This window comes from uncultured Gemella sp. (assembly GCF_963525165.1).
GTDB lineage: Bacteria > Bacillota > Bacilli > Staphylococcales > Gemellaceae > Gemella.
On record NZ_CAURJN010000001.1, the window covers coordinates 1 to 99,730 of the forward strand.

At 32.5% G+C, this 99,730-nt stretch carries 97 protein-coding genes and 1 other annotated feature; of the genes, 10 read left to right on the plus strand and 87 right to left on the minus strand.

The annotated features are described in order from the left end of the window. Nucleotides 1-410 precede the first annotated feature (410 nt). The 64 genes from RWQ74_RS00005 to RWQ74_RS00320 form a co-directional block, all read right to left on the minus strand. Nucleotides 411-785 (minus strand): hypothetical protein, encoded by a 375-nt coding sequence (locus tag RWQ74_RS00005; RefSeq protein ID WP_314395656.1) that lies wholly within the window; start codon nt 783-785, stop codon nt 411-413. Between the two features lie 160 nt (nt 786-945). Next, a complete protein-coding gene (gene ybaK / locus RWQ74_RS00010; RefSeq protein WP_314395658.1) occupies nt 946-1,437 on the minus strand; it encodes a Cys-tRNA(Pro) deacylase in 492 nt (163 codons plus the stop codon). Nucleotides 1,438-1,749: 312 nt separating this feature from the next. Beyond that, complete coding sequence (locus RWQ74_RS00015; protein WP_314395660.1) at nt 1,750-2,643, minus strand: ATP-binding cassette domain-containing protein; 894 nt, start codon at nt 2,641-2,643, stop codon at nt 1,750-1,752. Next, nucleotides 2,643-3,509: an ABC transporter ATP-binding protein gene (locus RWQ74_RS00020; RefSeq protein ID WP_314395662.1), complete on the minus strand. Its 867-nt coding sequence runs from the start codon at nt 3,507-3,509 to the stop codon at nt 2,643-2,645. Before RWQ74_RS00020 ends, RWQ74_RS00015 begins: the two co-directional genes overlap by 1 nt. Before the next feature lies 1 nt (nt 3,510). After that, complete coding sequence (locus RWQ74_RS00025) at nt 3,511-4,335, minus strand: ABC transporter permease (RefSeq protein WP_314395664.1); 825 nt, start codon at nt 4,333-4,335, stop codon at nt 3,511-3,513. A gap of 1 nt (nt 4,336) precedes the next feature. Continuing rightward, nucleotides 4,337-5,293 carry an ABC transporter permease gene (locus tag RWQ74_RS00030; protein WP_314395667.1) on the minus strand — a complete coding sequence of 319 codons (957 nt, stop codon included), beginning with the start codon at nt 5,291-5,293 and terminating at the stop codon, nt 4,337-4,339. Between the two features lie 195 nt (nt 5,294-5,488). Further along, on the minus strand, nt 5,489-7,048 hold the full coding sequence (locus RWQ74_RS00035) for an ABC transporter substrate-binding protein (RefSeq protein ID WP_314395669.1): 1,560 nt from the start codon (nt 7,046-7,048) through the stop codon (nt 5,489-5,491). A 443-nt stretch (nt 7,049-7,491) separates the two neighbouring features. Beyond that, a complete protein-coding gene (locus tag RWQ74_RS00040; RefSeq protein ID WP_314395671.1) occupies nt 7,492-8,655 on the minus strand; it encodes a 5-methyltetrahydropteroyltriglutamate--homocysteine S-methyltransferase in 1,164 nt (387 codons plus the stop codon). A gap of 53 nt (nt 8,656-8,708) precedes the next feature. After that, complete coding sequence (locus RWQ74_RS00045) at nt 8,709-9,080, minus strand: GFA family protein (protein WP_000912012.1); 372 nt, start codon at nt 9,078-9,080, stop codon at nt 8,709-8,711. A gap of 221 nt (nt 9,081-9,301) precedes the next feature. Then, nucleotides 9,302-10,042, minus strand: a complete 741-nt coding sequence (locus tag RWQ74_RS00050; RefSeq protein WP_102169842.1) for a cyclase family protein — start codon at nt 10,040-10,042, stop codon at nt 9,302-9,304. Nucleotides 10,043-10,141: 99 nt separating this feature from the next. Next, nucleotides 10,142-10,393 (minus strand) — a binding site (T-box leader). A gap of 335 nt (nt 10,394-10,728) precedes the next feature. After that, nucleotides 10,729-12,138 carry a hypothetical protein gene (locus tag RWQ74_RS00055; RefSeq protein ID WP_314395676.1) on the minus strand — a complete coding sequence of 470 codons (1,410 nt, stop codon included), beginning with the start codon at nt 12,136-12,138 and terminating at the stop codon, nt 10,729-10,731. After that, nucleotides 12,131-12,997 carry an ABC transporter ATP-binding protein gene (locus RWQ74_RS00060; protein ID WP_314395678.1) on the minus strand — a complete coding sequence of 289 codons (867 nt, stop codon included), beginning with the start codon at nt 12,995-12,997 and terminating at the stop codon, nt 12,131-12,133. The genes RWQ74_RS00055 and RWQ74_RS00060 overlap by 8 nt, the downstream gene beginning before the upstream one ends. Before the next feature lie 109 nt (nt 12,998-13,106). Then, a complete protein-coding gene (locus RWQ74_RS00065; protein ID WP_314395679.1) occupies nt 13,107-13,475 on the minus strand; it encodes a GntR family transcriptional regulator in 369 nt (122 codons plus the stop codon). Nucleotides 13,476-13,670: 195 nt separating this feature from the next. Further along, nucleotides 13,671-14,141 carry a threonine/serine exporter family protein gene (locus tag RWQ74_RS00070; RefSeq protein WP_314395680.1) on the minus strand — a complete coding sequence of 157 codons (471 nt, stop codon included), beginning with the start codon at nt 14,139-14,141 and terminating at the stop codon, nt 13,671-13,673. Then, nucleotides 14,141-14,911, minus strand: a complete 771-nt coding sequence (locus RWQ74_RS00075; protein WP_314395681.1) for a threonine/serine exporter family protein — start codon at nt 14,909-14,911, stop codon at nt 14,141-14,143. Before RWQ74_RS00075 ends, RWQ74_RS00070 begins: the two co-directional genes overlap by 1 nt. Nucleotides 14,912-15,739: 828 nt before the next feature. After that, entirely contained in the window at nt 15,740-16,108 is a 369-nt protein-coding gene (rplQ, locus tag RWQ74_RS00080; protein WP_003144119.1) for a 50S ribosomal protein L17, read from the minus strand. 21 nt (nt 16,109-16,129) lie between these two features. Next, entirely contained in the window at nt 16,130-17,071 is a 942-nt protein-coding gene (locus tag RWQ74_RS00085; protein ID WP_003144079.1) for a DNA-directed RNA polymerase subunit alpha, read from the minus strand. Nucleotides 17,072-17,106: 35 nt separating this feature from the next. After that, the gene (gene rpsK, locus RWQ74_RS00090) at nt 17,107-17,496 is read right to left on the minus strand and encodes a 30S ribosomal protein S11 (RefSeq protein ID WP_003144405.1); all 390 of its coding nucleotides are present in this window, start codon (nt 17,494-17,496) and stop codon (nt 17,107-17,109) included. A 25-nt stretch (nt 17,497-17,521) separates the two neighbouring features. After that, nucleotides 17,522-17,887: a 30S ribosomal protein S13 gene (gene rpsM, locus RWQ74_RS00095; RefSeq protein ID WP_060914797.1), complete on the minus strand. Its 366-nt coding sequence runs from the start codon at nt 17,885-17,887 to the stop codon at nt 17,522-17,524. 22 nt (nt 17,888-17,909) lie between these two features. Further along, nucleotides 17,910-18,023 (minus strand): 50S ribosomal protein L36, encoded by a 114-nt coding sequence (gene rpmJ, locus RWQ74_RS00100; protein ID WP_003144208.1) that lies wholly within the window; start codon nt 18,021-18,023, stop codon nt 17,910-17,912. 26 nt (nt 18,024-18,049) lie between these two features. After that, on the minus strand, nt 18,050-18,265 hold the full coding sequence (gene infA, locus RWQ74_RS00105) for a translation initiation factor IF-1 (RefSeq protein ID WP_003144387.1): 216 nt from the start codon (nt 18,263-18,265) through the stop codon (nt 18,050-18,052). Between the two features lie 15 nt (nt 18,266-18,280). Further along, entirely contained in the window at nt 18,281-18,934 is a 654-nt protein-coding gene (locus RWQ74_RS00110) for an adenylate kinase (protein WP_040464342.1), read from the minus strand. Nucleotides 18,935-18,939: 5 nt separating this feature from the next. Further along, nucleotides 18,940-20,244 (minus strand): preprotein translocase subunit SecY, encoded by a 1,305-nt coding sequence (gene secY, locus RWQ74_RS00115; protein WP_314395686.1) that lies wholly within the window; start codon nt 20,242-20,244, stop codon nt 18,940-18,942. A gap of 3 nt (nt 20,245-20,247) precedes the next feature. Next, the gene (rplO, locus tag RWQ74_RS00120; protein ID WP_003147635.1) at nt 20,248-20,688 is read right to left on the minus strand and encodes a 50S ribosomal protein L15; all 441 of its coding nucleotides are present in this window, start codon (nt 20,686-20,688) and stop codon (nt 20,248-20,250) included. A gap of 31 nt (nt 20,689-20,719) precedes the next feature. Beyond that, the gene (rpmD, locus tag RWQ74_RS00125; protein WP_003144406.1) at nt 20,720-20,896 is read right to left on the minus strand and encodes a 50S ribosomal protein L30; all 177 of its coding nucleotides are present in this window, start codon (nt 20,894-20,896) and stop codon (nt 20,720-20,722) included. Between the two features lie 16 nt (nt 20,897-20,912). After that, entirely contained in the window at nt 20,913-21,410 is a 498-nt protein-coding gene (rpsE, locus tag RWQ74_RS00130) for a 30S ribosomal protein S5 (RefSeq protein WP_003144191.1), read from the minus strand. 19 nt (nt 21,411-21,429) lie between these two features. Next, a complete protein-coding gene (rplR, locus tag RWQ74_RS00135; protein ID WP_314395690.1) occupies nt 21,430-21,786 on the minus strand; it encodes a 50S ribosomal protein L18 in 357 nt (118 codons plus the stop codon). A 27-nt stretch (nt 21,787-21,813) separates the two neighbouring features. After that, the gene (rplF, locus tag RWQ74_RS00140) at nt 21,814-22,350 is read right to left on the minus strand and encodes a 50S ribosomal protein L6 (protein ID WP_314395692.1); all 537 of its coding nucleotides are present in this window, start codon (nt 22,348-22,350) and stop codon (nt 21,814-21,816) included. A gap of 23 nt (nt 22,351-22,373) precedes the next feature. Continuing rightward, the gene (gene rpsH, locus RWQ74_RS00145) at nt 22,374-22,769 is read right to left on the minus strand and encodes a 30S ribosomal protein S8 (protein ID WP_314085903.1); all 396 of its coding nucleotides are present in this window, start codon (nt 22,767-22,769) and stop codon (nt 22,374-22,376) included. 32 nt (nt 22,770-22,801) lie between these two features. Continuing rightward, entirely contained in the window at nt 22,802-23,071 is a 270-nt protein-coding gene (rpsN, locus tag RWQ74_RS00150; protein WP_003144337.1) for a 30S ribosomal protein S14, read from the minus strand. A gap of 22 nt (nt 23,072-23,093) precedes the next feature. Continuing rightward, complete coding sequence (gene rplE / locus RWQ74_RS00155; RefSeq protein WP_004633597.1) at nt 23,094-23,633, minus strand: 50S ribosomal protein L5; 540 nt, start codon at nt 23,631-23,633, stop codon at nt 23,094-23,096. Nucleotides 23,634-23,664: 31 nt separating this feature from the next. Then, nucleotides 23,665-23,970 carry a 50S ribosomal protein L24 gene (rplX, locus tag RWQ74_RS00160; protein WP_003144415.1) on the minus strand — a complete coding sequence of 102 codons (306 nt, stop codon included), beginning with the start codon at nt 23,968-23,970 and terminating at the stop codon, nt 23,665-23,667. 36 nt (nt 23,971-24,006) lie between these two features. Beyond that, nucleotides 24,007-24,375, minus strand: coding sequence for a 50S ribosomal protein L14 (rplN, locus tag RWQ74_RS00165; RefSeq protein ID WP_003144098.1), 369 nt, complete (start codon nt 24,373-24,375; stop codon nt 24,007-24,009). 39 nt (nt 24,376-24,414) lie between these two features. Then, nucleotides 24,415-24,678 (minus strand): 30S ribosomal protein S17, encoded by a 264-nt coding sequence (gene rpsQ, locus RWQ74_RS00170; protein ID WP_003144356.1) that lies wholly within the window; start codon nt 24,676-24,678, stop codon nt 24,415-24,417. A gap of 14 nt (nt 24,679-24,692) precedes the next feature. Next, a complete protein-coding gene (gene rpmC, locus RWQ74_RS00175) occupies nt 24,693-24,902 on the minus strand; it encodes a 50S ribosomal protein L29 (protein ID WP_003144404.1) in 210 nt (69 codons plus the stop codon). Continuing rightward, a complete protein-coding gene (gene rplP, locus RWQ74_RS00180; protein ID WP_003144099.1) occupies nt 24,902-25,327 on the minus strand; it encodes a 50S ribosomal protein L16 in 426 nt (141 codons plus the stop codon). The genes rpmC and rplP overlap by 1 nt, the downstream gene beginning before the upstream one ends. 3 nt (nt 25,328-25,330) lie before the next feature. Beyond that, the gene (gene rpsC, locus RWQ74_RS00185; protein ID WP_314085910.1) at nt 25,331-25,984 is read right to left on the minus strand and encodes a 30S ribosomal protein S3; all 654 of its coding nucleotides are present in this window, start codon (nt 25,982-25,984) and stop codon (nt 25,331-25,333) included. Nucleotides 25,985-26,035: 51 nt separating this feature from the next. Beyond that, nucleotides 26,036-26,371: a 50S ribosomal protein L22 gene (gene rplV, locus RWQ74_RS00190; protein ID WP_060914794.1), complete on the minus strand. Its 336-nt coding sequence runs from the start codon at nt 26,369-26,371 to the stop codon at nt 26,036-26,038. Nucleotides 26,372-26,405: 34 nt separating this feature from the next. Next, a complete protein-coding gene (gene rpsS / locus RWQ74_RS00195; protein ID WP_003144310.1) occupies nt 26,406-26,684 on the minus strand; it encodes a 30S ribosomal protein S19 in 279 nt (92 codons plus the stop codon). An 87-nt stretch (nt 26,685-26,771) separates the two neighbouring features. Next, complete coding sequence (gene rplB / locus RWQ74_RS00200) at nt 26,772-27,602, minus strand: 50S ribosomal protein L2 (RefSeq protein WP_003144367.1); 831 nt, start codon at nt 27,600-27,602, stop codon at nt 26,772-26,774. Nucleotides 27,603-27,637: 35 nt separating this feature from the next. Further along, nucleotides 27,638-27,919 (minus strand): 50S ribosomal protein L23, encoded by a 282-nt coding sequence (rplW, locus tag RWQ74_RS00205; protein ID WP_003144216.1) that lies wholly within the window; start codon nt 27,917-27,919, stop codon nt 27,638-27,640. Further along, on the minus strand, nt 27,919-28,542 hold the full coding sequence (gene rplD / locus RWQ74_RS00210) for a 50S ribosomal protein L4 (RefSeq protein WP_048802796.1): 624 nt from the start codon (nt 28,540-28,542) through the stop codon (nt 27,919-27,921). The genes rplW and rplD overlap by 1 nt, the downstream gene beginning before the upstream one ends. Before the next feature lie 32 nt (nt 28,543-28,574). Further along, nucleotides 28,575-29,237, minus strand: coding sequence for a 50S ribosomal protein L3 (gene rplC, locus RWQ74_RS00215; RefSeq protein WP_003144195.1), 663 nt, complete (start codon nt 29,235-29,237; stop codon nt 28,575-28,577). Nucleotides 29,238-29,256: 19 nt separating this feature from the next. Further along, entirely contained in the window at nt 29,257-29,565 is a 309-nt protein-coding gene (gene rpsJ, locus RWQ74_RS00220) for a 30S ribosomal protein S10 (protein WP_003147624.1), read from the minus strand. Nucleotides 29,566-29,912: 347 nt separating this feature from the next. Further along, the gene (locus tag RWQ74_RS00225; RefSeq protein WP_314395699.1) at nt 29,913-30,299 is read right to left on the minus strand and encodes a hypothetical protein; all 387 of its coding nucleotides are present in this window, start codon (nt 30,297-30,299) and stop codon (nt 29,913-29,915) included. 78 nt (nt 30,300-30,377) lie between these two features. After that, the gene (locus RWQ74_RS00230; protein WP_314395701.1) at nt 30,378-31,043 is read right to left on the minus strand and encodes an HAD family phosphatase; all 666 of its coding nucleotides are present in this window, start codon (nt 31,041-31,043) and stop codon (nt 30,378-30,380) included. Between the two features lie 169 nt (nt 31,044-31,212). After that, nucleotides 31,213-31,863: a nitroreductase family protein gene (locus RWQ74_RS00235; protein ID WP_314395703.1), complete on the minus strand. Its 651-nt coding sequence runs from the start codon at nt 31,861-31,863 to the stop codon at nt 31,213-31,215. Between the two features lie 252 nt (nt 31,864-32,115). Then, nucleotides 32,116-32,790: a hypothetical protein gene (locus RWQ74_RS00240; protein WP_314395705.1), complete on the minus strand. Its 675-nt coding sequence runs from the start codon at nt 32,788-32,790 to the stop codon at nt 32,116-32,118. Nucleotides 32,791-32,816: 26 nt separating this feature from the next. Further along, complete coding sequence (dprA, locus tag RWQ74_RS00245) at nt 32,817-33,707, minus strand: DNA-processing protein DprA (protein WP_314395707.1); 891 nt, start codon at nt 33,705-33,707, stop codon at nt 32,817-32,819. Nucleotides 33,708-33,719: 12 nt separating this feature from the next. Continuing rightward, nucleotides 33,720-34,769, minus strand: a complete 1,050-nt coding sequence (locus RWQ74_RS00250) for a competence protein CoiA family protein (protein WP_314395709.1) — start codon at nt 34,767-34,769, stop codon at nt 33,720-33,722. A gap of 69 nt (nt 34,770-34,838) precedes the next feature. Further along, complete coding sequence (locus RWQ74_RS00255; RefSeq protein WP_003144200.1) at nt 34,839-35,117, minus strand: hypothetical protein; 279 nt, start codon at nt 35,115-35,117, stop codon at nt 34,839-34,841. A 42-nt stretch (nt 35,118-35,159) separates the two neighbouring features. Next, the gene (locus RWQ74_RS00260; RefSeq protein ID WP_314395710.1) at nt 35,160-35,975 is read right to left on the minus strand and encodes a methyltransferase domain-containing protein; all 816 of its coding nucleotides are present in this window, start codon (nt 35,973-35,975) and stop codon (nt 35,160-35,162) included. Nucleotides 35,976-36,400: 425 nt separating this feature from the next. Further along, nucleotides 36,401-36,865, minus strand: a complete 465-nt coding sequence (gene tadA, locus RWQ74_RS00265) for a tRNA adenosine(34) deaminase TadA (protein WP_314395788.1) — start codon at nt 36,863-36,865, stop codon at nt 36,401-36,403. Nucleotides 36,866-37,215: 350 nt separating this feature from the next. Beyond that, on the minus strand, nt 37,216-38,142 hold the full coding sequence (locus RWQ74_RS00270; RefSeq protein WP_314395712.1) for a YdcF family protein: 927 nt from the start codon (nt 38,140-38,142) through the stop codon (nt 37,216-37,218). 335 nt (nt 38,143-38,477) lie between these two features. Next, the gene (locus RWQ74_RS00275; RefSeq protein ID WP_314395714.1) at nt 38,478-40,799 is read right to left on the minus strand and encodes an ATP-binding cassette domain-containing protein; all 2,322 of its coding nucleotides are present in this window, start codon (nt 40,797-40,799) and stop codon (nt 38,478-38,480) included. Between the two features lie 389 nt (nt 40,800-41,188). Then, nucleotides 41,189-41,803, minus strand: coding sequence for a DUF1648 domain-containing protein (locus RWQ74_RS00280; protein ID WP_314395717.1), 615 nt, complete (start codon nt 41,801-41,803; stop codon nt 41,189-41,191). Next, nucleotides 41,790-42,062 carry an autorepressor SdpR family transcription factor gene (locus tag RWQ74_RS00285; protein ID WP_314395719.1) on the minus strand — a complete coding sequence of 91 codons (273 nt, stop codon included), beginning with the start codon at nt 42,060-42,062 and terminating at the stop codon, nt 41,790-41,792. Before RWQ74_RS00285 ends, RWQ74_RS00280 begins: the two co-directional genes overlap by 14 nt. 919 nt (nt 42,063-42,981) lie before the next feature. Then, nucleotides 42,982-44,421, minus strand: a complete 1,440-nt coding sequence (gene pyk, locus RWQ74_RS00290; protein ID WP_314395721.1) for a pyruvate kinase — start codon at nt 44,419-44,421, stop codon at nt 42,982-42,984. 110 nt (nt 44,422-44,531) lie between these two features. Continuing rightward, the gene (pfkA, locus tag RWQ74_RS00295) at nt 44,532-45,494 is read right to left on the minus strand and encodes a 6-phosphofructokinase (protein WP_314395723.1); all 963 of its coding nucleotides are present in this window, start codon (nt 45,492-45,494) and stop codon (nt 44,532-44,534) included. A 131-nt stretch (nt 45,495-45,625) separates the two neighbouring features. Further along, nucleotides 45,626-48,895, minus strand: a complete 3,270-nt coding sequence (locus tag RWQ74_RS00300) for a DNA polymerase III subunit alpha (RefSeq protein WP_314395726.1) — start codon at nt 48,893-48,895, stop codon at nt 45,626-45,628. 45 nt (nt 48,896-48,940) lie between these two features. Then, the gene (locus tag RWQ74_RS00305) at nt 48,941-49,528 is read right to left on the minus strand and encodes a flavin reductase family protein (protein WP_314395727.1); all 588 of its coding nucleotides are present in this window, start codon (nt 49,526-49,528) and stop codon (nt 48,941-48,943) included. Nucleotides 49,529-49,546: 18 nt separating this feature from the next. Further along, nucleotides 49,547-50,017, minus strand: a complete 471-nt coding sequence (locus RWQ74_RS00310) for a flavin reductase family protein (protein WP_314395790.1) — start codon at nt 50,015-50,017, stop codon at nt 49,547-49,549. Nucleotides 50,018-50,281: 264 nt separating this feature from the next. After that, the gene (gene yaaA / locus RWQ74_RS00315) at nt 50,282-51,010 is read right to left on the minus strand and encodes a peroxide stress protein YaaA (RefSeq protein WP_314395729.1); all 729 of its coding nucleotides are present in this window, start codon (nt 51,008-51,010) and stop codon (nt 50,282-50,284) included. A gap of 2 nt (nt 51,011-51,012) precedes the next feature. Further along, nucleotides 51,013-51,426, minus strand: a complete 414-nt coding sequence (locus RWQ74_RS00320; protein ID WP_314395731.1) for a hypothetical protein — start codon at nt 51,424-51,426, stop codon at nt 51,013-51,015. Between the two features lie 763 nt (nt 51,427-52,189). Between RWQ74_RS00320 and glpK the strand changes: the two genes are divergently transcribed. Then, nucleotides 52,190-53,686, plus strand: coding sequence for a glycerol kinase GlpK (gene glpK, locus RWQ74_RS00325; protein WP_314395733.1), 1,497 nt, complete (start codon nt 52,190-52,192; stop codon nt 53,684-53,686). Between the two features lie 918 nt (nt 53,687-54,604). Here glpK and RWQ74_RS00330 read toward each other — a convergent pair. From RWQ74_RS00330 to RWQ74_RS00340, 3 genes are all read right to left on the minus strand, one after another. Further along, nucleotides 54,605-54,982 (minus strand): DUF6161 domain-containing protein, encoded by a 378-nt coding sequence (locus RWQ74_RS00330; RefSeq protein WP_314395735.1) that lies wholly within the window; start codon nt 54,980-54,982, stop codon nt 54,605-54,607. Between the two features lie 104 nt (nt 54,983-55,086). Further along, the gene (locus tag RWQ74_RS00335; protein WP_314395737.1) at nt 55,087-55,836 is read right to left on the minus strand and encodes a protein-ADP-ribose hydrolase; all 750 of its coding nucleotides are present in this window, start codon (nt 55,834-55,836) and stop codon (nt 55,087-55,089) included. Nucleotides 55,837-56,171: 335 nt separating this feature from the next. Beyond that, entirely contained in the window at nt 56,172-61,526 is a 5,355-nt protein-coding gene (locus RWQ74_RS00340) for a S8 family serine peptidase (protein WP_314395739.1), read from the minus strand. A 626-nt stretch (nt 61,527-62,152) separates the two neighbouring features. Here RWQ74_RS00340 and RWQ74_RS00345 point away from each other — a divergent pair. After that, entirely contained in the window at nt 62,153-64,384 is a 2,232-nt protein-coding gene (locus RWQ74_RS00345; RefSeq protein ID WP_314395741.1) for an HAD-IC family P-type ATPase, read from the plus strand. Between the two features lie 242 nt (nt 64,385-64,626). Here RWQ74_RS00345 and RWQ74_RS00350 read toward each other — a convergent pair whose 3' ends face one another. From RWQ74_RS00350 to RWQ74_RS00370, 5 genes are all read right to left on the minus strand, one after another. Further along, nucleotides 64,627-65,595, minus strand: a complete 969-nt coding sequence (locus RWQ74_RS00350; protein WP_314395743.1) for a Fic family protein — start codon at nt 65,593-65,595, stop codon at nt 64,627-64,629. A 181-nt stretch (nt 65,596-65,776) separates the two neighbouring features. Beyond that, nucleotides 65,777-67,813: an ATP-dependent zinc metalloprotease FtsH gene (gene ftsH, locus RWQ74_RS00355; RefSeq protein ID WP_314395745.1), complete on the minus strand. Its 2,037-nt coding sequence runs from the start codon at nt 67,811-67,813 to the stop codon at nt 65,777-65,779. Nucleotides 67,814-67,913: 100 nt separating this feature from the next. Next, entirely contained in the window at nt 67,914-68,459 is a 546-nt protein-coding gene (gene hpt / locus RWQ74_RS00360) for a hypoxanthine phosphoribosyltransferase (RefSeq protein WP_003144217.1), read from the minus strand. 4 nt (nt 68,460-68,463) lie between these two features. Then, nucleotides 68,464-69,780 (minus strand): tRNA lysidine(34) synthetase TilS, encoded by a 1,317-nt coding sequence (gene tilS / locus RWQ74_RS00365; protein ID WP_314395747.1) that lies wholly within the window; start codon nt 69,778-69,780, stop codon nt 68,464-68,466. Next, nucleotides 69,770-70,384 carry a S1 RNA-binding domain-containing protein gene (locus RWQ74_RS00370; RefSeq protein ID WP_314395749.1) on the minus strand — a complete coding sequence of 205 codons (615 nt, stop codon included), beginning with the start codon at nt 70,382-70,384 and terminating at the stop codon, nt 69,770-69,772. Before RWQ74_RS00370 ends, tilS begins: the two co-directional genes overlap by 11 nt. 611 nt (nt 70,385-70,995) lie before the next feature. On the opposite strand from RWQ74_RS00370, the gene RWQ74_RS00375 reads away from it, so the two are divergent. Next, the gene (locus RWQ74_RS00375; protein ID WP_314395751.1) at nt 70,996-71,226 is read left to right on the plus strand and encodes a hypothetical protein; all 231 of its coding nucleotides are present in this window, start codon (nt 70,996-70,998) and stop codon (nt 71,224-71,226) included. Between the two features lie 123 nt (nt 71,227-71,349). Here the strand turns inward: RWQ74_RS00375 and RWQ74_RS00380 are convergent, their stop codons facing one another. From RWQ74_RS00380 to RWQ74_RS00400, 5 genes are all read right to left on the minus strand, one after another. Further along, nucleotides 71,350-73,221 carry a nucleoside-diphosphate sugar epimerase/dehydratase gene (locus tag RWQ74_RS00380; protein WP_314395753.1) on the minus strand — a complete coding sequence of 624 codons (1,872 nt, stop codon included), beginning with the start codon at nt 73,219-73,221 and terminating at the stop codon, nt 71,350-71,352. A gap of 318 nt (nt 73,222-73,539) precedes the next feature. After that, nucleotides 73,540-73,791 carry a hypothetical protein gene (locus RWQ74_RS00385; protein WP_314395756.1) on the minus strand — a complete coding sequence of 84 codons (252 nt, stop codon included), beginning with the start codon at nt 73,789-73,791 and terminating at the stop codon, nt 73,540-73,542. A 2-nt stretch (nt 73,792-73,793) separates the two neighbouring features. After that, nucleotides 73,794-74,756 (minus strand): CdaR family protein, encoded by a 963-nt coding sequence (locus RWQ74_RS00390; protein WP_314395757.1) that lies wholly within the window; start codon nt 74,754-74,756, stop codon nt 73,794-73,796. An 11-nt stretch (nt 74,757-74,767) separates the two neighbouring features. Then, complete coding sequence (gene cdaA / locus RWQ74_RS00395; protein WP_314395759.1) at nt 74,768-75,574, minus strand: diadenylate cyclase CdaA; 807 nt, start codon at nt 75,572-75,574, stop codon at nt 74,768-74,770. 419 nt (nt 75,575-75,993) lie between these two features. Continuing rightward, on the minus strand, nt 75,994-77,160 hold the full coding sequence (locus tag RWQ74_RS00400) for a pyruvate kinase (protein ID WP_314159812.1): 1,167 nt from the start codon (nt 77,158-77,160) through the stop codon (nt 75,994-75,996). Between the two features lie 541 nt (nt 77,161-77,701). On the opposite strand from RWQ74_RS00400, the gene RWQ74_RS00405 reads away from it, so the two are divergent. Next, nucleotides 77,702-79,039, plus strand: coding sequence for an MFS transporter (locus RWQ74_RS00405; RefSeq protein WP_314159813.1), 1,338 nt, complete (start codon nt 77,702-77,704; stop codon nt 79,037-79,039). Between the two features lie 236 nt (nt 79,040-79,275). On the opposite strand, the gene RWQ74_RS00410 is transcribed toward RWQ74_RS00405, so the two are convergent. Together RWQ74_RS00410 and RWQ74_RS00415 are read right to left on the minus strand one after the other, a co-directional pair. Continuing rightward, nucleotides 79,276-80,370, minus strand: a complete 1,095-nt coding sequence (locus tag RWQ74_RS00410) for an FAD-dependent oxidoreductase (protein WP_314395761.1) — start codon at nt 80,368-80,370, stop codon at nt 79,276-79,278. A gap of 197 nt (nt 80,371-80,567) precedes the next feature. Beyond that, nucleotides 80,568-81,935, minus strand: coding sequence for a hypothetical protein (locus RWQ74_RS00415; protein ID WP_314395763.1), 1,368 nt, complete (start codon nt 81,933-81,935; stop codon nt 80,568-80,570). A 561-nt stretch (nt 81,936-82,496) separates the two neighbouring features. Between RWQ74_RS00415 and pepF the strand changes: the two genes are divergently transcribed. Both pepF and ung read left to right on the plus strand, forming a co-directional pair. After that, complete coding sequence (gene pepF, locus RWQ74_RS00420; protein ID WP_314395765.1) at nt 82,497-84,305, plus strand: oligoendopeptidase F; 1,809 nt, start codon at nt 82,497-82,499, stop codon at nt 84,303-84,305. Between the two features lie 240 nt (nt 84,306-84,545). Beyond that, nucleotides 84,546-85,232, plus strand: a complete 687-nt coding sequence (gene ung, locus RWQ74_RS00425; protein WP_314395767.1) for a uracil-DNA glycosylase — start codon at nt 84,546-84,548, stop codon at nt 85,230-85,232. A 404-nt stretch (nt 85,233-85,636) separates the two neighbouring features. Here the strand turns inward: ung and RWQ74_RS00430 are convergent, their stop codons facing one another. Next, complete coding sequence (locus tag RWQ74_RS00430) at nt 85,637-86,275, minus strand: O-antigen ligase family protein (protein ID WP_314395769.1); 639 nt, start codon at nt 86,273-86,275, stop codon at nt 85,637-85,639. Between the two features lie 356 nt (nt 86,276-86,631). Beyond that, nucleotides 86,632-87,810 carry an acetyl-CoA C-acetyltransferase gene (locus RWQ74_RS00435; protein WP_314395771.1) on the minus strand — a complete coding sequence of 393 codons (1,179 nt, stop codon included), beginning with the start codon at nt 87,808-87,810 and terminating at the stop codon, nt 86,632-86,634. A 227-nt stretch (nt 87,811-88,037) separates the two neighbouring features. On the opposite strand from RWQ74_RS00435, the gene RWQ74_RS00440 reads away from it, so the two are divergent. Further along, a complete protein-coding gene (locus RWQ74_RS00440; RefSeq protein ID WP_314395773.1) occupies nt 88,038-88,871 on the plus strand; it encodes a hypothetical protein in 834 nt (277 codons plus the stop codon). A 52-nt stretch (nt 88,872-88,923) separates the two neighbouring features. Here RWQ74_RS00440 and RWQ74_RS00445 read toward each other — a convergent pair whose 3' ends face one another. Beyond that, the gene (locus tag RWQ74_RS00445) at nt 88,924-90,192 is read right to left on the minus strand and encodes a hydroxymethylglutaryl-CoA reductase, degradative (RefSeq protein ID WP_314395775.1); all 1,269 of its coding nucleotides are present in this window, start codon (nt 90,190-90,192) and stop codon (nt 88,924-88,926) included. Nucleotides 90,193-90,203: 11 nt separating this feature from the next. After that, complete coding sequence (locus tag RWQ74_RS00450) at nt 90,204-91,373, minus strand: hydroxymethylglutaryl-CoA synthase (RefSeq protein ID WP_314395777.1); 1,170 nt, start codon at nt 91,371-91,373, stop codon at nt 90,204-90,206. A 462-nt stretch (nt 91,374-91,835) separates the two neighbouring features. Between RWQ74_RS00450 and RWQ74_RS00455 the strand changes: the two genes are divergently transcribed. Beyond that, complete coding sequence (locus RWQ74_RS00455) at nt 91,836-92,462, plus strand: superoxide dismutase (protein ID WP_314395779.1); 627 nt, start codon at nt 91,836-91,838, stop codon at nt 92,460-92,462. A gap of 472 nt (nt 92,463-92,934) precedes the next feature. On the opposite strand, the gene RWQ74_RS00465 is transcribed toward RWQ74_RS00455, so the two are convergent. After that, a complete protein-coding gene (locus tag RWQ74_RS00465) occupies nt 92,935-93,984 on the minus strand; it encodes a DUF389 domain-containing protein (protein ID WP_314395781.1) in 1,050 nt (349 codons plus the stop codon). 661 nt (nt 93,985-94,645) lie between these two features. On the opposite strand from RWQ74_RS00465, the gene RWQ74_RS00470 reads away from it, so the two are divergent. Then, nucleotides 94,646-95,740: a metallophosphoesterase gene (locus tag RWQ74_RS00470; RefSeq protein ID WP_314395782.1), complete on the plus strand. Its 1,095-nt coding sequence runs from the start codon at nt 94,646-94,648 to the stop codon at nt 95,738-95,740. A gap of 68 nt (nt 95,741-95,808) precedes the next feature. On the opposite strand, the gene RWQ74_RS00475 is transcribed toward RWQ74_RS00470, so the two are convergent. Beyond that, complete coding sequence (locus tag RWQ74_RS00475; protein ID WP_299321823.1) at nt 95,809-96,075, minus strand: hypothetical protein; 267 nt, start codon at nt 96,073-96,075, stop codon at nt 95,809-95,811. A gap of 164 nt (nt 96,076-96,239) precedes the next feature. Here RWQ74_RS00475 and RWQ74_RS00480 point away from each other — a divergent pair, with 164 nt between their 5' ends. Further along, complete coding sequence (locus tag RWQ74_RS00480; protein WP_314395784.1) at nt 96,240-97,454, plus strand: peptidoglycan bridge formation glycyltransferase FemA/FemB family protein; 1,215 nt, start codon at nt 96,240-96,242, stop codon at nt 97,452-97,454. Nucleotides 97,455-97,537: 83 nt separating this feature from the next. On the opposite strand, the gene RWQ74_RS00485 is transcribed toward RWQ74_RS00480, so the two are convergent. Beyond that, nucleotides 97,538-98,908, minus strand: coding sequence for an MFS transporter (locus tag RWQ74_RS00485; protein WP_314395786.1), 1,371 nt, complete (start codon nt 98,906-98,908; stop codon nt 97,538-97,540). A 146-nt stretch (nt 98,909-99,054) separates the two neighbouring features. Next, entirely contained in the window at nt 99,055-99,390 is a 336-nt protein-coding gene (locus RWQ74_RS00490; protein WP_314084671.1) for a zinc ribbon domain-containing protein YjdM, read from the minus strand. Nucleotides 99,391-99,730 lie beyond the last annotated feature (340 nt).

Sequence of the window (99,730 nt, forward strand, 5' to 3'; positions counted from 1 at the left end):
TAGATGCGCATGTGTATCAAATAACATACCACGCCTCCTTACTCTTAAGATTATACCAAAACAACGTTTCATTAAAATATCTAAACTATTTCAATTATATTACAATACATTTTCAATTAACGTAAATATTGTTACTTTATACGTTTTCAAAAATATTTAGGGAGAATTATTGTCTTTTTTCAACAATTATTTCTAATTTTTTAAGCAACTAACCTAAAAGGTCTATATTTAAAAGAAATTTAAACACATCTGTTTCTTTATATATAATTTCACTTTATAAAAGTACTAATAAACTTTGCGAGGGGACAAGACAAAATCAATTTCTCTGAAAATACGATATTGAATCACTCCCAAAAAAGATGCCTTAGAGCAATAAACACTCTAAGACATCTCTGATAAAGTTTATTATATTATTTTAAGCTTAATTCTCCATGATACCAAACACGTACTTTACCATTCCCTATTGGATATATATCACTGAAGTATAATGTACCTGAAGCCCAACCACGCCCATCATAAAATTGACTATAATTTACACTTGTTGGATACTCTGAACCTACAGGATAATCATAAGGAATACTTTTAGAAATCCTTTCTCCAGTATTCTCAGAATTATTAACAATTGGACTTTTATCCGTTACAACATTATTATCTTGATATGTTGTATTTTCTTCATTTACATTAGCGTTTCCTCCTGATGAAGAATAGACTGTACCAACCCCTAAGCTTCCTGGAAGTAGCACTAATAATAAACTCATCGCTCCTATTTTAATATTTTTTTTCATAAGTATGCACCTCCCCAACTACTTATCTTACTACTATTATACTCCTTTTTTTCAACTATGCAAACCTTTTTATGATGATTTTTATAAAAAATGACTTTAAATATAAATCTGCCCTAAATTTCAGGAAAGCACATCATTATCTAAAGTCATTCTACTTATATTATTCAGCTTTGAAGTCTACTACTTGAGCACCGATAAGTTGCTCTAAAACTTCTGGTTTTACTTCCACTTGGTGACCTACTTTACCTGCAGAAATAATAATCGTTTCTACTTCGCGACATTTCTCATCTACAAAAGTCGGGAATAATTTTTTCATCGCAAATGGTGAACATCCACCTTTTACATATCCTGTAATTTTTGTCAGATCTTTAAGTGGTAACATTGATAAACTTTTCACTCCTGCTGCTTTGGCAAGTTTCTTAAAGTTTATACTGTCTTCACTCACAAGTACACCTACAACGTAGTTACCTTTGCCATCCGTAGTCATAATTGTTTTAAAAACTTGATTATGATCACGCCCGATAATATCAGCTACTCCTACACCAGTCTTTGCAGCATCACTTTCTGCATCAAATTCAAAATGATTATATTCTACACCATTTTCATCTAAAAATCGCATAGCATTTGTTTTTAATTCTTTTTTCTTACTCATATTAGTACCTCATTATTTAATTTCTTCATAGGACTAGCCTAAAAGTCCTAGATTTTAAAAAAGTTTACAAGAAAACTCATAGACGCAGTGGTTTATTGATATCTAAATGCGCTTTATAAAAGCTTTTTAGATATCTAATAAACTTTGCGGGGGTGACTCGACAAAATCGATTTCTACGAAATCACGATTTTTGAGTCACTCCCTTATTTTACTCCAAAGTTTGCCTACTGTCAAAATCTGTTTTAAATTATTTGAAAAAATACCAACCTCAAGAGCTAGATCTTCTATTCTTTGAGATTGGTATTTGAATTTTTATTTTAATACAAAGTGTCCTTCTTCAACTTCTTCGAATTTTTCACTACCAGTTATTACTATTTCCTCTGCACTAACTTCGAAGTCTTCAAACATCTTTCTTGCTCTTACTGGATTAATAATCGGCATAGAGTTTAGAAGACGTTTTGTATAAACGTGCTGCGGATTTTTCATAATCTGTGCTGTTGTTCCTAATTCTACTAGATTACCTCTATACATTACAGCTATTCTATCTGCGATATACTCTACTACACCTAAGTTATGTGAGATGAATAAATATGTTAGAGAGAATTTTTCTTGTAAATCTTTTAATAAATTAATTACCTGTGCTTGTGTTGAAGCATCTAAAGCAGAAGTTGGTTCATCGCATAAAATAAAATCTGGTCTTGTTACAACTGCACGAGCAATACCAGTACGTTGACGTTGCCCTCCACTAAAAGCATTTGATAATTTTAACGCATCCTCATTAGAAATTCCTACAAACTCTAGTATTTCTAACGCTTTTTTCTTAGCTGTTTCTTTATCCTCTTTGTGTAAAGCTTCTATAACTATATCTAAAGCACTCATTCTCGGATTTAGTGATGAATAAGGATCTTGGAATATAATTTGCATCTTGCTATATACTTCTGCAAGCTCTTTTTTTGTCATTTTTGTTAAAGACTTTTCATTACCTTCTACAAAAACTTCCCCTGATGTGAATGAATCAATATTTAAAATCCCCTTACCTAGGGTTGTCTTTCCACTTCCAGATTCGCCTACTACAGCTAGCGTCTCAGCTTTATAAATATCTAAACTAATATCATTAACAGCTATAGTTTCTTTGACTTCTTTGCCCATTCCTTTAGACTTATAAACTTTTCGTACATTTTTTAGTTTTAAATACTCTTTACTCATTATTCCACCTCTTTCAGATACTCATGAGTATCGCTAAGTTTTTGCCAAGTATAGTGTTTGTCATCTTCTTTATAATCAACAGTAAGAAGTTCTTTATTAGTATTTTCTAATCTTGCCGCTGCAAGAAGTTGTTTTGTATATGGATGTTGTGCATTGCTGAAGATTTCTTCAACATTTCCTTTTTCGACAACTCTACCCCTATACATAATATACACATAGTCACACATTCCAGCTATTACACCGAAGTCGTGACTGACTAGTGCAACACTAAGCTCTGTTTCTTTTTGTAATTTTTTAATAAGAGATAAAATCTGTGCTTGAACCGTAACGTCTAAAGCTGTTGTTGGTTCATCTGCTACCAATAACTTAGGATTAGCAAGTAATGCCATAGCTATTAATATCCTTTGACGCATACCACCAGATAATTCATGTGGGTATTGTTCCATTCTAAGAGGTGCATTAAGAATACCTACTTTTTCAAGTTGCTCTATAGCTAGTTTTTTCGCATCTTCTTTAGATTTATTTTGAAATCTTTCTATTACTTCTATTAAATGAAAACCAATTGTTCTAACTGGATCTAGTGAAGTCATAGGGTTTTGGAAAATCATAGAGATTGGTAACTTTTCACCCTTCTTAACTTCCTTTCCATCAAAGTTAGACTTATCATTTTTATCAAAAATATTGTTAGGAAGAATAGACATTATGCTACGCATCAGAATACTTTTTCCACTACCAGATTCTCCAACAACACCAGTGATATGACCTTTTCTAAAATTAATATCGATACCGTGTATTAACTGTTTATCTACTTCTTTATTTGGTTTATAATTAACCGTTAGATTTTTTAATTCTACTATGTTTGTCATATTATTCTCCCTCCTTTTGAATATATTTTGTAAATAAGTTACCAATATTATTAAATGAATAAATTGTTAACATTACAAATAATCCAGGGATAATTGCCATATGAGGTGCACGTTGTAAACTTTGTTGTGCATTTTGCAGAAGTGTTCCCCAAGAAGTCATAGGTTGTTGAATACCAAGTCCTAAGAAACTAAGCGCCGCTTCTGTCATTATTGCATTAGCTATTGAAGCACTTGCTGCTACTACTAAAGTTGGTATTATAGCTGGAATAATATGTTTCTTTAGAATAGAGATAGTTTTTACACCACTAAATCTACTGTATACTACGTAGTCGTATTCTTTTGCTGATAAAGTTTCTGCACGAACTAATCTCGCAAGACGCATCCAAGAAAAACATCCTATTACTATAATTATTGAACCAATTCCTGGTTTTAAAAATACACTAAGTACAATTACTAATACTAACCATGGAATAGATGATAATACATCAACTAAACGCATAAGTAAACTATCAACAACTCCACCAACATAACCTGCGATAAGTCCTACTATCGTTCCGATTGTTACTGCAGTCACCATCGCTAGTAATCCTACTATAAGAGAAATTCGCCCTCCATAGATTACACGGATAAAGTAATCACGACCTACCTCATCAGTCCCGAATAAATGCTGTAGACTTGGTGATTGAGATAGATTTGCTACATCAGTAGCCGCTGGATCAATAGGAAGTAAAGGTGCTATTAATGATACAAACACTAATATCGCTATAAAAATAAGTGAAAAAATATAAATTTTTGAACTTTTAGCTATTTTAATAAATCTTTTCATCTTATTTACCTCCTCTTCTAATTCTAGGATCTACTATAGAGTAAAGTATATCTGAAATTAAATTACCTACTATTACTAGTGTAGCAGAAAGTAACATTACTGCCATTATAATAGGATAATCTAAAGCTCTAGTTGCTTGTGTAATATATGGTCCAATTCCCGGCCAACTAAATACTGTTTCTGTAATAATTGCTCCAGTTACTAACATCGGTAGTGACATACCCACTTGAGTAATTACTGGGATTAGTACGTTTTTTACAATGTGTCTTGTGAAAATTTGAGTTTTTGTCGCTTGGAAAGCTTGTTGAACTACTACATACTCTTCATTTGTTTGGCTTAAAGCTGAAGATCTTACATAACGTGTAAGTTCTGCGAAGAATACGATTGTTAATGTTAGATAAGGCATGATAAAGTGTGATAAGAAATCACCAAAATCATCCTCTTTACCAATTGTGTGCATTCCTATTATTGGGAATAAGTTTAATTGGTATCCTAAAACATAGATGAATATCATCGCTATCCAAAATGATGGAGTAGCTATTCCAAGTGAAGCTACTGCATCGATGAATTTATCTTGCCATTTACCTTTATTTGCAGCCGCTAGTAATCCTAGTACTATTGCGATTATTAGTGCTGTTATATAGGCTGGTAATACTAATGATATTGTATTAGGTATTTTCGCTAGGATTTCTTCTCCTACACTATTGTGAGTTACTAATGAGTGTCCGAAATTCCCACTCAATATTTGTCCTAACCAATCCACATACTGAATTAAGAATGGTTTATTAAGTCCACTTTGCTCACGAAGAATATTTATTTCTTCTTTTGACATGTTCGACGTTATCTGTGCATCGATAGCATCATATGGTGCTAAATGTATTAAAGTAAATACTATAAACGATATTACTAAAAGTAATGGTACTGCTTGTAATATACGTTTCAAAATATATCGAATCATACAATCTCCTTTAAATTTTAATTACTATATTTTTACGCGATTCTTTTATAATTTATCACAAATCTTTTGGATATAAATTATAAATGAACATTTCCCTTAAAACTAATAAAGCGAGGGAGATACTATAAAATCTTATTATAAATAGGATTTTATCGTACTCCCCCTCACACTATATTTTATTTTCCACTACTATTACTATTTAAGAGTAATTTTTGATAAATCATCAAATGTGTAGATTGGTACTAACTTAGCATCGTTAACATTTCCAACACGTTTGTTAACCGCTAAGATTTTTTGGTTATCTACGATTGGGTATAGGTATGCTTGGTTAGCAATTTCTTGTTGAAGGTTTTTGTACACTTCTTTACGTTTAGTTTCATCTAATTCAGCTGCACCTTGTTTGAATAATCCATCAACTTTTTCACTTCTGTATTGGAAGTAATTTGAAGTACCATTTGATCCAAATAGCTTAGAGTATAAATCGGGATCGTTACCCATGATATATCCACCTAAGAATAGGTTGTAAGCTTTAGAACCAGGTTTTCTTAACTCTGTAAAGATAGCTGTTTCATCTCCACCACGAAGCTCAACATTAATTCCTACTGCTTGCAATTGTTGTTGGATAAATGTTGCTTGGATAGTATTTGCAGCATCGTTACTTGCATACCCTAGGTTAAGTTTCAAGTTAGAAACTCCCGCTTCTTTTAATAGTGATTTTGCTTTTTCAACATTTTGAGTATATTTCTCTACATCATCAGTATGGAATGGATTTTTCGGTGGTAAGAATGAATAAGGGTTTTGGTAGTATTTACTATCTAAGTAAGCAGCTTTATTCATGTCTTCTTTGTTTAATGCGTATAAAATAGCTTGTCTAACTTTAACATCTTTTAATTCATCTGTGTTTGTGTTTAGTCCTAAGTATCCAATACGGTTTTCACTGTAAGGATAAGTATCGATGTTTTTAGAATCTAAATCTTTAATTGCAGCAGGTAATACATATGCTGCATCTACCTCACCTTTTTGTAATGCTACTTTTGTAGTATCAGCACTTTTAATAATACGTAGTACTACATTTTTAACTTTTGGCTTACCATTGTAATAATTTTCATTCGCTTCAAATTTAATGTATTCTCCACGTTTGTTTTCTACTAGTTTGTATGGTCCAGTTCCTACTGGTGTTTCTTTTAATTCTTTAACTGAGAAGTCAGATACATTTCCATAAACGTGTTTTGGAATAATGTAAGTTTCATTTGCAATGTTATTTGCCGCAGCTGCACTTGGTTCTGGGAACTTAAATACTACAGTGTAGTCATCTACTTTCTCAATAGTTATCGGTTTGTCACCAATCCATAAGTTTTTGAAGTTTCCATTTTCTTTTTTAGCTTTTGTTTGATAAGTGAAAACTACATCGTCAGCTGTGAATTTTTGTCCATCAGACCATTTTACATCTTTTCTTAAGTTAACTTTTAAGCTAAGACCATCTTTTGCAAGTTCAGTAGATTCTGCTAAGGCATATTCTTTTGAACCATCTCCATTAACTTTGATTAATGGTGAGTAGATAATATTAGTCATTGTTAATCCCCAACGGTCACTAACCTTGATTGGGTTAGTTGATGATGGATCATCACTAATAGCATACGTGAAAGTATCTTTATCTTGAGAAGTGGTAATTGTGTTTTGCGTTTTTGAACTACATGCTGTTACAACACTCATTACTAACGCTAGTGCTCCTATAAACAATTTGTTCTTTTTCATTCTTTTTTCCTCCTTGATTTTAAGTCCTATTTTTCTAACTACAAATTATTTTGGTTTCCCCTATTTAATAATGGTTAAATACATTTGTCTATTCGACAGTGAGAGACTTACATTGCTACTCATGTATTGATTAAATAGACTATATTTCATAATAAGAATAATAAAACCAGATATTATTTAACATTGAACGAATGAAATCAATGCTAGTTTAGTTTACTGTATTATATATAAAGATGTCAATTTATGTGCTTACTTTTATCATTTACTTTAATTATATAATTCTTTTGATTGGAAGTGACTCAAAAATCGTGATTTCGGAGAAACAAGATTTTGTAGAGTCACCCCCGCAAAGTTTATTAGATATCAATAAACCACTGCATCTATGAGTTCGCATATGAACTTTGTTAAATTTTAAGACTTTTGGTTCAGAACCTAAAGTATTATTAATTTTCTGTGCCCCAAACTTCTTCTACAATTTCTTTTATTAGGGCGATTTTCTTCCATTGATCTTCTTCAGTAATCACATTTCCTTCTTCTGTAGAAGCAAAACCACATTGAGTACTTAAGTAAATATTTTCTAATGGTACGTTTTCGCTAGCTTCTTTAATTCTTGCGATTACTTCTTCTTTATCTTCTAAATCTGCAAATTTAGATGTAATTAATCCTAAAACAACTTTTTTATCTTTTCCTACTTTTGCTAGTGGCTTGAAATCTCCTGCACGATCTGTATCGTATTCTAAGTAGTATGCATCTACGTTTTCTCCCGCAAGTAGCTCGTCTTCAACATTTTGATATCCACCTTGAGAAATCCATTTAGAAGCAAAGTTACCACGACAAACGTGTGTATTGATTGCTAAATCTCCTGGCTTCCCTTCTATTGTTTCATTGTTAAGAGCTAGACAACGTGCTGCATATTCTCTACGAACTTCTTCTAATGGACGTGCGTCACGGAAACGGTTCGCAAATCCATCATCAGCTAATGCTCCCCATGTACAATCATCAAATTGTAATACTCGTAATCCTTCTTTATAAAGGTCTGCGATTACTTGTTTATAAGCTGCTACAATCGCATCTTTTAATTCTTCAAATGTTGGGTAGAATTTTTCATATCCTTTAATGTGATCTTCAGTACGTATTAACTCGAAGTATAATTGTGATGGTGATGGAATTGTTAATTTCACAGTCACATCTTTTTTATCAGCTACTAAGTCTCTTAAGAATTTGTAGTGTTCTACAAATGGGTGATTTTCTCCACTGATTTTTCCTGATACTTTTGCTGTATCTGGTTTAGTTTCGATACCTTTGAATGGGTAACCTTTTTCTCCTTGAACATGTTCTACACCGTTAAGTCCCCAAAAGAAGTCTAGGTGCCAGTATGCACGACGAAACTCTCCATCTGTTACTCCTTTTAGTCCATTTGCTATTTGTTTTTCAACTAATTCTGTAATTACTTTATCTTCTACCTTAGTTAATTCTTCTTGTGATAATTCTCCTTTTGAAAATTTTTCACGAGCTTCTACTAACTCCTTAGGTCTTAAAAATGATCCCACGTGATCTACTCTATATGCTGCTCTTTCTACCACTTTATTTTGACATCCTTGACACATAATATTTTTTTCTCCTTTTATTTAACTAATTTATTTTCTCTATCTTCTTAGATTTATTTATCAAGCAACCAAGAAAAGGCTGGATCCTGAAAAATATGACGTTTAGGAACAGTTTGTAAATTCTGATCGCATTCATCTATTGTACCTAATTTCAAAGCACAGACTTCTGGTATATTTTCTTGAACAGTGAAAATTTGACTATGACAGTTCTGGCAGTAATAACGCTGTTTTCCTGGAGAAGAACTATAGGAAACAAGCTTTTCTTTTCCATGCAATACTAGCTTTTCACTGCTAACTTTAGCATTAACTGTATAAGCAGACGCAGTTGCTTTCCGACAAAATGAGCAATGACAAAAAACTAATTCCGATAATTCCTCATCTAGAGTGTAGGTCACTGCTTTACATAAACAAGATCCTTTAAGCATTATGTATGCTCCTTTCTACTACTTTATTTTGACATCCTTGATAGACATCCTTTTGTTTAACTAATTTATTTTCTCTTTTAACTTTACTCTTCTGACTTTATTATTTTGACTTTATTATTTTGACTTTATTATAAACTTCTAGTAACTTTTCTCTTCAAACTTTTCTTCTTTTCTAATACATATTTTTTCTCATAAACTAAAACTTTTTTATAAAGACCGTACTATTCGTCTTCTGGTAGTATCGCTACTACTCTTACTGGTGATCCAGTTGCTTCTGTCCAGTTTGGATAAGCAATTGAGATTAGTGCTCCAGTCGCTGGTACTTGATCAAGATTTGCTAAAACTTCAATTTGATAAATATCTTGTTCTAGTAAGTAATACTCTTGAATTAGTCCTTCTGCAGCTGCTGTAACTCCTGAGTCAGTATCTAGAGTTTCATGTCCGACAGCTTTAACTTTTCTTTCTTTAATTAAGAATTCTAATGCATCTCTTCCCCAACCTGGAGTGTGTTGAACATCATTTTCGTCTAGATTTCTAATTTCATCATAGCTAGGCCAACGTTTAGACCAATCACTTCTGAATGCTACGAATGATTCTGGTAATATTTCTCCATGTTCAGCTTCAAAATCAAGAATGTCTTGTTTAGAAATTACATAGTCATTATTCTCCGCTACTTCTTTACTTTTATCGATTACGTATAAAGGTAATAGTAAATCTTTAAGTTCAATCTCATCTAACCAACGTCCACCTTCAACAAAGTGAATTGGTGCATCGATATGTGTTCCATATTGCCCAACAACTGAGAATTTTTGAACATAAAATCCATCTTTTAAAGTAAAGACATTTTCTTTTTCTAAAGCAGGTAGTGCTGGGAACTTAGGTGAATTTTCATCGATTTTGTGACTTAAGTTAACCCATTTTTTGTTTTTTAAAGTTTTATAAATATTTAATAATTCTGACATGTTTTTGTCCCTCCAAAGTGTTTATAATATTAGATTAAGTTAAGTATTCTTGTGATTATTTTGAGAAATAAAAAAAGTCCTCACAGAAGCTTTTGCTTCTGCAAGGACGTCTAATAATTTACGTGTTACCACCTTACTTTATAATATTCTCACAAATATCAACTCAAAAAGTACGCACCAAAATACAGTGATGTTATACCCTGAAGCTATAACGGGCTCACCCGTAAAAGTCTAATTATTCGACCATTAACACTCAAAGACCATTTTCAAAGCTTCCAATACGATCTCTTTTCACCAACCAAGACTCTCTTTACCATCTTTCACTTTTACTTATCTTTTCAACGTGTGAATCATTAACTTGTGATTAAGTATAACAAGTTATTTTTTATCTGTCAATAGTTTTTTTTGAAAAAATTTACATGTTTTCTTTCTGTAGAACTTTTATATACTCCATATTATTTGAATAAAAGCTAGTTAAATCAGTAGATTGTAAAGTCTAAAATCAGCCTTTTCATCGATTAAAAATTTTCTTTTTTACTGCGAATATGTATTATTTAGAGAAAATATTAATTAATAACTTTATAAAATTGATTTTTACCTGCACCTTATTAAATATATAAAAAAATGAGAATTTCTAATTATTTCTTAGAAACTCTCATCTCTTCCCTTTAATTTTCAATAAAATTTTATATTCTGATCTTTGTTTGAACCAATTTCCAAAGAACAGCTGGCACTAATAATATTGTTAATGCTAAAGCTAGACCACGGTTAATAGTAAATACATCCACTAATACTATTAATACGAAAGCAAATATTCCCATTAACAATATTAAATATCCCACTAATGACAGTCTTTCTATTGTGAAAAATTCTCCTTCTTTTTCTACATTATGTATTTTATAAATCTTACTTGCTACTAGCATAATTACAGTTAAAATAACTAGGTAAATAATTATACTTTTCCAAGGAGCGTATCCGAAATAATAAAATATTGGCATCTTTGGTATATTATCAAGAAACGGCTCATTTGAAAAATAATTTACAAAGAATAATTTTCCTACACCAATCCATACTCCCAATGGATAATATATTAATGTGAGAGCTGGAATATACATCACACCTATGCTCAATATACTTCCGCAAAAACTTGATAAGATTGCTCCTAGTAATACTAGACCTATTCCTAGTATATAAATTTTATTATTTATTTCAAATACAGCTGGCACATTATAGTGTTCTCCTAACAAACTATTACTTATAACTGCTATATTGGTTAATCCTGTTAGAATGTAGCTAACTATTAAGGTTAAGAATGATAAAATTACTTTAGCAAAGTATACTTTCTCTTTTTCATAAGGTAAGCTCGCTACAAATTTACCAAAATTAGTATGATATTCAACTCCAAAGATTAATAACGGGATTAAAGTTATTAAAATATAATACCCAATATTAGTTCCCTCGTTAAATAGAGTTTCTTTTAACTTAATTTTACTAGATTCTAAATTTTCTTTTAAGAAAGTTAATGTTTTTGTATTACTAATATCTAATGCTGGAGGGTATATTTTATCTAGTTCTTCTTGCTTGTCAAAATACTCCTTGCTACCCGGCTGCATTCTTGACCATTCTTTATACTTAGGAACGTTATTTAGTTCTTCTTCTGTTAAATATTGTTTGTATTTTTCACTCTCACTACCTACAAGTACATTTAGATCTTCATTATTAGTATAAAATGTCCATATTGAAGAACTTGGAAAATTATGTAAATATGCTCCAATCGCATAAGAATGTTTCATCTCATTTAATTTTTCTTTTGATAATTTTTCTTTATAATTTTTTTGATATTCTTCTTTCTCCTTATACAATTCATGTATTTTTTGATTTAATTCATCATTCGATGCGCCTTTCCTAATTTCCAATTCCTTAACTATTCCTGTTGTTAATTGAAAATCATAAACTGCAACTCCATTTTTTAATTTATTTAGTTGTTTATTGGTAGTTGTAGCAGCAAATGTCGAGAAGGCAATTAATAGTATAATTAACATTATTGAATATTGTTTCAAATATATGCGCATAATTTTTAAAATATCTTTACACATTTTCATCTTCTCCTTTACTATTTAATAAAAAGATATCCTCTAATGCAATAGGTAATTTATCATATTGAAGAAGATCTTTATCTTGAATAATGTCATGAGTAGCATCATAACTTCCCTTCATAATAACCACATAAACTCTTCCAATATTACTAATAATTCTTATATCAGGGTTACGACGTAACTCCTCTGGTATTTTTTCTTGGTATACTAATTGATATTTACTATACTCATCCTTATTAATTTCTTCACTAACTCCAACTCCATCATCTAAATAGACAACCTTATCACTTATATTTTCCAGAGCATTTAATTGGTGACTACTAATTAATAACCCAACTCCATCACTTTGAGCGTCCAAAATATAATCAACTATCATTTTAGTATTTATCACATCTATCCCATCTAGTGGTTCATCTAAGAAGATAAACTTCGTTCGACATGAAATCCCCAAAATCAAACTAAAAATAGCTAGTTGTCCTTTTGATAATTCAGATAATCTGCTGGTTTGTGATAATTTAATTTTTTCTAATTCTGTTTTAAAATATTGTTCATCAAAATTTTCATAAGCTAACTTGTAAAATTCACAAACTTTCTTAATTTTAGAATTTTTAAAATAATCGAATCTATCCGGTATATAAATCAATTGTTTTCTTATATTTTTATTATCTATACCTTCAATTCCTATTTCACCAGAATCTTGACTATATATTCCTGATAAAATCTTTAATAATGTTGTTTTTCCACTTCCGTTTCTACCAATAAGCGCTACAATTTCTCCAGTACTTACGGTAAAACTAACATTATTTAACACTATATTTTTTAAAAATTTCTTATTAATTTTTTCTATCATAAGCTTCATAATTTTTCTCCTTTATCTACTTCGCATAATTTTTCCATCGATAACCCTAAGAATTTCCATTCCATGATTAATTCTTTTAACTTTCCATCAATCTTCTTATTATCCATAATTAATCACCCTTTCGAAATTCCAACTTAATTTTTTCTAATAAATCTTCTTCCGAGATTCCCCTTATCTTTACTTCCCTAATTAATTCCTCAATTATTGAATCTATGAGTTCATAATTTGGAACAATATTATCAAAATTATTTGTAATAAAAGTACCTCTCCCTACGATTGTTGTGATTATCTTTTCACTTTCTAACTGTTGAAAAGCTTTTTGAATTGTACTAACATTAACACCAAGCATTTTCGAAAATTCTCTTACCGATGGTAATTTATCTCCCTCCTGTAATAAATTTTTGCTTATCATAGACTTAATTTGATCTACTATTTGTTTATAAATCGGTTTATCTGATAATGAATCAATTTGAAACATGGTGACCTCCTTTCCAAGTGTACCATATACCACCATACATCTTCCACTTATAGTGTACCACACATCACCATACATTACAAGTAAAAAAATAAGATATAATAAATTTCAAAGAAACAATTATTATATCTTTACTTACTTAGCTTATCAAAAAATCATACCAATTTTTTCCGGTAATTCGATTTTTTGTAAATCTCTTTATTTAACTTTTTTATTTAATAATGGTTTTAGTACGACTCTAAAAATCGAATCAGCTATTATTATACCAACTGCTAATCCTATAGCACCATAAAAACTATTTAAGAAAATTTTTCCAGAATTACCATAATCATCTAACAACAATGTTCTGAACGCATCATAAATAGTTACCCCAGGCACTACCGGAACAAGTCCTGGAACGAAATATACAGTTACTGGATTTTTAAATTTAATCGCACAAATTTGCCCTATATTAGCCAATAATAACGAACATACTAAACTTGACATAAATACACTATGTCCATGGCTCCACATCCCCCAGTATCCACACCATCCTATCGCACCAATTATTCCACCAGTTACCAAAGTTTTTCTTGGGACATCGCAAATAATTCCGAAAGATACTGAAGATATAAAGCTAAATATAAAATGATATAGTAGCAATAAGGCATGACTCATTATAGCAAGCATTATACCACACCTCCTAAAAGTCTAACTATATAGTACACAGTAACTATTCCTGCACCTAATGCAAAAGCCACACAGAAACTTTCAATAAATCGAATAGATCCAGAAATAAACTGTCTGGCGATAATATCCCTCATCGAGTTTGTTATCGTAATACCTGGTACAAGAGGCACTACTGCTCCTATCATCGCGAGTCTTAGTGAATGTCCATTTAACAAAGCAAAGCCTATATATCCTGCTAAACCACCGACAAAAGTACTAATGTACTCAGAAATAAAAGGCGCTTTTAAATAGTCGATAACTTTAATATAAACATAAAATGCGACTGCTCCAGCTATTCCTCCAGGTATAACATCCCAAAAATTACCATCAAAGATCAATACGATACTACCACTAAGAATCCCTGAACAAAGAACTTTAAACCAATCCTTTATAGGACTCTTTTCATCTTGAACTCTTTTTAACGCTTTATACATATCTGGTAGACTGATTTTTCCCGATGTAAATGCCCTCGATAGTGAATTAACTTCCGATATTTTTGTTAAATTGTAAGTTCTATCTCCTACTCTTCGAAAATCAGTTCCTAATTTTTCTATCCTAATAAATATACCAGTAAGAGTAACATGAGTATAATATTCATCAATACGATCATCACCAACACCATGTTTAATGATTCTCTCAAGAGTATCTTCTGTTCTATATACCTCGGCACCATTTTCCATTAATATTTTTCCCGCAAGTAACGCTGTTTTCATCAATAATTTCTCATACATTACTCTTCTCCATTAAAGATTAAATATAAAGTTCAAATAGAATTTAAAACTATATATCTAGTCATCTTACCTTCCATAAATAAATTTTAAAATCATTATATCATAAAACCATCTATAAAAACATAGTTTTCAATTATACAAATTAAAAAATCATTGCATATATAACATCTAATATAAAATTTAGTTTCTTTTGCGTATTTTACACGTAAGGATTTTTACGAATCAAAGATTCTAAAAATCTTAACGACTCGCGCAGTAGACGTATTCCAATCAGCTTTATTCTTGGTGCGTCCTTGCGTACTTTGTACCTAACGTTAAATAATACTTTTACCAAGTTTCTTATAATTCCTTTGTCACTTCGCAGTTGGAACTAAAAATTTCTTTCGTCTCTTTGTTCCTCAGAAATTTAGTTCCTTTTGCATATTTTGCACGTAATGATTTTTACGAATCGAAGATTCTAAAAATCTTAACACTGCCTCGCAGTAGACGTATTCCAATCAGCTTCAGCTATCGCCTCGCTTCTTGGTACGTCCTTGCGTACTTTGTACCTAACGTTTTATGCAATTCGAAGAATTGCTAAAACGAAAGGTACAAAGCAAAAAAAGACTACCTTGCCTGGTAATCTTTTAAAGTATAATTAGATTTAATTTTTAAAGGGACAAAAGGGTATCCTAGCGATATGCTAGGATACATTAGAGCTAGACGACGTAGCCTTTTCCTACGCATTTCAAGCACTCTTTTGCCAAAAAAATTAGTTTAAATTCTTGTTGTATGTGTTGTTTAGTTGTGTGTGTATGTAGTATGTTATTGTTGTATGAAAAATTTATATTAAACTAATTCTATAATAGCTGTTTCTGCACCATCACCTTTACGTGGTCCAACACGTAGAATACGAGTGTATCCACCGTTACGGTCAGCATATTTAGGTGCTACTTCTTCAAATAATTTTTTAAGAGCTAATTGACTCTTACCTTCTTCAGTTGCTACTGCAACAGGTTGGATGAATTTAGCTGCATTACGTCTTGCTGCTAGATCACCTTTTTTACCTAATGTAATCATTTTTTCTGCTAATGAACGAACTTCTTTCGCTCTTGTAACAGTTGTTTCAATTCTACCGTGTACTAGTAGAGCAGTTACTAAGTTTCTTAACATCGCTTTACGGTGAGCTGATGTACGTCCTAATTTTCTGTAACCCATTAGTGTGCCTCCTTGTTAGTATTATTCTTCTTTGAATCCTAGTTCTAACTCTTGAAGTTTAATTTTAACTTCTTCTAGAGATTTACGACCTAAGTTTCTTACTTTAATCATTTCTTGTTCTGTTTTGTTAGCTAATTCTTGTACTGTGTTAATTCCTGCACGTTTTAAGCAGTTGTAACTACGTACTGATAAGTCTAATTCTTCAATTGTCATTTCTAACATTTGAACTTTATTATCTTCTTCTTTAGCTACCAATATTTCAGCAGCTTTTGCTTCTTCAGACATTTCCATAAATAATTCTAAGTGCGAGATTAGAATTTTTGATGCTAATGCTAAAGCGTCGTTAGCTGTAATTGAACCATTAGTAGTAACGTCTAAGATAAGTTTATCAAAGTCAGTGCTTTGACCTACCCTAGTTTTTTCTACTGTATAGTTAACTTTTGATACTGGTGTGTAAATTGAATCGATTGGAATAACTCCGATTGGTAAGTCACGTTTTTTGTTTCCATCAGCTGGTACAAATCCACGTCCTTTTCCAACGTAAATAATCATTTCAAATTGTCCACCTTCAGATACTGTTGCAATGTGTTGATCAGTATTTACTACTTCGATATCAGAATCGATAGCGATGTCCGCTGCTGTAACAACTGCAGGACCTTTAACACTGATTGATACTTGTTTTTCTTCTTCAGAATGAACTACAAACGCGATGTTTTTAACGTTCATAATGATTTCAGTAACATCTTCTACAACACCTTTAATTGCTTGGAATTCGTGTTGAACTCCTTCAATATCGATGCTTCTTGCTGCTGCTCCTGGTAATGATGAGATTAACATTCTTCTCAATGAATTACCTAATGTAGTTCCATAACCACGTTCAAGTGGTTCAACTACAAAGCGACCAAATCTTTTATCTGATGATTCTTCAATGATTTGAATTTTTGGTTTTTCTATTGCTAACATTATGTTAAACCTCCTAAATTTTGTCTATGTTATTATTATACACGACGACGTTTAGGTGGGCGACATCCATTGTGAGGAACTGGAGTTACGTCTTTGATTGATGTAACTTCTAATCCAGCAGATTGTAATGCACGAATAGCTGCTTCACGTCCTGCACCTGGGCCTTTAACTGTTACATCTACATATTTCATTCCGTGTTCCATAGCTTGTTTAGCTGCTGCTTCACTTGCCATTTGTGCTGCGAATGGAGTAGATTTTCTAGAACCTTTGAATCCTAGTGCTCCTGCACTTGACCATGATACTGCATTACCATGTTCATCTGTAATTGTTACGATTGAGTTGTTGAATGTAGAACGAATGTGTGCAACACCATTTTGTATATTTTTTTTCACACGACGTTTACGTGATTGTTGTTTACGAGCCATAGTTGTGTTTCTCCTCCTATCCTAATTATTTTTTCTTGTTCGCAACTGTTTTCTTAGGACCTTTACGAGTACGAGAGTTGTTCTTAGTGTTTTGCCCTCTTACTGGAAGTCCACGACGGTGACGAATTCCTCTGTAACATCCGATTTCCATTAGACGTTTGATGTTTAATGAAACTTCACGACGTAAATCACCTTCTGTTTTGTAGTTATCTACGATTTCACGAATTTTATCTAATTGATCTTCTGATAAGTCTTTAACTCTCACATCTTCAGAAACTCCAGCTTCTTTTAAGATTTTTTGAGAAGTTTTTAAACCTATACCATATACATAAGTTAGAGATATAACAACGCGTTTCTCACGTGGAATATCTACTCCTGCTATACGTGCCATTAAGTTTGCACCTCCTAATTAATTATCCTTGTTTTTGTTTATGTTTTGCGTTTTCGCAAATCACTAATACTTTACCACCACGACGAATTACTTTACATTTGTCACAGATCTTTTTCACTGATGGTCTTACTTTCATCGTTATTTCCTCCTTGAGTTTATAACTTACTTGAATCTATAAGTTATTCTACCTTTTGTCAGGTCATACGGACTCATTTCTACTGTAACTTTATCACCTGGTAAAATTCTTATATAATTCATTCTGATTTTTCCAGAAACATGAGCTAAAATAATATGACCATTTTCTAATTCTACTTTAAACATTGCATTCGGCAAGTTTTCTACTACTAAACCTTCTACTTCAATGACATCTTTTGCCATACTTTTCCTCCCTGACTATTTCAGTTTGTCTAATATATTTTGTACGTCTTGGAAAACTACTTTGATGTCTTGGTCACCATTAACATTTTCAACTACACCTTCTTTTTGACTATAGAAGTCTAAAAGAGGTTTTGTTTGTTTGATGTTAACTTCTAAGCGATTACCAACTGTTTCTTCATTGTCATCACTTCTTTGGTAAAGTTCACCACCATCATTATCACAAACACCTTCAACTTTTGTAGGATTGAAAAGTAAGTGATAAGTGTTTCCACATTGTTTACAGATTCTTCTACCTGTTAAACGAGGTAACAGAATAGCTGGATCTACATCGATATTTAGTACTTTATCGATTTTTCTATTAGTTTTTGCTAAAATTTGATCAAGGGCTTCAGCTTGTTCTACTGTTCTTGGAAAACCGTCAAGTAAAAAGCCTTCTTTTGCATCTTCTTGATTCAATCTTTCTTCAACTAATCCTATAGTTACACTGTCAGGAACAAGTTGTCCTTTATCAATATAACTTTTTGCTTCTTTTCCAAGCGGAGTCTCATTTTTAATAGCAGCTCTAAACATATCTCCAGTAGAAATATGCGGAATTGGATAATTCGCTTTAATTTGCTCTGCTTGAGTACCTTTACCCGCTCCTGGTAATCCCATTAAAATAATATTCATCATGATTATTTACCACCTTTTCGTCCTGTAATGAAACTTCTATAGTTCTTCTCTGTTAATTGAGTATTAAGTTGTTTAACTGTCTCTAGCGCTACACTGACAACAATTATTAAACTTGTACCACCAATTTGAACAGATGCTGGTAATTTAGCAATGCTTGTGAATATTGTTGGAAGAACCGAAACAGCTGCTAGGAATATTGAACCTACAAACGTTAGTCTGTATAAAATACCTGTAATGTATTGTTCAGTTTTTTTACCTGGTCTAACCCCTGGAACAAAACTTCCTTGTTTTCTTAAATTATCAGCCATTTTTTCTGGGTTAACTTGCACCATTACATAGAAGTAACAGAACGCAATAATTAATACTACGTATAATGTTAATCCTAGAACATGACTGAAATCGAAATATGATACAATTTTTTGTAACTTTTCGTTATTAGGTGCGAATATCGCAATAGTTCTAGGTAATTGTAAGAATGCGATAGCGAAGATTACTGGGATAACCCCGGCACTATTCACTTTAAGAGGCAAGTAAGTTGATCTTGCTCCTAACATTCTACGACCTGCTCTCGCTTGAGAGTATTGAATAGGAATTTTACGAATTGCTTCTTGCATGTAAACAACAGCAGCAACAATTCCTATAACAATGATTGCTACAATAACAATTTTTAAAATTGCTAATGTAAGGTTTTCAGCATCTTTAATTTGAGATTCATAAACTTGAATGAACTCCATTGGTAAACGAGCAATAATACCCGCTAAGATAATGATAGAAACACCATTACCTACACCATATTGTGATATCTGATCCCCTAGCCATAGTAATAATGCTGTACCAGCAGTTAATACTAAAGCCACTGTAATGAATCCTAGAATTGAAGTATCTTTAATTAATCCATGATACGCATTATTAAATCCATAAGACATAATAAGCGATTGGATAAATGCTAAGACAATTGCTAAGACTCTTGTTAATTTTTGTGTTTTCTTTTGACCTACTTCACCTTGTTTTGACCACTCGGTTAATGTAGGAATAACATCCATTTGCATAAGTTGAATTACGATAGATGCTGTAATGTATGGCATGATACCCATAGCGAATACAGAGAACTGTTGTAAAGCTCCTCCTGCAAATGTATTAAATATTCCGAATAATCCAGATGCATCTTGACTTTTAAGAACATCTGCATCTACTCCAGGTATCGGTAAATATGAACCGATACGGAATAGGAATATACCAAATAAGGTAAATAAAATTTTATTACGAGTTTCTTTAACTTTAAATAAATTTAGTGATGCACTAAACATATATTATAGCACCTCGCAAACTCCTCCAGCTGCTTCGATAGCTTCTTTTGCTGAAGATGAGAATTTGTGCGCTTGTACAGTTAATTTTTTCTCTAATTTACCGTTAGCTAATACTTTAACACCTGAAAGTTCTTTTTTAATAACTTTAGTTTCTAATAATAGAGCAGGTGATACTACAGTACCATCTTCAAATTTATTTAAGTCGTTAAGATTTACAACTGCAAATTCTTTTCTGTTTACATTGTTAAATCCACGTTTTGGAATACGTCTGAATAATGGGTTTTGTCCACCTTCAAATCCTGGGCGAACTCCACCACCACTACGTGCTTTTTGTCCTTTTTGACCACGTCCTGAAGTTTTACCATTTCCTGATCCAATCCCACGACCTACTCTGTTACGCTCTTTACGAGAACCTTCAACTGGTTGTAATTCATGTAATTTCATTTAGACTAGCACCTCCTTGTATTAATAATTCTTATTTTTCTTCTACTGTTACTAAGTGTGAAACTTTGTTGATCATTCCACGAATCGCAGCGTTATCTTTGTGTTCTACTGTTTGGTGCATTTTTTTAAGACCAAGAGCTTCAACAACTTTTCTTTGATTCTTTGGACGACCAATAGTACTACGAGTTAGGGTTACTTTTAATGTCATGTTCTTTTCCCTCCTCTTATCCTAATAATTCTTCCACAGATTTACCACGTAAAGCTGCTACGTGTTCTACTGTTTGTAATCTTGTTAATCCTTCGATTGTAGCACGAACCATGTTTACTGGTGTGTTAGAACCTAGAGATTTTGATAAGATATTTGAAATACCTGATAATTCTAATACGGCACGAACTGGTCCACCAGCGATAACCCCTGTACCAGGTGCAGCTGGTTTGATTAATACTGAACCTGCTCCAAATTGTCCGATAATTTCGTGAGGTATTGTTCCATTAACTACTGGTACAGTAATTAAGTTATGTTTAGCAGCTTCTACTGCTTTTCTGATTGCATCTGGTACTTCTTGAGCTTTACCTGTACCAAATCCTACGCGACCATTTTTGTCACCTACTACTACTAAAGCAGAGAAACGGAAACGACGTCCACCTTTAACAACTTTAGCTACACGGCGAATGGCAACTACGCGTTCTTCAAATTCTTTTTTGATTTCTTCTTGACGCATCTACTTATTTCCCTCCTTATTAGAATACAAGTCCGTTTTCACGTGCTGCTTCAGCTAATGCTTTAACACGTCCGTGATATAGGTATCCTCCACGGTCGAAAACAACTTTTTCAATTCCTTTAGTTTTAGCTACTTCTGCGATTAATTTTCCAACTTCTTTAGCTGCTTCTACACTTGATTTAGAAACGTTCTCAAGTTTTAATGAAGAAGCTTGTGCTAATGTAACACCTTTAGTGTCATCAATAATTTGTGCGTAAATGTTTGTGTTTGAACGGTATACGTTTAAACGTGGAACCTCTGGACTCCCTTGAACTTTAACACGTACTCTTGCGTGTCTTTTTTTACGAACTTTATTTTTGTCAAGTTTCGTAATCATATTTGAAACACTCCTTTCTGTTATCTATTATTTACCAGTTTTTCCTTCTTTACGGCGAACATATTCACCAACGTAGCGAATACCTTTACCTTTATAAGGTTCTGGAGGACGTACTGCACGAACTTTAGCTGCGTATTGCCCTACTACTTCTTTGTTAATACCTTCGATACTAACTTTAGTGTTTCCTTCAACACCTAATGTAATTCCATCAATTTCTTCGAATTCAACTGGGTGAGAATATCCAACACTTAGTACTAATTTTTTACCTTGCATTTGAGCACGGTATCCAACCCCGATTAATTCAAGTTCTTTTTTGAATCCAGCTGATACACCTTCAACCATGTTTGCTAAGATAGCACGAGTTGTTCCGTGTACTGTACGGTGACGTTTTGAGTCAGATGGACGTACTACTGTGATTTCACTTCCTTCAATGTTGAAAGTCATGTCTTTATCAAATTGTTGTTTTAATTCACCTTTAGGTCCTTTTACTGTTGCGAAACCATCTACGATGTTAACTTCAACCCCTGCAGGTACTGTAATAACTTTATTACCTATACGTGACATTTAATTGGCACCTCCTTATAATATTACCAGATGTAAGCTAATACTTCTCCACCTGTGTTATTTTTACGAGCAACTTTGTCAGTTACAACTCCATTTGAAGTTGATACGATTGCTATTCCTAGTCCGTTTAATACTCTTGGCAGTTCATCTGCTTTAGCGTATACACGTAAACCAGGTTTTGAAATTCTTTTAATTCCTTTAATTACTCTTTCACCTTTTGAGTATTTAAGAGTAAGTTTAAGTTTTCCTTGTTTGTTATCTTCGATGTATTCTACATCGCTGATGAAACCTTCTTGTTTTAAGATTTCTGCAATTTGCTTTTTAATATTTGACGCAGGTAATTCTAATGTTTCGTGTTTAACCATGTTAGCATTACGAATACGTGTTAGCATATCTGCGATAGGATCTGTCATTGTCATTAGGATAAATCCTCCTTTCTTCTACTAATATATTACCAACTTGCTTTTTTAACTCCAGGAATTTGTCCTTTGTAAGCTAATTCACGGAATTTAATACGGCTGATTCCAAATTTTCCAATGTATCCGTGAGGACGTCCAGTTATGCTACAACGATTGTGTAGACGAGCTGGAGCTGAGTTTTTTGGAAGTTTGCTAAGTCCGATGTAATCACCTTTAGCTTTTAATTCCGCTCTTTTAGCTGCATACTTGTCAACTAATTTTTGGCGTTTTAATTCACGCTCTACCATTGCTTTTTTAGCCATGTGTCTTTTTACCTCACCTTTCTTATTTTGCGAATGGCATTCCACATTGTGCTAATAACTCACGAGCTTCTTCATCTGTGTTAGCTGTAGTTACTATAACGATGTCCATACCACGTACTTTACTTACTTTATCGTAATCAATTTCAGGGAAAATTAATTGTTCTTTAACACCTAATGTGTAGTTACCACGACCATCGAATGCTTTTTTAGAAACACCGTGGAAGTCACGTACACGTGGAAGTGCTACAGTTACTAATTTATCGAAGAATTCATACATTCTTTCTCCACGTAAAGTAACTTTAGCCCCGATAGGCATACCTTCACGAAGTCTGTAAGTAGCGATTGATTTTTTAGCTCTTGTTACTAATGGTTTTTGACCAGAAATTAAAGCTAATTCTGCTACTGCGTTGTCTAGGGCTTTAGAGTTTTGCACAGCATCACCTACACCCATGTTAATTACGATTTTTTCAATTTTTGGTACTTGCATAACACTGCTGTACTCAAATTTTGTCATTAATTCTTTTGTTATCTCAGATTTAAATTTATCTTCTAAACGAGCCATCTAAAATAGTGCCTCCTTTCTTCAACTATTATTATATTTCTTTTCCTGATTTTACTGCGATACGTACTTTCTTACCATCTTTTGTTTCGAAACGTACTCTTGTCGCTTTTCCAGTTTCAGGATCTTGTAACATTACGTTTGATACGTGAATTGCTGCTTCTTTTTCAACGATTCCACCTTGAGGTGCATCTTGAGAATTCTTAACGTGTTTTTTAATGATGTTAACACCTTCTACAACAACACGATCTTTTTTAGGTTGAGCTTCGATTACTGTACCAACTTTACCTTTGTCTTTACCAGTAATTACTACAACTTTATCACCTTTTTTAATGAACATTTCTTGTTAACCTCCTTCTTTACTGTACTTTTTATATTATAATACTTCTGGAGCTAGTGATACGATTTTCATGTAGTTACCGTCTCTTAATTCACGAGCAACTGGTCCGAAAATACGTGTACCACGTGGGCTCTTATCATCACGGATAATTACACAAGCATTTTCATCAAATTTAATATATGAACCGTCGTTACGACGAGCTCCTGTTTTTGTACGAACGATTACGGCTTTAACTACTTCACCTTTTTTAACAACTCCACCTGGTGTTGCTTTTTTAACAGAACATACAATTACGTCACCAATGTTAGCAACTTTACGTCCTGAACCACCTAGAACTTTAATTGTTAAAACTTCTTTTGCTCCTGAGTTATCAGCCACTTTTAAGCGTGTTTCTTGTTGAATCATGCGCTTTTTGCCTCCTTCTTAGGGTTTATCCTAGTTTTATTAGATTATAACTGCTTCTTCTACTACTTCTACTAAACGGAAGTTTTTAGTTGCAGATAATGGACGAGTTTCCATTATTTTAACGATATCATTTAATTTAGCAACATTGTTTTCATCATGTGCTTTGAATTTTTTAGAATATTTAACACGTTTACCGTATAGAGGGTGTTTTTTGTAAGTTTCTACTAAAACTGTGATTGTTTTATCCATTTTATCAGAAACTACTTTTCCAACGTAAACTTTTCTATCATTTCTCTCAGTCATGTTTGCCTCCTATATTATTTATTCGCTAATTCTCTTTCGCGAATAACAGTTTTCATACGAGCGATTGATTTTCTAACTTGACTAATACGAGCTGTATTTTCTAATTGACCAGTTGCCAATTGGAAGCGTAAGTTGAAAAGCTCTTCTTTTAATTCTTTGATTTTTGTTTCTAACTCTTGTGAAGTTAATTCTCTAATCATTGATTTGAATTCATTTGTTTTCATTATGCTTCACCACCTGTTTCTTCACGTTTTACAAATTTACATTTAACAGGTAACTTGTGAGATGCAAGTCTTAGAGCTTCACGTGCAACTTCTTCACTTACTCCAGCAACTTCGAACATCACTCTACCTGGTTTAACAATTGCAACCCATCCTTCTACTGCACCTTTACCAGATCCCATACGTACTTCTAATGGTTTTTTAGTGTAAGGCATGTGAGGGAAGATTTTAATCCAAACTTTACCACCACGTTTCATATAACGAGTCATCGCTATACGAGCAGCTTCTATTTGACGAGAAGTAACTCTTGCTGCAGTAGTAGCTTGTAATCCAAATTCACCGAAATCTACTACGTTTCCGCCTTTAGATTTACCTTTTGTTGATTGTCTGTGTTGACGACGATATTTAACACGTTTAGGCATTAACATAAATTAGTTACCTCCTTTTTCAGATTTTCTAGTTGGTAATACTTCACCACGGTTAATCCAAACTTTAACTCCAAGTTTACCATAAGTTGTATCTGCTTCTTCGTGAGCATAGTCGATGTCTGCTCTTAATGTGTGTAGTGGCACTGAACCTTCTGAGTAGTGTTCTGCACGAGCGATATCTGCTCCACCAAGACGTCCTGATACTTGAGTTTTAATTCCTTTAGCTCCTGCTCTCATAGCTCTTTGGATAGCTTGTTTTTGAGCACGACGGAATGATACACGAGCTTCTAATTGACGAGCAATGTTTTCAGCTACTAATTTAGCGTCGATATCAACTTTTTTGATTTCAACTACATTAATGTGTACTCTTTTTCCAGTTAATTTGTTTAATTCTAATCTTAATTTATCGATCTCAGCACCACCTTTACCGATAACCATACCTGGTTTACCAGTGTGTACTGAAATGTTTACTTTCTTATCAAATCTTTCAATTTCTACTTTAGAAACTGAAGCGTCTTTTAATTGTTTACTGATGAACTCACGGATTTTGAAATCTTCGTGTAAGTTAGCAGCGAAATCTTTTTCCGCATACCATTTTGAATCCCAATCACGAATAACTCCAACACGTAAGCCTATTGGATGTACTTTTTGACCCACAGTTTGTAGCCTCCTTTAACTAGTTTAGCTTTTATAATTTCTTAATTTTTATTATTTGTTATCACTTAAAACGATAGTGATGTGACTTGTTCTTTTGTTGATTGAACTTGCAGCACCTTTTGCTCTTGGACGGAATCTTTTAAGAGTTGGTCCTTCATTTGCAAATGCTTGTGATACTACTAAGTCTTCTACATTCATTCCATAGTTGTGTTCAGCGTTAGCAGCAGCTGATTTAATTACTTTAGCTACTGGTAAAGAAGCTGATTTAGTTGTGAATTCTAAAATTCCTAATGCTTCGCCCACTTTTTTTCCACGTACTAAGTCTAACACTAGTCTTACTTTACGAGGAGCAATGCGGACTGTCTTAGCCATTGCTTTTGACTCCATGAATGTGCCTCCTTGATTTTACTAATTTCTATAATTATCTTCTTGTTTTTCTGTCGTCTGCTACGTGACCTTTGTAAGTTCTTGTTGGTGCAAATTCACCTAATTTGTGTCCTACCATATCTTCAGTCACATATACAGGTACATGTTTTCTTCCGTCATATACTGCAAAAGTAAGTCCTATGAATGTTGGGAAGATTGTTGAACGACGAGACCAAGTTTTAATTACTTGTTTCTTTTCTTGTTCGTTCATTTTTTCAACTTTTGCTAATAAGTGGTGATCAGCGAATGGTCCTTTTTTTAAACTACGAGCCATTGTGTTATCTCCTTTCCGATACTTTGCATACTTAAGGCTTTGGTAAAGAGCACTTGCTCCTCACCAACTAACCTTTGTTTTAATTTATTATTTAGTTCTAGCACGTACGATAAATTTGTTTGAACGAGCTTTTTTAGAACGAGTTTTCTTACCAAGAGTAGGTTTACCCCATGGTGACATTGGTGATTTACGTCCGATTGAAGTACGTCCTTCACCACCACCGTGTGGGTGATCGTTCGGGTTCATAACAGATCCACGTACAGTTGGTCTTTTACCTAACCAACGAGTTCTACCGGCTTTACCGATATTTACTAGTCCGTGTTGTTCGTTACCAACTTCACCGATTGTAGCACGGCAAGTTGCTAAGATCATTCTTACTTCTCCTGATTTAAGACGTACTAATACGTATTTACCTTCTTTACCAAGTACTTGAGCACTTGCTCCAGCAGAACGTACTAATTGTCCACCTTTACCAGGTTTAAGTTCGATGTTGTGAATTAATGTCCCTACAGGGATGTTTGCTAGTGGTAATGCATTACCAACTTTAATATCAGCTGTTTCACCAGATACTAAGATTTGTCCTACTTTAAGTTCTTTAGGAGCGATAATGTATCTTTTTTCTCCATCTACATAATGTAATAGAGCGATGTTCGCTGAACGGTTTGGATCGTACTCGATAGTAGCAACTTTTGCTGGTACATTGTCTTTATTTCTCTTGAAGTCAATAATACGGTATTGTTTCTTGTGTCCTCCACCGTGGTGACGAACAGTGATTTTACCTTGGTTATTTCTTCCCGCTTTTTTCGGTAGCGGCGCTAATAATGACTTTTCTGGTTTGTTAGTTGTAATTTCAGCGAAATCTAATGATGTCATGTTACGACGACCGTTAGTTATAGCTTTATATACTTTAATTGCCATTTGTCATTTTTCCTCCTTAATGGTATTTGTTATTCTTAAGCGAATAATCCTTCGATTGTTTGTCCTTCTGCTAACTTAACGATAGCTTTTCTACGTTTGTTAGTGTAACCACCGTATCTTCCAACACGACGGAATTTTGGTTTGTAGTTCATTACGTTTACTTTCTCAACTTTAACACCGAAGATTTCTTCGATAGCTTGTTTAATTTGAGTTTTGTGAGCGCGTGTGTCTACTAGGAAAGTGTATTTATTTTCTTGCATTAATAAATAACTTTTTTCAGTTAGTACTGGGCGTTTGATAATATCGCGTGCTTCCATTATGCTAATACCTCCCCAACTTTTTCTACTGCATCTTTAGTGAATACAACCTTGTTGCTTCCTAAGATGTCTAATACGTTAAGACCAGTTGTTTCAACGAATTCAACTCCTGGAATATTTCTTCCTGATAAAACAGTATTTTCTTCTAGTTCAGTAACTACGAATAATACTTTTTTCTCTAGGCTAAGGTTTGATAACATTTCTTTAAAGTTTTTAGTTTTAATTGTATCAAATGATAAACTTTCTAATGCAAATACTTCGTTAGCTGCTACTTTAGAAGATAAAGCAGAACGTAACGCTAAACGACGCATTTTACGAGGCATTTTGAAGCTGTAGCTACGTGGTGTAGGTCCGAATACAATTCCACCTCCACGCCATTGTGGTGAACGGATAGATCCTTGACGAGCACGACCTGTTCCTTTTTGACGCCATGGTTTGCGACCACCACCTGAAACTTCAGAACGTCCTTTTGTTTTGTGTGTACCTTGACGAAGTGATGCTCTTTGTAAAGTTACAGCTTGGAATAAAACGTGTTGATTTGGTTCGATTCCGAATACTGCTTCATTAGCTTCAACTGCACCAACTTTAGTACCGTCTTGTTTAAATAAATCTAATTGTGGCATTATCTAATTTCCTCCTTCCGTATATTTTCCGATTATTTACCAGATTTAACTGCTGATTGGATTTTTACGAAGCTTTTCTTAGATCCTGGAATACATCCTTTAACTAGGATTAATCCATTTTCTACATCTACGCTTACGATTTCTAAGTTTTGAGTAGTAACTGTAACTCCACCCATTTGACCTGGTAATGCTTTACCTTTGAATACACGGTTAGGTGCTACAGGTCCCATTGACCCAGGACGACGGTGGTAACGAGAACCGTGAGCCATTGGTCCGCGGCTTTGTCCATGACGCTTGATTGCCCCTTGGAATCCTTTACCTTTACTTACTCCTGTTACGTCAACTAAGTCCCCTGCTGCAAAAATATCAACTTGGACTTCTTGACCTACTTCATAATTAGCAACTTCTGCATCTCTGATTTCGCGTACGAAACGTTTTGGAGCAGTGTTAGCTTTATCTGCGTGACCTTGTTCAGGTTTGTTCGCAACTTTTACTAAACGGTCTTTACGCTCTTTGTCGTAAGGACGTTTGTCGTCGAATCCTAATTGGATTGCGTTGTATCCTTCAACTTCTTCTGTTTTCTTTTGTAATACGACGTTACCTTTCGCTTCAACTACTGTTACTGGGATTAATTCTCCATTTTCAGCGAAGATTTGAGTCATACCTACTTTTCTTCCTAAGATACCTTTGGTCATCGAAAGTCACCTCCTATAATTATAATTTTAATTCGATGTCAACACCTGATGGTAAGTTTAAGCTGATTAAAGCGTCAACTGTTTTTTGTGTTGGTTCAATAATATCGATTAGGCGTTTGTGTGTACGTTGTTCGAATTGTTCACGGCTGTCTTTGTAAATGTGAACTGAACGTAAGATTGTGTATACTGCTTTTTCCGTTGGTAATGGAATTGGTCCAGAAACTTTTGCTCCAGAACGTTTTGCAGTTTCAACAATTTTCTCTGCACTTTGATCTACTAATCTGTGATCATATCCTTTAAGACGAATACGAATTTTTTGTTTTGCCATCATTTCTCCTCCTATACATTTATTCGCCGCTATCTAGTAGCGACTTCTCCACGAAAGTTCTCCAGCACGCCATGCCATGGCAAAGCGGCCGGGCGTGTCAGTAACCTTTCGCTTCAACGCAAGTCTTTTTCAAGACCAACATTAATTATTATACATGGTAAAAGCATATATTGCAAGTGTTTTGTTAAAAAAAATTTAAAAAATTTTATGAATATGTTTTCTATTTTTTTATTCATTTTTCTCTTGCTAAAATAACCTATATTATATAGAAGAAATAATTTATTTTCTTCACCAAAATTAAAAAAACTTAGAGTTTTTTCCCCCTAAGTTTTTTTCGTTTATTTATTTTATTTTAACGGTAAAATATTATATTGAATTTCTAAATCAGAAGATAATAAATGAGATACTTTACAACGTAGTTTAATATTATCTAATACACCTTGTCTATCTCCAGAAGCTAGTTGTTCTTCTGTTCTATCTACATGAACATTAGCTACAATTTTTCTATTATCGTAATCAACAACCAATTCAGTTTCAATTACTAAATCTACTAATTCGTATGCTCTGAAGAAATATCCTTTTGCACACATACTAATGCATCCATTGTATGCTGTAGCAAATAGATCCATTGGACCATCTTTACTTTCTTCTATAAACATTTTATATTCTCCACCAAGCGGTGTAGTTGCATGTGAAGTAAATCCTTCTTTAATTTTTAAATTAGACGTATACATAACAGTCTCCCTTTGTATATTCGATTTTAAGATTACTCTTAATAATTTTATTATACTCCTCTGATTAGTTTTTGTATACTATTTTTTCTCAACAATTTCTTTAATTGTTTCAACTAAATCTACATCTTTATATTTATAATCCACTCCTGTAAAATCCATATGTTTCGTAATATCATTTGTTTGTAAAATTAGTGTTGCCCCCGAGGCAGCCGCAGCCAATGCACCTGGTCGCGAATCTTCTATAGCTATAACATTATTTATACTAACACCTAATTTTTCAGCTGCTAACAGATAAATATCCGGAGCTGGTTTAGGTGTAACCTTATCTTCTTTCGTAGCTATAACTGATATATATTTTTCAAAACCTTTTCTTTGAAGACCAGTTTCAATATGTTCTCTTTTTCCATTTGAAGCTACTGCCATTTTTATCCCATGAGTATGTAGATATTCCATAAGTTCCGCAATACCTGGTAATACAGGCGCATTATGATAATTATCTAGAATACGCTTAGTAATCTCCGCTTCAAACTTATCGTAGTCCTCACTAGACATTTCATATCTTTCGTTATAGTATCTCTTACTTGTTTCTTCATTTGTTCCTGAAACATTTTTTATGTAGTCCATCTTATCTAATTTTTGACCCAATACCTCTTCAGTTAAGTCACGCATGTTTTCATAGTAAACTTTTTCTGTATCTACTATCGTTCCATCAAAATCAAATATTACCGCTTCTAATTTTTCCACTTTATTTCTCCTTTTTTTCTATTTAAACATATATTTACTATTTTATAATGTATTTACTAAAATTCAAAATTATTTGGACGAAATAAAGAGCAACTTTGAAACTGAAACTTCAATTCCACCTAGTTGCTCCCTTTTATATTTTCGATATTATAGCAAAAGTACTATTATATTATTCAAATCTTACTAGTTTTTCAGCTTTAACTCTTATAGACGGTCTTCCATCTTTTTCTTTTTTACCTAGTGCAATTAACATCACAGGCACTAGGTTTTCCTCTAACTCAAATAATTCAACAACTTTATCTCTCATAAATCCACCAATAATATTAGTGTCATACCCTTTTGCATAAGCTATATTAGTAAATTGCATCGTCCATAGTCCACAGTCAAAGTAAACACCTTCTCTATTTTTATCAACCGGAATTTTTTCTAATTGAGGAACCATACCTTCTTCAAAGCCATCTTTAACTTCTTGAGTCATATAACCTTTTTCTACGGCTTCTCCATATATCTCATCAAACTTATTATAGTAGTTTAAATCTCCTAGCACAATAATCATCGCAGCAGAAGTATCATTTTGAATTTTATTGTAGTTAGCACTACCTAACTTCTCTTTTCCTTCAGGAGTATCTACAACGATATATCTCCAAGGTTGCAGGTTACAAGATGAAGGAGCAATATTCGCTTCATCTAACATCTCTATAATTTCTTCACGTTTAATTTTAACATCAGTATCAAAATACTTAACTGATTTTCTTCCTTTTATCACTTCAAAAAACTCTGGATTTTTCTTACCTAATAGTGCATTAAAAAAGTTTCTCACTTATCTTCTCCTTCTATAAATCTATTTTATATATTCTCTCCGTAAAATCACCTTCTGACCTTAAACAACTTGTAAATTATACTATACTTGATAATTTCTATCAACTAATACAGCTTATAATATAAAAATTAAACAAGTAGCCAATAATATCTCAATCAGCTACTTGCTTTAAACAATAATTTTATATCGCAATAATAATGTGTTCCTTTTACACATCATCGAATTTTCCACTATAAAATTTATCATAATTCTCTATTTCCCTAATAATATATCCAAGATCATCTGTGGTTTTGTTACCATAAGAAGATGATCTGACTCCTCTATTTGCGTATAATTCATCCCTATTAGCTTGAAGTAAGAAAATACTGTAAGTTTATTAAATACATTCCTACTTCTTTTTAATAGTTCTAAATTATCTACCCCCGCATACAAAGATAAATAATCATACTCTGTTTGCGAGTTCGGCCTCACCATATATTCACTACCTTCTTTTCTCAGTTTTTTTAGGATTAACTCCACCAAAAACTCATCTTTCATCTCTTCTACACTAAGTGTCTTTGATAGATATTCTTCTTTACTAGTGAACTTTATCTCTGGTTCAAAATATGTTTTTAACACCGATTCAGGAGGTATAGGTTCTAAGCCCTCGATGATAATTAAATTAACACCATCAAGGTATTCACTAAAAATCTCTAAACCGTTAAGTAAAACAACCGTACCATAAGAAGCAGTTACAATATAACCCCCTCTTCTTACTCTTGTCATTTTATTTAATAGCACCTGCTCAATTTCTTTTTTTGATATAGATTTAAAACTCTCTTCGGTAAATTCAATAAAATCAAAGGTTTGGTCTGGTATATTTTCTAAGACTCTCGCCCAAATATATCTATCCCAACCTAGTGGATTAATAAATAAGATATCTGTCATTATAATCATCCTTTCAAATATCTACACTAAAATCCTAATTCATTACCAAAATCCTCTAATTTATTTACAAGTATCGCCCCCTCCTTAATGTACTCATTCATTGCATAACTCATCTTATCGCCAAATTTTCCCGGTAGGCAGAATACATCAGAACCTACATCTAAGGCGAAATCCACCGTCCTTTGCGTTCCACTTCTCTTTGCCGCTTCCGTCACCAAAAGAGCACATGAAAGACCGGCAACAAGCCTATTTCTTTCCAGAAATTTATATTTCCTTATAGGCGAAGTTGGAAAATACTCAGATATAATAAGATGGTTTCGTTCTAACTCCTTATAGAGCTTATAACTTTGTTCCGGATAAATAATATTGTGCCCATGAGCTATTACACCTATAGTGTCCCCTTTACTTTTTAAAGCCCCCTCATGAGCAAGGCTATCTACACCTGTAGCAAGACCACTAACTATTACAAAATTATTCATCGTTAAATACGGCACTATACTATCGAGAGCATCTTTCGAATATGAAGTATTATTTCTACTACCTACTATAGAAATCTTTCTCCTAAACAGTAGCAAATCCTTATTACCTCTGTAAAAGATAACATACGGATAATCATAAACCCTAAAAAGTTCCTTAGGATAATAAATATCATCACAAAATATATAGTTCACATTATAAAATTCAAAATAACTCTCGAAATCAAACTCCATATTATTATGAAGTTTGGTATAAACTTCCTCAGCATTATCTTCAAAATACACAGATAACTCCGGAATAGATAATTCTAAAATCTTCTCTATGCCATTTAAATCTTTAAACACCCTATGCATCTTTAAAGTTGTAACTTTCTCTATAGCTATTAAAGAAAGCAACACCCTTTTTTGTTCATCTGTAAAACTCTCAATGTACTCCCCCATAATTTTGTCCTCTTACTTATCATTTTCTACTAATAAAGCATAATACGCTTTGAATACTTTTAAGAAAATTTCCCCTTGTTGAACATTGTTAATATAAATACTATCTTTAAATTCTATAATATTGCTCATTATTCTTATAAGTTCAGAATAACTTTTGCCTTCTTTATAGAATCTATACATTAATCCTTGCCAATAGACAAGTGGCGTTCTAATAAGTACCTGTTCTAACATGTTAACACCAATTACTTCAGGAATATTATTCAACTCTATATGTTGATTATAGAACATGCTTAAAACTTTATTTTTTACAGTTTTATCGAACTTAATTTGTTCATAGACATAATTTTCAACATCCGATGGATATAACTTCGACGTTAAATCCTTGTCCAGTAGTTTTAAATCAAGTGGTACATCAAACTCATCAATACTTAATGAAGTTTTTATACAAACAGCATTTCGTTTTTTTAGATTATGCGCCCAGATTTGATAGAATTCAAATTTTTTGTTTATATTATCCCAACCGTAAAAGAACACTTTCCCTTGATAATAATTTAAAAAATTGTCCACAAATGGTGCATATCTAATATAACTTATACCATCGTAACTTTTTAATTCTTTTATAAATTTGTTTGTATCAATTAACCAGATTAACTTCAATCCAGCTTTCATATATCCTCTTGTTCTAGCTTTAATAAGATCAAAAGGAATAACTGATCTTTGATACTCAAAAGCTATGCTATTATCTTTAATAAATACATCAGCTATTTGAATATCATTATTTTCCCCTGTTTTAAAAATATGTTCGACTTCCACATTACGATATCTTTTTCTAAAATGTTCATAAAGATCTTTCTTCGCTTCTAGATGTTCACTACTCTCTTTCTTGTAAGTTTCAAACTCACAAGAACAATTTTTAGCATGAGCAAAATGCGATTGAATCTTCACACCTTTTTTAAAAATCACTTTCCCTCCACATATCGGACAGTGATACTCCTTATCCTTTTCTATATCGCTATCCAATGCATTAAAAACTTCATCTTTATTATCGTATGCCACGTACATAATGTTTCTCCTCTTTTTTTCGTACTACACTTACAAACTACTTCTAACGCCTCTTATTCAATTGTCAATTTACTTTAAATACCTGTATTTTCTATAAACAGAATCATCTACTTCTACTTCTATAAAATTCGTAAGATCCATCCACGTAATTTCATTTTCATGATTATCACTGTCTACTAAGTAAATCTTACTACCTTTCTCACATAAGTAAAAGTTTTTCTGTCTATCATACATCCCTTGCATAAAGTCCATATCCTCTTCTAAAGAAAAGTCAAGACACCTTTTATACCAAGGTACCTTCGCATGTTTTTTTACCTCTACTACATGATCGTATTTACTTGCGTTCATAATATCTCCTCCTTCATAATTTTCCCCTTTATTAAACTTATATTACCTTTTACAAACTAAAAGCTCCAAATCTATCGTAATTTCTTTTAGTTTATCTATATCAGCATCTGTGATAACTTTAGAAAATGTTAAAGGTGTCATCTTTAGAAAACCCGCTGCTTGAGCTTGTGTTAATTCAAATGTATCACTCACCGTTATCCTCTCCACAATAGTACAATTCTCCTCAATTAAACTCACAGTATCACTATTCGTATATTCCTTACCACCGATCAATTCTCTAATTTCTCTTAGATAATTAGCATTCGGAATAACCTTAATCAAATATCCTTCATCTCCAAGCACTCTGAAAAATTCTTCATAATTTGCTGGTGTTAATATGTTCAAGATACACGAAACACTGCCGTCTTTGAACGGAAGATTAGCTAAGTTAGCAACCATATATGGATTCAATTTATCCTCTTTAACAGCTAATTCTATCGCGTCCTTACTATTGTCTAGACCATAAAAATATTTCTCAGGAAATACTGTCTTTAACTTCTTGATGTAATAGCCTTCTCCACACCCGATGTCTAACACCACATCTTCAGCATACTTTTCAACTAAATTTTGGATATTTTTTAAAACATTCGCATAAAAATCATTACCAAAAACTTCGCTACGAGCTTTAAACAACTCTTCACTATATTTTGTAGGCTTATAATTATTTATTAAATGAATATATCCTTTTTTAGAAAAATCATAACGATGATTATTACTACAAACCAAACTAATATTCTCTATACAAGACTCTGATAAACACTTTGGACAAAGGTATATTTTTTCTTGATTAAACTTCTTTATTACATTCTCTATTCTCATTAAAACGCCTCTATACTTTCTAAGTTTATTGTATCAAATTTCCTTCAATATTGATAGCAAAAAACGGCTAAAATATTAGAAAATTTCATTTTTTTCAGTTTTCTTCAAAACTTTATTTTTATTAACTAATTACCGATTTCATTCCACTATTTTAAAACAAAAAATGACGACACAATCCTTTAGAATATTTTTATCGTCATTATATTTATATATTAATATTTTTTATTATTTTATACGGAAGAGACTCAGAAATCGTGATTTCGGAAAAATTGATTTCGTCAAGCCACTTCCGCAGTGGTTTATTAGTTATCGAAAAAGCTTTTATAAAGCGAATATAGATATCAATAAAACCTTGCATCTATGAGTTTTTATATGAACTTTTAAAAAATTTAAGATCTTTGTATTAACCCTAATATATTAAACCGTTATTTCTTTTTTCGCTCTCTTAACTCTTTAAAAAAATTCTTCATCAGCATAGAGCACTCTTCTTCAAGCACCCCAGAGATAACCTTAGCCTGATGATTAAATTCATTCTCACCTACTAAATCAATGCAACTACCACAGCAACCGTACTTAGGATCACTCGCACCATAAATAACATTTTCAACTCTAGCTTGAACAATTGCTCCACTACACATAACACAAGGCTCAACAGTAGTATACAAATAACTATTGTCAAGTCTCCAAAAACCTTGCTTCTCGCAACCTTCTTTAATAACTAACATCTCTGCGTGGTTCAACGCCTGTTGATTTTCTTCACGAGTATTATGAGCCTTCGCAACAACCTTATCATCAATAACTAGCACAGCCCCAATCGGAACTTCCCCTTTAGCGTAAGCTCTCCGCGCTTCTTCTAACGCCATCTCCATATAATAAGAATGATCTTTCACACCACTACATCCTTCCACAAATACTTTTTTCAATTAATTATATCATATTTAGAAATCAATAGGGGTAAAAAATAGACAGTATAGAAATTCATTTGTTCCCTGAATTTAAAAAGGGAGTGATTCAAAAATCGTTATTTCGAAGAAATCGATTTTTTAGAGTCATCCCCGCACAGTTTATTAGATATCTAAAAAGCTTTTATAAAGCGAATTTAGATATCAATAAACCACTGCGTCTATGAGTTTTTATATAAACCTTGTTAAAATTTAGGGCTTTCGGGGCAGCCACGATAGAAAAAAACTTAACAAAATTAATTTCAAAACTAATTTTGTTAAGTCTCCCTTCTTAAACCCTAGTGATTATTAAGCCAATAATATACATTTAAAAATATAATTATGGCTATAAACAAGAATGTCAGCATCCCTAGAACTATAGCGTGTATTTTTCTTTTGAAATATAGATATCCAATAAATTCTCTAATGAAGGCATTTAGCGTAAAATAGAATTTTGTCGGTGCTCCATAACCAATACATCTAAAACCTAGAGTTCTTGCTTGGACTAATGCTCGGTAGACATGATAATAATTCGTCACCACAGCGAAACTTTTATCAACTGGAATAAATTTCTTCGAAAAAATAATATTTTCTTCGGTAGAAGTCGATTTATCTTCTAGAATTATATCATTTTCATCAATCCCCTGCTCAAGAGCATAGTTTTTCATCGCAAAGGCTTCAGATACTAGTTCATCAGGACCTTGACCTCCTGACATGATTAGCTTACTCCCAGGATTAGCTTTATAAACTTTTATCCCTTTTCTTATTCTGCTAGCAAGAAGTGGTGTTACCCTCTCACCAATCAATCCTGCACCTAAGACCACTACATAATCAATCTTTCTCGGTAAGATATTAATAAAATTTAGAACACTAGATACTAAATAAGACATAGCTATGCATAAAAAATATAAAACTACTAAACTGACATAAACATAAAGTATGTTTAACAGAATATTGTCACGTGTGTAGGTAGAAACACGTGGCCAATATGTAAAATAACCTACAAGTAAGAAAAATGTAGCTAGACTCAGTAGGTTCCCAATCCTTAATCCTTCTCTTCTAATAAGCATAAATGAATTGTATAAAAACAGAATTACTACTACAATTGGTATCAGAGTAAATGTTGCCACCGCTATAACAAGCAATACTACACCTAAATTGTATAAAAATCTATTGTCTTCCGCATGGTTAGTAATAAAAGTCATTACATAAAAAATAAAACTCAAACCTGTCGCTATAAAAAATATCCCTAGAAATAAATTTCTTCTATCTAAATACAGAACAAATAAAAACAACAGGAGAAATATTACAAAAACTATAAATGAACCTACAATCATAAAAAACCCCTACTTAATACATGTATAATATAAATTATATTGTAAACTTAAAAACATGTCAATTGTACTTAAATATCAACGATAATTGTCTGTAGACTTCATTCACTATTACCCACGCAATAAACAGAAAAACGAGGAATATTAGATTCGATTTAACTACCGGAAGTTGCACTTTTTCTCAACTTTACGATTATAACGTAATCTACTATTCCTCATATTATTTATTATTCAGTTCTTAACGCTTCTACTGGGTCTTTCTTCGCAGCTATTCTCGATGGAATGATACTAGCTATAAGTGTTAGTACTAAACTAAGAGCTATTAATCCTATTGAGGCTTTAGCATTTAATGACGCTGTAAAACTCTCCACTTCTAGTCCCTTAGCAACTGCTCTACTAATAGGAATAGATAGAAGCATAGTCACCACTACACCTACAGCACCGGAAATAAATCCGATTAATCCTGCTTCTGCTATAAAAATTCTTGTAATGTCTTTTTTACGAGCACCAATCGCACGTAAAATACCAATTTCCTTCGTTCTTTCCACTACGGATACATACGTCAATATCCCAATCATAATAGATGATACAATCAATGAGATTCCTGCAAATGCTGTTAAGATTAATGAAATAGTATTAATCATCTGTGACATAATCGTTGTCATCTGCTTCGCCATATCCGCATATGTGATACTATATTTGTGATAATCTGCACTATCTGAACCATATTTTTCAGCCACTTTTTTGTTAAAATTATTAATAACTTCTGCTATTTTGTCACGATCATTGAAAGATTTCGGATAAATATTAATTGCACTCGGTGTAGATTTCCCACCTATTGTCGCAAGAATCTGATCAGCCATGTCCGCATCAATCTTCTGACGCGTCGCCACATTTACAGTTTTGTCCTTTTCTTGCGCAACTACAATATCAGATTTAGCCTCTTTTTCCAGCATCTTATTTTGCAATGATTTTGTATATCCGATTGTCATCTGAGGTCTAGTAAAACTATCTTTAGCTTTTAATATAGCCACTACTTTAACCTTAATTCCCGAATCATACATCTTAGTATCAACATCACGTGGAACAAAACCATCACCAATTTTTCTATAATAGTTATTATTATCTATAACGCTAAATTCTTTTCCAATAATATCTTCATACTTAACTTTTGAATTTTCATCAAAACCTAACGCTTTCAACGTAGCTTTGTCGATTTCGTTATTTTTCGCAGTAAATAATACAACTTCATTATCGCTAGGATATTCAAAATTATCTTTAGATGATTTTACCACTTCATATTGATTCATAATCATATTCTTATCTTCTGGTAATACTCCAAAAATAGCATCGCCTAATGCATCTTGCTCTTGTTTTACAGCAATTACATCACCTTTTGCATTTTTAGTCAACGCCTGTATCGTATATCCTTGAGTAAATTCAATCGCAGAATAATAATCCTTTGCATTATTTTGAATATAGTTTATAAATGTTTCTCCATTTCCTAATGCATCCACCGAATACAAGTTTCTATGTATATCACGGCTAGACTTCGGTACTAATTCTGAGGCATTAGAATCTTTTTCTGAATTGTCATCATCAACACTAAGTCCGAAATTTACCTGATTTGCACTAATCATAATCGGCATCGATGATAAATTTTCGTTTTGCATTGTTTGAATATATTTATCCATTCCCGATGAAATAGACAATACTAGACCTATACTAATAATCCCTATACTGCTAGCGGCAACTGTCATAAACGTACGGAATTTCTTCGTAAGAAGGTTCTTAAAACTAGATTTAATTGCACTACCAAATGCCATCGAAGTTTTCTTCAAAGCAAAACCATTATCAGCGATTTCTTCAACTGTGTACGGATTTGTATCCTCTTGAATCTCTCCATCCTTAACTCGCACTATTCTATCACTATATTTTTTCGCTATTTCTGGGTTGTGCGTTACCATTATAACTAACTTCGTCTTGCTTATTTCTTTAATAAGTTCCATAATTTGAACACTAGTCTTACTGTCTAACGCTCCTGTAGGCTCATCAGCAAGAATAATCTTTGGATCAGTTACTAATGCACGGGCAATCGCCACCCTTTGCATCTGACCTCCAGAAAGTTGATTAGGTTTTTTATACAGATGTTCCGCTAATCCAACATCTTCTAATACTTTCTTAGCTTTTTCATGATTTTCTGAATTAGAATGCCCTGAGATAGACAAAGCTAATTTTACATTCTCAATAACACTTAAATGAGATATTAAGTTATAACTTTGAAATACAAAACCTATAGTCCCATTTCTATAACTATCCCAATCTCTATCTTTAAACTCTTTAGTAGAACGCCCCATAAGAGCCATATCACCAGATGTATATTTATCTAAACCACCTATAATGTTTAATAGCGTCGTTTTTCCACTTCCACTTGCTCCTAAAATCGAGACAAATTCATTTTCTCTAAAATGAATATTTACAGATTTTAGTACTGCTACTTCACTACCACCAGTATTATACTTCTTAACTATATTTTTAAGTTCTAACACTCTATGTCCTCCTAATCTAATTTCATTGAAAATGATAATTTGTTTACATAAATCATTTCCATAATTCCCATTATAACACAAACTTCTAATCCCTAAAAGTAATATCCTAAGTGACCAAACATAAAATAAATTTTAAGATAATTCCTAAAACAAGAGGAGTAACTAAAAATCGTAATTTCTCAAAAATCGATTTTAACGAGCCACTCCCGCAAAGCTTGTTAAATATTTAAAAAACTTTTATAAAGCAAATTTAAGTATCAATAAACGATTACGTCTACAAGTTCTCATACAAACTTTTTTTGAAATTTAAAACTTTTAATTCTACCCCTCTAATCTAAAAATAATTTTCAACTATAATCTACTTTAAAAGTTTAAAATACAATAAGCTACTAACCTTTATACTTTTTAACCAAGTAAAAAGGTAAAACCGTAGAGGTAATTGCAGAAATAACTATTAAAACTAACGCTACTGTTGAACTAAAGAATCCACTAATAAATATAGCAACTCCACTAAAGGTCATAAGCAATGCATAGGCTCTAATCACTTTTTGCTCATTGACACCTTTTTCTAAACCAAAAAGATTGAAATTATATTTTCCCCAAAATTCTTTTTTTGGTAGGTAATTACCAAGAATAATAAACACTATACCTATAACAAACGCTGTTAATTGTGTAACATTAAAATTATTATCTAAAGCATATGCTATTAATCCACCTTGAACTAGGACACTTAGTATAGGCACAATCCCCTTAATTATTAATGCACCTTTTTTAGGAGTTTTATCAAAATCCACTACTAGTGAAATTATAATCTGTACTACCGTAAAAAATACAGGAATCTCAATAATTGCACGAGTTTTGCTCACAAAATTATCCGGCTCTCCTTTAGGATTGAAATGTACAGCTATTTGTTCAGGTAATACATTATAGTAATACATCCCCATTAATATCGGTAACAAGCATATTGCAACTCCTAAAAACAAACTTTTTTTATCTACTTTCATTGTCTTTTCCTCCTAAACCATAGATCCAGATCAGTACTTCTTCGAATACACTGGCATTTAATTCATAGTATATAAAATTCTTATGTCTAGATTCTAATATTAAACCCGCTTTTTTTAACTGAGTTAGATGATAAGAAACAGTAGCTCCTGTTAAATGAAATTCCGAAGCTAGTTCTCCAGCACTTTTCTTCTCTTCTTTCAACATTTCTAGTATATTTCTTCTTACTGGATCAGATATTGCTTTTAAAGTTTCACTCATCCCATGTATATCACTCCTTTATATAACGAACTGCAATTCTATTTAGATATCTTTCTAAATAGATTATAACTCCACCTTCTATTAAAGTCAAGAACTATTTAGAATTTTTTCTAAATAGTTCTTCTAATTATTATCTTCCTTTTTCAAAAGTTAACTTTCACTATAATTCCTTCCTGAAACTTACTTTAAATATTTTTTTTATAATTTTATATTTTATAAATGCCATTATCTGTAAGTTTGCATATTCTAAATATTTTTACTTATTCTTTAAATTTCAACTTCCCTAATTGTATATACAAGAATAAATATAAGACAATATTTTTTCTATTTAAAATTACAACGGTCCCTTATATTTGACAAACAGCTATAATTTGCTAAAATAAAATTGTAAACAGTTAGTAAGATAATTTTATCATTAAAATATTTGAGTATAATTAATATTATTTTATTTCTTTTCAATTATACTATTTGTTGCATTTGATATTAATTATTACTGAAATATCTATTTGTGGGAATAGTTCAAATTAAATAAATTAGTCAATATTTCAAAAGTTGACCATTTTCCCAAACAATATGTGGTATTGTTCATGAGTTAATAGGTAAGGGGATATATCTATATATCTCATGCAATCTATTTGATTGTTCTTAAAACTGTGGAAGACTCTTTCGACTTCCATTTTAACGACTATAATACTATAGTCATATATTTCCTTTCGGTTGTTAAATTTATTTAACAATAAACTTTTAATTTAATGTCGGAAGCAATTCCGATCAATACTACAAAATAACAATTTACCCTAAATTTTATTTTGTGTTCATATAACGAAAAGCGGTCCATTACGGGCCACTTTTTGTTTTTATTATTTATAACAATAAAAAAAGAACTAGGAACTCTTTCCCTAATTCTTCTTTTTTTATATTAGTCAATTACAGAAACTTTTAAGAAGTTTGTTGTTCCAGCATTACTTACTGAAGTATTGATACCACCAGTAATTACGATAGCATCACCTTCTTTAGCAAATCCTGAAGATTTAGCTATTCTTGCAGCTGTTCTTAACATTTCATCTGTAGATTTCGCTTGTTCTGAAATTTGAGCATCAACTCCCCATACTAAGCTTAATCCACGAGCAACTTTAGCACTTGGAGTTACAGCTAAGATAGCTGCGTTTGGACGGTATTTAGAAATTAATCTAGCTGTTTTCCCTAATTCAGTGTAAGTTACAATTGTGTGTAAATCTAAGTTTAGAGCTGTATATCCTACAGATACACCAATTGCATTTGTAATATCTTTAGATACAACTTTCTTAGAACGTTCTTTTAAGATACGAGAGTAATCTTGCATTTCTTCAGTACGTTTAGCGATTGTAGCCATTGTACGAACTGATTCAATTGGATAAGCACCCGCTGCTGATTCTCCTGATAACATGATTGCATCAGTTCCATCGTAAATTGCATTAGCTACGTCAGATACTTCAGCACGTGTTGGACGTGGATTTTTTTGCATTGAGTCTAACATTTGAGTAGCTGTGATTACAAATTTACCAGCTGCATTACATTTAGCGATAATGTCTTTTTGCATAATTGGTACTTCTTCTGCTGGCACCTCAACCCCAAGATCTCCACGTGCGATCATAATACCATCAGATACTTCGATAATTTCATCGATATTGTCAATAGCTTCTTGACATTCGATTTTAGGGATGATTTGAACGTGTTCGCATCCTTCTTCTTTCAAGATACGTCTAACTTCTAGTACGTTTTCTTGTGTACGAACGAATGAAGCAGCAACGAAGTCGATATCTTGCTTACATCCGAAACGAATATCTTCTTCATCTTTTGGAGTGATACCTGGTAATTTTGTAGATACACCTGGTACGTTAACTCCTTTTTTGTTTTTAAGTACTCCACCATTTTGGATAGTAGTGTAGATTAGTCCACCTTCAGCATCAACTTTGTTTACTGTTAATCCGATTAATCCGTCGTCAAGTAGGATTGTATCTCCAGCTTTAACGTCGTGTACTAATTCACCATAAGTGATTGAGAACTTTTCAGTTGTTCCAAGAACTTCAGTCATAGAAACAATAACATCTTTTCCTGTTTCTAACATGATTGCATCATTTTCCATGTTGTGAGTTCTAATTTCAGGACCTTTAGTATCTAAAAGGATAGCTAGGTTTGTTCCTGTAGCTTCTCTTACTTCTTTAATTGTTTGGATTCTTGCACCGTGTTCTGCGTAGTCACCATGTGAGAAGTTAAGACGACAAACGTTCATCCCTAACTCTACCATTTGTGTTAATGTTTCTTTAGCTTCAGACTTAGGTCCAATTGTACAAATAATTTTAGTTTTTTTCTGTATCATAATACACCTCTTAAATTTTAATCTTTTATTATTTTAACTTATTTCCAATAAATTTTCAAATAATTTCCTAAAAAATAGTTGTTTTTCAAGAAAGAAAACGTTTTTCTAAACTAGATTGATAGTTGTTTAGACACTTCATAGATAGTTAAGTCCACATTATGAACATCACCAAATACATCTTCAAACTTAGTACTTACAAGTTTATTATTTTGGATACCCACAGCACGCCCTGATTTACCAGCTAATAATAATTGAACAGCGTAGTTCCCTAAACGTGAAGCTAATACTCTATCTTGAGCTGATGGAGTTCCACCACGTTGAATGTGTCCTAAGATTGTAGCTCGTACTTCTTCACCAGTACGTTCTTTTAATTCTTTAGCTAACTCTTGACCACCCATAACACCTTCTGCTAAAACGATGATCGAGTGTTTTTTACCACGATCTTCTCCAGCTTTAATACGTGCAACAACTTCATCTATGTCTTCTTTTTTCTCAGGGATTAAAAGACTTTCACTTCCTCCAGCAATACCAGCAAATAATGCTAAATCTCCTGCATTACGTCCCATAACTTCGATAATAAATGCACGCTCATGACTTGATGCTGTATCACGAACTTTATCAATCGCATCAACAATAGTATTAAGTGCAGTATCGAATCCAATTGTAAAGTCAGTACAACAGATATCGTTATCGATTGTTCCTGGTACACCAACAGTCTTAATGTTCATTTCGTTACTTAAAGCCATAGCTCCACGGTATGAACCATCTCCTCCAATTACTACTAATCCATCGATTCCTAGAGCTTCTAGGTTTTTAATAGCAATTTTTCTAACTTCTGGGTTAGCAAATTCTGGTAAACGAGCTGAATAAAGCATTGTACCACCACGGTTAATGATATTACCAACATCTCCTACTTCAAGTTTTTTAATGTTGTTTTCAACTAGTCCTTTGTATCCTTGATATACTCCATAAACTTCTAATCCATTATAGATTGCTGTTCTTACAACGGCACGCACAGCTGCGTTCATTCCTGGTGCATCTCCACCACTTGTTAAAACTGCGATTTTTTTCATGTAGTCTTTACCTTCCTCATAATTTATTATTAATTATTTTTAAATTTACCTATCAACAATATCATATTTCTAAGATTTTTTCTAGTAAAAACAGAATTTTGTTTTATTTTTGTTCGATTTTTTTTGATTTTTTACATGTGCGCGATTTTGATACGTTTTCCAGGAAACTTTTCCAAAAATTTCTGAACAAAATCATGTTCGTTATTGATTGTTACTGTCGTTCCTTTTGTAGAATCATTATCAAGTAGTGCTATTACCTTAACTCCTCCAACGTCAACCTTATACTCTCTTAAAAGCGTCAATATTTCCTCATCAACAATTGTATAAATCATTTTTATATTACTAAGACAGTACTCCCTATAATTTTTCAAGCTTGCTATTTTTTCTAAAATGTACTGTTCTCTTCCGTTGCGAAGCTGTTTTTTTAATGTCATTACAGCAAAACTTCCTACTTTTATAAATACATCGGCATACTTATAGACACTCGGAAAAACCGTGACATCATAATCATTCTTCCCATCATTAACTGTTAAGAATGCCATGTAGTCACCATTTTTAGTCTTAATTTCTTTTTTCGTTATTATTTCTACATAACTATCACTTACTTCACCACCAATGTACTGTAGTGGTAGATAAGAATATTTCTCTTTTTCTACTTGCACCGGGTGTTTTAAGAAATAAGTTCCTGTCACTTCTTTTTCCATCTGAATTTTTTCGGTGATTGGATAGTCTTCTACCTCTTCCACCTTTAGCGTTAAACCGCTCTCCGCTGATAAGGCAACACGCACATTATTTATGTATTGCCTATTATCTGAATAATAGTCATTTACCTTCTTCATCAAAGTAGCTCGGTTGTACCCAAAAGTATCCAAAGCACCAGCTTTAACTAATGAAACCGCTGCTTGATAATCAACCTTCTTATTCATTCGTTTTAAGAAATCATCTATATCTAGATAAGATCCAAAATTAATTCTATCTTGGACTATTTCATAACTACTTCTATAACCAACATTTTTTATCGCAGTCAATGCAAAAACAATATCATTTTTAAAAACTCTAAAATTAGATAAGCTCCTGTTTACATCAGGCTTCACCAAATTTATCCCCAAATTCGTAAGTTCTTGCTTATACTCATTTATTTTCTTCTCACTGCTTATTACGTTATTTAATAGAGCTGTCATAAAATACTTAGTATAATAAACTTTTAAATACGCTAAGCGATAAGCCAGCATACTGTAGACAACCGCGTGGCTCTTGTTAAAACCATAATTCGCAAAGGTAACAATAAGCTCAAAAAGATTCCTAGCAACTTTTATGTCATAACCAGCAGCAACACTTTTCTCTACGAAGATTCGTCCATAATACTCAAGATCTTCTTTTTTCTTTTTACTTACTGCTCTTCTCATATTATCCGCTTCATTGAGGCTCATATGAGCAAAATTTACCGCAATCAGCATGATTTGCTCTTGATAAACAATTACTCCATAAGTATCTTTTAATATTTTTTCTAAATGAGGATGTGGATACACTACTTGCTCTTCTTTGTTTTTCCTACGAACATAGACTTCTATCTGAGCCATCGGTCCCGGTCTATAAAGGGCATTCATCGCAACAATGTCATTAAATTCAGTAGGTTTTAAGATACTTAACTTCTCTTTCATCCCACTCGATTCAAACTGGAAGATACCTTCTGTCTTACCTTTTGCAAATAATTCATAGACCTTAGAATCTTGATAATTTATTTTTGTTATATCAAATGTTGGATTCTCTTTTCTAATTTCTTCAACAATACTCGATACCATAGTAAGATATCTAATACCTAAAAAATCTATCTTCAATAACCCAACACTCTCTACGTCATCCATCGTCCATTGAGTTAAGTACTTCGTCATGTTTGACTCAGCAAGTGGAGCATAGTTAACAAGTGGTTTATCATCACTTATTACTATCCCAGCTGCATGGACCGATGGATTCTTCGGTAGATTCTCTAAACTCAGTGCTATACTGAACCAACGCTTATTAACATTACTCTGAGCGACAAAACTTCTAAGAGTTTCCGAAGTTTCATAACACTCTTTTAATGTTCTTGTAGAGCTAATATTACTACTAATAAACTTCAGAGTCTGTTCATCAAACTGCAAGATTCTCGCCGACTCTCTAGCTGCACTTTTCGATTGGAATGTTGTAAATGTAATAATTTGTGCAACTTTATCAGAACCATATTTTTCTTCCACATATTTTATGACTTCATCACGTCTAGTATCTTGAAAGTCTATATCTATATCAGGCATAGAGATACGTTCTTTGTTTAAAAATCTTTCAAATAGAAGATTGTATTCTAATGGATCCGCTTCTGTTATATCTAGCAAATAACACACTAAACTCCCAGCAGCACTACCACGTCCCGCTCCTACTAATATTCCATTATCTTTGGCATACTTTACAAAATCATATACGATTAAGAAGTAATCGTTAAAGCCCATTTCATCGATAATCTTAAGTTCATAGTTGTAACGTTTTTTATAGTGATACAAATCTTTGCCTACTAGTTTCTCTTTAACACCTTTTTGAACTAAGTAGTGTAAGTACTCTTTAGAAGATAACTTTGCGAAAATTTCTTCTTTTTCTCCGTAAATATACTTAGGTAAGTGATATCCTGAAAAGTTCAATTCATACTGACAGCTATCGATTATTTTCTTTTGATTAGCAAATGATTTTTCAAAAATAATGTGTAATTCTTCATCTCCTGGAGCCAAGATTTCTTCAAAATCCTTTTGTTCTCTGACAAAATCATCTCCAGAGATAGTCGTAAGCTCCTGTATATTAAGCTTTTTATTATCGCGAATAGCACGACTAACAATGACTTGCTGATAGTGCTCTTTATTTAGATAGAAACTTGGTTTTGTATAGACAATATTATCATAATCACTATAGGTACTCACCTGGAAACTCTCATTAAAACCGAAATAAAAATCATACTTATTTAGTAAATTCTTTAAATAAGAAAACTCCATACTATCTCTAAGTTCATCAACAACGATTAAGACAAAATCATCCTTATAATCAATCATTTCATTAGAAAAATCTTCTACAGTCCACTCTTCTCCATTCATAAACTTTGTAGAAATCTCTAATAATTTATAAAACATTCTTTCAGATTTACACAATAAATTAAATTTTAGAAGCCCAATTCCATAACCTAAACTAACTTCTAAACCTTGAATCAGATTTATACCAGATTTTTTAGCTTGTTTATGAGCTTTTATCGCCACATACATATTCGGATCAACTATAACAACTGATTTCTGATTATCTTTCGCTAACTTTAAAAATAGACTCTCATACTTAATTGTACTATTCAATAAATCATATGCGCTATGTACTTGCAAATTGTAATACATACTAATATCCTCCTTTCTTCGTTATTTTTGTTCAACTACATTATATTATCCGCAAAGTGGGTTATAATCGTCTTCCGAAGAACATCCCATGTTTTCCCCATGGTTTTTACTCTGTTCATTAAAGTAACGGTACACTCTCTTATTGTCATCACCCATAAAGTAGATTGGATTAAACTGTGTATATTTTAAACGTCCTTCTTCATCTAAAAGATTCTCACAAACAACCCTACGTTTTATAGATGCTATAAGGTTTGTGAAATTTCCAAATTCAGAAATATTTTCTACTTTACACTCAAGCGACAATATACATTCATCCATAATCGGAGCATCAATATATTCTGCTGGATCATATGTCATATCTGCCATACCAATTTTATTCTGACCTGAATGGAAGCCAGCAATCTCCACCTTACTAAGTATTTGTTGACAAGGTACATTAACGGTAAATTCCCCATATTCTTTAATATTTTTCACCGCATTACTATCTGTTGTAAGTCCAACTGTAATCATATCTCCTAACGAATACGATGAACTACAAGCTGTCACATTGTACTTCCATTTTTTGTCTTTATATCCTATTAATATTACTGGAAATCCGTAATATAACTTACTGGTCTTAATTTCTAATTTCATCTTCTTCTGTCCTTTTTCTTATTTTCCTTTTATATAATCTCCTAGTTCTTTGCTTTCATCGCTAAGAAAACGATATTTTCTCTTTTCATCATCACCTAAAAAATACACTGGATTAAACTCATCATATTTTAAATTACCATTAGCATCAACTAATTCTTTAGATATTACTCTTCTTTCTATACTACCTATAATATTAGCATACCCCTCGTATTCAATAATACTAACTACTCTGCACTCCAACGATAAAACACATTCATCTAATATTGGAGCATCTATATGCTTAGCTATACTATAACTTATTTCTGCTATTTCTAACTTATCTTCCCCTGAGTTAAAACCTGCAAGTTCTACTTTTTCTAATATATCTCTGTACGGAATATTTATCGTAAATTCCTTATACTTCTTTATATTTTTAGCAGCATTATTTTCAGCAACCAATCCAATTGTTATTGGGAGTGGCTCAAAAATCGTGATTTCGTAGAAATCGATTTTGTCGAGTCACCCCCGCAAAGTTTATTAGATATCTAAAAAGCTTTTATAAAGCGCATTTAGATATCAATAAACCACTGCGTCTATGAGTTTCCTTGTAAACTTTTTTAAAATCTAGGACTTTTGGATCAGCCTCTACCTGCGGTTACATTATATCCCCATTTCTTGTCTTTATACCCTATTAATATCACAGGAAATCCAAAATAAAGTTTTCTGGTAGTCATATCTATTTTCACGTTATTTTCCTCACTTAATATCTGTTCTTTATCTTTTCGCTATAAAAGCTAATGTCTTTTCATCTGAATTCTCTTCGTTATATTCGAAACCATCAAATTTGATCTGTTTCATTTCATCTACCGAAGAAACTTTATTTTTTACAAGCTCAGTTAAAAACTTACCTCTAGCTTTTTTCGATATTGTAGAGTGCACTTTTAGCACCCCTTCTTTTTCTTCCATAAAGCTAAGTCTAATAAATCTATCCCTCTGTTCTTTTGAAAATACTTCTTCAAATTCGCTAGAAAGTAATGACACAACTAATTCTTCGCCCTCGATGCTCTTATCGTAATCTTCACGCCAGAAGTTTTTTAAAGATTGATTTTCGACTTTTATATTTTGTAAAAAATCTAGTCTATGCTCTTGAATCAAGTCATATGCGCCTATTACACCATATAAAGATGTTGTAATAAATACATTTTCTTCTACGTATTTTTTATTAGACTCATCAAAACCAGCACGATCTATATTTCTATACATCAATCCATTGAATAACTCCAGTGCTTTGTAACTCTTCGCCGTTTTATTTTTAATAGCCTGCCAACGAGAAAATTCTTCCACAGCCTTCTCATCTTTGATTTTATAGGCCTTCGCCAGGTCTTCCACACTTAATTTAGCTATTTCATTTACTATTTCAGTACTTTTGTTACCTAGACTTACCTTTCCATATGAAATAGCCTTCTTGTTCAATTCTTTGGCTGTTGGTATTAAGATTTTCATTATTATTCCTCTTCTTCTGGTAACTCTAAGAAGCTGTTTTCGATTAAACTTTCTACTTCCATTAATACGAAGTTGTACTCTGTTGCTTCTATATCTGGATCGATAATTAATGTATTAAAGTAACCTACGACAAAATCACGGTTAGCAATTTCTAGTTTAAACATATATTCACTGATTTCATCTACTAAAAATGCTGTTTCTTTAAGAATTTTGTCTTCATAAGTGTTAGCGTAGTGTACTGTTTCTAAAAGTCTGCGGATTTCTAAGTCTGCATGCTCTTTAGCGAAACGATCACGAATGTGTTTTGCAAGTTCCTCAGCTTTAAGGTCTTCTGTATTAATATTTTCTTTTTTTAGTACTTCTTTTTCTTCTAATTTTGCTAATAATTCTGTTAAAGATTGGTGTAATGTTTTCATTTAATTTTCTCCTATATTTATAATAAATTTTTTAAAACTTCTTCTATATATTTTATAAGAAAAACATGAAAAACGCTAATAATACGCTATATTCATAACTACGCTAGATTTCAAAGAAATCTACATTATATACTGTTATTTTATTAGTGTAGTAGAACTGATCTAATATACAAATTACTAATGAAAATTACTACATATTGAAATCCATTTTACAATCTTTACTATTTTGATAACGATTTCTATGAATATTCAATATAAGTAGAATATAATATATATTGTACTATATATTTAACATTATTATAAGATAGATTTACCACAAAAAAATTATTATCAATACAACAATAAAAAATTATGAAACTAATTAAAGAGATTTTATATAAGTAATAATAAATTAAAAAGCATAACAGGACTGACCCAAAAGTCCTAAAATTCAACAAGGTTCACATGAGAACTCATAGACGCAGTGGTTTATTGATATATAAATTCGCTTTATAAAAGCTTTTTAGATATCTAATAACCTGTGCGGGGGTGACTCGACAAAATCTTGTTTCTTCGAAATCGCGATTTTTGAGTCACTCCCTATTTTGACAATAATAACTATAATTAAAAGATTAGACTTGATTCAACATACTCTAAATCTTGTTCGAAGCAGGATAAAGTACGTCTTTAAAGCATTTAAAATCACAAATAAAGAGTCCTATTTATCTACGATTTTATTGTAAAAATGGTATAATATAAATGAAATAATTATTCGAGGTGAAGTATGAAAAAATATGTAATGGCAATAGATCAAGGCACTACAAGTTCTAGAGCTATAATATTCAATAAAAAAGCAGAAATAATAGCAAGTAGCCAAAAGGAATTCCCTCAGATTTTCCCTCAATCTGGCTGGGTTGAACACGATGCTAATGTAATCTGGAATTCAGTACAATCGGTTATTGCAGAAGCATTTATCGAAAGTGGTATAAAGCCGAATCAAATAGACAGCATTGGAATTACAAATCAACGTGAAACGACTGTCATTTGGGATAAAGAAACTGGACTACCTATTTATAATGCAATAGTTTGGCAAAGTAGACAAAGTGCTGATATAGCTAATAAACTAGTTAACGATGGTTATAAAGATATGATTCATCAGAAAACTGGTTTAGTCGTCGATGCCTATTTCTCTGCGACTAAAATACGTTGGATATTAGATAACGTACCTGGTGCACAACAACGCGCCGAAAATGGAGAATTACTATTTGGAACTATCGATACATGGCTAGTTTGGAAGCTTACAGGTGGAAAAACTCACGTTACCGACTACACAAATGCGGCAAGAACAATGTTATTTAATATTAAAGAGTTAACTTGGGATAAAGAAATTTTAAAAATTCTAAATATACCCGAATCTCTACTACCTGAAGTTAAATCTAATTCAAAAGTATACGGAAAAACTATAGACTATCATTTCTACGGTGGTGAAGTTACAATAAGCGGACTAGCAGGTGACCAACAAGCAGCACTTTTTGGGCAACTTGCCTTTGATAAAGGAATGATAAAAAACACATACGGCACAGGTTCATTCATCATTATGAATACGGGTGAAACTATGGAACTTTCTAAAAACAACCTACTAACAACTATTGGTTTTGGAATTAATGGAAAAATTTATTATGCTTTAGAGGGGTCAATTTTCATCGCTGGAAGTGCAGTTCAATGGTTAAGAGATGGATTACGTCTAATTAAGAAGTCATCTGAAACAGAATCGTTAGCTTACAACTCTAAAAACAATAACGAAGTATATCTAGTACCTGCCTTTACAGGATTAGGTGCTCCATATTGGAATCCAGATGCTCGTGGGACTATCTTCGGCTTAACACGTGCTACTACTAAAGAAGATATAGTGAAAGCTACATTGCAGTCAATTGCCTACCAAGTACGTGATATAATCGATACTATGAAAATCGATGCTAAGGTAGAAATCCCCTTACTTAAAGTCGATGGAGGTGCTGCAAACAACGATTATCTACTAGAATTCCAAGCAAATATCCTAGGCGTTAAAGTTGCGCGAGCTGAAAACTTAGAAACTACAGCTCTAGGTGCTGCATTCCTAGCGGGATTAGCCACTGGATATTGGGAAAGTTTAGATGAACTTAAGAACCTAAATACAGCCGGCAAACTATTTGTTCCTACGATGGAAAAAGCAGAACGCGAAAAACTTTACAAAGGGTGGAAACGTGCAGTAAAAGCTACACAGATTTTTGTAGAGGAATAATAAATAGCCCTCCAAAATTTGTCCAAATTTTGGGGGCTATTACCCTTTGACGAGATAAGATAATTATTTTTTAAAAATAACTTTATCGAGTCACCGTCTTTAAAACGGTGCCCTCTTTATAAATTTATTTTAACATAATTAAATTTATAAAGCAATTATTTTATTATCTTACAAAGTTACACAAACAATTTCTTATAAACTATAACTAGTCTTAAAATATTTTTAAATTCCCTTATTTTTCTTTGAAACCCAATCTATCTTTTGATATAATCAAAGATGGAGAGAGAAGTTAGGGAGTTTTATACTTCCTATAAAGATGGTGGCTACTTCTATATGAAAGGGGATGGTGCTATGCTCGCATACACTAAAATCTTGAAGAAAGGAGTAGCGAATTGTCTGCGTTTGAAATTATACAAACTATTATAGGTGTAAATCTTTTGATTGCAACTGTAGTTGGTGTATGTATCTCAGCATTAAAAAAAGACAATAAAAAATAACCATCTTTATACTTTGACCGGTTTAAGATGGTTATTTTTAATCATAATTTTATCGAGTCACCGTCTTTAAAACGGCTCTCTCTTTTATGATTTAATTTTAACACAAATCTATATTTAAATCAAAAGTTTTGTTAGATAATATATACAACATCTTATTTTCAGAATTCAATAACTTTAGAAAAACAACAGACCTCAAGATTCAAATGATTTTTGAGGTCTATTGCTTATAAGTATAACTTTAACTATTCCCCTAATTTAGAAAATTTGCTGGGAGTGACTCAAAAATCGTGATTTCGTAGAAATCGATTTTGTAGAGTCACCCCCGCACAGTTTATTAGATATCTAAAAAGCTTACATAAAGCGAATTTAGATATCAATAAACCACTGCGTCTATGAGTTATCATACACATTTTTTTGAAATTTAGGACTTTTGGGTCAGCCCCGAGTTATCACTTTTAATTAATCCTGTATCTATTTTTCTAAATAAAGCATTAAAAATTATTAATTTTTCTTCCCTATCTACTTCTTTTCCATCTTGAATTAATGCTTGATAAAATCTTATTAAAGCTGCCTTTTGTTCATATTCCATAGACATATGTTGACTTGAAATTATAATTTTAATAATAATTCTTATAATATATATTAGGAAAGATATTAATGCAACATAGATAAAAGATTTTGAAATAAATGGTATTTCCTTTTCTGTTCCTTGCAAATAATCATGAATACTGATAACAAAGAAACCACCAGATGCTAACAATCCCACTATAACAATAAACAAAACACACGAAAATTTCATTTTAAAAGTTACTTACTATTTAGTTTTCTAAATAATACTAATTTAACACTGGTTCTCTAAATTCAACTTCAAACTGAATATAATCTAACTATTTTATAACTTTCTTAACCTAGCAACTCTTCATATAACTTCTTATCTAAATCTTTAAACACATTGAATACTACTTTTAAGTCAGCAGTAGGATTTTCTCTAAGAAATTTCCTAACTTCAGCTACCGCTATTTCAGCAGCAAGATCATTTGGAAATCTAAATTCTCCCGTACTTATACAGCAAAAAGCAATGCTCTTAAGATTATTCTCTAAAGCAAGTTTTAGAGAATTTCTATAACATAATGCAAGCAGTTCCTTATCATCGTCTTCAACAACACGATATATTATTGGTCCAACAGTATGAATAACATATTTAGCTGGTAGGTTATAACCCGCTGTTATCTTAGCTTGTCCTGTTTTTTCAAAACTTCCTTGTGCTTTCATAATATCATCGCATTCTTTTCTAAGTTGTAGTCCTGCTTGTGTGTGAATGGCATTATCGATGCATCTATGTAGAGGAATTAAACATCCTAATAGAGCCTTGTTCGCCGCATTAACTATAGCATCTACTCGTAGTGTTGTAATATCTCCTTGCCATATATAAATATTATTTTCAATTTCTGTTAAATCTTCTACTCTTGTTATTCCTTTAGCATTTAGAATCTCTTGTAGATATTCATCTTGAACTTCATAGAATTCACTCGGTAACTCCGATACTTTCCATGTGTTCATCAATGATCTAAACAAATCTTTCTTTTCTTGTTCCGTTTCTGGTATTTCTATTTCTGAATTTAGTGTTTTTATTAAATAATCTAGTTTTTCCATATTCTAAATACTTCCTCCATTTCGGTTATTATTATATACCTTATTAAACTTCCTGTCTAACATTAAGATGGGGAGTCCTAAAATTTAACATAGTTCATATGAGGACTCATAGACGCAGTAGTTTATTGATATCTAAATTCGCTTTATAAAAACTTTTTAGATATCTAATAAACTGTGCGGGGGTGATTCGACAAAATCTTGTTTTCTTCGAAATCGCGATTTTTGAGTCACTCCCTTATTTTATAAATCGCTACTAAAAATACTTATTAACACCAAAAATTCGACTTCAGAAGCCAGGGTTTAAATCCTAACTTTTGAAGTCGATATATTTTATCTTATTTTTGTTTACGACGTTTTACATAAACAGTTAATCCTACTAAGACTAGAACTGCCATCCCAGCATAAGCTGTCGCATTATTATCTAATCCTGTTTTCGGTAATAATGAATCAGATTTTGAAACTTTTTCGAAATCTTCATCTACATTAAATGTACTTTCTTTCTTAGTTTCTTTCCCAACAAAACCACCTAGTATATCTTTGATTGATTTTTTAGAAACTTTTTTCTCTGCTTCTTTTAACGCTTCTAATGCTTTATCTACTTCTTCTTGAGTAGCAGTTGCTGAAGCTAATAATTCTTGTGCCTTTTGAACTGCATCTAGATAAGCTTTCTTATCTTCTGCACTTGCACTTTCAAAACTATCTTTCTCTTTAACTTCTGCTAAATGACTTAATTGTTCATTTAGTTTTTTCTTATCTACTTTTGGTGTTTCTGGTTGAGGTTTGTTGCCTTCTTTCTTAGGTTCCTCAGGTGTTGGTTTCGGCTCTTCTTTTGGTGTTTCAGCTGCCGGTTTCGACTCTTCTTTTGGTGTTTCGGCTGCTGGTTTCGGCTCTTCTTTTGGTGTTTCAGCTGCCGGTTTTGGCTCTTCTTTTGGTGTTTCAGTCGCCGGGTTTTCCTCCTCTTTCTTCGGAGTTTCAGTCGCTGGATTTGCCTCCTCTTTCTTAGGAGTTTCAGTCGCTGATTTTGGCTCCTCTTTCTTAGATTCTTCAGCCGCTGGCTTCGGAACTTCTACTTCCTTACCGTCAAGAGCATTTTCAGCCTGTTGTAATTTTTCTAACGCTGCTGTAACTTCTTCTGTCGTTGCATCTTTGTTATCAAAAACTGCTGTCACTTCTTTTATAGTATTTATGAAGTTATCTTTTTTATCTTGTCCTGCATTTTTAAATTTAACCTCAGTTTGAAGTTTTTCAGTTTCTTTTAATTTTTCAATTAATTTAGCTTTGTCTACTTCTTTTTTCACTTCTGGTTGTTGTGAATTAGCTAATGCTTCTTTAGCTTTATTTAGGCTTGCTACTGCACTATTTACTTCTTCTTGATTTGCATTTTCGTTTTCAAGAACTTTCTTAGCTGCCTCTAATGCTCTGTTATATGCATCTTTTGCTTCGATAGTAGCATTTTTGAACTCTTTAGTTTCATCTAACGCTTTATCCGCTGCTATTGCTTTTTGAAGCTCTGCTTTATTCACTTCTGCTTTATTCTCTACTGAAGCATTTTTCGGAGTTAATGCTACGAAGTTACTGAAGCTATCAGTAGTGAATGTAAATTTACCATCTGCATAATTAACGCTATTTACAGCTGTTAATTTTCCATCTTTTTCATGGAAGAAGCGCTCTGGAGCTTTCGCTAAATCTAAAGTTACCGTTCTATCACCAGGAACTTTAACTTCTTTTCCTGTTGCATCTACAATATGAATTCCAAAGTATTCGACATCATATTTGCTTAAGTCTACATTACCTTCTGCTAATTGTTTTTGAATATTTGTTTTCTCTTCTGCAGTTGGCTCTGTTACAACAAGTTTGTAATTATTGTAAAGTTTTTTCTCAACGAAATCTACTGTACCTTGTGCTTTAGAATTCTCAGTAGTTCCTACACTTGCTACTTTTTCTGCAACATTTAAAACAACTTGTTTCTTATTGTGCCCATCTTTTACTACTAATTCAAAATTGTTTTCTGCTGGAGTATATCCTTCAGGTGTTACTATTTGAATTGTATATGTTCCATTTTCTAAGTTTTTCTGGAAGGCATTTTTTCCGTATAAACTTGTTGGAAGTGATATTTTAGTACCATCTTGAGCTACTGCATAAACTTTTGTTCCTGCTGGCACTTGTTTATCAAAGCTTATTTCTGTAGCATTTCTACTAATTTCATCAACTCTAAATTCAACCTCTTTTGTTGGTGTATCTTTAGTTATTTCGAAGTCAACTTTTGATGGTGTAAGTAGCTTGTACTCTCCATCAACCATAACTACTTCAACAGTATATTTACCGAATGGTAATGCTTGGTATGTACGTTTATTTCTAGAGAAGTCTTCACCTACGATTTCACCTTTTTCATTAGTGATCTTATAACGTAAGCGACGTGAATTATTTCCAGTTCCATCACCTTTCTTAACTTCTACTTCTAGACTTCCTTTACCGTTTCCTTCAACATTTGATAAATTAATACTATCTTTGTTGTTTGCAAAGTCTTTTACTTCAAAAGTAATATCTTTTAATTCTACACCTTCTGGAATTGTGTAACTTCCGTCTTCATTTGCTGCAATAGTATTTTTCCCATAGCTTAATTTTTTGTAGAATACTCCACTTCCATCTTCTAGTACTGGGTATGGTGTGAATTTACGAGTTGCTTCATCGTAGTAACCACCGTTAGCACCTGTGATTTTCGGAGCTTTTCTATCGATTACTACATTGAATGTTGTCTCTTGCATATCTGCACCACTTACTGCTGCACTGTAAGAAACTACATATTGATATTCTCCATCTGGAAGAGGATTACCATTATTGTCAACACCTTTCCAGTTTGTCATAGTTAATGATGTGTACTTCTTACCAGTATTATTGAAAAAATTTTTATTACCAGAACCATTACCATTTTGGTAAAGTGGGTTCTTACGTTCTACATCGTCTTTAGCATATACTGAAAGTTTTAGGCTTTCGAAGTTACGGTAGAATACTCCTCTCATTCCTATCTCATCATAAATCTCATCACCATTTGGCGAGAAGAAGATTTTATCAGTAAAGAATCTTTCACCAGTAACAGGATTTACATATGCCCCTGCCAGTGTTCTCTTATCTTTTTTATCTTCTTTATAAGTTGTTAATACTCCTGTGAAGTTCATTTCTGTTAACGAATCCCAGTTATTAGGGTTTGAAGTATAACCATACTCATATGTTGGTTTTTCTCCATTTTTCATAGAATAAATTGGTTTTTCTAATACTGGTAGATTTTGGAACTGACCTTTAAATCCTACAAATGGAATATTAGCTTTTAATGCACTTTCTTCATCATAGAAAGTTACAAATCCTTCTAGATAATAACCATTAGTAAATACTTTTTCTAGTTCTTCTTTGAAGTTAGTAGCATCAACTGTGATTTCTACTTCTTTTTCACCTTTCGCTGGAACTTCAACTGAAGCCCAATCAGTAGTCAACAACTTCTTAGGTGTCATTGTCAGTCTTCCACTCCAATCAGCACCAGCATCTTCACCGTAATAGTTATCAGTAGTTAAGTGAGCTGCATATTGTAAGTTTTGAGCTTTATCTGATAGATTGTGTAATACTAATTTAAAAGTAAATTTGTCTCCAACATTTCCTAAAGAAACACTTCCATAGTTATTTTCTCCAGTTACATAAAGATCTCCATATGCTGCTTTATTCGCATCGATTAGACCTGCACCTTGAAGACGTGGTGATCTATATGCTGTTGTATAGCCATCAGAATATACCTGTGGATTGGCCGTACTCATGATTAATCTCTTCGCTAAGCCTTGAATTTCTTCTGCACTTAAGTTCGGGAATCTTTCAGATAATACTTGTTTCACAAGTGTTATTGCTCCCGCAACGTGTGGTGAAGCCATACTTGTTCCACTATCTAGACCATATCTTCCATCATTATAAGATGATAAAATATCTCCTCCTGGCGCTGTTACGTCAGGTTTTAAGTATCCATCAACACTCATTCCCCAACCAGTAGATTCATCGAATTCACCTTTTTTAGGATTGTCTTGTTTATCCCAAGTACCATTAAATGTTATTTTATATTCCCCTTCATGAGCAGAAAGTTCATTACCAAATTTGTAATAAGTTGTTACTATAGGGAAATCTTTATCTTGTCCATTTAATGTCAGATTGTAAATAGTATCTCCTTCATTGAAGTAGATTACCGCTCCAGCTGCTCCGTATTGTTTAGCTAGTTTAACTTTCTCTTCAAAGCTATTACCACCACGTTGGATAAGGGCGATTTTTCCGGTTAAATCTTTGTCAGCGTAGTTCTCCGCTTTACCAACTCCTACATATACATAATCATATGCTTTTTTCTCAAATTGTTTAGTGTAACTGAAAATTGGCATTTTTCCATTATCGAAATCAGCATTGTCTTTAAGTTGCTCGATGTTCGCCACTTCTCTATTAAGAACGCTGTTGCTTATGTTCGCTACAGAAATCGCATCTTCAGAAACCGATGGTCTTCCTACAGTTCCATAATCGGGATTTGCTGCACTTGGGTTTGTTTGCCCACTAGCGAAGAATGCATTGTTCCCAGCTGCTGCAACTATATTAACCCCAGCTTTTTTCGCAACATCCATCGCACGAACTAAACCATCACCTACTTCTACTACTGAACCAGCCGGTGAACCTAAACTAAGATTTATCGTATCTGCACCTAGTTTAATAGCGTCTTCTATCGCTTTTGTATAAATATAAGACTCTGTTCCTGCATTTTTAGTATCTGAGAATACACGCATGAAAATTAACTGTGCTTCTGGTGCTATACCTGTTACGTAATCGCCATTTGTGAATTTCTCCTTAGGATTACCTACGGCAGTCCCAGCAACGTGCATACCATGTGATTTATAAGCACTTTGTTTAATATCATTATTCCAGTCGTTATAGTTGAATGCAAATGGTAATTTTTCACTATACCACTTACCATAGTCTATACCCGCTTCTTTTTTTATTTTTTCAATTTCATCTTTAGTTTTATATTTAGATTTTGAATTGTCTGATAATCTAAGCACTGGATGATTCGGATCAAGTCCTGAATCTAATACTGCAACAACTTTTCCTTGTCCTCTATATCCTTTATTCCAAAGAGGTTGTATATTAATAAGATTATAACTATCTAATGCTTTAGAAAAATCATTAGTTTCAGTACTTTCTTTCTTCTCTTCTTCGCTCGCTACATTTTCTGGTTTATTGTAGCTAACACTCATTTCAACAGTATCTACAAAATCTAACTCTTGAATTTTTTTAGCATTTGAGAATGTAGTTTCTAAGGCGAAACCATTCATTAATGTATCGTACTCAAACAATTTTTCATAATCGATACCTTTATCTTTAATATCTTTTAATGCCTTTTCCCTGGGTGCTTTTGTTGATTCGGTAACTTCTTTAATTCCTTCTTTAGTTTTTAACTTATTAGGATCAACATCACCCTTTAACTTAACAATTACTTTTACTTTATCATCATTTTGGAACTTATGTTCTTCACTTTTCGAAACATTTGATAGCTCATCTTTTTTATCTTCGTGAGCTAATGTTATTTTTGATGATACTCCGTAATTAAATGTACTGATATTTCCTAGTAGTAATGCTGCACTCAGCACACTAACGGCTGTCTTTTTAGTCAGTGTCATTCCTTCATCTCCTATCTTTTTAAGTGTATTTAAAGCATATTTCTATATTTTAACATATATTATCTGAAAAACAAAGATAATTTTCAGATAAAACGCTTTTATAAATTTAAATGAATTTTATTTTTTATATTTGATATACATTTTTTAGCAAAAATTAAAAACCAAGCACATCTTCTATGCCTGGTTTTTTAATAAAAAAGTTAATAAACGACTTAAAATGCAATCTTTTAGCTCTTTTATACACTAATCAACTAAATTTTTGTCGTTTAAAGTGTAACTATATTAATTAATATTAACTATATACATCTTAATTATTTCATACTATTTATACTTTGTCAAAAGCTAATCTAACGTGGAAATTTAATTTATACTCTCGTAAAGAATAAATATAAATTGAATTGTTATCTTTAATTTGCTTACTTTAACAGAAGGAACTATCTCTCTAGATTTTTACATATTTTCGGCAACAATTATATGCACAAAAATACAACGATATTATTTCTTACAGTTTATATATAGGTGAGCGAATATTTCCTAGGAAATTAACTGTACTTTAATTTTCCAAACTATACTAAAGTGTGATAAAATAGAAACTAATTAAAAAATATAGTTATGGCGGAGGTAGAATGAAATATTTAACTAGTGAAGAAGTAACTAAAGCGAAAAAAAATATTAGTGAAATAAAACCTTATAAAACTACTAAAGAGATTATCTTTTCTAATATTTTTACTTTTTTCAATGCTATGAACTTAGTCTTAGCAGCATTTATAGCTACAACACTTAGATTTGAAAATATGTTATTTTTAGGTGTAATCACTATAAATACTGCAATTGGTATTTTTCAAGAAGTTCGTTCAAAAAATGCCCTTGAAAAGTTGAGTTTGCTAGGTAGAAGTAAATACCGAGTAAACCGTGATAATGAAATAATAAATATAGATTCTGAAGAAATCGTCCTGGGAGAATATCTACATTTAAATCTTGGTGATCAGGTTCCTGTTGATGCCGAAATCATTGAAGGTAGTATTGAGGTGGATGAATCACTGTTAACTGGTGAAAGTGACAACATCTTTAAGACTACTAACGATAAAGTAATGAGTGGTAGTAACGTAGTTAGTGGTAGTTGTTTAGTAAGAGCTATTGCTGTTGGAGAAGATAGCTATATTAATAAGCTTGCTAAAAGTACTAAAGAATTTAAAAAATACCCATCTAAACTTCGTGACTATATGGATAAAATCTTAAAAGTTATATCTATTCTATTAGTTCCTGTCGCAATTATGCTATACATGCGTGGTGCTAGCCTAGGACGTGGTTATATAGAAATAGTTCTTCGTAGTGCTGGAGCTTTAGTAGGTATGATTCCAGAAGGTTTAATCCTTCTTGTCAGCGTCTCTCTTGCAGTTGCTGCGATGAAACTTGCTAAAAAGAAAGTTCTAGTTCAAGAATTATACTGCGTGGAAACTCTTGCCAGAGTAGATGTCCTTTGTTTCGATAAAACAGGAACTATCACTACGGGTAATATGAATGTTGTAGAAATCGATGATGAAGTTGCAGAGAAATTATCAAGTTATCTTGCATACTTCGATGATGAAAATGCAACATCTAGAGCTTTAAAGAATCATCTAACATGCAAAAAACAATGGGATGTAGAAGAATTAGGAGCTTTTTCTAGTAAAAATAAATATTCATTTATAAAACTAAAAAACGGTAGAACGTATTTCTTCGGAGCATATGAATTTTTAGGCTTCTCTTCTGAAATGGATGAATATTATGAGAATCTGAAAAAAGAAGGTTATAGAATATTATCGCTAGCCTATACTGAAGATAACACAAACATCCCTACTAATATGAAACTTGTGGGACATGTAGTTCTATCAGATGAAATAAAAGAAAACACAAAAGAAACATTCAAATACTTCGAATCACAAGGTGTTGAAGTAAAAATAATTAGTGGAGATAATCATATAGCCGTGTACGGTGTCGCTAAGAAAGCTGGTTTCAAAGGAGATGCTAAGGCTATTGATATGACTAAAGTGACCGAAGAGAACTTTGAAAAAACTGTTCTTGAGAATGACATTTTCGGACGCGTTACCCCTGAACAAAAACAGAAAATGGTAGCCGTATTACAAAAAGCTGGAAAGACTGTCGCTATGAGTGGTGACGGTGTTAATGATGTTCTTGCCTTGAAAAAAGCCGATATTAGTTTTGCTATGAATGGTGCTACTAGTGCTGCAAAAAGCGTATCAAATATCGTATTCTTAACAGATGACTTCGGAGTATTTTACGATATACTTATGGAAGGTCGTCGTGTTATTAATAACATTCAAAAGGTAGCTTCACTATTCCTAACAAAGACATTCTTCTCGATTGTCTTCTCAATACTTAGTGTAATCTTCGCCTTGGAGTTTGCGTTTATCCCGATTCAATTTACGATAATTTCAGCAATAACAATCGGTATTCCATCCTTCTTCCTAACTTTTGAAGCGAATAAAGAAAAAGTAAGCAATAACTTCATGAAGGACATACTGACAAACGCTGCGATCGGTGGTGGTATTTTAGTAGCTACAGTACTACTGACGAACTTTGCCATCACAGATAATTCACAAGCGAAATTTATCTCTTTCCTTCTTGCGTTAATAAATGGATTATGTATGGTTGCAAAAGTCAGCTTACCTCTTAACAAATATAAAGTTTCACTACTTTCTATGTTAAGTATAGCTGCAATTATAGGTGTGGGAGTTAATATATTTATCCTGAAAAATCACTTTACACCATTAGTATTTTCTCAAGTAATTTATATAATTATTCTTGGATTAGTAATTTCGATGGTCCACTTCTTTACGAGAAGGAAGAACAAGTAAAAAAATAAAAGATATCAGAAGGGGCCTGTGATTCGACCCCAAAAGTCATAAATTTTAAAAAAGTGTATATGATAACTCATAGACGCAGTGGTTTATTGATATCTAAATTCGCTTTATAAAAGCTTTTTAGATATCTAATAAACTGTGCGGGGGTGACTCAACAAAATCGATTTCTACGAAATCACGATTTTTGGGTCACTCCCTAGCTTCAATTTTCATGTTTCTCTCTGATATCTTTTTATTTATTTTCTTAGCGAGTACCTTCTATCTCTATTTTCTCCATGAGATTCCAGTAACTCATACTCAACAAATTTCGCAATATATCTTCTAACTGTTGGCTTAGATTTTTCGATTAGTTCACAAACTGCTGCTACAGTAATATATTTCTCATTTTTCAAGTATTCTCTTATCTTTTCAAAAACATCCTGTTCTGCTTTAGACAATTCTTTTGTCTTATCATCAGGTTCCTTATACGCTAGTAGCGTTTCTAATATGACACCTAGCATAAATTCTATAAACACTGTTGAATTATTGTTTCTGTCTGCCTGTGCCAAAGCCTTATAATACTGTTGTTGATTTTCATATATTATTGTTTCAATCGGTATCCAACTAAACAACGGATTCCAATTAGCTAATATAACATTTTGCCATAACCTTCCCATTCTTCCATTTCCATCTTCAAATGGGTGAATCATCTCTATTTCATAATGAAATACGCAACTCTTCACAAGTGCTGGAGTTTCATCTCTACGTCCCCATTCAAATAATTCCCCCATTAAATCACCAATAAACTGAGGTCGCGCACCTAGATGAACCATATTTCCTTGCTCATCAAAAATTCCTACATCTGAATTTCTATACTCCCCTGACTGTCCTACTATTTCTGTAGTTAATAATTTATGAGCAAGTAAAAAATCCTTCTCACTATAGGGGTCTAAATTCAATATTTTTTCATAAGCCTCATATGCATTCTTTACTTCTTTTATTTCTTTTGGATCTCCTAGAACTCTCTTCCCATCGATAATCGCTGTAATTTGCTCTATTGATAAACTATTATTCTCTATCGCTAAAGATGAGTGGATAGATTTTATTCTATTTTCTTTTCTTAAATGTAAGTTTTTCTTTGTTTCTATTTCAAGATTTCCTAATACTTTAGAAATCTCTATAAGATAATTAAGAATAGTACTCGTAATGGTAAATGGTGGTTTCATAGCTTTCTCCTATCAACTTCTTTTAATCATTATATCATAAATAATAATTTATCGCTCATTTATCGCTCATTTATCGCTTACTTTAGATTATGAATATTATCTAAACACCGATATAATAACTTTTCAAAAGAGTATAACAAAACCCTAGACTTGGTTAATTCCAAATCTAGGGCTTATTTTTTTATTCTTCGTCAGAAGGTTTTTCTTTTGATTTTTCGTCTTCTAGGTCTTTTTCTTCAACCTTTTCAACTTTATCTTCTTCGTTTTCAGCCTCTTCTTGAGCTTTTTTCTCAGCTTCTTCTTTGGCTTTACGAGCTTCTTCTTCGTAGTATTTCTTATTAACTACTTTATCTAGTTGATCCGCTTCTCTTTCATCTAAGTCTTTTGGCATTTTTCCAAATTGGTAAAGAGCAACGATTTCTTTTCTATCGATTGTTTCAACTTCGATAAGTGTTTGTGCAATAAGTTCTAATTGTTCTCTGTGAGTTTCAATAATGTGAAGAACTTTAGCATAACATTCGTTAATAATTTTACGAACTTCGATATCGATTTCTTTCAGCATTTCTTCTGAGTAGTTACCAATACTTGAAAGTTGACGTCCACCATATGGATCGTGGAATGGAGCTTGCATTGGTCCTACAGCATCACTCATACCGTATTCTGTAACCATCGCACGAGCAATAGCTGTTACTCGTTCGAAGTCATTGTGAGCTCCTGTAGATACTTCATTAAAGAAGATTTGCTCTGCAGCACGTCCACCAAGTAATCCACAGATTTTGTCAATTAAATCTGTACGAGTTTGGAAGTATTTTTCTTCTTCCGGAATCATAAGGTTATATCCACCAGCATCACCACGTGGGATAATAGTAACTTTTTGTACTTTATCAGCACTATCAAGTACCATACCTACGATTGCGTGACCTGCTTCATGGTAAGCTACTAAACGTTTTTCTTTTGGAGTGTATACTCTACTACGTTTAGCTGGACCACCGATTACTCTGTCCATTGCTTCATCTAAGTCTTCTTTTTCAATATTAGATTTATTTTCACGAGCTGCTAATAATGCCGCTTCATTAAGAATGTTAGCAAGATCCGCACCAGAGAAGCCTGGAGTTTTTTCTGCTAATGAACGAAGGTCAACACCTTTAGCAAGTGGTTTGTTTTTAGCATGTACTTTAAGAATAGCTTCACGACCTTTTACATCAGGTGTAGAAACTTTAATTTGTCTGTCGAAACGACCCGGTCTTCTAAGGGCGTTATCTAATACGTCAGCTCGGTTAGTAGCTGCAATTACGATAATACCTTTTTCCCCATCGAATCCATCCATTTCAACAAGAAGTTGGTTAAGAGTTTGTTCACGTTCGTCATTTCCTCCACCTACTCCGCTTCCACGTTTACGTCCTACAGCATCAATCTCATCAATAAAAATGATACATGGCGCATTTTTTTCAGCTTCTTTGAATAGGTCACGAACACGACTTGCCCCAACCCCTACGAACATCTCAACGAAGTCAGATCCTGAGATTGAGAAGAATGGTACTTTCGCCTCACCAGCTACAGCACGAGCTAGTAACGTTTTACCAGTCCCTGGAGGACCCTCAAGTAGGACACCTTTAGGGATTCTAGCTCCCATCTTAGTGAATTTACGGTGATCTTTTAAGAACTCAACCATTTCAGCAAGTTCTTGTTTTTCTTCGTCAGCTCCAGCTACATCATCAAATGTAACTTTCGCTTCTCCACCATCGATTTTTTTAGCTTTAGATTTTTGGAAGCTCATTACTTTGCCTCCACCGCCACCTTGCATTTGTGTCATAAAGAACACTAAAACACCCATAAACAAGATAAGCGGAATAATGTTACCTAAGAATGATAGAATTGCTCCAGTTTTTTCAGCTGGTTTATATTCTACTACACTTAATTTTCCATCTTTAGCTTTTTCATTAATTTGTTTTTGTACTTCAGAATCAGATGCTGCAACTACACTCTCGAAGTTCTTATTACCATCTGTGTAAGTACCTTTAACATTGTAGTTCTCATCTTTTCTTTGTAGACTTATTTCTTTAACCTTGTCGTCCTTAATAGTCTGAACAAGTTTAGCATAGTCTATTTTTTCAGTTGTCCCAGGTAAATCTTGCTGCCAATATGCAAATAATCCAATCGCGATTACGATTAACGCAAGCATACCAAGGATAGGGTTTTGCCTTTTTTTGTTATTCATATAGACAATCTTCCTCCTATCATTTTTCTAAACATAATTTATTTTACCATATATAACTAAAGTTCGACTAATATTTTGACCTTTTTTGATTAAAATATTATTATGAGTAAATCTCTTCTTTTAGAACACCGATATAAGGTAAGTTTCTATATCTCTCATCATAGTCTAAACCAAATCCTACTAGGAATTCATTTGGTGAAACTATACCGATGTAATCAGCTTCAACATCAACTACACGAGTTTCTGGTTTATCTACTAATGAAGCACATGCTACTGAAGCAACGTTTCTTTCTTTTAAGTTCTCAATAAGAGCTTTAAGAGTTCTGCCTGTATCTACGATATCTTCAACGATAATTACGTGACGTCCTTCAATATCCATTCCACAATCTTTTTTGATTTTGATTACACCAGAAGATTCAGTACCTCCGTGATAACTAGATACATCCATAAAGTCAGTAACTACATGAATATCAATATGTTTTAAAAGTTCTGCCATAAAAGGTAATGCCCCTTTTAATGTACAAATTAGAACAGGACATTTATCTTTATAATCCTCTTCAATTTGTTTAGCAATTCTTTTACTAGCAACAACGATGTCCTCGTGTGTAAATAGAACTTTCTCGATATCTTTTAATAAATTTTCCACTGTTTTATCCTTTCGTGTTTATATAATAATCATATTTTTTGTTTTTGTTAACTTTAGTATTTATTCCTAAAACTCCTAGAATCCCATCTTTGTTGCGAATTACTGGAAGTTTGTCTCTAAGTTCCTTGGGAATCTTTTCATCGATAAAAAGACGCGAAAGTTTTTTACTAACCTTACCTCTTTGAATCCTATCTCCATCCTTTTTAGTCGTAACTATCAAAGGCAAATCCTCTTCATTAAATCCAACCTCAGATGAATTGTTAGTTGTTGTTATTAGAAAATTACTCTGATGAAATGTATAAACTTTATTAATATCCACTTCATCTATTATTAATTCTATCTTATCATTATAACATTTTTTTTCGATTTTATGAACATAAATACTATTATATTCGCTAATAATTTTTAAATTATTTTTCAAATCATAACTTTTATTGTTATTTCTATTTTTCAAATCTTCTATTATTGTAAAAAGCGCTCTTTGTTTCACATCAAAAATACCGAAATTATTTGCTAATATATCTCGTAGCAAGAAATAAATCTCTTCTTTGGTATTTTTTAATAATCTTTCTTTATCTAATTTAACTTTATCTTCTTCTAAGGAAATCACATAGTCATTTTTAGCTTCTAATACTTTATTTTTTAATTCAGTATTAATATTTTGATAATAACTAGAAAAATTAATCAAATTATCAAAACTTGCAGCATTCACATCGTTCAACAATGGTACAATATTATGCCTTATATTATTCCTTGTATAATCAGTATCGAAGTTTGTTGAATCGACATAGTATTTTAAGTCATTTTTATCGGCATATTGCTCAAGGTCAGCTTTTAATACATTTAATAATGGACGATAAACTTCTAAGTTTCCTATAGTCGTCTTCTCTTCTATCATCAAATTATAATCCATACTGCGTCCACTAAGGAGCCTCATAAGGATATTTTCCACCTGATCATTTTTATGGTGAGCTGTTATTAACTTCACACCACCTTCTAATGAAGACATCTCCTCAAAAGCATCATAACGCAGTTTTCTTGCGAGCATTTCCTCTGATGTGTGACTATCTCTTACTAAATCTTTCATATTTAGCTCTTTTTTGTAGAACTTAACATTGTAGTTTTTGACAAAATTCTCTACGAACTCGGCTTCTTCATAAGACTGCTCTCTTAGACCATGATTTATATGAAACGCCACTAATTCCTTATAACTCTCTTTGTACTTTGTAACAAGTAGATGAAATAAAGCTATAGAATCCACTCCTCCTGACAGACCTAGTGCTATTTTATCAGTTTTTTGCCATAAAATATTAATGTCCATCTAGATAACCTCTCTCCTGAAGACTTTTCTTAATTTTTTCGAACTTAACTTCAGCTTGCTTTGTCGTCGCAATAATATCTTCTAATAATCCTTCTGGCGCTGGAGGAATTTCTTTTTTCTCTTCTTTCTCCTCAGATAACTCGGTAATATTACTCTTCTTGCCTTTTCCTACAGAAATCTTCATATTCCCTATAAATTGAAGTTTTTTCAAATCTTTTAGAGTTTTTGTCTCTTGCTTAGGCTCCTGCGCCTCTTCCTTCACTTCTTGTTTTTTCTGAACTTCAGGTTGTTCTTTAACATCTTTTTTAATCGGTGACTTCGGTTTATTTTTCTTTTTATTCTGTTTTTCTTTAGAGTTTTTCTCTACTTTTTTCTTGTCACCTTCAGCTTGTTTCAACTCTTTTTGCGTTAAAATAACTAAAGAATCCTTTGTACTTTTCTCCTCGGCTTTAATAACAAAACCAACAGAAAAAATCTCTTCTAGCTTCTTCTTTTTACCTATAAACATATTTTCCTTTGGTAAAAATGCATCTTTGCCATTTTCTAGTTTGATATATAATCCTTTGCTTTCAACTTTCGTTACCTTACCTGCAACCTTGCTCATTTAATCACCTCACTATCAATTAGAAAGGGAGCGACTCAAAAATCGTGATTTCGTAGAAATCGATTTTTCAGAGTCACCCCCGCACAGTTTATTAGATATCTAAAAAGCTTTTATAAAGCGAATTTAGATATCAATAAACCACTGCGTCTATGAACTCTCATATACACTTTGTTAAAATTTAGGTCTTTCGGGTCAGCCCCTACATCTTAAATCTTTCCTATTTATTTCACTTAAATATTATACCACACTATATTCATCTATTGAAATATCAAAGATAATCCGGGAGAGTAATATATAACCCGTTATACTTTATTCCTTCGCAACTAAAAAACACCAACTTCAAAAAAGTTATTCTTCTGAAATCAGCGCTCGATTATTAAATCTTCTTCTAAATAATGTTATGTTAACTATCTCTAGTAAAAAACACCACTAATCTTTATTATACCATAAAAATAAAGTTTTTATCAGTCTTTAATTTTTAAAGTTTTTGTGTTATGTTAAAGTTACTAAAGGAGCTGACTCAACAAAATCTTGTTTCTTAAAAGATCATACTTTTTGAGCCACTCCATATTCATAGTAAATACGCAATACGCGATTTCAGGGAGGTTGCTATGGTAAACGCAGAAAAAATAAAAAAAAGATTTTACATATTTCTAGTATTCTATGTTTTATTTGGTATCGCGCTATCATCAATATTAGATAGAGAACTTAGTTCAGATTTCAAACAAAAATACAAAATCATATTATTTGTGATTGAAGTATTTTTTATGAATTTACCTATGCTGCTAGCTTTGATTATAAATAACTATATAGCTAAAAAAACTAAAAACGTAGAAAAATAACACTCTCTAAAACTAGCTAGCGAGTGATTCGATAAAATCTTGTTTCTTTGAAATCAAGACTTCCGCATCATTCCTATAGCAAAAAGGGCGACTCAAAATCACTTTTGAATCGCCCTTCTTTTTTTATCCGTTATAACAATTTATTATTTCAAATAACTTGCTACGTATTTCTTCATTTGTTGAATATCCTAGCATTGATTTTAACTCTACTAGTTTTTTATCTAATTCCTCAACGTCAATGTCTAAGGTTGTATTTTTATATATCATTTTGTTATCAGTCTTTTCGCTACTTTCGTAATCAAGTGATAACTCTTCATACATTTTCTCACCAGGTCTTAGTCCAATTTCTTCGATGTCTATATCTTTATATGGTTCTAATCCTGATAGTTTAATTAAGTTTGTCGCAAGATCTATGATTTTTACAGGTTCTCCCATGTCTAATAGGAAGATTTCCCCTTCACTTGCGTAATATCCAGCTTGTAGTACTAATTGTGCCGCTTCTGGAATCGTCATGAAATAACGAATAATATTTCTATGTGTAATAGTGATAGGTCCACCTTTTTTAATCTGTTCTTTAAAGATAGGAATTACAGAACCATTTGACCCTAATACATTACCGAATCTAACCGCAGCGAATTTCGTTTTATACTTATTACCTTTTGATTGTAAAATAATCTCTGTTAAACGTTTCGAAGCACCCATAGCATTCGTAGGATTTACCGCCTTATCAGTAGAAATCATAATAAATCTTTCTACTTCTTTTTCGATGGCTACATCCATAACATTTTTTGTTCCAAAGACATTGTTTTTTATCGCTTCTTGTGGACGACGTTCCATTAAAGGTACGTGTTTATGCGCTGCCGCATGGAACACTACGCTCGGTTTATACTTATCAAATACCTCAGCTAACGCATCTTTTTCACGAATACTTACTATTTCAGAAATATAGTTTATATCATCATATTCCTTACTATGTGATTTTTCAAAATCTAAATCACGTTCTAGCATGTACAAGGCATTTTCGTTAACATCTACTAAAACAAGTTGACTAGGTTTGAATTTAAATATCTCTCTTACAATCTGACTTCCAATTGAACCGCCAGCTCCCGTAACAAGGATACTCTTTCCTTTAATATAAGAACGAATCTCCCCTTGAGAAAGCTTCACTTCTCCACGTCCTAATAAGTCCTCGATAGATACATCTTTTAAGTGTTTAGAAATACTCTCTCCGTCTTCTACAGCAACACCAGAGCTCATTACCTTAACACTAACATTAGCTTCTTTCAGAACATTTAATATTCTATTTTTGTTATAAGCACTAATCGAAGGAATAGCTAAAAATACTTGTTCTACTTCATATTTTGGAATAAGTTTTAGTATTTCATAAGTTGTCCCAACTACTGTAACACCGCTAATTACAGAATTTTTTCGATTATCATCTATAAGTCCAACTACATTAGCACGGAAAATATTATTTTTAGATAACTCTTTTAATAATATGTACCCCGCATCTCCCGCTCCGATTATAAATGTATTTTTATAAGTGCTAGCTCCAGATCTACCAGCTTCTCTTTCACGTAAGGCACGGTATAACATTCTTGTAAACATCATACCCGCTATTATTAATAAAGGTGAAAAGATAGCAAATCTAACATTTGAGAAAGTATCAGGTAACATATACTGATAAAGGATACTCGTAATCAAGTCCCCTAGAACTACAGAAATACAAATACTTACTATCTCATTAACACCTAAGTATGACCATAATGATTTATTAGTACCAAATAAATAAAAACTAATTGTATATATAACAAGTGAAATCACTAGAAATTCTAATATCTCAATATAGTGGTCATTTAACATAGCAAACGGATTTGATGCCTTACCTAGAAATATCGATGCCAAAATCCCTAACGTAACCGTTAGTAGGTCTAATAACATAATAAGTTTAAATCTATGATTTATGTATATTTTTGATGAAAATAGTTTATTCATAACATCTCCTACAAATTTATCAAAGAGCATAAAAGTTGATTAACCCAAAATCATAAGTACTAAAAAAATTTATTCATAACTAAAAAACTATCAGTACTTAACAAACTATGTGGGAAACAGGGAGTGACTCAAAAATCGTGATTTCTAGAAACAAGATTTTGTCGAGTCACCCCCGCACAGTTTATTAGATATCTAAAAAGCTTTTATAAAGCAATTTTAGATATCAATAAACCACTGCGTCTGTGAGTTCTCATATACACGTTGTTAAAATTTAGGTCTTTTGGATCAACCCCCGCTCCCTCAGCTCTTCTATATATTTTAAAACAATCTATAACCAAAGTAACATGTCGCAGCAATAATGATACATAATATCAAAATGCTGATTTTTCTAGTCTCCTTAATTACTTTTATCTCTACTATTTTTTGAACCATTAATATAGTTATAGCTACGAAAATCGCAGTAGTCTTAATCCTTTGATTTTCTATAAACATCGTCGCAATTATAATAGCTAAACTAAAAACTGTAATAAGCATATTAACAGCCATAAATATTAATTTTTTATCCGCCATAATTATTTTTTCCTTATCTTGATTGTTACTTTAACAATCGGTGTATCCGTCGCAATTCTAATACTCTCTTTAGGATATATTTTTAAATTACTACGTTCTTCTATCTCTTCTTTAACATCACTTAAGTCGACATCAACAAACATCTCCGATACTCTAGCTAGTGCGCCCTCGTCTTCTGCTCTTATAGCTACTTTAGAAACATCCGCAGTTACACTAATCAATTCAAATCCTGGTGGAAGAGCACCTATAGTATTTACCTCTAAAGGAACTTCTTTTTCAATATTTTTAAGTTCTATATTCATAACCGTTGAATTTGGCTCTATCTGAATATCCTCGATTTTATTGTAATCACTATCGTAAGCTACTAACTTAGCCTCTTCCCTAGTATTCCTATTAATCTTTGTACGAGTATCGCTCTCAGCACGAACCTCATTTATTCTATTAAGACTCTCTATAGCTCCAGAAATCTTAACAGTCGGATTAGATACGCTAAGTTTATCTACCTCATACCCAATCAATAGACGTTCTTTTTTTACTATCGGTGTAACTTTGAACTCTTTTGTCGCTTTTTCTCTGATAGATATCGTTATTGTAGATGGTTCCGCGGTTCCATCTACACCTCTTTCTAAACCTTCTATCTCAATTCTAACCTTCTGATCATCACCTATTTGGGCATTTCTAAGATTCAATTTTGCCTTGAAATTTTTAGCAACACTTTCTTTCTGAACTTTTGTTTGTGTTCCAGATAATTTCACAGATACAGTATTAGGAATACCTACTACATAAAGCTTATCTCTATCATAATCAACATCCAGTGGCACATCACTTACCCAAGCTGTTGTATTATTGCTTGTATTTCCCCCAAGAACTGAAAAGTTTTTAAAATTCTCATTAACCGATAGAAACAATAGTATCGCTATTAAAAATGATATTAACTTTAACTTATTATTTTCTTTTAGTTGCATAATATCACCTCTTATTTAATTATTTTATCTTGTTGTTTCCAATTTTTTGCCAAGTAATCTAATAAATCATCTGTTGAATAATCTGAAGTTAAGATTCCATTCTGACAGACACTAATCTTTCCTGTTTCTTCAGATACAGCGATTATTATAGCATCTGTGACTTCAGATAATCCTAGAGCAGCACGGTGTCTTGTTCCATAGCTACTAGCTATTGATCTATTATCCGATAGAGGTAGAACACAGCTCGCAGCACGAATCTTATTTTCATCGATTATCATAGCACCATCATGCAAAGGTGTATTTGGAATAAAAATATTAATTATAAGTTCATTCGTCACCTCGGCATTGACCGTAATTCCACTTTCTACATACTCATCAAGTCCCGTATTATTTTCCAGTACGATTAACGCACCTATTCTTCGGCGCGCCATATGTCTAGATGAATCGACAACAGCCTTTATAATATGTTCAGTTGAATCTTTCTGAACATCTTTGTAGTTAATATTGAAGATATTAGACAGCTGTACCCTTCCTATATATTCAAGAGCTCGTCTTAATTCTGGTTGGAATATAATCATTATACCTAATACTCCCCAAGTTACCACTTGTTCAAATATGTATGTCATCGTCTTAAATCCGATAAAGTTAAAGAATATTTTTAATCCAATAACAATTAAAATACCCTTAACAAGTTGCATACCACGAGTACCTTTTAATAAACTTAGTAGTTTATAGACTAAAAACCAAACTAATAGTATATCCAATAAATGAATAATTAGTGTTAGCGTACTTACTCCTGATAAGTATTCAGCTATCATAAATAATCTCCTTCCTTTGATTAATAATATCATTACCACACATAATATGCCTATAGTTATACGTATAGCAATCCATATTCAATTATATCATAAAATGCAAACGTTGTGCTATTTTTTTATAAAAGAAAAAGGGAGTGACTCGACAAAATCGTGATTTCGTAGAAACAAGATTTTGTCGAGTCACTCCCGTAAAGTTTATTAGACATCTAAAAAGCTTTTATAAAACGAATTGGGATATCAATAAACCACTGCGTCTATAAGTTCTCATATACTTTGTTAAAATTTAGGACCTTTTTATCAGCTCCGCAAAATACCTCCGGTAATTTTAAAACTATAACATGTAGAACACCGCCTACTAAAAACTATGATAAATAATTTAAATATAAATGTTCAAACCTACCGAGTATATTAACTTCTAATTAATCAACTTTGCTTACATATACAAAATCTGTAGGCGGCACAATACCTTCCCCCGTATCTGGTTGACCTGCAGTTATTAAGATGAGATCAAAAGCTTCAGCTAGTCCAGCTTTTTTAGAATATAAAGCAGCATTACTTAACATTTCTTCCATACTTAACATCTTAGGTTCGATGAACGGCACTATTCCCCTAGTAATAATTAACTTTCTAGCACTTTCTCTATCAGGTAAAACCGCTAGTATAGGCACATTTGGACGATACCTCGCAATAAAACGAGCAGTTGCTCCTGACTTCGTATAGGTAACAATATTTTTTACATCTACTGATTCTAAAAGGTGTTTGGTTGTCATTGAAACAGCGTGAGAAATACTCATTTTATAGTCATCAACTTCGAATCTTTCGGCATCAACAGCATTATTTTTTTCAACAGTTCTTATGATTTTATCTACGACCTCTAATGCTTCACACGGATAATCCCCAATCGCAGTCTCCTCTATTAACATAACCGCATCAACACCATCAAAAATTGCATTCGCAACATCAGATACTTCAGCTCTTGTCGGTCTTGGATTATAAACCATAGAATATAGCATTTGAGTTGTTAAAATAACTACTTTCGCAGCTTCGTTAGCTCTTCTTACAATATCTTTTTGAATTCCCGGTAAATCTTCATAGGGAATGTCTACCCCAAGTTCATCACGATTAATCATAATTGCATCTGCAATCTTTAGTATTCCATCAAGATTCTCATAACCGTCTTTACAATCTATTTTAACTATAACCCCTATATTTTTTCCATGTGATTTAATAAGCTCTTTCACCTTTGTAATTTCTTCTAAGTTACCAACAAAAGGACACGCAACAAAGTCGACGTCATTTTTACAAGCAAAATATATTTTTTCTTCATCAATTCTAATAAGTTTATATTTATTCTGAGCATATATGTGATCCACATCATAAATTATAGCTAAATCTCTACCTACTTCTTCTCTTAAAGACTTAATCTTCTCTATTCTCTCGATATTCTCTTCATTACTTCCATAAAAAGAATCTATCAATACAGCATCCGCTACACCCTCTACTATTTTTCGTAATACTTTATCAGTTGCATCGCCTAGAGTGGCTATTATTTTAGAATTTCTAATCATAATCTTATACCTATCCATACTTTAATTTTCACTTTTATTATAGCACAGCGAATTATAACATACCATAACCTAGATATTATAACAGATTTTAATACTCTCTATTAATATAACAAATATTATTATTAAATGCCACCATAATATCTATATAAAAATTCTATAACCGTAATAATTTTTGTTTTCAGCTGCATATTAAATTATTGTAAATTTTAAAATATAACTGGATATATCGTTTTTACCATTGAAATTAAAAATACTAAATAAAAGAAAAAACCTTACCTAGTTTGTAAGGTTTTTTCTTACATTTCAGGCTACATTTGTAGCTATTTTTATATGTGAATTGTGAAAAATATTTACAAAGTTCATTTTCATGAAAATGCTATATTTTCACAAAATATCAATATCCACTATTTAAACATTAAGAAAAAAATAATATTATCTAATATTTAAAAAACTATTGACAACCTCCCCTCTGTAGTATATAATTTTACATGCTGATATAACACATAGTTTTCAGTTATTCAAATTTATATATACAATAATTCTAGGAGGAACATATTTTATGTTATCATTTTTAAAGCCTAAAGCTAAATCACATACAGTTCCTGCCGATAAAGTTATGCCAACTTATAAAAAATTAAGATTTATTTCTTTCCTTGGAGTATTCCTTGGATATATGGCATTCTATATTGTTAGAAATAACATCAGTTTATCGAGTAGTGATCTTAAAGCATCTTTAGGAATTTCTAAAACTCAAATGGGTGCAATCATGAGTTACATGTTACTTGCATATGGATTAAGTAAAGGATTCATGAGTAGTTTATCAGATAAAGCCGATCCAAAAAAATATATGGCTCTTGGACTTTTCCTTTGTGCATCTGTAAACTTAGCGCTTGGAGTTAGTCACACTGTATTCTTAGTATCAATCTTAGTAATCTTACTAGGACTTTTCCAAGGTATGGGAGTTGGACCAGCATTCATCACACTTGCAAGCTGGTACCCTAAAAAAGAACGTGGTCGTATGACTGCTCTTTGGAACATCTCTCACAACATCGGTGGAGGAATCGTAGCAAGTATCGTTACATTAGGTTTCTTCATCTTTGGTAAAGAACACTGGAAATTAGCATACTACGTATTCCCAGCAATTATCGCTATTATCTTCGTTATCATCATCCTTGTTTTAGTTAAAGGAAAACCAGAAAACGAAGGTCTACCAACAATGGAAGAAATCACTGGTGAAACTCAAAAAGTAGAAGTAAAACACGTACCAGAAGAAGCTGCAAACTTAAGTGCAGGACAAATCTTCGTAAACTACGTATTAAAAAACAAACACGCTTGGTATGTATCTCTAGTTGATACATTCGTATACTTAATTCGTTTCGGATTAATCTCTTGGCTTCCAATCTACTTATTAGAAACTAAAGGATTCACAAAAGGACAAATGGGTATCGCCTTCACATTATTCGAGTGGGCTGCTATTCCATCAACACTTCTTGCTGGATACCTATCTGATAAAGTATTCAAAGGTTACCGTATGCCTCCAGCAATCGGTGCAATGGTTATCATTTTCTTCTGTCTAATCGGATATTGGGAAAGTACTTCTCTAGTATGGGTAATCGTATTTGCCAGCCTTTCTGGATGTCTAATCTATGTACCACAATTCTTAGCATCAGTTCAAACTATGGAAGTTGTTCCATCATTTGCTGTTGGTAACGCAGTTGGTCTAAGAGGATTCATGAGTTACATCGTGGGTGCTTCATTCGGTACTTGGTTCATCGGATTCGTTGTTGACCGTGTAGGATGGTCTGGAGGACTTTACGTTCTTCTATCATCTGCAGTTCTTTGTATCGTATTCGCAGTACTAAGTCACCGCGGAGCTAAAGAATTAGCACATAAATAATTAAAAATTTAAAACATCAAAAAGCACTGAACAAAATCGTTCAGTGCTTTCTTATTGTTAGGGGCTGACCCAAAAGTCCTAAATTTTAACAAAGTGTATATGAGAACTCATAGACGCAGTGGTTTATTGACATCTAAATTCGCTTTATAAAAGCTTTTTAGATATCTAATAAACTGTGCGGGGGGGGACTCTAAAAAATCAATTTCTCCGAAACACGATTTTTGAGTCACTCCCTCTTACTTGCATGTTATATAGTTTTCAATATTGTAATCTCGCGGATCTAATTCTATATCGTTTCCTAAAATTATATTCGCTACACTATAACCTATTATTGGACCTGTAGTTAAACCTGAAGAACCAAGTCCACTAATTGCATAAACATTTTTCAATGTTGGAACTTCACCAAAGAACGGAGAATAATCACTAGTATAAGCTCTAATTCCAACACGTTCATTTATTATCTCTGCATTTTTTAATTCACCTAAGAAGTTTTCCGCTTCTTTGCCAAAAGCATCAAGTTGCTGTTTATCAACAGTTAAATCAAAGCCCATATCATTTTCGTGTGTCGCTCCAACACTAACAACACCTTTTTCAAATGGAATAATATCCAATTCACCCTCAGGCATAATAACTGGATAAGAGCCTGTATTCTCATCAGAAACTTTATAATCTCTCAGTTGACCTTTTTGCGGACGAACATCAACATTAAATCCAAGGGGCTCTAATATATCTTTTAACCATGCTCCAGTCGCAAGAACAACAGTATCAAAAATCTGTCCATTAATCTCATATTTATCTCCCACAACCTTTAGACTAACTTTTTCTTTAACAAGATTAGCTTTTGAAGCAGTAAGTAAGGTATTAACGAACCTCTCTCCTTCTACACGTCCACCACCACTCGCATACAGTACATCTCCATTATTATCGAAGCTAGGAATTATCTTTCGAACCTCTTCTTTCGTAATTATCTCTAAATCTCCTATCATCGGCGATAATTCTTTACGACTTTCAGCAAGTTCTTTTAACTCGGGTAACTTATCTTCATTTTTTTTCAATAAATATACTCCACATTGTGAATAAAAGTCAGTATTATAACCAGCCGCTTCTAAATCTTTAACTAATTTCAAATAAAAATCAGCCCCTAATCTAGCCATTTTATACCAAGGTTTATTACGTCTTTTAGAAAACCACGGACTTATAATACCAGCCGACGCTTTTGTAGCTTGACCAACGCCATAATCAAAAACTACTATTTCATTTTTTTGTTCTTTTGACAAATAATAAGCACATGTAGCCCCTACTATTCCCCCACCTACTACTGCTATTTTCATAAGATACCTCGCTTTTTATTTTATTAATCTACTAATTAAAATTATAACTCAAAAAATTTATAGAGTAAACTTTAACTTTGAACAAGATATGATATAGTATAATTATTACAGAACGAATAGAAAAAAGAAGTACCAAGTTTTTTCTCAATACTTCTTCTTTGATGTTTTTTTAATCAGCACTTTCCCTCTGATTTTTATTATCTTGCTTTTTGACCGTCATTGAATTTACCATCTGTACCATATAGATACATAGCATACCCATCAGTACCATCTGGTTTTGTTACTAAGTGCCAAGCATATCCGTGAGGAGTATTTTTCTGGAAATCATTAAAGTCCATTTTACCATTTGTAACGTCATCAAGCATGTGTGCTCTACCACTTCTATAAGCTGGGTCTAACGCGTCATCATTGTCAAATACCCCAAGGTCACCATCTACATCGTAGTTCCCTGTAATCTTACCAAATGTGAATCCCCACTCTTTAAGTTGCGCACGAGACCACTTAACATTAGCTGGCATACCAGCTTCAAGATCTGTATTTTTAGGAGTTACCACTGGAGTTACTGGCTTAGTAGGCTCTGTTGGAGTCACTACAGGTTTAACAGGTTCTGCTGGTGTTACTACTGGAGCAACTGGTTTAGCAGGCTTATCTGGAGTTACTACAGGTTCATCTGGAGTATCAGGAATAACCGGCTGAATTGGTTTGGCTGGCGCAACTGGTTTAGTAGGATTTAGTGGTATCCTAGGTCTTGTTGGTACTACAGTATTAATAGTTTTTACGTCTACCTCAACTGCATAATCTTTGTCTAATACCGCAGGGAATCCTTCTAATTTATCCGCCACAAAGTTGTACTGTTTAAGTACTTCTTTTACATACTCAAGACTTACTTTTGTACCAGCATCAACATTTTTGTAAACACCTACTGTAAATACACGAGGTTGACCGTTTAGTGTTACGTGTACATTTACTTCTAGATTTACTTTCTTAGCATTAGGATTAATTGGTGTAGTCGGCACCGTTGGTGTTACCACTGGGTTAGTTGGAACTGTTGGATTTGATGGAGCAGTTACCACTGGAGCAACTGGGTTAGTCGGTTCAGTTGGCGCTGTTGGTGTTACTGTTGGTGCAGTGTCTCCATTATCATATTCAAAGCTTACGCTACCTTTAATTTTATGTCCTCTTACTTCTTTATTAAAATCTACTCTATCGCTCACAGCAGTAGTTTTCGGTAAAGATTTAAGTTTATTTGAATCTTCTTCAAAATTAACTTGAATTTCTTTCACCTCTCCTGCTTTCAAATCTCCAAAAGAAACAACCTTACTACCTGCAGTATCTACTGAATAAGTTGTTCTAACATTTTGAACATTTGAAGACGCACTAACACGAATTACTGCACCAGCTTCATTTTCTAATACTTCTGCATTTACTCTATTTGTTGAAAGTGCATTTTCTTCTTGTTTGTCTTCTTTGGCATTAACTACATTTTGTATATTACCTGTAAATGATGTTACAGATAAACTTGCAACCGTTATTGCCGATAAAACTCTTTTTGTATTTTTGTTCATTATATATACCTCCATAAAGTATCTCTTCTATAATTAAATTATAAAAAATTTATTTAATCATGAAAAAATAATTGCTTTTTATACTCTTTTAGCCATTATTATATCAAAAAAAAAAAAAATCAATGATTTTTTATATGAAAATAATTCATTCATAAAGAATCAGAATAATTATAAGCCCATTAAATCTAAATAGCTATTAAATCAAAACTTTCTTAATTATATTTTTCATATAAAGCAAAAAAGCGCAACTCAAAAATTATCTATTTTTAAATTAATCTCTCTATAAATATTTCCGTGAATTTTGCGTCATTTAACATTTTTTTACGATAAAAAACTCTTTCAATTTATCATCATAGTTTTATTTTTTTACCTATTTTCCGTAACAATTTAACTTTAAACAAAATTTTTTAAGAAAAATTATATCAAAGTCTTTCTAATTTCTATACAAACTACACGATACTCTTTCTTGTTATTAATATTTTATAGACTTATACTGCATATCATATTATAATAGTACTTAAGTCAAATGACTATAAAATTATAATTTACAGGAGGTAAACTATGACTGAAATGAAATTAATACCAAGAAATGAAGTCGAAGAGAAATATACTTGGGATATGACTCTTCTATATAAAACTGATGAAGATTTTAAAGCGAGCCTTGCGAATATTAAAAAAGAAATCTTAGATTTCAAGGCTACTTACGAAGGAAAATTAACGGATCATGCTACTTTAGATACTGCCGTTAAAAAATACGAAGAACTATATGAAGAATATTATAAACTATCTCACTATGCGGAATTACCAATGGCAGTGGATAGATTTAATGACAATGTAGTGCAAAATGTAACACTATTTGAAGATGTTTATACTTTATGGGCAGGAAATTTAAGTTTCTTCGATACTGAACTTGTAGAACTAGATGAACAATTCATTAAAGATTTCGTGAAAAACTATCGCCCTGATTTAGAATATTACTTTGAAAAAATTGTTCAGGAGAAAAAACATACATTATCAAAAGAGGCTGAACAAGTAATCGCAAACTACGAGAGTCTTCCTGGTTATTTCAATCTATATGAAGTAACTAAGCACGAAGATATGCAATTTGATAGCTTTGAAGCAAACGGAAAAACTTTCGAAAACAGCTTCGTACTATACGAAAACTTACACGAAATGGATAATGACGCTGAAGTACGTCGTAATGCTGCGAAAAGTTTTTATAAAACATTAAACGCTTATAAAAACACTTCAGCAAATGAATATATTTCACAAATCAAAAAAGAAAAAATGCTTGCTACAATGCGTGGTTATGGTAGTGTTATCGACTACCTATTAGCTTCTCAAGATGGTAACCGCGAACTATATGATCGTCAAATCCGTACTCTTATGACAGATTTAGCACCTCATGTCCGACGTTACATTAAGCTTCTAGCTCGCGAGCACAAAATTGAAGATATGCAGTTTGCAGACTGTAAAATCAACCTTGATCCAGATTTCGAAATTGATATGACTATCGACGAATCTCGTTCTTACCTTAAAAAAGCACTTGGTGTTCTTGGTGAAGACTACGTTAAAATGATTGATGAAAGTTATGATAAACGTTGGACTGACTTCCCTCAAAATATTGGGAAAAGCACTGGTGGATTCTGCGCAACAGTTCCTAATGTAGCTGGATTTATCCTTCTTTCTTGGACTGGAAAAATGAATGAAGTTTTTGTTCTTGCTCACGAGCTTGGACATGCATATCACTTCATGAGTACAGGAAAACACCAAACAATGTTAAATAATGATTGCCCACTTTACTTCGTCGAAGCTCCATCAACTTGTAACGAGGTTATTGTATCTAACTACCTGCTAAAAACTAACACTGACGCTCGTTTCAAACGTTGGGTTATCAGCAACATGATTAGTAGAACATACTTCCACAATATGGTAACACACTACTTAGAAGCTGTTTATCAAGATAGAATCTACAAAATGGTAGATAACAATGAAATGTTAACTGCTGATGTTCTTTCTGAAGTAAAACGCAACGTAATGGAAGAATTCTTCGGAGATAGTTTAGTAGTTAATGAAGGTGCAGAGCTTACTTGGATGAGACAACCTCACTACTACATGGGACTATATCCATACACTTACTCTGCAGGATTAACAATCGGTACAGCTATCGCTAATAAGATCGATAATGACAGTTCTTATGCCGACACTTGGTTAAATGTTCTTTCTAAAGGAAGCAGCATGTCAGCACTAGATCTTTCTAAACTTGCAGGTTGTGATGTAAGTACTGATGAACCACTTAAAGAAGCAATTGCTTATGTTGGTCACCTAGTAGATGAACTTTACAACTTAACAGATGAATTAAATAAATAAGGAGTGACTCAAAAATCGTTATTTCGGAGAAATCGATTTTGTCGAGTCACCCTTGCACAGTTTATTAGATATCTAAAAAGCTTCTATAAAGCGAATTTAGATATCAATAAACCACTGCGTTTATGAGGAGTGACTCGATAGAATTAATTACAAAAAATCAATTTCGTCGAATCACTCCTATTTTATTATATATTTAACTATGATATACTTTAACAAAGTAGTAATTTGAAGGAGTTTTATATGCATAACAGTTGGAATGAAGTATTTAAAAATTATCCAAAAATAGATGAACTTAATAAATTGATAGAAAAAATAGATGAAAAACGTCTTACTACTACTATCTATCCTCCAAAAGAGCAAGTTTTTAGGGTTTTTGACTTAGCATTAGAAGATATTAAAGTCGTAATATTAGGTCAAGATCCTTATCATAATCCTGAGCAGGCATGCGGATTAAGCTTCTCTGTAAATGATGGTGTACCACTCCCTAAAAGTCTTATAAATATTTACAAAGAGCTTCATGATGATTTAGGTATAAATCCAGCAAAAACAGGAAATCTTGAATCTTGGTTTAATCAAGGTGTATTTCTGCTTAACGCTGTTCTTACTGTTGAAAAAAATTCTCCTGCGAGCCATAGTAAAATGGGATGGGAAAATTTTACGGATTACATAATTGAAACTATTTCTGAAAAAAATGAAAATGTAGTTTTTGTTTTATGGGGAGCTTATGCAAGAAGTAAAAATAAACTAATTGATTCTTCAAAACATTTGATTATTGAATCAGCACATCCAAGTCCATTATCTGCATACAGAGGCTTTTTTGGAAGCAAGATTTTTTCTCAAATTAATGATTATTTAGAGTTGCACAATAGAAAAACTATAAACTTTGAATTAAAAATGAAAACAAATGAACAAATTTCATTTTTTTAAAAAACTTTAAAAATTTTAAGTATATTTTAAGTACAAGGTTTATAATGGTTACCTAAACAAAAGTAATGAAATTTCATTCTTAACGACACTTGTCGTTTCTCCCTTTTAAGTTTGAAATTATTTTTGTTTAAACCAATATTTCGGTTAATTCTTTATGATATTAACAGATAATAAAACTTTTTAATTTTTTTCATAATGTGGCTTGTCGCTCCCTAGGCAAGCCATTCTCCCTTTTAAAGAGTTGAAAGACTCTTTTGTTATTTGTATATAAGATTAGATATAAACAAGCAAGAAATTGCTTAGAACTTAATTTAGTTCATCCGAAAAACGTGTTTCCCAAACACGTTTTTTTATTATATTTTTTAAAAAAGACCTCAGACACTATGTCTGAGATCTTTTGTCTATTATGCAGCTCTTCTATATCCTGCTTTTTGAGCTGCTTCTTCTGAATTAAATACTAATAAGTTAGTAGCAGCGACATTATTATAAGAAGGATGTGTTGGGGTATAGTAGTATCCACTCTTTTTACTAGCTCTAACTATGACTTTTCTATGTTGTTGTACCTGTTGTTGAGGTTGTTGATTTTGAACTACTTGAACAACTTCATTTTTTTCACCATCTTTCTCATCTATTCTTTTTTTCGATGAAGGTGGTGGAGCTATCTGTTGTTCCCTAGTCTCTGATGAATTTTCTTCTTTTTTCTCTTCAGAAGATTGTTCCTCTACTTTTTTATCACGTTCTTCTTTTCTCTCTTGGAAAGTTTTTCTTTGTTCTTCCTTTTTAGCATCACTAAAATGATTAGTCATTAACATTGTTAACATCATAACAAGTGCACTTACAGCACCTAAGACAACTTTTTTCAAACGCGTTTTTCTTTGAATAAGTTTTACAATAGGCGGGCACAGTAACACAAGACTTAGTACAAACACAACAATAGCATAGCCAATGCCGTGAGTAAACACCATACTAAGTGATATTATCATAAATACTAAAAAGATAAACCACAAAATAACTTGTCCATGTTCTTTCATGAATTTATTCACAATATTTCTCCTTAAAAATAATCACTTACCTATTTTAACACTTTCTTAGCTAATAGACAATTATTTTTATAAATAACTATATTTTCTATAGAATTTGTTAATTCCCAAAGTAAATTCCTGTTCAAAGTAAACCTGGAATTTAAACTAAAACTTATATTAAGAATTTAACTCTTATATAATTTACACCTTTTTAGACTTAGTTGACTCAAAAATTCTATTTTTCAAACTACAGAAATTCATAACCTCAATGATTTATTAATATCTAAATTCACTTTTTAAACACCTAATATACTTTGCGAAGTAACACTCCAAACTCGATTTCTAGAAAATCACGTTTTTTGATTCACTCCCTAAAATTATTTCCTAGAAACAACCATAGAGATACCTTGACCTCCACCTATGCAAAGAGAACATAGCCCTTTTTCTTTATTGTCTTTAATTAGTGCATGCACTAATGTAACTAAGACACGGCAACCACTTGCTCCTATTGGATGTCCTAGCGCTATTGCACCACCACGCGTATTAACCTTAGCAACGTCTAAATTTAATAATCGTGTTACAGCTATAGATTGCGCTGCGAAGGCTTCATTAATTTCGAATAAATCAATATCTTCAATATTTAAGCTTAATTTTTCTAACACTTTTTGCGTTGCAGGAACAGGTCCTAGTCCCATTACCCTATTATCTAGACCTGCTGATGCATAACCTTCAATGTAACAAAGAACATCTAAACCTAGTTCTTTGGCACGTTTTTCACTCATTAGAATAACACAAGCAGCTCCATCATTAATTCCTGATGCATTCCCCGCTGTTACAGTTCCATCTTTTTTGAAAGCTGGACGTAATTTAGCTAGGCTTTCTAATGTTGTATTTACGCGAACATATTCATCTGTATCGAAAACAATCTCTTCTCGTCTTGTTTTAATAATTATAGGAGCAATTTCCTCAGAAAATAGATTATTCTCAATTGCTAAGGCTGCCTTTTTTTGACTTGCTAGAGCAAATTCATCTTGTTCTTCTCTTATAATATTATATTGCTCTGCGATATTTTCAGCAGTAATACCCATGTGATAATTCTCAAAAGCATCAGTCAGACCGTCATTAATTATAGTATCTTCTAATTCGAAACTACCAAGTTTTTGACCAAAACGAGCATTTTTCGTATAATGTGGTGCCGCACTCATATTCTCTACTCCACCACAAACTACGATATCATTATCTCCTACCATAATAGATTGAACTCCAAGAACAACGCTCTTTAGTCCTGATCCACAAACTTTATTAACAACAAAGGCACTTTTCTCTTTCGGAATACCTGCATTAACAGTGATTTGTCTTGCTACATTTTGACCAAGACCAGTCTGCAATACGTTACCGAATATAATTTCATCAACAAGATTTGGATCTAGATTTACACTTTCTAATGCTTGTTTTACAAGATCTCCACCAATTTTCGCGGCAGAAACATCTTTTAAACTTCCTCCGAAACTTCCTATAGCAGTTCTTTTAGCACTTACAATAGCAACTCTATTCATGTTTTTTATCTCCTAAATTTAGTTTACTAGTATATTTTACTATAAAAATTACGCTTCTTCAAATAATGTTATAACACTAGACTGATTCTAAAAATTACACCATTGTAATATTTATTAAATGATTTTGTAATATAAATGTAATATTTTTGTAATAAAAGGTTGTTTTTTGTAATTTATAGATGTATAATATAAGTATAAAGAAATTATACAAAAAGAAGGTGGAGAATATGAACAAACTTCTAAAAATAACAGGTGTATTTATTTTAGGAATAGGGCTTATGACTGGTTGTACAGATAAGGTGGCACAAAAAATTAATAATAACAATAATAATATAACTAACGAAGTAACGACTACCGAAGAAACACCAACTTCTTTAGCTAACCTACAAAAAGAAGTTGAACATATTAAACAAACAGATACTAACATTAGTACAAATACTATAAATAAAAAACCTAAAGCCCAGATAGCAACTCCTGCTAGAAAAAATACTACTCAAACTAGAAAACATAACCTAGCTAAAGCTGGAGAAATTTTACAGCCTATGTCATACGGAATGTTAAATCTAGAAGGTAGCAGTACTGCCAATGTAGTGAGATTTATCGCTAGTAACGATAGCAGCAACAATGTAGTAAAACAAATGAACATGACTAAAGTACTGGACTTACTAAATACATACAATGCACAAACATTCCATAAACAAGACGTACTCCAAAGATTACAAAATGATAAAGCAATTGAATTTGTTCAGTTAAATAATAAGGTTACTGATTTCAGCAAACAAAACTTAGAAAAATTGATAAATCATAAAAATAAAGTAGTATATTTCGCAAAAGATCAAGTATTCTTAGTTAAAAGTGATATAGGATATGGAGGCGCTACTGACGCAATATTCATGCCGGTAGAAAAATGGGAAGTTAAAGGAGACAGAGTTCTTATTCCATACGAAAACATCGCTACTAGAAAACCTGTAGGTATGATGACACTTCGCTTGAATAATAAAAATTATGAGAGCGGAGCAAATAAAACAATGTATTATGTAGAAAAATTCGAATTATATTAAAAGAACAAAAAACGACTTGAGAAAATCTTATTCTCTAGTCGTTTTCATTATTTTATTTACTATATTTCTCTACTATTTTCTTAGCACTAGCTAAGTTCATGTGTTTTTCATTTCTAAGTTCTTCTACGATTAATTCAATATTATCATTAGTAGCTCCAGCTAAAATCGCTAAAGATTTTGCATGTAATTTCATATGACCTTTTTGAATTCCATCTCCTACCAACGCTTTTAGCGCTGCTAGATTCTGAGCTAATCCGACAGAAACAAGTATACTCGCTAATGTTTTCGCGTCTGGATTGTTTAATAATCCTCTAGCAACTTTTACAGTAGGGTTGATTCCAATAGATCCACCTACACTAGCAACCGGCATCGGTAACGTGATTTTTCCTATAAGCATCTTAGCCTCTTCATCACAACGCCAAGTAGAAAGTCCTTGGTACTTACCGTCTTTAGCTGCATAGCTTTGACACGCCGCTTCTATAGCTCGCCAATCATTTCCACTCGCTATTACAACACTATCGATACCATTGAAGATACCCTTGTTGTGAGTTGCTGCTCGATAAACATCAGCTTTAGCAAATTTACTAGCCAGTTCAATTCTTTTCGCAAGATACTCTCCATTTTCCCCTAAGTTTTCGAATGGAATAGAACATTTTGCTGTAACTAGTGAACGTGTCGCATAATTCGATAAAATCGCCATTAAAGCTACACTCTCAGTTAGTGATTCTAAGGAAACTTTAAGTGCCTCTAGCATAGTATTTAACATATTTGCTCCCATCGCCTCTAAAGTGTCAACGATAAGGTAAACAACTACGAAATCTGTTCCATCTTCTGATAAAACTTTAACCTCGATATCACAAGCACCTCCACCACGAGCTACGATAGACGGATAAGCTTCATTCGCCGTTTTTAAAAGCAAATCTTTACTTTGTAAAATACGTTCTGCCGCTTCATCAGCATTAGCTATATTATATAAAGCTACATGCCCTACCATCTTCCTATCTAGTACTTCTGTTTTGAAACCACCAGATTTCGCTACGATTTTCCCAGCATTACTACAAGCAGCAACTACCGATGGTTCTTCCGTAACGAATGGCACCACATACTCTTTATTATCAACGACAAAATTTGGCACAACGCTAAAAGGTAGCGAGAAAGTTCCTATTACATTCTCAACCATATTATTAGCCATATCAAAGTCTAAAACTTCATTATTTTTTAAAACAGAAAGATATTCTTCACTTAAAATATCAGCTTGTTCAATAACCTCTAAGCGTTCATTAATATTTTTTTTATAAAATCCACTCCAAATTTTTCCCATGATTTCCCCTGTTAAAATTGTTTTTTATATACTCGCTTATGATTTTCTATTTTTTCTAAGATAAATCTGCTTTCATCTTTAATATCAGAAATATCTAAGTTTCCTTCTTCATCCACTGTAGTATCTCTGAAGAACATTTTTTCGTATTCATCTATTGAGATACGTGTTCTCTTATCGAAATCATCAAAACGATTATTTCTTAATTGATCTTTATAACCCTCTACTAGAGTTAAACTGAATACTTCCGCAACAGCTCCACTTCCATAACTGTATAAACCAATCTTGTTCCCTGCTTCTAATGTGTTATTATTCTCTAGTAATGATAATAACCCTAAGAATAGAGATCCTGTGTATATATTACCTACACGTTGGCTATATAATATAGACTCATTAAAACGAGTAAGTAATTCTTCTTTCTTCTCTTCTTCAGCTTGTTCTAATAATAGAGTTAAACCTTTTAATCCTAATTTAGGATATGGAAGGTGTAGGCATACCGCTGAGAAGTCATTAAGGCTTTGTTTAGTTTTCTCAATATATCTATTCCAAGTAGTTGTTAAACAATCAAGGTATTGTTCAGTAGAAAATCTTCCTTCTACAAAAGCATATTGTGAATAGTTCGGACGCCAGAAGTCCATAACGTCACGAGTTAAACAAACATTATCATTGTTGAACTCTAAAATTCTTGGATTACTACTTACTAACATAGCGCAACTTCCTGCACCTTGTGTAGATTCTCCAGAAGATTTAACACCGTATTTCGCAATATCACTAGCGATAACCAGTACTTTTGACTCTGGATTATTCATAACATGATTTTTAGCAAAATCTAATGCCGCAGTTGCTCCGTAACATGCTTCTTTCACTTCGATAGCACGTACAAATGGTTGAATATCTAATAGACCGTGAATAAATACTGAAGAAGCCTTACTTTGGTCAACTCCAGACTCAGTCCCTACGATAATCATATCAATTTTTTCTAAATCATCTTTGTCCAGTATATCATATGCAGCTTGTGCTCCAAGAGTTACTATATCTTGAGACACAGGAGGAATGCTCATTTCTAGTTGTAATAAACCTTTTGTGAATTTATCAGGTTCAATTCCTCTAGCTGTCGCTAAATCACGAATATCTAAATAATAATTTGGCATCGCAAAGCCAATCTTATCAATTCCTATTTTCATTATCAAATTCCTTTCGATTAATTCGAATTATTTATCTATACAAATTCCCAACTATATTATACTATTAAACCTTTGAAAATTAAAGTCTAATAGCTATAAACTTCCTATCATGATTTAAAATATTTCATGCAAATACTATTGTATAAAATTTTTTCAAAATAGTCTATAGATAGCCATTAAAAATTAAAAATCTTAAGTACACCTATTATAAAATACACACGTATTATATACACAAAATACAATATTCACCCCTATCTTTTCTACTCCTTAAAACATAAACTTATTTCTTTGCTATATTTCAATACAACTATGCTATCAACAATACTTATCTAATTATTGTTAAAAATAAAAAATAGTTTCTTTTAAATAAAAAATTTTTTTTGTAAGCATTTTTGTTGTTAATTTTTAATATTTTTCTTATAATAGTTATATATCGATTAAAACCCCGGGAGGATTATTACTATGACATTTAAATTACCTGAATTACCTTATGGATTCGATTACTTAGAACCAGTTATCGACGCTAAAACTATGGAAATTCACCACGATAAACACCACGCTGCTTACGTTAACAACTTAAACGCAGCTTTAGAAAAACACCCAGAATTCGAAGCTAACTGCATCTGTGGTCTATTAAAAAACATCGATAACGTACCCGCTGACATCCGTCAAGCTGTTATCAACAATGGTGGTGGACACCACAACCACAGCCTATTCTGGCAATCACTAACTAAAGCAGATTCTTCTGAATTCGCTGGATTAGTTAAAGAAAAAGTTGAAGCTGAACTTGGTGGATACGAAGAATTCGTTAAGAGCTTCTCAGCTGCAGCTGCTACAAGATTCGGTAGTGGTTGGGCATGGCTTGCTTTAGATAAAGAAGGTAAATTAGTTGTTACTTCTACAGCTAACCAAGACTCTCCATACTTAACAGGTCTTACTCCAATTCTTGGATTAGACGTTTGGGAGCACGCTTACTACCTAAACTACCAAAACCGTCGTCCAGACTACATTAAAGAATTCTTCCGTGTTGTAAACTGGGATTTCGTTAACGAACGCCTAGCTAAACACTTAGAAAAATTAGGTAAATAATTACATAGATAAAAAAGCATCTAGGAAATTTAATTTCCTGGATGCTTTTATTCAGCAGTTTCTAAAGTAAATTTTCAATTTCAACATAATCACTTATAATCTTATTTATTTCAATCATAAGGTCTGTATTATCTACAGATTTTCTTGTTTTCTTTATATACTTTGGCAACCCATTATAAACAGCTTATTATCTAAGTAACTTCTCAAAGTAACTTCCACCTACCTAATCAAAGTGAAAACTACTCTGGAATGATTTTTTGCGTTGTAATTAAGTGTGAAACATTTAAATTAGAAATAAGACCAACTATGATAAAGCATAAATATCTTACCCTTTTATATCGTAATGATATCCAATTAGGCTTAGAACGCGATGAACCCTTCAAAGTTATTAGGCGAGCTATACTAAAAGACCTAACTACTGTTTCTAAAAAAATCAAACTAAAAAGACAAGGATTGAGGATATAGAATATCCTTAACCCTTGTCTGCTTCATTTTCTTTTACAAGATCTTTTTGCGAATCTTTTTCAGATAGTTTTTGATCGATATATTTATTAATAATTTCATAAAATTCCTTGGTCGCTTCACTATCTAATTTTGTCGAATTCTGAACTTGATTAACTTTCAATTGAATAGATTGAATACCGTAAGAGGCTTGTTTTTGATGAATTATTTCTAATTCTTCTTCTGAAATCGGGTCACCAACAATTGTCAAGACCAATTCATTGTCCCTTGACTTGTAGACTTGATTGATAACCGTATGATTGGCAAACTCTTTTCCTACAAACTGTTTGACACCTTCTTTTCGCGCTTGTTCTATAGTCAGAGTAACTGCCGAATAACTGGCTGGAACAACCAATAATACAATCAAAGATATCAACCCAATTTTCATTTTAATGTTTAGCTCTTTGAATGAAGTTAAGGGAGATTTTCTCATTAAAATTTTTGCTCCAACAATGTTGGCTAGCATTATAAAGACACAGTTAATCAAGAAAAGATAGAGAGCTCCAAATAAAAATCGTAAATTTCCATTAGCTAAACCATAGCCGGCAGTACAGATAGGCGGCATCAGCGCTGTAGCAATAGCTACTCCTGGTACAATATTGTTTGCTTCTTTTTTTCTTGAACCAATCACACCAGCAATCCCACCGGCAATAGCAATTAGGACATCCCAAATCGTTGGAGAAGTTCGTGCAATCAACTCGCTACTTGCATAAGATAAGGGAGTAATCCAGAAATATAGAGTCGATACAAGTAAACTGACCAATACTTGAGTAAGTAAAACTCCTAGAGCTTGCTTGACTAAACGAATGTCAAAAATAGCTAAACCTAATCCTAGCCCAACAATCGGTGTCATAAGGGGTGAAATTAACATGGCTCCTATAATAACAGCTGTTGAATTCATATTTAGTCCGATAGAGGCAATAAAAATTGCACACATCAAAATCGCTGTATCTCTCGATCTAACATGAAGATCATCGTATAATTTTTCACGGTATTCACGTGTTGAATAATTTCCAGGCATCCGTTTCTCCTTTTATTTAATTTATTACTGTTTATCTATTGATGAGGATAAAGTGATTTTCTATCAAACATTACATATGTATTTAAATTTCCTTAGTTCTCACCTGTAAGTCTTTTAAAAAATATCTCTTTTTTCTAAACAAATAAAAAAGCATCTATCAATTGATTCTTTATATTATATCAAAAATTTCATAGTCTTTCACTAAGAATCCCCTCAGTTTAAAAGATTTTTATATCCTTTCCAAGATAGAGGACTGACAAAACTACTGTTTCCTTATTCTAAGAGCAAAGATGCCACAGATAGATAAGGTTACGCTCAACATCATTCCAGCAGCAATGACACCAATAACTTTTAAGATTAAGAAGTTACAACACTTAAAAGAATCACCCTATCCAACCTAATTTAATGACAATTTAAACTACATATTGTATAATGAAAGGCACTCTGTTAGGGCTGACCCAAAAGTCCTAACTTTTAAAAAATGTATATGATAACTCATAGACGCAGTGGTTTATTGCTATCTAAATTCGCTTTATAAAAGCTTTTTAGATATCTAATAAACTGTGCGGGGGTGACTCAACAAAATCTTGTTTCTCCGAAATCATGATTTTTGAGTCACTCCCTTACATTTGTTATTAAATAGTTTGAAGGAGAATTGATATTGAATAATTGGAAATTTATCGCTAGTTTTATCGGGGTATTCGCGGTATATGAAATACTCATGTTTCTGATGTGGTTAGGTTTAAAATGGATGATCTCACCTTTTGTTCCCCCTAAGGTTAAATTAGCTATTGGTGTAGTATTATTTATAGCTGCTAACTTTTCTATTGTAGCTTATATGTTAAGATTAGGGGCACCATGGGTAAATTATGGAAACGTTTGGTACTTCTACTTTCTAGATGGTGCTGTAATAGGTGTTATTTTATTGGTCGCTAAGTTATCACTGAAAATCTTTAAATTAAATCTTTCTCAAGGAATTAGTTTAAGCATAACTACTCTATATCTAGTAGGTATGACTGCTCTTGGATTATTTTGGGCATACTCACCTACTGTAATTAATAAGACTATTAAGGTTGATAAACATCTTGATAATCCTGTTAAAATTGCTATGGTTTCTGATCTTCATCTTGGAACATTTTTCTCAAATCCTCAACTTGAGAAACTGAACAAGATTATTGATGAGGAGAAGCCAGATGCTGTAGTTATCGCAGGAGACCTTATGGACGATGATATGGTTATGTACAAAAAGCGTAATATGCAAGAAAACCTAAGCAAATTAAAAGCTCCACTAGGTGTTTACACTACAATGGGAAATCACGACCGCGACGCACTAGAAATAGTAAACGAAGTTAAAAAAACAGGAATAATCCCGCTATTTGATGAGAGTATCGCTATTAATAATGATGTTACTTTGGTTGGGCGTAAAGATAAGAGTGTCAGTCGCGATAGACTTGATACTGCCGACCTGCTTAAGAACGTTGATTTAAACAAGACTATTGTTCTTATCGATCATCAACCTGATGCTGTCGATTATCATGCTACCTTACCTATAGATGTTCAACTCTCTGGGCATACTCACCGCGGACAACTATGGCCATTAAACTTCATCACAGATATAGTTTATACTCTAGATCATGGCTACGCGAAAATTAATGGTAAACATTTCTTCACTTCTGCGGGTTATGGTTTCTGGGGACCACCTTTTAAAACTACAGCCCGTAGTGAAGTATGGATGATTACTATTGAAGGAAAATAATCAATTATTATAGAAGAAACTCAACAGTTCGATTCATAAAAATCGATTTGTTGAGTTTCTTGTTTTTCCTATCTATTTTTTTTAAAAATCTCTATTAATTTTTTCGCATCTTTTCCATTTAAAAAGTATGCTTTTCTTAATGCTGCAATGTTAAATGCATCATCTTGACTTAAATTTATAACTTTTTCTAATTCTTTTTTGTATGCCGGTGTTTGAAGCCTTTCAAATGCTTCTTTACTCTTTTCATTACGCTTTTTTATCTTATCTCTTGCGTTAGAAATCATCGCATAGACAAATATAAATCCTAGCATAATGTACAACATATTCATGTTCATCGCAATTACTTCCTTTGTTTTATTCTATATAAATATTATATAGGTTTTGTAGGTGCTTGTAAACATTTTAATTAACTTATTTATCGCTCATTCCTTCTAAAAATTGATTTTTCTACTATAATTTGTTATGATTAAGTGTACTTTAGTTAAAGGATTATTGAATAATGAAATTTTTAACAAATATTAACGATGAAAAATATACTGAATTTATAAAAAATCACAAACATGGTAATATGATGCAATCTATCGAGTGGTCTCACATTAAAAACACATGGGAGGCTATAAGAGTAGCTGTCGCAGATGAAAATGACAATATTGTAGCTGCTGTACAGATTCTAACTCGTCAAGGATTATGGTATGCTCCACGTGGTCCAATTCTTGATTATACTAATACTGAGCTACTTAATTTCTTTTTAACTAACCTTAAAAAATTCGCCAAAGACAAAGGTGCTAAAATGGTTAAATTAGATATCCCTATCGCGGTAAAAGATGAGAAGTTAGCGGTATTTACGGATGTCGAGGTAGATAGAGAGAACAACAGTCTTATTAAAGTTTTCAAGGAGAATGGTTATAAACATAAAGGTTTCAGCCTTGATATGAGTAGCACTATTCAACCACGTTTTAACACAGTTACGAAGCTTGAACAGGAAGTTCCTGATCTTTTCCCAAAAGATACACGTCGCCTAATTCGTGATGCAGAAAAGAAATTCGTTGAAGTTAAACGTTGTGGTAAGGAGAATCTTGATGACTTTCTTTTTGCCCTAGCTTGTACTGAAAAAAGAAAAAATATCTCTCTTCGTGGGCGTGAGTATTTCGAAAACTTACTAGATACTTTTGGAGACAATGCTTTATTATACATTTCATATATAAATGTAGAAAAAGCTGTAAAAGAATGTCATTCTAGAAAAGAAACTATTGAAGCTGAAATTGAAGCTCTTGGAGAAAAATCGCCGAAGAAAAAACGTACTCTTCTTGAGCAAGTAGCCGGAATTGAAAAGCTAATCGTTTTATTCGATAGCTTAGAGATAGAAGATAAGAGCAAGGATCAGGTTATAAGTGCTGCGATTACTATCGCCTACGGTAACCATGCAGAAATTATCTACGCTGGTATGAATGAAGATTTCGCGAAACTTCCTGCCCAGTATAAGGTCTTTTCTGATACGATGAAAAAAGCTCAGGAAATGGGTGTTAAAGAAGTTTCTATGGGTGGAATCGAAGGAGATTTAAACGACAGTCTACTTGGTTTTAAATCAAAATTCGCACCAAACATCGTAGAATACTATGGAGAGTTCGATTTAGCAATCTCTCATGTATTTAATTTAATGTACAACTACGGATTACCATTAAGAAGAAAAGTATTAAAACTAATAAAAAGATAAAAAAACAAGTCTGTAAATCATTATGGTTTACAGACTGTTTATTTTAATCTACTGTTTTAATATATATAAAAAGAAAATTGTTATTATAATTTCCAAGTAATTTTGTTCATTATCCATCCAAATATAACTGAAACAGCTGCAATAATAAAGATTATATGTAATCCTTGATATGAGTGTTCTATACTGTTAATGCCATTAACTTGACTAGCATATACTAAACCATAGATTGATGCCATAAGAGTCTGGCCTAACGTTCTTAATAATAAGCTAAAAGTAGTCGCTATATTAAGTTGTTCTTTAGGTACAACTTCTTGGAATGCTACTTGTGCTGATGGGAAAATCAAACCATGGCCAAGTCCAAGGAAAGCACCACTAATCGAAATATAGTAATAAGAAACACCTATTGGAGCAAAGGCCATCATAAATACTGAAACAGCCATCGCCATAAAACCTATATTTATAAGTTTTTTAAATGACCATTTACTTATAAATTTAGCAGAAAATCTCGTTGCTAACATAACTGCGATAGAACTAAAAATCTGTGTCCCACCTGCCATAGTTGCACTAGTTCCTAATACAACCTGCGCCCACATTGGAGCGTAAATACTATATCCGATAGCAAAAGCATAGACCAACACCATAATTAAGTTTTTCGTAATGTAAGACATATTCTTTAACAGACTGATTGGCAGAATCGGTTCTGTTTCCTTTTTTTCCCACTTCCATAGTATATAACCACTAACAATTACAAATATTGCTAGTAAACTATTCATAAATATATTAAGCTTCGGAAGATTACTAATCCAATAAAGAATAACTCCCGAAATAATCACTAATAGTCCACTTCCAATGTAATCAACTCTTGGTTTTTGTGAAATTACAGTTTCCTTATAAAAAATTTGGATTAATACTAAAGAAACTACTGAAAATGGAACAAGGCTAAAAAATATCCAAGACCACCCTAATACATCGACTACAAAACCTCCAGCAATAGGACCTAAGATACTTGCCACACCATAGAAGGCTGTTACCCATCCTAAGGCAACGGCTCTTTCTTTCGCGTCAGGAAAAAGCTTAGCATATATTACAAAAGGAATAGAAATCATTCCTCCTATACCAATACCCATTAATCCTCTAGCAAATACCATCATCCAGATATTTACAGAAAATCCCCCTAGTATAGAAGCTATTGCGAAGATTAAAATTGATAATTGAAATGCTTTTTTATTACCTATTACTTCTCCAAGCTTACCCCAAAGAACCGTTGTCATAGCTATAAAAAATAATAACATGGAAGTTAACAGACCTAATTGATTTATACCATTTAAATCCTTAATAATTTGCGGTAATGCAGTATTCAACATTGTTGTATCAAGTCCACCTATAAAATTAGCTAAAAGCAAAGCTATCATAGATAAACGTTTTTGAATTTTCGTCATTGTATTTCCTTTCATTCTTTTCAATTTATTTTCAACACATTTATTTATTATATACTATCTTTTCTATTTTCGAAAGATTAAGTACCGATATAAAAATTAAAAGAGCTGTGCTCTTGATGATTCCACTAAAATCACAACTATTGAGTCAGCTCTTTATTTAATTATATTTTTTTAACGAACTCAGATTTTAGTTTCATAGCACCAAAACCATCAATTTTGCAATCGATATTGTGATCTCCATCAACTAATCTGATATTTTTAACACGAGTTCCTTGTTTTAATGTAGATGAACTACCCTTAACTTTTAAATCTTTAATTACAGAAACTGTATCTCCATCTTGAAGTACGTTACCGTTAGCATCACGATAAACTTTCTCCTCTTCTGCTCCACTAGCATCTTCTGGTGACCATTCATGAGCACACATAGGACACACTAGCATAATCCCATCTTCATAAGTATATTCACTTTTACATTCTGGACAATTAGGTAATGTCATTGTTTTCCTCCATAATATTTCAATTTTGTACAAGGGATATTATACCATAATGAGATATAATATCAAAATAATATCAAACAACTTACTCTTTCAAACCTTGATGTAATAATAATTCTAACAAAAAAATCTCTTTCCTAAAAATTTTTTAAAAAATCGTCTACTTTTGTAGGCAAAGTACTTGAATTTTTTTTAAAGAAGTAATAAAATATGTATTAAAGAGTTAATCACATTATATTTATTTGCGATTATTCTAAAATATAAAATATAAACAATAAAATTTAAAACAAAAGAGGAATCAAATTATGGTTAAATATGATTTATTAGTAGTAGGATTCGGTAA

What these genes read in the sequence shown, in the direction of transcription:
- RWQ74_RS00005 (WP_314395656.1), bottom strand. Translation starts at nt 785, where the DNA reads ATGAAAAAAAATATTAAAATAGGAGCGATGAGTTTATTATTAGTGCTA.
- ybaK (WP_314395658.1), bottom strand. Translation starts at nt 1,437, where the DNA reads ATGAGTAAGAAAAAAGAATTAAAAACAAATGCTATGCGATTTTTAGAT.
- RWQ74_RS00015 (WP_314395660.1), bottom strand. Translation starts at nt 2,643, where the DNA reads ATGAGTAAAGAGTATTTAAAACTAAAAAATGTACGAAAAGTTTATAAG.
- RWQ74_RS00020 (WP_314395662.1), bottom strand. Translation starts at nt 3,509, where the DNA reads ATGACAAACATAGTAGAATTAAAAAATCTAACGGTTAATTATAAACCA.
- RWQ74_RS00025 (WP_314395664.1), bottom strand. Translation starts at nt 4,335, where the DNA reads ATGAAAAGATTTATTAAAATAGCTAAAAGTTCAAAAATTTATATTTTT.
- RWQ74_RS00030 (WP_314395667.1), bottom strand. Translation starts at nt 5,293, where the DNA reads ATGATTCGATATATTTTGAAACGTATATTACAAGCAGTACCATTACTT.
- RWQ74_RS00035 (WP_314395669.1), bottom strand. Translation starts at nt 7,048, where the DNA reads ATGAAAAAGAACAAATTGTTTATAGGAGCACTAGCGTTAGTAATGAGT.
- RWQ74_RS00040 (WP_314395671.1), bottom strand. Translation starts at nt 8,655, where the DNA reads ATGTGTCAAGGATGTCAAAATAAAGTGGTAGAAAGAGCAGCATATAGA.
- RWQ74_RS00045 (WP_000912012.1), bottom strand. Translation starts at nt 9,080, where the DNA reads ATGCTTAAAGGATCTTGTTTATGTAAAGCAGTGACCTACACTCTAGAT.
- RWQ74_RS00050 (WP_102169842.1), bottom strand. Translation starts at nt 10,042, where the DNA reads ATGTCAGAATTATTAAATATTTATAAAACTTTAAAAAACAAAAAATGG.
- RWQ74_RS00055 (WP_314395676.1), bottom strand. Translation starts at nt 12,138, where the DNA reads ATGTGTAAAGATATTTTAAAAATTATGCGCATATATTTGAAACAATAT.
- RWQ74_RS00060 (WP_314395678.1), bottom strand. Translation starts at nt 12,997, where the DNA reads ATGAAGCTTATGATAGAAAAAATTAATAAGAAATTTTTAAAAAATATA.
- RWQ74_RS00065 (WP_314395679.1), bottom strand. Translation starts at nt 13,475, where the DNA reads ATGTTTCAAATTGATTCATTATCAGATAAACCGATTTATAAACAAATA.
- RWQ74_RS00070 (WP_314395680.1), bottom strand. Translation starts at nt 14,141, where the DNA reads ATGCTTGCTATAATGAGTCATGCCTTATTGCTACTATATCATTTTATA.
- RWQ74_RS00075 (WP_314395681.1), bottom strand. Translation starts at nt 14,911, where the DNA reads ATGTATGAGAAATTATTGATGAAAACAGCGTTACTTGCGGGAAAAATA.
- rplQ (WP_003144119.1), bottom strand. Translation starts at nt 16,108, where the DNA reads ATGGGTTACAGAAAATTAGGACGTACATCAGCTCACCGTAAAGCGATG.
- RWQ74_RS00085 (WP_003144079.1), bottom strand. Translation starts at nt 17,071, where the DNA reads ATGTTAGCAATAGAAAAACCAAAAATTCAAATCATTGAAGAATCATCA.
- rpsK (WP_003144405.1), bottom strand. Translation starts at nt 17,496, where the DNA reads ATGGCTCGTAAACAACAATCACGTAAACGTCGTGTGAAAAAAAATATA.
- rpsM (WP_060914797.1), bottom strand. Translation starts at nt 17,887, where the DNA reads ATGGCACGTATAGCAGGAGTAGATATTCCACGTGAGAAACGCGTTGTT.
- rpmJ (WP_003144208.1), bottom strand. Translation starts at nt 18,023, where the DNA reads ATGAAAGTAAGACCATCAGTGAAAAAGATCTGTGACAAATGTAAAGTA.
- infA (WP_003144387.1), bottom strand. Translation starts at nt 18,265, where the DNA reads ATGGCAAAAGATGTCATTGAAGTAGAAGGTTTAGTAGTAGAAAACTTG.
- RWQ74_RS00110 (WP_040464342.1), bottom strand. Translation starts at nt 18,934, where the DNA reads ATGAATATTATTTTAATGGGATTACCAGGAGCGGGTAAAGGTACTCAA.
- secY (WP_314395686.1), bottom strand. Translation starts at nt 20,244, where the DNA reads ATGTTTAGTGCATCACTAAATTTATTTAAAGTTAAAGAAACTCGTAAT.
- rplO (WP_003147635.1), bottom strand. Translation starts at nt 20,688, where the DNA reads ATGAAATTACATGAATTACAACCAGTTGAAGGTTCTCGTAAAGAGCGT.
- rpmD (WP_003144406.1), bottom strand. Translation starts at nt 20,896, where the DNA reads ATGACATTAAAAGTAACCCTAACTCGTAGTACTATTGGTCGTCCAAAG.
- rpsE (WP_003144191.1), bottom strand. Translation starts at nt 21,410, where the DNA reads ATGCGTCAAGAAGAAATCAAAAAAGAATTTGAAGAACGCGTAGTTGCC.
- rplR (WP_314395690.1), bottom strand. Translation starts at nt 21,786, where the DNA reads ATGATTACGAAACTTGACAAAAATAAAGTTCGTAAAAAAAGACACGCA.
- rplF (WP_314395692.1), bottom strand. Translation starts at nt 22,350, where the DNA reads ATGTCACGTATAGGTAATAAAGTTATTACAGTACCTGCAGGGGTTGAA.
- rpsH (WP_314085903.1), bottom strand. Translation starts at nt 22,769, where the DNA reads ATGACAATGACAGATCCTATCGCAGATATGCTAACACGTATTCGTAAT.
- rpsN (WP_003144337.1), bottom strand. Translation starts at nt 23,071, where the DNA reads ATGGCTAAAAAAGCAATGGTAGAGCGTGAATTAAAACGCCAAAAATTA.
- rplE (WP_004633597.1), bottom strand. Translation starts at nt 23,633, where the DNA reads ATGGCTCGTTTAGAAGATAAATTTAAATCTGAGATAACAAAAGAATTA.
- rplX (WP_003144415.1), bottom strand. Translation starts at nt 23,970, where the DNA reads ATGTTCATTAAAAAAGGTGATAAAGTTGTAGTAATTACTGGTAAAGAC.
- rplN (WP_003144098.1), bottom strand. Translation starts at nt 24,375, where the DNA reads ATGATTCAACAAGAAACACGCTTAAAAGTGGCTGATAACTCAGGAGCA.
- rpsQ (WP_003144356.1), bottom strand. Translation starts at nt 24,678, where the DNA reads ATGACTGAGAGAAATGATAGAAAAGTTTACGTTGGAAAAGTAGTTTCT.
- rpmC (WP_003144404.1), bottom strand. Translation starts at nt 24,902, where the DNA reads ATGAAAACAAATGAATTCAAATCAATGATTAGAGAATTAACTTCACAA.
- rplP (WP_003144099.1), bottom strand. Translation starts at nt 25,327, where the DNA reads ATGTTAATGCCTAAACGTGTTAAATATCGTCGTCAACACAGACAATCA.
- rplV (WP_060914794.1), bottom strand. Translation starts at nt 26,371, where the DNA reads ATGGAGTCAAAAGCAATGGCTAAGACAGTCCGCATTGCTCCTCGTAAA.
- rpsS (WP_003144310.1), bottom strand. Translation starts at nt 26,684, where the DNA reads ATGGCTCGTAGTTTAAAAAAAGGACCATTCGCTGATCACCACTTATTA.
- rplB (WP_003144367.1), bottom strand. Translation starts at nt 27,602, where the DNA reads ATGGCAATTAAAGTATATAAAGCTATAACTAACGGTCGTCGTAACATG.
- rplW (WP_003144216.1), bottom strand. Translation starts at nt 27,919, where the DNA reads ATGGAAGCACGCGATATTATCAAACGCCCAGTACTAACTGAAAAAAGT.
- rplD (WP_048802796.1), bottom strand. Translation starts at nt 28,542, where the DNA reads ATGCCACAATTAGATTTATTTAAACAAGACGGTACTAAAGTTGGTGCA.
- rplC (WP_003144195.1), bottom strand. Translation starts at nt 29,237, where the DNA reads ATGACCAAAGGTATCTTAGGAAGAAAAGTAGGTATGACTCAAATCTTC.
- rpsJ (WP_003147624.1), bottom strand. Translation starts at nt 29,565, where the DNA reads ATGGCAAAACAAAAAATTCGTATTCGTCTTAAAGGATATGATCACAGA.
- RWQ74_RS00225 (WP_314395699.1), bottom strand. Translation starts at nt 30,299, where the DNA reads ATGTATACGTCTAATTTAAAAATTAAAGAAGGATTTACTTCACATGCA.
- RWQ74_RS00240 (WP_314395705.1), bottom strand. Translation starts at nt 32,790, where the DNA reads ATGACAGATATCTTATTTATTAATCCACTAGGTTGGGATAGATATATT.
- dprA (WP_314395707.1), bottom strand. Translation starts at nt 33,707, where the DNA reads ATGGGGGAGTACATTGAGAGTTTTACAGATGAACAAAAAAGGGTGTTG.
- RWQ74_RS00250 (WP_314395709.1), bottom strand. Translation starts at nt 34,769, where the DNA reads ATGTACGTGGCATACGATAATAAAGATGAAGTTTTTAATGCATTGGAT.
- RWQ74_RS00255 (WP_003144200.1), bottom strand. Translation starts at nt 35,117, where the DNA reads ATGAACGCAAGTAAATACGATCATGTAGTAGAGGTAAAAAAACATGCG.
- RWQ74_RS00260 (WP_314395710.1), bottom strand. Translation starts at nt 35,975, where the DNA reads ATGAGAATAGAGAATGTAATAAAGAAGTTTAATCAAGAAAAAATATAC.
- RWQ74_RS00280 (WP_314395717.1), bottom strand. Translation starts at nt 41,803, where the DNA reads ATGAAAGTAGATAAAAAAAGTTTGTTTTTAGGAGTTGCAATATGCTTG.
- RWQ74_RS00285 (WP_314395719.1), bottom strand. Translation starts at nt 42,062, where the DNA reads ATGAGTGAAACTTTAAAAGCAATATCTGATCCAGTAAGAAGAAATATA.
- pyk (WP_314395721.1), bottom strand. Translation starts at nt 44,421, where the DNA reads ATGATACAGAAAAAAACTAAAATTATTTGTACAATTGGACCTAAGTCT.
- pfkA (WP_314395723.1), bottom strand. Translation starts at nt 45,494, where the DNA reads ATGAAAAAAATCGCAGTTTTAACAAGTGGTGGAGATGCACCAGGAATG.
- RWQ74_RS00300 (WP_314395726.1), bottom strand. Translation starts at nt 48,895, where the DNA reads ATGTATTACAATTTGCAAGTACATAGCGCATATGATTTATTGAATAGT.
- RWQ74_RS00305 (WP_314395727.1), bottom strand. Translation starts at nt 49,528, where the DNA reads ATGAAATTAGAAATTAAGACCAGTAAGTTATATTACGGATTTCCAGTA.
- yaaA (WP_314395729.1), bottom strand. Translation starts at nt 51,010, where the DNA reads ATGAAAATCTTAATACCAACAGCCAAAGAATTGAACAAGAAGGCTATT.
- RWQ74_RS00320 (WP_314395731.1), bottom strand. Translation starts at nt 51,426, where the DNA reads ATGAAAACATTACACCAATCTTTAACAGAATTATTAGCAAAATTAGAA.
- glpK (WP_314395733.1), top strand. Translation starts at nt 52,190, where the DNA reads ATGAAAAAATATGTAATGGCAATAGATCAAGGCACTACAAGTTCTAGA.
- RWQ74_RS00330 (WP_314395735.1), bottom strand. Translation starts at nt 54,982, where the DNA reads ATGAAATTTTCGTGTGTTTTGTTTATTGTTATAGTGGGATTGTTAGCA.
- RWQ74_RS00335 (WP_314395737.1), bottom strand. Translation starts at nt 55,836, where the DNA reads ATGGAAAAACTAGATTATTTAATAAAAACACTAAATTCAGAAATAGAA.
- RWQ74_RS00340 (WP_314395739.1), bottom strand. Translation starts at nt 61,526, where the DNA reads ATGACACTGACTAAAAAGACAGCCGTTAGTGTGCTGAGTGCAGCATTA.
- RWQ74_RS00345 (WP_314395741.1), top strand. Translation starts at nt 62,153, where the DNA reads ATGAAATATTTAACTAGTGAAGAAGTAACTAAAGCGAAAAAAAATATT.
- RWQ74_RS00350 (WP_314395743.1), bottom strand. Translation starts at nt 65,595, where the DNA reads ATGAAACCACCATTTACCATTACGAGTACTATTCTTAATTATCTTATA.
- ftsH (WP_314395745.1), bottom strand. Translation starts at nt 67,813, where the DNA reads ATGAATAACAAAAAAAGGCAAAACCCTATCCTTGGTATGCTTGCGTTA.
- tilS (WP_314395747.1), bottom strand. Translation starts at nt 69,780, where the DNA reads ATGGACATTAATATTTTATGGCAAAAAACTGATAAAATAGCACTAGGT.
- RWQ74_RS00370 (WP_314395749.1), bottom strand. Translation starts at nt 70,384, where the DNA reads ATGAGCAAGGTTGCAGGTAAGGTAACGAAAGTTGAAAGCAAAGGATTA.
- RWQ74_RS00375 (WP_314395751.1), top strand. Translation starts at nt 70,996, where the DNA reads ATGGTAAACGCAGAAAAAATAAAAAAAAGATTTTACATATTTCTAGTA.
- RWQ74_RS00380 (WP_314395753.1), bottom strand. Translation starts at nt 73,221, where the DNA reads ATGAATAAACTATTTTCATCAAAAATATACATAAATCATAGATTTAAA.
- RWQ74_RS00385 (WP_314395756.1), bottom strand. Translation starts at nt 73,791, where the DNA reads ATGGCGGATAAAAAATTAATATTTATGGCTGTTAATATGCTTATTACA.
- RWQ74_RS00390 (WP_314395757.1), bottom strand. Translation starts at nt 74,756, where the DNA reads ATGCAACTAAAAGAAAATAATAAGTTAAAGTTAATATCATTTTTAATA.
- cdaA (WP_314395759.1), bottom strand. Translation starts at nt 75,574, where the DNA reads ATGATAGCTGAATACTTATCAGGAGTAAGTACGCTAACACTAATTATT.
- RWQ74_RS00400 (WP_314159812.1), bottom strand. Translation starts at nt 77,160, where the DNA reads ATGGATAGGTATAAGATTATGATTAGAAATTCTAAAATAATAGCCACT.
- RWQ74_RS00405 (WP_314159813.1), top strand. Translation starts at nt 77,702, where the DNA reads ATGTTATCATTTTTAAAGCCTAAAGCTAAATCACATACAGTTCCTGCC.
- RWQ74_RS00410 (WP_314395761.1), bottom strand. Translation starts at nt 80,370, where the DNA reads ATGAAAATAGCAGTAGTAGGTGGGGGAATAGTAGGGGCTACATGTGCT.
- RWQ74_RS00415 (WP_314395763.1), bottom strand. Translation starts at nt 81,935, where the DNA reads ATGAACAAAAATACAAAAAGAGTTTTATCGGCAATAACGGTTGCAAGT.
- pepF (WP_314395765.1), top strand. Translation starts at nt 82,497, where the DNA reads ATGACTGAAATGAAATTAATACCAAGAAATGAAGTCGAAGAGAAATAT.
- ung (WP_314395767.1), top strand. Translation starts at nt 84,546, where the DNA reads ATGCATAACAGTTGGAATGAAGTATTTAAAAATTATCCAAAAATAGAT.
- RWQ74_RS00435 (WP_314395771.1), bottom strand. Translation starts at nt 87,810, where the DNA reads ATGAATAGAGTTGCTATTGTAAGTGCTAAAAGAACTGCTATAGGAAGT.
- RWQ74_RS00440 (WP_314395773.1), top strand. Translation starts at nt 88,038, where the DNA reads ATGAACAAACTTCTAAAAATAACAGGTGTATTTATTTTAGGAATAGGG.
- RWQ74_RS00445 (WP_314395775.1), bottom strand. Translation starts at nt 90,192, where the DNA reads ATGGGAAAAATTTGGAGTGGATTTTATAAAAAAAATATTAATGAACGC.
- RWQ74_RS00450 (WP_314395777.1), bottom strand. Translation starts at nt 91,373, where the DNA reads ATGAAAATAGGAATTGATAAGATTGGCTTTGCGATGCCAAATTATTAT.
- RWQ74_RS00455 (WP_314395779.1), top strand. Translation starts at nt 91,836, where the DNA reads ATGACATTTAAATTACCTGAATTACCTTATGGATTCGATTACTTAGAA.
- RWQ74_RS00465 (WP_314395781.1), bottom strand. Translation starts at nt 93,984, where the DNA reads ATGCCTGGAAATTATTCAACACGTGAATACCGTGAAAAATTATACGAT.
- RWQ74_RS00475 (WP_299321823.1), bottom strand. Translation starts at nt 96,075, where the DNA reads ATGAACATGAATATGTTGTACATTATGCTAGGATTTATATTTGTCTAT.
- RWQ74_RS00480 (WP_314395784.1), top strand. Translation starts at nt 96,240, where the DNA reads ATGAAATTTTTAACAAATATTAACGATGAAAAATATACTGAATTTATA.
- RWQ74_RS00485 (WP_314395786.1), bottom strand. Translation starts at nt 98,908, where the DNA reads ATGAAAGGAAATACAATGACGAAAATTCAAAAACGTTTATCTATGATA.
- RWQ74_RS00490 (WP_314084671.1), bottom strand. Translation starts at nt 99,390, where the DNA reads ATGACATTACCTAATTGTCCAGAATGTAAAAGTGAATATACTTATGAA.